We start from the raw sequence: 113191 nt of genomic DNA on the forward strand, positions 1-113191 counted from the left end.
CATGGGCGAAGCCATTCAGGAAACGATTGATGGCGCCATGGGTAAGCATTTTGAAGAGTCCGGCGACCGCCCTGCGCTTCAGCCAGAAATCAAAATGACCAACGAAGACTGGAAAGAGGGCGACGACGTTGAAGTGTCTGTTGCTTACGAAGCTCTTCCAGAAATTCCTGAAGTCGACCTCAAAGGCATCAAGCTCGAGAAGCTCGTGGCAAAAGCGGATGACGCTTCTGTTGCTGAAGCACTCGACAACCTTGCTGAGTCCGCACAGAACTTCGAAGACCGCAAGAAGGGCACAAAGTCCAAATCTGGCGACCAAGTTGTTATCGACTTTGCTGGTAAGGTTGACGGCGAGCTGTTTGAAGGCGGTTCCGCAGAAGACTTCCCGCTCGTTCTGGGCTCCGGTTCGTTCATCCCTGGTTTCGAAGACCAGCTGATCGGCGCAAAAGCAGGCGACGAAGTTGCGGTTAACGTGACATTCCCTGCCGAGTACCAAGCTGAAAACCTCGCCGGTAAAGAAGCAGTTTTCGACTGTACAGTGAAAGCCGTTAAAGCTCCTGCAAAAGCAGAGCTGAACGATGAGCTGGCCAAGCAGTTCGGTGCAGAAGACCTCGAAGCTCTCAAGGGCCAAGTTAAAGAGCGTCTTGAAGCTGAATATGCGGGCGCTGCTCGTGCGGTACAGAAGCGTGCGCTTCTGGATGCGCTTGACGGTGTTGTTTCCTTCGAACTGCCACCTTCGCTGCTTGACGCGGAAGCTGGCCAGATCGCACACCAGCTGTGGCATGAGGAAAACCCTGACGTAGAGGGCCATGACCACCCAGAAATCGAAGCAACCGACGAGCACAAGAAGCTTGCCGAGCGCCGCGTGCGTCTTGGTCTGCTGCTTGCCGAGCTTGGCCAGAAAGCCGAGATCGAAGTCACAGACGCCGAGATGACACAAGCGATCATGAACCAAGCGCGCCAGTACCCTGGTCAAGAGCGTCAGTTCTTTGAATTCGTTCAGCAAAACGCTCAAATGCAGCAGCAACTTCGTGCGCCGATCTTTGAAGACAAAGTTATCGACTATGTCTTTGAACTGGCTGACGTTTCCGAGAAAGAAGTCTCCAAAGAAGACCTCGAAAAAGCTGTTGAAGCGCTCGACGATATCTAAGGTTTCTGACTTTTGCAGAAACGAGAAAGGGCTACCCGCGAGGGCAGCCCTTTTTTCTTTGTCTTAAGGCTTTGAGCCTAGAAAATCCCTTGAGCGATAATCATGATTGCGCCGCTGAGGAACAGATAGCCAAAGTCGATGGCCAAGGCCGCAGCTGACTTTTGCAGGAACGCCCCCGCAGACACCACATGCACCCCAACGGCGAGGATTGCAAAAATTGCTGTAAAGAGCGCATCCGTCGTGGCCGTGATGCCGACCACGAGCGCCAGCAGGAACAGCGCCAGCGCTTGGGCAGCCATGGCAAACACGGGCGTGCCGCTGATTTTGCTCATGTCGAGTCCGGACCCTGCGGCCCATTTGGCGCCCATCACTTTGGGATGATACCAGATCGCCCCGAAAATAAAGGCCACGATCGCGCCCGCAAAGACGGCGAGCCAGTTGATTGCCATTGCTTCGTTTTCCATAGAGACCTCGTTATTTTAGCACGTTTTCAAGCGTTTGAAGGATGAGGCCCCAACCTTTTTCGTGGTTGTCACGGGCCTCTTCGTTGAGGAACTTCACATGGGTGAGGGTCACGTCGGTGCCGCCGTTCTTTTCAACGAAATCAAGCGTCACCTCGCTATCGTCAGGCGAATAGTTGCTCTGCCATGTAAAGACGATCCGGCTGTGTGGATCGAGCGCTTTGTAGGTACCAGTATGGGGCAGCTCGTTGTTGTCTGGTGTCAGCATGATGATTTCAAAGCCACCGCCGACCTTAGGGTCGGTCTTGCTGCGCGGTACGGTCACGCCTTCGCCTGGTGTCATGAATTTCATCAGCATTTCAGGGTCCAGCCACGCATTATAGATCGCCTTGGCAGGGGCGTTGATGTGGCGGGAGGTGGTGAGAGAAAGTTCGTTCATTGTATCAGTCATCGTCGGTTTCCTTTGTGAGCAGAGAGTCAAGTTTGTCCAAGCGAAGGTCCCAGATAGAACGAAGATTGTTAAACCATTGATCTATCAGGTTTATCGGCGCGAGATTTGCCGAGATCAGGTGGGTGCGGCCGATTGTTTTGCGCTCCACCAATTTAGCGGTCTCCAAGATACGGATGTGTTTGCTCACCGAATTCAGCGAGAGATCAAAATTTGCCGCCAGATCCGTGACGCGCGTTGGCCCTTGCTGCACCAACATCGTGAGCAGGGCGCGACGCGTCGGATCGGACGCCGCTTTCAGGATCAAGGAGAGATCCTCATCTGTATCTTTATATTCAACCATATGGGTTAATATACACGGGCAACGCCAATATTCAACCCTTTGGGTGAATAAAATGGGGCGTTGCTATGTGCGAGAGGGTGGATTGGCCTGTAGAAGGTTGGAAATGCCAGTATTTACAAATGGATAGTCGTGCACGCCCAGCTTCACTAAAAGACATACCGAATGAAGAAATTGGCCATCTGATTGCATTTCTTGGGGTCGTTGCTTTATGGTCTGCGCATTATCCCAAAGGTATTTTCTCGATGAATTGGTCCGTCATAATTAAAGATTTCATCACGATTTTCGCGGTGGTCGATCCTATCGGGTCAATTCCGATTTTTCTGTTCGCAACGGCGAGCATTCCTGCGGCGTTACATACTCGATTTGCAATACGGGCGGTCGTAATTGCCGCACTGGTTCTGTTTGGCTTCCTTGTCGGTGGGCAACTCATACTTGAGGCACTTGGCGTGAGATTAGGGGCGTTTCAGGTCGCGGGAGGGATCATCTTGTTCCTGTTTGCCATGACCATGATTTTTGGTGAGTCCAAGCCCGAGGCCGAGCAGCATGAAGCAGAGCGGGACCACCTATCAGGCGCGGTTTTTCCATTGGCGATACCGTCGATTGCCTCTCCAGGGGCGATGCTTGGCGTTGTGGTTCTGACTGACAATCAGAGATTTTCCTTTTCAGAGCAGCTGGTTACAGCGGTTCTTTTGGCGCTTGTCCTGCTCGTCACCTTGGCCTTGCTGATACTGGCAAAGCAAATCCATCGGATCATCGGCGCAACGGGGGCAAATGTAATCAGCCGTGTTATGGGGATCATCTTGGCCACCATTGCCATCGATTCCGTGTTTAACGGAATGGATGTTCTGGGGATTATTACCCTAAATTCGTGAAGAACCGGTTTGCTAAATAGGGGTGGCGTCAGCGAAGCGCCTTTGATGAAAGACACGCAAGCCATAGAAAAAGCCGCGCAGACTGAACTGCGCGGCTTTCAAATTCTGGTAAAGAGTGAAGCTTAAGCTTCTTTCTCTTCCTCTTCTGCAGCGTCTTCGGCTGGGGCTTCGTCGCCCGCAAGCTCGAGATCGTCTGCAGCAGCAGCACCGATATCGTCGAAGAGCTCGGAGATTTCGAATTCTGCTTCTGCTTCGGCTTCTGCGGCGAGTTCCTGAATGGATTTACCGGAAGCTTGAAGCTCGGCTTCTTCTTCGGAACGTGCAACGTTGAGTGAGATTGTCACAACAACTTCAGGGTGCAGTTTCACAGACATTGTGTGCAGGCCAAGCTCTTTGATCGGGTGATCGACAGAGATTTGCTTGCGGTCAACTGTGAAGCCACCAGCGGTTGCAACTTCGGCCGCGTCACGAGGTGTAACGGAACCGTAGAGCGAACCAGCGTCCGATGCAGAGCGAATCACGATGAACTGCTGTCCGTCGAGTTTTTCGCCGAGTGCTTCGGCCTCTTTGCGGGATTCAAGGTTGGTTGCTTCGAGCTGTGCCTTGCGTGCTTCGAAGGAAGCAACGTTTGCGTCAGACGCAGTCAGCGCTTTGCCTTGGGGCAGGAGGAAGTTGCGGGCATAGCCAGCTTTAACATCCACAACATCGCCCATTTGGCCGAGCTTTGCGACGCGTTCAAGAAGGATAACTTGCATGTGCTTTCTCCTTACTTAACGGCGTAGGGAAGCAGGGCGAGGAAACGGGCGCGCTTGATCGCACGGGCCAGCTCGCGCTGTTTCTTGGCCGAAACGGCAGTGATACGGGAAGGAACGATTTTGCCACGCTCAGAGATGTAGCGCTGCAGAAGACGTGTGTCTTTGTAATCGATCGCAGGAGCATTGTCGCCAGAGAACGGGCAAACTTTGCGGCGGCGGAAAAATGGTTTAGTAGCCATGAGTTAGCCCTTTCTTACGCGCGTTCACGACGGCGCTCGGAGCGCTCTTCGCGTTTTTGCATTTGAACCGATGGTCCTTCGGCGTGCTCGTCAACCTTGATGGTGAGAACGCGCATAACATCATCATGCAGGCGCATCAGGCGTTCCATTTCCTGAACAGCCGGTGCAGGGGCATCGGTGCGCAGGAAGGCATAGTGGCCCTTGCGGTTCTTGTTAACTTTGTAGGCCATGGTCTTCACGCCCCAGTATTCGCTGTCGACGGTCTTGCCGCCGTTGTCTGCGAGAACTGTTGTGAAGTGCTCAACAAGGCCTTCGGCTTGCGCGGTGGACAAGTCCTGACGCGCGATAAAGACATGCTCGTATAGTGGCATGCGATCTCCGTTCATAATAGGCGCATTTCAAAGACCGGGTTTACCCTTCTGCACCCGATCACGAGAGACTGCGCTGTTGCAAAATGCGCAGAAGGAAGCCGCCTTATAGCAGGGAACGGCGGGGATGCAAGAGCGCGGGGGAGCATGTTGAAAACAAGGTAGATACGGCGTGTGGGTGGGCGCATGGAAATGCGCGGTGAGGGGCCTTAACTTTTGCTCTCCTTTAGGGTGAAGGGATACACTTTTCGCGGTAAAACCGAAGAATTGCCCCATTTTCGCCCGTATTGAACGCGCAAATCATACTTAACGAAGCGGCAATAAATCCGGCAGGCCGCTCAGGTAGGAAGGACAGAGTATGATGTTAGATCAAGCACGCGCCCGCGCACGTGCCTCGGCAGAAGCAACTGCCGAAGCCAAAGAGCAGGGACAACTTCAGGAAACACAGCGTCTTGAGCGGCTGCCCTATATTACAATGTGCAAAGGTGGCTATGCGATCCAGATGCCAACGCGCGCGGGTTTCTGGGTGCGGCTCACACAGGGTGTTGCCACGCTGGTTGCTGTGTGTGCGTTTTCTTTTGCGGCCGGTATGTGGCTGATGCCTGGTTCCTCACAGGAAGCCGGTCTTGAGAGCTTCAAGATGATTGCAACGCTTTGTCTGTTGATGGTTGGCACGCTAGCGGTTTATTTCCTGAGCCAACGTCCGTTTTATCAGCTCCAGATTGACCAGACCCGCCGCGAAGTGCGTGAAACTCTGTGTTCCCGTAACGGCAAAGAGCTTGTCCTGCGCCGCTGTGCCTTTGATGAGGTGTCCAGCATTTACCTGTCGCGCGACAAGGCGAAGGGCAAGGCGGGCAATGAGGCAACATTGATGATGCGCCATGCGGCCTATCCGATTGAGGTGCTGACCGAAGATGCTGATTATCTCAAGCTTCTGCGTGATCTGTTGGCGCGCGATGTGCTGGGTATGAATGTTACCGCGTCGCTTGGTGCGGTTACGACAGAGCGGTCGGCGGCTGTGGCGGCAAGCGTAGCGGCCTGATCGAGCGCAAAATTTGCATTGAAGTTTAGGGGCTGGTCAAAGGACCGGCCCTTCTCGTTTGAGGGAAGGGGCGTTTGCGGCGCCCTTAAAGCGGTGATTGCAAGAAATTACCGCCATTATCCGCGCCGCTCATGGACAGCCGCCCGCGCGCCATGTATTTGCTAGGAAAACAAAGAAAACAGGAGTCCGCATGACGCGCGCATTTGTATTTCCCGGACAGGGTGCCCAAACGATCGGAATGGGCAAAGATCTGGCCGAGGCCTATCCAGTGGCCAAAGCCGTGTTTGACGAGGTGGACGAGGCCCTTGGCGAGAAGCTGAGCAGCTTGATCTGGGAGGGTGATATCTCCGAACTTACGCTCACACAAAACGCACAACCCGCGCTTATGGCAACGTCGATTGCTGCCATGCGTGCGCTTGAGGTTGAGGGCGTGAAGATCACAGACGCAAGCTTCGTTGCGGGTCACAGCCTTGGTGAATATTCAGCGCTTGCGGCGGCGGGGTCGATCTCTGTGGCCGATACGGCGCGTTTGCTGCGTATTCGTGGCGAAGCGATGCAAAAAGCGGTTCCGGTTGGAGTTGGCGCGATGGCGGCTTTGTTGGGGCTGGACTTTGCAGCTGTTCAGGAGGTGGCCGCAGAGGCCGCACAAGGGCAGGTGTGTCAGGCGGCGAACGACAATGATCCCGGTCAGGTCGTGGTGTCAGGCCATAAAGAGGCCGTGGAGCGCGCCATTGAGATTGCCAAGGAACGCGGCGCACGGCGCGCGGTTCTATTGCCGGTAAGTGCCCCGTTCCATTGTTCACTGATGCAGCCTGCGGCGGATGCCATGGCAGAAGCACTGAGCAAAGTTGACGTGAACGCGCCTGCGGTGCCGCTTGTGGCAAACGTCCGTGCCGAAGCAGAAACAAGCGCGACCCTGATCCGCAACATGCTCGTGGAGCAGGTTACAGGTTCGGTACGCTGGCGCGAGAGCGTGGCCTATATGGCTGGGCAGGGTGTCACAGAGATTTGGGAGATCGGTGCGGGCAAGGCGCTTTCGGGCATGATCCGCCGTATCGAAAAATCCATCACATGCCGTGCTGTCGGCACACCCGATGACGTGGCTGCGGCTGTAGCGTCGCTTAAGGAATAGAGGTTTATATGTTTGATTTGACAGGTAAAAAAGCGCTCGTCACTGGTGCATCCGGTGGCATTGGCGGCGCGATTGCCAAGGCCCTGCATGGCGCTGGCGCAACCGTTGGCCTCTCTGGTACTCGGGTTGAGCCGCTTGAGGCATTGGCCGCCGAGCTTGGCGAGCGGGCGCATGTTCTGCCCTGTAACCTCAGCGACGGCGAGGCGGTGGACGCATTGCCGAAGGCCGCGATCGAAGCGATGGGCGGGCTGGATATCCTTGTGAACAACGCAGGTATCACCCGCGACCAAATCTTCATGCGGATGTCGGATGAGGAATGGCAGTCGGTGATCGACGTGAACCTCACTTCAACAATGCGCCTCTGCCGTGGTGTGATGCGCCCGATGATGAAAGCCCGCTGGGGCCGGATCATCAACATCAGCTCGATTGTGGGGGCAACGGGCAATCCCGGTCAGGCAAACTATGCCGCATCCAAGGCGGGTATGGTCGGCATGACCAAATCCATCGCCTATGAGGTGGCGAGCCGTGGCATCACCGCCAACGCCGTCGCGCCGGGTTTCATTGCAACAGCGATGACAGACAAGCTCACTGATGAGCAAAAAGAAAAGATCAACGTGCAAATCCCCGCTTCGCGCATGGGCACCCCCGAAGAAATCGCCGCAGCGGTGCTTTATTTGGCCAGCCCTGAAGCAGGTTACGTGACAGGCTCCACCCTGCACGTCAACGGCGGCATGGCGATGCTTTAGGGCATTGAGCATAATGTGAGTTTGAGAGGGGCCGCTTGGCCCCTTTTTTCGTGCTGCCTAAATATGTTAAGCGAGTGCGGCTTCGCTTGCTCCTAACTTGATGTGCAATACTGTTTTTGAGTGCTAAATGTCGAGTATTGTCTTGCAACCGAAAGAGGGGCATCGGCATAGTCCAATAATCAGATGGGTAAGCTTTGTGGATGAGACATGTCTATTTCCGAAAGACCGTTAACTAGGCAAGATCGAGATACACTCAAGCCGTACTCAACCGCGAACGAAAAGCGAAGCACCTATCTGAATTTTGCGGGCCTCTTTTTCATCTTGTTTTTCACCATTTTTGTTGCGCTGGGTCTACTCTGTGATTTTACCGCGTGGATGTTCGCTTGGCCCGATTTCGAGGTCGTGAAGTGGTGGCTGTGTGGGGCTTCAGCAGTTCTATCTCTGGCGTATTCTGGGAATTGGGCGCTCCAAGAGCATAAGTACATCAAAGCGAGAACGGGTATTTCTGCACTGGCTGATCAAGACTTGCAGAACGGCTTTGCCGCCATCGAACGCCTTGAAGTTGCGGCCGTTGTTGAGGTCGAAGAAGAAGAAGACGAAGGGGCCGGATTTCTATTAGAGTTACGAGATGGTCGAGTTCTATTTCTAGTTGGTCAAGACCTGGATTTCCATTCATTGCATGTGGAGCCGGATGCAGAGAACGAAGTTGCAGGCGACATATTCCCGAGTGACAAAGTGGATTTCGTTTACGCGCCGAAAAGCGGTGTCCGTTTGGATGTTATTGGAACGGGCAGCTACCTAAAACCAAGATCCTGGGTCAAGCGACGAGTTGGTAGAACGCGTTCTAGTAGCCACGCTGATCCAATGCCGGACAGTTTCAACGACGGCCCGCTTGAGGACGTGTTAAAGCGTTACGGATTTGTCGAAGTGCCTGCCTCGGCGCGTCGAGAAAATGTATAGTTCTCTTGACGCTTCGTTTGATTAGGCGTTGGTGATCTTGTTTTGAATTTTCTGTTTACACGTCAAGCCGACCCTAAAGACAAACCGCGCGTGAAGATCGTTTGGGGTCTGCGATAAGCCGATGTTGCGTGAATTGGGAATACGAGCTCCTAGAAAATACACTAGAGGCTCCAACTGCTGTTACACGTCTAATTGCCCTGCGCCCGAAACTATATCATCTCGGATTCTATGCTGCCGATACTGCTCAGGGAGTTGACAGCAGCGCGGCTCTTTCGGGGCTTGTACTTTTTACGAGGTGAAAGGGGCCGCTTGGCCCCATTTTGGTGTGAAGTTCTTAAAGAGATTACCCTTCTACGAAGATCACTGCGCTACCTTTTCGACATTGGGCAGGACGTAGGTGCGTTCCAAAACGGCATCGCCGGGCCGGTAAACTCGCATCAAGAAATTCCATCCATCTCCAACATCGACGCGGTTTGCTTGCACGCCACAATCGGCCTCTGACCCAAAGTGGACCGTGAAGGTGCCATCCTCATTCAGCTCGACGTTTCTATCGTTGACGATATTGTTGTCGCTCTCCATGAACCCGTCTGCCCCATAGACAGTGATCGACCAAAAGGCGTCATTAGGCGGGACGTCGTATTCTGCGGTATAGCAACCTTCAACTGCGCCAGGTCCGGAGTAGTTGATGTAAACGGCATCGAGTTCTGGGAAGAGACCCCAAGCGCCAGCAACGGCAAGATGGCGTGTCTCTTCGTTGACTTCGCCGCGAGGCCCCATCCAGTCGGGCTCGTATTGGTCGAACTTCTGAAATTCCACTTCATAGTCAGCGCGTAATGCGAGCATACTTTCAACGTCCCATTGTGGCTCTGGGAACAAGTCATGGCTGGAAGCGTTTATGACAAACTCGTTTTGCATGCGGTTGACAAGGTCCACATCCGCGGGGTCTGAAGCGTCCATTATCTGTATCCGCATGATGAGTGATACGTATTTTGTATCGCCCGGAATGTCGTAGGTGCCAGGCTCATAAAACACGATTGGCGCGTAATGATCATTATCGATCACCAGAATCGAGAAATACCGGTCATCGGGAAATTCTGGAATCGTGATGGTTGCGCCGCCTTCGGTATCAACGACCGCTGCCGCGTAAAGCGTGTCTCGATTCATGCGAACCACGGCCTGCGCATCGAGAGGTGTAGGTTTGCGGATATAGTAGAAGCGGTTAACGTCGCTTCCTGCATTTGCCTGAAATTGTGCAAATGCCATGTCGACTTCTGCGCGTATGTAGGTATCGGGCGTTACAACGTCCTCTGCAAAAGCAGCAGTGGAAACAGCAAATAGAGATAGAGTTAAAAATGCTCGCATCGGGCAACTCCTATTCCAAGCGATAAGACAAAGGCTCTTTGAAAACTGACTTACGGTGGCAGCGAATGGCGAACCGGTAAAGTAACAAAGCCGCTATTTGATGATCGGAAACTGTTTCTTGCTAAGCAAATGTGTTGGGCTTTGACGGCTATGTGTTTGCTTTCTCATGCTCTAGACTGGGAAAAATCTGCGCTCGGTACTGTGCGGAAGTGTCTTAATTGGTTCTAAGGCTTTCGGCCTTTGCTGAACTCCAAAGAGCCAATCACTGTGCCCAACCTCATCCTTTGTGCGGACCCGGTATTCCCGCACCCAACCCAATTGTTGCGTTTGATTCGAGTGGATTCTGGCAATTGACGTAGCGGAATTTATGGGAATGGGGAGTGGGGCGTTTGGTTTGGCCTGTTTCTGGTGCGGTTTGCGGTATCAAGTATCAGGGATACAACGATAAATGGAATGCGCACTTGATTACCCTGACCAAGGCCTTATCTTTCGGAAAGCGTTTGCCTATTCGTGTTGATATGCTAAAGGGGGCGCAGAATTGCCATCCGCGCAATTTGTGTTGGTGGATTTCCTGCAGTAGCAGGGCAGTGAATCGCCCATTTCGGGCAGGAAACAAACGGGTGGCAACACCCCGTCTAGAGAATGAGGAAATACTATGAGCGACATCGCAGATCGCGTTAAGAAGATCGTCGTCGAGCACCTTGGCGTAGAAGAAGAGAAAGTTGTTGAAAACGCATCTTTCATCGACGATCTGGGCGCAGACAGCCTTGATACAGTTGAATTGGTTATGGCGTTCGAAGAGGAATTCGGTATCGAAATCCCTGACGATGCAGCAGAAACAATTCAAACATTCGGCGACGCGGTGAAGTTCATCACCGAAGCTTCCTAAGCTTTTCGCAATAATTTTCGTAAGCGGCGTCCTTTCGGGCGCCGTTTTGCGTTTGGGTGGGGTGTCTGGCGGGCTGAAGCGCGATTTTTGCCCGAAAAACAGGTTGCTCGGCCATTTTGTGGCGATAAATCCGTTTTCAACGACATTTGCTTGCCCAAGCTATAGAAGGCACGGTAAAAAGCGTGGAAACGCAAAACAAGGCGGGGAAAAATATGCGTCGAGTGGTAATTACAGGTCTTGGAATGGTGACGCCTCTGGCAGATGGTGTCGAGGATACGTGGTCGCGGTTGCTGGACGGGCAATCGGGCGCGGGGACCATCACGCGGTTTGATCCGGAGCGTGTGACAACGAAATACGCCTGCGAGATCCCGTTGGGTGATGGCACTGACGGTACTTTCAACCCAGACACCTATATGGATGCCAAAGACCGCCGCAAAGTAGATGATTTCATCCTTTACGGCATGGCCGCCGCCACGCAGGCTGTTGCGGATTCAGGTTGGGTTGCCGAGAGCGAAGACGACAAATGCCGCACCGGTGTGATGATCGGGTCTGGCATTGGCGGTTTGTCTTCGATTGCGGATACGGCGGTTTTGCTGGCTGAAAAGGGCCCGCGTCGGGTTTCGCCGTTCTTTATTCCGGGAGCGTTGATTAACCTCGTTTCGGGGCAAGTTAGCATCAAGTTTGGCTTCAAAGGGCCGAATCATGCAGTTGTGACAGCATGCTCTACGGGTGCGCATGCGATCGGCGATGCAGCACGGCTTATTATGCTCGACGACGCAGACGTGATGATTGCAGGTGGCGCGGAGAGCCCGATTTCCGAGATCGGGATTGCTGGCTTTAACGCGTGTAAGGCGCTTTCCACGCAAAACGCGGATGATCCGACCAAGGCCAGCCGCCCTTATGACAAAGACCGCGATGGCTTTGTTATGGGTGAGGGCGCAGGCGTTGTTGTTCTGGAGGAGTATGAACACGCAAAGGCGCGCGGCGCAAAGATTTACGCTGAGGTTCTTGGCTATGGCCTGTCGGGCGATGCGTATCACATCACCGCGCCGTCGAGCGATGGTGATGGTGGCTACCGTTCCATGGAAGCAGCAATCAAACGTGCGGGTATCACGCCAGCGGATATCGACTATATCAACGCGCATGGCACCTCGACCATGGCTGATACAATCGAGCTAGGCGCTGTTGAGCGGCTCATGGGCGATGCCGCAGAGAAGGCCACTATGTCGTCCACCAAATCGGCGACAGGGCACCTTTTGGGCGCTGCTGGTGCGATAGAGGCGATCTTCTGTATTCTGGCGATCCGCGATCAGATCGCACCGCCGACGCTGAACCTTGATAACCCTGATGTAGAGCCGAAGCTCGATCTGGCGCCGCATAAAGCCGTGCAGCGCGAGATCAATGTGGCACTGTCCAATTCCTTCGGGTTTGGCGGCACCAACGCGAGTGTGATTTTCGGTAAGGTCGACAGCTGATGTGGCGAAATTTTACGTCAAGCGCTTTGACGTTCCTGCTTGTGCTTATGTTCTGCGCGGGCGGAATGTTGTTGTGGGCAAAGAACCAATATAGCGCCGAAGGGCCGCTTGAGCAGGCGATCTGTTTGCGGGTCGAGCAAGGCTCGACCATGGGCCGCGTTTCGACCAGTTTGGCCGAACAGGGCGCGATTTCGAGCGGGTATCTTTTTCGGGTGGGGGTGAACTATTCCGATAAGGCCGCAGACCTTAAGGCGGGTAGTTTCCTTATTCCTGCGGGGGCTTCGATGGAAGGTATCGTTGACCTCGTAACTGGCGATGGTCGTTCGACATGCGGATCGGAAATTGTCTATCGAATCGGGGTGTTACGGAGCGAAGTTCAACTGCGTGATCTTGATCCGGAAACCAACCGTTTCGAAGAGAAGTTCAGCTTTGACCCGAATGCCGACGAGGTTCCGGCTGGCTTCACCGAGGCTGCGGAAAGTGGCGACCTCCGCTATCGTGTCGCACTCGCTGAGGGTGCTACGAGTTGGCAGGTGATCGAGGCGCTTAAAGCGGCGGATTTCCTGACTGGTGAGGTAACTGAGGTTCCTGCGGAAGGTACGCTCGCACCAGATAGCTATGAGCTTCGCAAGGGGGCGTCACGTGGCGAATTGGTCGAAGAGATGACACGTCGTCAGACAGCGATCCTTGACGAAGCTTGGCAGAACCGCGCTGATGGTTTGCCGCTTGAAACGAAGGAAGAAGCGCTCATTCTGGCCTCTATTGTCGAGAAAGAAACCGGCGTTGCCGAGGAGCGCAAACAAGTGGCGAGCGTATTCGTGAACCGCCTCAAGCAAGGTATGCGCCTTCAGACGGATCCGACAGTGATCTATGGCGTGACCGAAGGCAAAGGCGCGCTTGGCCGTGGTTTGCGGCAGAGTGAATTGCGGCGGGAAACACCTTGGAACACTTATGTGATCGACGGGCTTCCTGTAACACCGATTGCCAACCCAGGACGCGCAGCGATTGAGGCCGCGCTGAACCCAGACGACACGGAGTATTTGTTCTTTGTGGCGGATGGAACCGGTGGCCACGCCTTCGCAAAGACGCTAAGCGAGCATAACGATAATGTTGCGAAGTGGCGCAAAATCGAAGCGGAGCGCAACGCTTCGGAGTAACGCGCGAGCGCCTTTGAAAACGGAATGAAATCAGCGGCCTGTCCCGAAATTCGGGGCGGGCCGTTTTCGTTTTTGGCAAATGTAATTTGGCGAAAGTGTTAACGGAAATTGCATGTTGTGCAACGGGTGCGTGCGCAGGGGTGTTGCGCTCAAGCAATTGAAAACATTGATTTTTTGATATTTTTCGGGCATAGTGCATTCCTGAGCTAGAAGAGATGACACAGGTTTGAGAAGGGCGCGGGAAGCGCTGGAAATCTGCTCATTTCTCTCGTGCGGGCAAGCATGAGAGGCGGATGATAGATCTTATGACATTGATCACACCCGATGAGGATAGAGGCAATTCGGCAGAGCTGCTTGGGATTGCAGAAAAACACTTTGAGCGCCTTGCGGGCGCTTTGGACAGGGCGGTTGTTGCCGTTGAGCAAGGCCAGCCCGAAACCGCGAAAGAGGCAAATGGCCTCGTGCGGGATTTGAGTAAATCGCTTCAGTCCGTGATGGAAGAAAGGGTACGCGTTGAGAAACTCCGCAGGCAGAACGCCGGAATCGTTCACGACTTCGCCATCGACTTTGACAGCGCCCGATCTGAAATTCGGGGCCGGTTGGCTCGCCTCCGCGCCACAGTTGGCGCAGGAGGTGTTTCTGAATGAGTTAAGCGAGGGAGCGCTTTTGGCGCTGCCTTGGCTGTTTGAGTTCTGGGCGTTTCCGCATCAATTGCCGCCCGAGGGCGAGGATTGGCGCACATGGGTGATCATGGGCGGCCGTGGTGCGGGCAAGACGCGCGCAGGGGCGGAATGGGTGCGCTCTGAGGTTGAGGGGGCAAAGCCGCTGGATGCGGGGCGCTCGCGCCGTGTGGCGCTTGTTGGGGAAACCATCGATCAGGTGCGTGAGGTCATGGTGTTTGGCGAGAGCGGGATATTGGCCTGTTCTCCGCCAGACCGCCGCCCTGAGTGGCAGGCAACGCGAAAGCGGCTGTTGTGGCCCAATGGGGCGACGGCGCAGATATTTTCTGCTCATGATCCAGAGAGCCTTCGGGGGCCGCAGTTTGATGCGGCGTGGGTGGATGAACTGGCCAAGTGGAAGCGGGCAGAGGAGACTTGGGATATGCTTCAGTTCGGCCTTCGGCTTGGGGATGTGCCGCGCCAATGCGTGACGACCACACCGCGCAATGTGCCTATTCTGAAGGGCATTCTTAGCAACTCGACCACGGTTGTAACCCAAGCACCAACGGAGGCGAACCGTGCGTATCTGGCGGAGAGTTTCCTTGAGGAGGTGCGCAACCGCTATGCGGGGACGCGGCTTGGGCGGCAGGAACTTGATGGCGAGCTGCTGGAAGATACGCAGGGCGCGCTTTGGACGCTGGGCTTGCTGGATCAGGCGCGGGTCGAGGAGGCGGGCACGTTGGGACGTGTTGTTGTGGCGGTTGATCCGCCTGTGACGGGGCATAAGGGCTCGGACGAATGCGGGATCGTTGTGGTGGGTGCAAACACCAAGGGCGCACCGAAGGACTGGCACGCGGTTGTGCTTGAGGATGCCACGGTAAGCGGGGCCACGCCGGATGAGTGGGCGCGAGCAGCGCTGGCGGCGATGGAACGGCATGAGGCGGATTGTCTTGTGGCCGAAGTTAATCAGGGCGGTGATCTGGTTGAGTCGGTGATCCGACAGGTTGATGCGCTGGTGCCGTATAAGGCGGTGCGGGCGAGTAAGGGCAAGAGCGCACGGGCGGAACCCGTGGCGGCGCTCTATGCGCAGGGGCGGATCAAGCACCTTGGGGCGCTGAACGGGCTTGAGGACCAGATGTGCCGTATGACCCAGCAGGGGTACGAGGGCAAGGGAAGCCCCGACCGCGTAGATGCGCTGGTGTGGGCGGTGACGGAATTGTTGATCCAGCCCAACAGGGGCGCGCAACACCCCCGCGTACGCAGCCTTTAACGCATCTTTAGGCATTTCTGAGAAACTGAATTCAGCAAAGATCGAACGATATTTTCATTGATCGCCAAAGGGTTGCGCAGCGCGGCTTGGGTGATTGAGCGGGGATGGTTCGGGCAAAATTGGCGAAGACACAGGAGCTTCTTCACATGGTATTTGACTTTTTGAAACGCGGTGAGGCGGCGGCGCCTGTGATTGAGCAGAAGGCCTCTGCAACGGGACGCGTCTTGGCCTATAGCGGTTCGGGGCGAGTGGCGTGGAGCCCGCGCGATACGGTTTCGCTCACGAAAACGGGGTTTGCGAACAATCCGGTTGGGTTTCGTTCGGTCAAGCTGATTGCAGAAGCCGCAGCAGCCTTGCCATTGGTATTGCAGGATAAGGGGCAGCGCTTTGAAGTGCATCCCGTTCTGAGCCTGCTTGCAGAGCCGAATGCAGTTCAGGGGCGGGCAGAGCTTTTTGAAAGCCTGTTTGGCCAGCTCCTATTGACCGGAAACGGATATCTGGAGGCTGTTGCGACGGAGGAGGGCGCGCCGTTTGAGCTGCATGTCTTGCGGAGCGACCGAATGCGTATTGTGCCAGGTGAGGATGGCTGGCCCGCGGCGTATGAATATGCGGTGGGCAACCGTAAACATCGGTTTGATGCAAGCGGTGTGGTTAGCCCGATTTGCCACATCAAGAGCTTCCACCCGCAGGATGATCATTACGGTTTAAGCCCGATGCAGGCGGCGGCGAGTGCGCTGGATGTGCATAACGCGGCGAGCCGGTGGAGCAAGGGGTTGCTGGATAATGCGGCGCGTCCGAGTGGTGCGATTGTTTACAACGGTCCAGACGGGCAGAGCATGAGCCATGACCAGTATGAGCGCCTACAGGACGAAATGGCGGCGTATCATCAGGGGGCGGCGAACGCGGGACGCCCGATGTTGCTTGAGGGCGGTTTGGATTGGAAGCCGATGGGGTTCTCGCCGAGCGATATGGAGTTCCAGAAAACCAAGGAGGCAGCGGCGCGAGAGATCGCGATTGCCTTTGGGGTGCCGCCGATGCTGCTCGGTATTCCGGGCGATGCGACTTACGCCAATTATCAAGAGGCCAACCGCGCGTTTTACCGATTGACGGTGGTGCCACTGGCAACGCGAGTGGCGGCGAGCGTGGGGGCTTGGCTGGCGCGGTACACGGGGGAGAAGCTGGATTTGCGCCCCGATCTTGATCAGGTGACGGCGCTTTCGGCGGAGCGGGATTCCCAATGGCGGCGGGTTAGTGAGGCGACGTTCCTGACGCAGGCAGAGAAACGCGCGCTGCTTGGGCTTCCCAAACAGGCAGAGGAAGAATGAGTGCGCCGAACCCAACACCGAGCGGGTCCCGCTTTCTCTATGACAGTTTCGACGCCGCATCGGCCCGCATCGAGGCCAACGAGCGGGTGAGTAAGCTGCAGTTTGCAACTCTGGAGCAGCGGCTTGGGCGGATCGAAGTGATGATCGAGCGGCTTGAGCGACGTTTGTGGTTGGCGGTTTACGGGGTTGTGGGCGTGATCTTGGCGCAAGGCGTTGCTTCGCTCCTGGATATGGCGCCGAAATGAGGAAAGACAATATGAATTCAACGGATTATACAGCGGGCCTTGAGCAGAAATTCTGTCGGTTTGACGAGGGCGTTTCGGTCACGGATGGCACGCAGATCGAAGGCTATGCGAGCTTGTTTGGAGCTTGTGATCAGGGCGGCGATATTGTTGAGGCCGGGGCCTATGCAGCGTCGCTGGCACAGCTCTCCGCAAAGAAGCGCAGCGTAAAAATGCTTTGGCAACACGACCCTGCGCAACCCATCGGTATCTGGGACGAGGTGCGCGAGGACGGCAAGGGGCTCTATGTGAAAGGGCGCCTGCTGACCGAGGTGGCGAAGGGCCGCGAGGCGGCGGAATTGATTGCGGCGGGGGCGATTGACGGGCTGTCGATCGGATACCGCACGCGCAAAGCGACGAAGAACAAGAAGGGCCAGAGGCTCTTGACGGAACTGGAGCTTTGGGAGGTGTCGCTTGTGACATTCCCGATGCTGCCGGAGGCGCGGGTCGGGGCGAAGGGCGATAGCCTTGCGGCTGATGACTTGTTGCGTGACTTGGCAGGGGTCTTGAGCGACGCCCGCCACAAGCTGGCCCAAGGCATCTGAAGCCAGCGATCTAACCTCTCTCTAAAGGATTAATCCATGAGCAAAACCGAGACAAAGGCTCGGGCCGGGACAGCTGTGTCTGACGGTCTGTCGCCGGCCGCGGAGGTCAAGACCGCGCTGACCGGCTTCGTGAGCGATATCAAAACTTTAACAGACGAAACGAAATCAAAACTTCAACTACAGGAAGAGCGACTGACCATGCTGGAACGCAAACATATGACTGCCAAACGCCCCCAACTTTCGGCCACTGCCGAGGTGGAGGTTCCACATCAAAAGGCGTTTAACGCTTATCTGCGTGCCGGCGACGATGACGCGCTTCGTGGCCTTGCCGTTGAGGAAAAATCCATGAATACGGCCGTTGCTGGCGAGGGGGGTTATCTGGTGGACCCGAAGACCAGCGAAACGATCAAAGGTGTGCTTTATGCGACGGCGTCGATCCGTTCGATTGCGACCGTGGTTGAGGTTGAGGCCACGAGCTATGATGTTTTGGTGGATCACACCGAGGTCGGTACTGGCTGGGCAAGCGAAACAGGCTCTGTGACCGAGACAGCTACACCGAGCTTTGACCGCATTTCGATCCCGCTTCACGAGCTTTCTGCGCTTCCCAAAGCAAGTCAGCGTCTGCTTGACGATGCGGCGTTTGATATCGAGGGCTGGCTCGCGGGCCGCATCGCGGACAAATTCGCGCGCGCAGAGGCAGCGGCCTTTGTGAATGGTGACGGCGTGGATAAGCCTACGGGCTTCCTGACGAAATCCATCGTGGCCAATGGCGCGTGGTCTTGGGGTAACCTTGGCTATGTGGCGACGGGCGAGGATGGCGATTTTGCCAATATCAACGCCAGCGATGCAATTGTGGACCTCGTTTATGCGCTTGGTGCTGAATACCGCGCCAATGCGACATTCGTGATGAACTCCAAAACAGCTGGTGCCGTACGCAAAATGAAGGATGCCGATGGGCGTTTCTTGTGGAGCGACGGGCTTCAGGCGGGCGAACCTGCGCGTTTGATGGGCTATCCGGTGATGATTGCCGAGGACATGCCGGATATCGCCTCTGATGCGACAGCGATTGCCTTTGGTGACTTTTCCAACGGGTACACCATTGCCGAGCGTCCGGACCTGCGGGTGTTGCGTGATCCGTTCTCTGCGAAACCAAACGTGCTGTTCTATGCCACCAAGCGCGTTGGCGGAGACGTGAGCGATTTTGCTGCGATCAAACTTCTGAAATTCGCCGTCAGCTAACCCTGATTGGCGAAGGCCCCGACATGGGGTCACACCGGGCGCGTACCGTTGGTTCGTGTTGTCTAGCTGCTCCCCTCCGTCCGAGCGATGCGGCAGGTACGCGCCCGAATTGCAGAGCCTTTGGCCCGTATGAGGCGGAGAGGCTGCGGCGGAGGCTAGTTTTACGGGAATTCGGAGTTTTCCATGATGTTAATCGAGCAAACCACAGTGCCAGCGGCGGCGCTTCCGGTCGAGAAATTCAAAGAGCATTTGCGCATGGGCTCCGGCTTTTCGGATGATGCGCTTCAGGACAGCATTCTCGAGACGTGCTTGCGCAGCGCGATGGCGGCGATTGAGGCGCGCACGGGCAAGGTTTTGATTGAGCGTGAGTTTCTATGGCAGCTGACAGGCTGGCGCGCGCTGAGTGAGCAGGCGTTGCCTGTGGCACCGGTTGGTGCGGTTTCGTCGCTGAAGACGCTGGACCGGCTGAGCAGCGCCACGGAGATTGATGCGGCGCGGTTTGTTTTGCAGCGCGACGCGCACCGCCCGAAGCTTTTGCCAACGGGTGCGTGCCTGCCGACGATCCCCCTGGGGGGGACGGCTGAGGTTGTGTTTACAGCAGGGTTTGGCGCCGATTGGAACGACATCCCCGCAGACCTTGCGCAAGCGGTCATGTTGGTGGCGGCGCAGTTCTATGAGCATCGGGGCGATATGCGCGCGCGGGGCGACACGCTTCCGGTTGGGGTGAACAGCTTGATCGCGCCGTATCGAACGGTTCGCATTCTTGGGGGGGCGGCGTGATGGCGATACCCGAATTGAACAGGAAGCTGACCCTTGAGGCGCCTGTGCGCGTTGCTGATGGCGCGGGGGGGTATTCGGAGACATGGCAGGCACTAGGTACGCTCTGGGCCGCGATCAAGTTCAGCACAGGGCGCGAGAAGGCAGGTGATTTTGTCACCGTCTCTACCCAGAAATTGCGGATCACTGTGCGGGCCGCACCAGAGGGCAGCGCGAGCCGCCCGCATCCGGAGCAGCGGTTTACAGAGGGCGCGCGCGTTTATCGCATTTTGGCGGTCGCGGAGGCGGATAGCCAAGGGCGCTACTTGACCTGTACCGCGGAAGAAGAGGTGGTCTCATGAGTTATGGCGTTTCGGCAGCGCTTCAGGGCGCTGTCTATCAAAAGCTGGCAGCGGATACGGCGCTTGGCGCGCTGGTGGGGGCTGCGATCTATGATCGTCCTCCGAGCGGGGCTTTACCGCCCACCTATGTGAGCCTTGGGCCAGAAGACGTGCGCAACCGTGCGGATAAAGACGGCTATGGCGCGCTGCATATGTTCACGGTTTCCGTTGTTACGGAGGCGGCAGGTTTCCAGAGCGCCAAGGAAGTGGCGGCGGCGATTTCGGACTGCTTGGTGGATGCGGACCTGACGCTTTCGCGCGGGCGGCTTGTGTATCTCAATTTTGATCGAGCGGTAGCGCGGCGCGTGGGCAAGGGCGAGACGCGCCGGATTGACCTGAAGTTCCGCGCTCGCGTGGAAGACAACTGATTACTTTACTGGAGGATTTCTCATGGGTGCCCAAAACGGCAAGGACCTACTTATCAAGCTCGACATGACCGGTGGCGGGCAATTTGAAACCATCGCGGGGCTGCGCGCAACGCGGATCAGCTTTAACGCGGAAACCGTGGATGTGACTTCGTTGGAAAGCCAGGGCGGGTGGCGCGAGCTTCTTTCGGGCGCAGGAGTGAAATCGGCATCTATCTCTGGCTCCGGTATCTTCAAGGACGAAAGTACGGATGAACGGGCGCGGCAGATATTCTTTGACGGCGAAACGCCACAGTTTCAGGTGATCATCCCCGATTTCGGCGTTGTTGAAGGCGCGTTTCAGGTGACCTCGATTGAATATGCGGGAAGCCACAACGGCGAGGCGACCTATGAGCTGGCGATGGCCTCTGCGGGCGCATTGCAGTTCACCGCACTTTGAGGGCGCGGATGATGGCGAACCCATTGGCAGGTGAGGTTGATCTGGTGATCGACGGAGAACGGCGCAGTTTGAAGCTGACCCTCGGTGCGTTGGCGGAGCTTGAGGCGTGTCTTGAGGCCGGAACGCTCATTGACCTTGTGGAACGGTTTGAGAGCGGAGGATTCTCTACGCGTGATGTCTTGGCGCTGATTGTGGCGGGCTTGCGTGGCGGGGGGTGGCGCGGAACGGGCGCAGACCTGCTTGAGACCGAGATTGAGGGCGGCCCGATTGAGGCGGCGCGGGTGGCGGCGGTCTTGCTCGCGCGGGCGTTTACGGTTCCGAGCGCGTGACTTTGGGGCCACAGGATGGGCGCAGCATGGACTGGCCTGCGCTGATGCGGGCCGGGATGCGCGGCCTAGGCATGACACCGCGCGATTTCTGGGCGCTCACACCAGCGGAGCTGATGCTGATGCTGGGCAGTGAGGACGCGGCGAAACCGCTTGGCCGAAGCCGGTTGGAAGAGTTGGCGCGGAAGTTCCCTGACACGGCTGGTTAGAAGGCTGAACGAATGTGGAAAAGGAAAATGGAATGACCAAAGACGTTGATGGCATTGGTGAATTTGACGACCGCGTGGAGGCGCTTGAGAACTCGCTGTCGGGCGCAAGCGCTATGTCGGCCACATTCGAGGCGGAACTCTTGCGGATGCGCGAAACGCTGAGTTCGACAGGGCTTGAGGTGTCGAGCCTGTCGAGCGGGATCGGCCGCGGATTGCGCCGCGCCTTTGATGGCTTGGTGTTTGACGGGATGAAGCTCTCGGATGCGCTGAACACAGTAGGGCGGTCGATGATCGACACAGCCTATGCGGCAGCGATCAAGCCGGTGACAAACCAACTTGGAGGGATCATTGCCAGCACGGTGAATGATGCTGTGGGGGGCGTTATGGGCTTTCAAAGCGGAGGCGCGTTTACGCAAGGCAAGGTGATGCCCTTTGCGAAAGGTGGGGTCATTTCAGGGCCGACAAACTTTCCGATGCGCGGCGGCATGGGCCTCATGGGTGAAGCAGGCCCCGAAGCGATTATGCCGCTTGCGCGTGGGGCCGATGGCAGCCTTGGCGTACGCACGCAGGGGGGCGGTAGGCCGGTCAATATCACGATGAACATTTCAACGCCTGATGTGCAGGGGTTCAAACGCAGTCAGGGGCAGATTGCGGCGCAGTTGAGCCGTGCGGTCGGGCGCGGTCAACGCAACGCTTAAGGAGGGACGGACATGGGGTTTCACGAGGTAAGATTTCCGGCAACGCTGAGTTTTGGTTCCGTCGGTGGGCCAGAGCGGAAAACGGATGTTGTCACACTGGCCAACGGGTTTGAGGAGCGTAATACGCCCTGGGCCCATTCTCGTCGCCGCTATGACGCGGGTGTCGGGATGCGCTCGCTGGATGACGTGGAGACGCTTTTAGCGTTTTTTGAAGCACGCCGCGGGCAGCTTTTCGGGTTTCGGTGGAAGGATTGGTCGGATTTCAAATCAGGTAAGGCTTCGGTCGAGCCGGATTACGAGGACCAGCGCATCGGTACAGGGGATGGGGAAACTGCGGTTTGGCAGCTGACCAAGACTTATGCCTCGGGGACGCATGACTATGTGCGGCCAATCCATAAGCCCGTAGAGGGAACCGTTAAGATCGGTGTTCAGGGTGATCCATTGCAGGAGAGCGTGGACTATGAGGTAGACCATGCCACAGGGCAGGTGACCTTTAGCCATCCGCCGGACGTTGGCGTTACGATTACCGCTGGGTTCGAGTTTGACGTGCCTGTACGGTTTGATGCCGATCATATCCACACTTCTGTTGCAAGTTTTCAGGCGGGTGACGTGCCAAACGTGCCGATCGTGGAGGTGCGGGTCTGATGGGGATAGATGCTGATTTTCTGGCGCATTTGAAGAGCGGCTACACGAGCGTATGTCGATGCTGGGCTGTTACGCGCACAGATGGGGTAAGGCTTGGGTTTACAGATCATGACCGGACGCTTTCGTTTGAGGGGATTGAGTTCGTCGCCGAAACGGGGCTGACGGCGCGGGCTTTGCAGCAAACAACAGGGCTTGCGGTTGATAACAGCGAGGCCGTTGGGGCGCTTTGCAGTGATATGATCCGCGAGGAGGATATTGCTGCGGGCCGGTATGACGGGGCAGAGGTTCTGGCGTGGCTTGTGAACTGGCAGGACGTGAGCCAGCGGCATTTGCAGTTTCGGGGCACCCTTGGCGAGTTAACGCGCGGAGACGGCGCATTTCAGGCGGAACTGCGCGGGCTGACCGAAGCGTTGAACCAACCACAGGGACGGAGCTTTCAGAAGCCGTGCACCGCGGTGCTGGGAGATACGAATTGCAAGTTTTCGCTAAAGAAAACAGGCTTTGCGACTGAGCGAGAGATCGCTGAAGTTCTAGGCAACCGTGTTCTGCGATTCAACGGCATGAAGAGCTTTGATGATCGATGGTTCGAGCGTGGGCGGTTTGAGATCATGAGTGGGGCCGGCGCTGGGCTTGTCGGGATTGTAAAAAATGATCGGCTGACAGATGCACACCGCGAAATCGAACTGTGGGAAGCGCCGCGCCTTGGACTCGCAGTTGGTGATGTGATCCGGTTTGAGGCCGGCTGTGACAAGCGGGTTGCGACCTGCAAGCACAAGTTCAACAACTACATCAATTTTCAAGGGTTTCCGCATATCCCTGGCGAGGATTGGCTGATGTCTGTACCTCGGCGTGGTGGCCGGAATGACGGCGGGAGCCGCATTTCCGGCTCGGGCGGAGGTGCGGCATGAGGAACGACATCCTGACCTCTGCGCGAGCGTGGATTGGCACGCCCTATGTGCATCAAGCTTCAACGAAACATGCGGGTGCGGATTGCCTTGGGCTGCTGCGCGGGGTCTGGCGCGAGGCGCTGGGCGTGGAGCCGGTTGCGGCGCCCAACTATACACCAGACTGGAGCGAGCCCACGGGCGAGGAGACACTTTGGTCGGCGGCGCGGGCTTATTTGAAGGAGAAGCCGCGCACAGATGCAGCAGCGGGCGATGTGCTCTTGTTTCGAATGCGCGCTGGATCAGTGGCCAAACACCTTGGCATTCAAGGCAAAACAGGTGAGGGCGCGACGTTTGTGCATGCCTACATGGGCCACGGTGTGGTGGAAAGTCCGCTTTCCCTGCCGTGGCAGCGCCGGATTGTGGCGCGGTTCGAATTTCCTGAGGAGGGCAAATAATGGCGACGGTTGTACTTGCTGCTGTTGGATACAGTGTAGGGGCCTCCTTGGGTGGCGCGGCGTTTGGGATTTCGTCGGCCATCATCGGGCGCGCGGTTGGCGCCACTGTGGGTCGAATGATCGACCAGCGATTGCTGGGTGGCGGCAGCCAGGCCGTGGAAACGGGCCGCGTGGACCGGTTCCGTTTGACGGGGGCAAGCGAAGGCGCGCCGATTCCGCAAATTTACGGAAGGATGCGAACCGCGGGGCAGGTGATCTGGGCCTCGGAGTTTAGTGAGCGCAAGAAGAAATCCGGTGGTGGCGGTGGCAAGGGCGGCCCAAAGGAGCCGGAGGTCACGAGCTATTCTTACTCGGTGAGTGCAGCGGTTGCGCTCTGCGAGGGAGAGATTTCAGGAATTGGACGTGTCTGGGCAGATGGGGTCGAGATTGCGCGGGATGATCTGAATATGCGGGTCTATTCGGGGAGTCAGGATCAGATGCCGGACCCGAAAATCGAAGCTGTAGAGGGGCAGGGCAATACGCCGGCCTATCGTGGCATCGCCTATGTGGTGTTTGAGAACCTGCAACTGGCGCAGTTTGGCAACCGTTTCCCACAGTTCAACTTCGAGGTTCTACGGCCTGCGCAGGTTGATCTGGAAACTGCGGAAGCCGATCCTGTTACGGCAGTAGAGGGGGTCGCGCTCATTCCTGGAACGGGTGAATATGCGCTAGCAACAACGCCGGTGCATTACAGCAGCGGTTTGGGCAAAAACCGTTCCGCGAACGTAAATACACCATCTGGGAAAACCGATTTCGCAACGTCAATGGAAGCGCTGCGGGATGAAATGCCTAAAGTGAAATCGGTGTCGCTTGTTGTGTCGTGGTTTGGTGACGACTTGCGGATGAACAAATGCGAGATCCAGCCGAAGGTCGAGCAGAAGATACTGGACGGCACAACGATGCCTTGGCGTGTTTCTGGCGTGACACGGAGTGGTGCGCGGAAGGTTCCGAAGGAAGATGGGCGCTCCATTTATGGCGGGACACCGACGGATGCCTCTGTGGTCGAGGCTATTTCCGAGATGAACGATGGTGGGCAAGATGTTGTTTTCTATCCGTTTATCCTGATGGATCAGGAGAGCGGTAACGGGAAGATCGACCCATATACTGGCGCAGCAGACCAGCCGAAATTGCCGTGGCGCGGGCGGATTACGCTTTCCGTGGCACCGGGCCAGAGTGGCAGCCCCGATCAAACTGCGTCAGCCACAAGTGAAGTGGATGCGTTCTTTGGTACAGCGCAAGTGGATGATTTTACGATCAACGGTACCAACGTGAATTATACCGGTCCGTCGGAATGGAGCTACCGTCGGTTCATCCTGCACTATGCGCATTTGTGTAAGGCTGCAGGCGGTGTTGCGGCGTTCTGCATCGGGTCGGAAATGCGTGGGCTGACGCAGGTGCGTGACGCGTCAAACGGGTTTCCGGCGGTTGAGAAACTTCGCCAGTTGGCAGCGGACGTAAGGGCTGTCTTGGGGCCGCAGTGCAAACTTAGTTATGCGGCAGATTGGAGCGAGTATTTCGGCTATCATCCGCAGGACGGATCAGGTGATGTTTACTTCCATCTTGATGCGCTTTGGGCAGATGCGAACATCGATTTCATCGGCATCGATAACTACATGCCGCTGTCGGATTGGCGCGACGGTGCGGATCATCAGGACGCCGGTTGGGGCTCGATTCACAATCTTGAATACCTGATGGCCAATATCGAAGGCGGTGAGGGGTATGACTGGTATTATCATTCCAAAGCGGCCGAACGCGCACAAATCCGAACACCTATTGAGGATGGGGCCCACGGCGAAGATTGGGTTTGGCGATATAAGGATATTCGTGGCTGGTGGCAGAATAGGCACCACAATCGCATTGGCGGTGAGCGGCAGGCGCAAGCGACCGCTTGGGTGCCCGAAAGCAAGCCAGTGTGGTTTACCGAAATCGGCTGTGCTGCGGTTGATAAAGGTACGAACCAGCCCAACAAGTTTCTGGACCCGAAATCGAGCGAAAGCAGCTTGCCGAAATATTCTGACGGGACACGAGATGACCTGATCCAGATGCAGTATTTGCGGGCGCTCTATGCGTATTGGCGGGATCCTGCGAATAATCCCGTGAGTGCCGAAACTGGTGTTCCGATGATTGATATGTCGCGTGCGCATGTTTGGGCGTGGGACGCGCGGCCATTTCCGTATTTTCCGAACAACGGAAATTTGTGGTCAGACGGTGGCAACTACGCACGAGGGCATTGGCTCAACGGGCGGACGGTTGCACGATCTTTGGCGTCGGTCGTGGGCGAAATTTGTGAGCGTTCCGGCGTAACGGATTATGACACAAGCGCGCTTTATGGCTTTGTGCGCGGCTATCAGGTTGCGGATGTGACCACGGCTCGTTCGGCGTTGCAGCCGCTGATGCTGGCCTATGGGTTTGAAGCGATCGAGCGTGATGGCATGCTTGTTTTCAAGACTCGCGACGGGATCGCAGACGTAGAAATTCTGCCTGAACAGATGGCGGATTTGCCCGATCAGGATGCGGTTTTGCAGCGCATGCGCGCGCCGACAGCGGAAACGGCGGGACGTATCCGGCTGGCGTTTGTGGAGAGCGACGGAGATTTCGAAGTCCGTGCTGCGGAGGCAATTCATCCGGATGAGGTGACCTTTTCTGTGTCGCAATCCGAGTTGCCTCTGGCGCTTACGAAGGCAGAAGCGAGCACGATTGTAGAACGTTGGCTTGCCGAGAGCCGCGTTGCACGGGATGCGGTCCGGTTTGCGCTTCCGATGTCGGAGTTGGAGCTTGGGGCCGGCGATGTTGTTGCCCTGCCTGATGGGGAAGATTTTGCAAACTATCGTATTGATAACGTGGAGCAATCAGGTGCGCAGATCATCGACGCCGTTCGGGTTGAGAATGCGGTTTACACGGCGAGTGATGCGATCGAAGAGCCGACACCCCCGCGCAGTTTCACGCCGCCTGTTCCCGTTTTTGCGCAGTTCCTTGATCTGCCGTTATTGACGGGCGACGAAGCGCCACACGCGCCGCATCTGGCTGTTACGGCGGAACCATGGCCAGGGTCTGTGGCGGTTTATAGTTCGGCGGAGTCCGATGACGCGGGCTATAGGCTCAATACACTGGTGAGCCAGCAGAGCGTGATTGGGCAGACGGAGACACCCATGGTGGCGGCTCTGGCGGGTGTGCCTGATAACGGGGTGGCGCTGCGAGTGAAGCTTGCAACGGGGGAGCTTTCGTCTGCGACTTCGGATGCAGTTCTGAATGGCGCAAACCTTGCCGCGATTGGAGATGGCAACAGCGAGAATTGGGAGTTGTTCCAGTTCACAGAGGCCAGACTTGTGGCCGAAGACACATATGAGTTGTCGGGGCGGTTGCGCGGCCAGTTTGGGAGCGACGCGATTATGCCTGAGGTCTGGCCGGTTGGGAGCCTGTTTGTGCTTCTTGATGGGACTGCGGAGCAGATATCGCTTGCCACAAATGCAAGGGGGCTCGCGCGGAACTATCGGATTGGGCCAGCAACCCGTGGATATGATGATCCGAGCTATGAGCATAAGGTTGAGGCTTTTCAAGGGATTGGGTTGCGGCCCTATGCTCCGGTGCACTTAAAGGCGCAGGATGATGCAGGAGATCTGACCCTGAGTTGGATCAGGCGTGCGCGCGTGGAAGCAGACCAATGGAGTGGCTTTGACATCCCACTTGGCGAGGACAGTGAAAGCTATGTCGTTCGCGTACTCGAGGGCGAGGCCTTGCTGCGAGAGGCGACGGTTTCGACCCCAAGTTTCACCTATACAGCCGCGATGCAGGCAAGTGACGGCGGCGTGCCGGACGCATTCGAAGTCGCGCAAATCTCTCAGCGGTTCGGCGCGGGACCATTTAGAAGGAAAATGATCAATGACTAGCACAGCGAATTTTGCCCTGCCTTTGGTGCAACCAAGCCAGGCACAGAAACATGTTACGGTTAACGAAGCGCTGGTGCGGCTCGACGGGCTTTCGCAGCTTGTCTTGGCCTCGGTCGACACGGTGACACCGCCGTTGGCGGCCGATGAGGGCGCTTGTTATGCCGTGCCGACAGGAGCTGTAAATGCTTGGGCCGGACAAGGAGGAAAGGTGGCAATTTTCTCCAATGGAGGCTGGATATTTGTGACACCCAAAACAGGGTGGCGCGGATGGGTCGAAGACATGAGCCGCGCGGTACATTTTGACGGCAGCAACTGGGTTCAGGGCGCTCTTGCGCAGAGCCCAAATGGCGCGGCTTCGGGCTTTCATGTGCTTGAAATTGATCACGTTTTGAATGCTGGCGCGACAGATAGCACCATTCCGTTCATTCCCGCTCATGCGATGGTGTTCGGAGTGTCGGGTGTTGTGACGGATGCGATTACGGGCACGCTGACCGATTGGAGCCTTGGAACGGTGAGTTCTGCTGCGCAATATGGCAGCGGGCTGGGGCTTTCGCAGGGATCATATGTAAAGGGAACGCTCTCGTATGCCAGCACGGAGTATGCGCCCAGTGGCTTGGTCTTGACGGCAAATGGCGGTGATTTTGCAGGGGGAACGGTGCGGCTGGCCGTGCATTATTATGCGCTAACCATACCGCAGCTTTGACCGATGCGCCCGTTCCTTCATGGTGATATCACGGCGCTTGCACGGGCGCTTGTTGCTCTGCCGCGAGCGGATTGGCCGCGCCGCGCGGTCGAGATTATGGCACAGGCCGAGGCAGCGGATATTTATCGCATAAGGACGGGACGGGCGCATCCGAATTGGGGCAATGGCAGCTTGATGGCGGCCGCAAATGCAACCGAGCAATTGCCAGAATCCGGACTTGAAGACAGGGTTTTCTGCGCGGCTTTGGCCTATGTTTTCGCGATGATTGCCACGCGGAACGGGCAAGAAACAAAGGCAGATCAAGCAAAAGTGAGGCCATTCCGTAACTGAATGAGTGCTATCACAGCTTTGCGATTGTCGGTTTCGTCCTATCTACTATAAGGTAGACCTGACGAATTCAAAGCACGACGAGGGCACCCCATGGCCGAAACACATAGCAAAATCCGCGAGCTTGACCCCGTATGGTCGCAGATCTGCACCGAGGCCGAGGAAGCCGTGCGCAAAGAGCCCTTGATGGGTGGCATGCTGCATGGATCGTTGTTGCATCACCCGTCACTTGAGCGGGCGCTGGCCTTCCGCATCTCGCTGAAGCTGGCATCGGCAGAGATGTCGGAGCAGATTTTGCGCGAAATCGCGGATGAGGCCTACGACGATGATCCGTCACTTGCTACGGCGGCGCGTGCGGACCTCGTTGCGGTGAAGGATCGTGATCCGGCTTGTGACAAGTTCATTCAGCCGCTGCTCTATTTCAAAGGGTTTCAGGCGATGCAGGCCTATCGTGTGTCGCATTGGCTTTGGAAAAAGGAGCGCCACGACATGGCGCGGTTCTTCCAAATGCGGACTTCAGAGATGTTTGGCATTGATATCCACCCCGCCGCACGCGTGGGTAAGGGGATCATGATGGATCACGCCCATTCGATCGTGATCGGCTCAACTTCGGTTGTCGGTGATAACGTGTCGATCCTTCAGTCCGTCACACTTGGCGGGACAGGTAAGGAAGACGGTGATCGTCATCCGAAAATCGGCGATGGCGTGTTGATCGGTGCGGGGGCCAAAGTTTTGGGCAACATCAAGGTTGGCCATTGCAGCCGCATTGCCGCAGGCTCTGTTGTGCTTCAAGAGGTGCCGCCTTGCACCACAGTTGCGGGTGTTCCGGCAAAAGTGGTGGGCGAAGCAGGATGCGATCAGCCCGCGCAGAGCATGAATCAGGTTATCGAGAAGTAGCAGCGCCTTCAGATGGGTGCTGCAAGGCGTTTGCCGCGGTTGACGCGTCCATGCGTGGTTTCCAAAGCCTTTCGCATCCAAGCAGCAGTGCGCCACGTAAAAGCGCCATGAAACACGTGAGTTCCAGAAGTTCTTCGAGGAACACACTTTTGATCATGCCGAAGTCACCCTTTTCAAAGATACCAGCAATGCCGAATATCAGGAACGCCGCATAGAAATGCAGAAGTGTGCGGCTCCGCAGGAGATCCTTGGTTTGTTGCCAGCGGGATTGGGTTGGTCGGAAATAGGCCCAGAGCGTGACCAGCAATAACCCTACGACCAAAGCGGCAACGACATATTTAACGCCATCTACCACTTGCGGCTCAAACCCGAAGACTTTGCCAAATGACAACTCGCGAGCCGCGCCTGCGAAGAGGAAAGCGGTCATGAAAATGGCATAGGCTTGAATGGCTCGGTAGGGGGCTCCGAAGTTAATCAAAGCGCGCAGCAAATAGGTGAGCGCGCCACAGAGAATGACAAATACCTGTGCGTTCTCAAGTACGCCGTTTTCTTTGCTCAGGTTTGCGCCGTTTAAATGCAGGATGATGAAAACCGCAATCGCGCCGAGCATCAAAGCATCGGCGAGCTTATGCGTGAAAAGTCTGGACGTTCTTTTGGGCATTTAGAGTACACCGTCGCTTTCGGGTATCGGAAATCTGGCGGGTAGTCTTAACCCTATTGGATTGCAATAGGTATTTGAAGGGTGCGGCAAGGGCGCGCATAGAAAAACGGCGCAGAATCTCTTCTGCGCCGTAGCATTTCAGGTTGGTCGCGTTGTTGGTTAGGCCAACATCGCCACTGGATTTTCGAGGTTATCGACAATCGCGTTGAGCAGGTTCGCACCAACAGCGCCGTCGATCACGCGGTGGTCGACAGACATCGTTACCGACATCACCGTAGCGACGGCCAGTTCGCCATCTTCGCCGACGACGGGTTGTTTCTTGCCAGCGCCCACGGCGAGAATGCCGGCGTGGGGCGGGTTCACGATGGCGTCGAAATTGTCGATGCCGAACATCCCGAGGTTGGAGATTGCGAAAGAACCACCTTGGTATTCATGCGGCGCGAGTTTGCGGTCGCGGGCGCGGGAGGCGAGGTCTTTCATCTGGGTGGACAGCGCAGAAAGCGATTTCATGTCGGCGTCTTCAAGGACCGGCGTAAAGAGCCCGCCTTCGATGGCCACGGCCACGGCCACATCGCTCGACTTCATCTGAAGCACGCGGTCGCCCGCCCAGACAGCGTTGGCTTCTGGCACCTGCTGTAGCGCGTTGGCAACGGCTTTGATGATGAAATCATTCACCGACAGCTTCACGCCACGGCCTTCAAGCTGCTTGTTGAGCTGGCTGCGGAACTTGAGCAGCGCGTCGAGCTTGATATCACGGCGCAGATAGAAATGCGGGATGGTCTGCTTGGCCTCTGCAAGGCGCGCAGCGATTGTCTTGCGCATCCCATCGAGCTTGACCTCTTCAAAGTCGCGGCTCTCGTACATTTTGGCCACGGCATCTGCGCTCGGACCGGATGGCGCTGCGGCGGCTTTGGCGGGTGCCTCGGCTGCTTTTGAAGCGGCTTTCGGTGCTGCGGTTGCGTTTTCAACGTCGGCTTTGACGATGCGACCCTTGGGGCCGGAGCCTTTGATATCAGTGAGGTCGAGACCTTTGTCAGCGGCAATGCGGCGCGCCAGAGGCGATGCAAAGATGCGCTCACCCGATGCGGCCTGTGGTGCGGCAGGCGCGGGCTTTGCAGAAGGTGCCTCAGCAGCGGCGGGGGCTTCTTCTGACTTGGCTTCGGCAGGCGCGGCCGCAGGGGCAGCGCTTGTTTCGCCAATGTCGTCAGCACTCTCGCCATCCTCGAGGAACACAGCAATCACGGAGTTTACCGCAACTGCTTCTGTGCCTTCTTCAACGAGGATTTTGCCAACAACACCCTCGTCAACAGCTTCGAACTCCATCGTCGCCTTGTCTGTTTCGATCTCGGCAATCAGATCGCCGGAGCTTACTGTGTCGCCCTCTTTAACGAGCCATTTTGCGAGCGTGCCTTCCTCCATCGTTGGGGAAAGCGCGGGCATGAGAATTTCAATAGGCATATCCGGTATCTCCTTAGCGATAGGTCACTTGCTTGACGGCGGCGATAACTTCGTCGGTCGTGACAAGCGCAAGTTTTTCGAGGTTGGCGGCGTAAGGCATCGGAACGTCTTTGCCGGTGCAGTTCACAACAGGCGCATCAAGGTAATCAAATGCGCGTTCCATGATCGTTGCCGACAGGTGGTTGCCGATGGCGCCTACGGGGAACCCTTCTTCGACTGTCACGCAACGGTTTGTTTTCATGACAGATTTCAGGATGGTGTCGTAATCGAGCGGGCGCAGGGTCCGTAGATCGATCACCTCGGCAGAGATGCCTTCTTCGGCCAGCTTGTCAGCGGCTTCGAGCGCATATGTCATGCCGATGCCGAATGACACGATGGTCACGTCAGAGCCTTCGCGCCAGATTTTCGCCTTGCCGAATGGAACGGTGTAATCCTCTAGAACCGGCACGTCGAATGTCTTGCCGTAGAGAATTTCGTTTTCAAGGAAAATCACTGGGTTGTTGTCGCGGATCGCGGTTTTCATCAGACCCTTGGCGTCAGCAGCGGAGTAGGGCATCACCACCTTGAGGCCGGGGATATGCGCATACCATGCGGCGTAACACTGGCTGTGCTGCGCGCCAACGCGGGCAGCGGCACCGTTGGGTCCACGGAAGACCATGGGCGCGCCCATTTGCCCGCCGGACATATAGAGCGTTTTACCCGCAGAGTTCAGGATCTGGTCAATCGCCTGCATGGCGAAGTTAAACGTCATGAACTCGACAATCGGACGCAAGCCAGCGAATGACGCACCCGTTGCGATCCCGGCAAAGCCGTGTTCGGTAATTGGTGTGTCAATCACGCGCTTGGAGCCAAACTCATCCAGCATGCCCTGAGAAATCTTATAGGCACCTTGGTACTCGGCCACTTCCTCACCCATGAGGAAAACGGTTTCGTCGCGGCGCATCTCTTCGGCCATTGCGTCCCGCAGGGCTTCGCGCACTGTGGTCGGGCGCATCTCTGTGCCTTCTGGGATTTCCGGCTCATCCGGTACAACGATCTCTACAGGTGCAGCGGCTTGTGCAGGGGCAGGGGCTTCCGATGGAGCTTCTGCGGCGGTTTCTTCCGAAGCGGCGGGTGCTGACGACGTTACAGCAGCGTCTGCGTCTTCGCCTTCTTCAAGAAGCACGGCGATGGCGGTGTTTACAGCAACGCCTTCGGAGCCTTCTTCAACGAGGATTTTGCCAAGGATGCCTTCATCCACGGCTTCAAACTCCATGGTGGCCTTGTCGGTTTCGATCTCGGCCATGACCATGCCAGCCTCAATGGTGTCACCCTCTTTGACGAGCCATTTTGCAAGCGTGCCTTCCTCCATAGTGGGGGAAAGCGCGGGCATAAGAATTTCTGTTGCCATATCAGTTGTCTCCTTCCGCCGGGGTTATCATCCCCACGATGTTTCCTTGCCCATCTTCGACATAGGCTGCCCGGCCAATACCGGGATAATCGGTTGGTGGCAGGGCTTCGTCCCCGCCGTTTTTAAGCGCCCAAGCATAGCTGGCGTCGCAATCCGCAACCTCGAAGGTCATGGTGCCGCCGCGCACAGGCGCGCCTTTTTCTGGCGTGTCGCCCATGCGTGCCATCAGGCCGCCGGTCACACCCTTGTCCATGCCAATATCGGCGCCTTCGATGAGGTGATACCCCATCTCCTCGCCGCCAGTCATGGGCGCGAACGACCAGCCAAAAAGGCCGGTATAGAAGGCTTTTGCCGCCTCTACGTCCGCTGCATGGATTTCGAAATGCGGCATGCCCTAGGCCTCCGCATAGATATCTGTGTAAAGCTCGTCGAGCGCGGGTTCGGGGCTTTCCTTGGCGAATTCTGCCGCGTCGTTAACGGTGGCTTTGATCTCTTTGTCGATCGCCTTGAGGTCTTCCTCTGTCGCGTGTTTGCCAGTCAACAGCATATCGCGAACCTGCTCGATACAGTCACGCTCTTCGCGCATCTTCTGTACTTCTTCGCGGGTACGGTATTTTGCAGGGTCAGACATGGAGTGACCGCGGTACCGGTATGTTTTCACTTCGAGGATATAAGGGCCTTCGCCGCTGCGACAGTGGGCGATAGCCTTTTCCGCCGCTTCCTTCACCGCAAGAACGTCCATACCGTCCACAGCTTCACCAGGAATAGAGAAGCCTGCGCCACGTGTATAAAGCTCAGGAGAGGAGGAGGCACGCTGAAGGCTTGTGCCCATGGCGTATTGGTTGTTCTCGATCACAAACACAACGGGCAGCTTCCAGAGGCTTGCCATGTTGAATGTTTCGTAAACCTGTCCTTGGTTGGCAGCGCCGTCGCCAAAATAAGCGAAAGAAACGCGGTCGTTGCCGAGGTATTTGTCGGCAAAGGCTAGGCCCGCACCAATCGGAACCTGTGCACCAACGATGCCGTGGCCGCCATAGAAGTTCTTCTCTTTGGAGAACATGTGCATGGAGCCGCCTTTACCTTTGGAATAGCCGCCTTCACGACCGGTAAGCTCGGCCATCACGCCTTTGGGGTCCATGCCACAGGCCAGCATATGGCCGTGGTCACGATAAGATGTGACGCGCTTGTCGCCGTCTTCGGTGGCGGCCTCGATGCCAACCACAACCGCTTCTTGGCCGATATACAGGTGACAGAAGCCGCCAATGAGGCCCATGCCGTAGAGCTGACCGGCCTTTTCTTCGAATCGGCGGATCAGGAGCATTTCCTTGTAGTAGGAAAGCAATTCATCCTTGGAAACGTTTGGTTTCTTTGATGTTTTTTTAGCGGCCATAGGAGGCTCCTCCGTCGCGTAACTTCTTTCGAAATCTCAGATAGTTTAGTATTAAACTATTTGGAAGCGAAAATCTACAGGCGCGACAATCTAAAGTGCCGCAGGGGCAGCTTTGGGTGAAAATCAAGGGAAAGCGCGGCGCGAATTACCGCGCCAGCGGGTTAGCGAACGACGATTTCGTCGCTGCGAATGAGGCCGAGCACGGAGCGGGCCTGTTCATCCAGAAGGTCAAGATCAAGATAGCTGTCAGAGAGGCGGCGGGTCTTGTTTTCCATCACCGCAACCTGACGCGAAATCTCGGCAAGCTCCGCCTTGAGCGCTTCGGCTTCAGCGGTGATCTGCACACGGTTGAAAATACCATAGTCACCCTGCACAGCGGCAAAGGTGAAATAGACCGCAAGTCCGGTTGCGCCGATGCTATAGGCCCAGACTCCCAGAAGGGATTTGCGCTTTGGTTGACTCATGCTTGCCTCGTTGTGCCGCCCTCTTTTGGGGTGGTCCCAGCGACTATGCCACATGTGATTCGTCGTGTGAATCCCTTGATTCGACTATTGTGAAGTTTTTTTCACAGCTGAGATGGGGTGTGACGCAAAAGGCCCGCATGGGGTTGCGGGCCTTAAGTTTGTCGAAAGGGTAAGGGGGTTATTCCTTGCCCTTATAGATGTTTACGAGCTTGCCGAGCATCGCCAGCGCATCTTCGCGCTCGCGTTGGAAGCTGTTGCGTCCGATGATCGAGCCGTTGCCGCCGCCGTCACGGATGGCGCGGGCGTCATCATAGACACTGTCGGCGCCTTTCTTTGCGCCGCCGGAAAAGACGACGATCCGACGGCCCGCAAAAGCTGCGTCCATACAATTGCTGACGCGCGCGGCTTGGGTTGCGATGTCGATCTTCTCGTCTTCATAGACCTTCTTGGCTTCGGGCAGGGAGAGATGATCTGTCGAGAGTTTGATCTTGATGATATGCGCGCCAAGGAGTGCCGCGATTTGCGCAGCATATGCGGCGATGTCGATCGCAGTTTCGCCGTTTTTGTCCAATGCTTCGCCGCGTGGATAGGACCAGATAACGGTTGCGATGCCCTTGGACGCCGCTTCTTCGCGCATGGCGGAGATTTCTTCGAACATCTCGAGCCCTGCGGAGGAGCCAGGATAGATCGTGAAGCCAATAGCCGATGCGCCGATGCGCAGCGCATCATCAACGCTCGCGGTGATCGCTTGGTCTTTGGCGGCCTCAGACGGGATCAGCGAGTTGGCGGAGTTGGCCTTGAGGATTGTTGGGATTTGACCCGCGTAGGTGTCCGCTCCGGCTTCGAGCATGCCAAGCGGCGCGGCAAAGGCGTTGAGCCCCGCATCAATCGCCAGTTGGTAGTGGTAATGCGGGTCATAGGCCGCCGGATTTGGTGCAAAGCTGCGGGCAGGGCCGTGTTCAAAACCTTGGTCAACAGGCAGGATAATCATCTTGCCGGTGCCGCCGAGTTTGCCGTTCATCAGGATGCGGCAGAGGTTTGCCTTAACACCCGGAGTTTCGCCTTCGTAGTTGGCTAGAATTTTTTGAACAATGCGCGTCGCTCTCATGGAATGATCCTCTTGGAGATTACAAATCGGGCCTGAGACTACCCCATACAGGGCTGGAACCGAGTTGCAATGCTGATAGCGTTAACAGGGTGCATGGTTGCGCTAACAGATTATTTTCATTCGCTAAAAATAGAGTTTGGGCGGAATTGTTTCCCTTTTTCAGGGGCGTCAGAGGGCATAGAAAAAGGGCGCGCATACCGATCCGCGCCCTTGCAAAAAATCTGGTGGTCGCTCGAGGGCGTTTATCCCTCCAGAGCCGCAACTCCGGGGAGGGTTTTGCCTTCCATCCACTCTAGGAACGCGCCGCCGGCGGTTGAGATATAGGTGAAGTCCTTCGCCGCGTCGGCTTTGTTAAGCGCAGCAACCGTATCACCACCGCCCGCAACAGAGATCAGCTTGCCTGCGCGAGAGAGTTCAGCAGCCTGTTTGGCGGCGGCATTGGTGGCCGCGTCGAAGGGCTGGATTTCAAATGCACCGAGCGGGCCGTTCCAGATCAGGGTTTTGCTGTTGGCAAGCGCCTCTGCAATGGTGGCGACTGTTTCTGGACCTGCATCCAAAATCATCGCATCCGCAGGGCAGGCATCCGCTGCAACCGTTTCGTTGGCGGCATTGGCGGCAAACTCGCGGGCCACAACCACATCGCTTGGCAGGATCACATTGCAATTAGCCGCTTTCGCTTTGGCGAGGATATCGCGGGCGGTGTCTGTCATCTCGTGTTCGGCAAGGGATTTGCCGACGTCGATGCCTTGGGCCGCAAGGAAGGTGTTGGCCATGCCGCCGCCAATCACAAGGTGATCGACCTTTTCAACGAGGTTGCCGAGCAACTCGAGCTTGGTGGAGACTTTAGCTCCGCCGACAACCGCCATTACAGGGCGTTTTGGTGTGCCGAGCGCGCCTTCGAGCGCGGAAAGCTCGGCCTGCATCAAACGGCCCGCGCAGGCAGGAAGCAAGCGGGCGAGGGCTTCGGTTGAGGCGTGGGCGCGGTGCGCCGCGGAAAAGGCGTCGTTGCAATAGATATCACCCAGCGTTGCCAAGCGGGCGGCAAACTCTGGGTCGTTCTTTTCTTCGCCGGGGTTGAAACGCAGATTCTCAAGCAAGAGCACTTCGCCCTCGGCAAGAGCATCAACGGCTGCACCATAGTTGCCATCCGCGAATTTGACTTCGCAGCCAAGCGCCTTTGAAAGTGCGGGCACAACAACGCGCAGGCTCATCTCGGGAACCACTTTACCCTTGGGGCGGCCGAAATGCGCCATCAGGATCGGTTTGCCGCCAGCGGCCAGAATATCGCGCACGGTGGGCAAAATCCGTTGAATCCGCGTGTCGTCGGTCACAACACCGTCAGCGACGGGCACGTTCACGTCTACCCGCGTCAGAACGCGTTTTCCGGCCAATTGCATATCATCGAGGGTTTTCCAGGCCATGAGAGGCTCCTGTTTGTGCTTCGGTTGCCCCTTTCACACAGCAAAGCTCCGCCAAGGTCAACCATTTCCCCTTTTCCTTTGGGCATAGGGCGCATAAGTTCAGGCCGATTGGATAAAAAGGAGGCCAAAATGGCTGATTACAAAGATCCCGAAAACACGCTGCTTCTTGAACTCAAGGACGGCACAGTCGTGATCGAGCTACTTCCGGATGTTGCTCCCAAGCATGTTGAGCGCATCAAGGAGCTTGCTCGTGCTGGCGCATATGACAATGTTGCGTTCCACCGCGTGATCCCGGGTTTCATGGCGCAAACAGGCGACGTGGCCAACGGCAACATGGAAAACAACTTCAACCTGCACCGCGCAGGGACAGGCGGCTCTGATCTGCCTGATCTTCCGGCTGAATTCTCCAAAGTGCCACATAGCCGCGGTTCGCTTGGTGCGGCGCGGTCGCAAAACCCGAACTCCGCAAACAGCCAGTTCTTTATCAACTTTACCGACAACAACTTCCTCAATGGTCAGTACACTGTCTACGGTCAGGTCACGTCGGGCATGGAGCATGTGGACGCGATTCAGGCGGGCGAGCCTCCGGCAAACCCTGATCGCATGATCTCCATGAAGGTGGCCGCAGATGCGTAGCGACACGCTGATCATCTCGGCGCTGTCGATCGTTGGGGCAGGGGTTCTGGGCGGATGGATGTTCATGAACTCCGCCGCACAGGCACAATCCACCCCGATGGAAGACGGACCCGGCCCGAACCTTGTGATCGAAGTGGGCGGCGAAACCGAAGGGACGATCGTCATTGATCTGCGCCCTGATCTTGCGCCGAACCACGTAGAGCGTTTCACAACGCTGGCCAACGATGGCGCCTATGACAACGTGGTGTTCCACCGCGTGATCGACGGCTTCATGGCGCAGACCGGTGACGTTCAATTCGGTAAAACAGGCGGAGACACCCGCCGCGCCGGTATGGGCGGCAGTGAGCTTCCTGATGTGAAGGCCGAGTTTTCCGATGCGGATTTCCAGCGTGGTATCGTCGGTGTTGCGCGGTCGCAAAATCCGGATTCCGCCAACAGCCAGTTCTTCATCATGTTCGCACCGGCCCCGCATCTGAACGGGCAATATACGGTTGTTGGCCATGTGGTTGAAGGCATGGATGTTGTTGATGCAATCAAAAAGGGCGATGGCCCGAACGGCGCGGTAAGTGATCCTGACTTCATGAAGTCGGTTACAGTCGTCGAATAAGAATATTGGGGCGCAGACGCGGTTTTGCGCCCCATTCCCGCAAATTTCCAAAATTTCCGCTGGATTATGCTGAGTTTTGCGAGGTTTAGGCGCGCGATCCCAGATTAGCCCAAAATTTCATTCGGTTAACAGCCTGTCACTCCTGCGTGACATGGGCTGGTAACTCGGAAAAGAGGCTGCCACCTTACGCTTGGAGGTGGATTATGCCCTTAAGACCCCTGTTGCTTTCACTCACGGCATCCGTGGCGTTGCTAATGCCACAGGTCGCATCCTCAAACCCTGCTCTATGGGAACGAGAATGGCCCCAGACGGATTTTAACAACACTTCGGTTTCTGATTGGGGCGAAATCCTCTCTGGCGGGCCGCCCAAAGACGGGATACCGGCTTTGAGCGACCCGCGCTTCCTTAACGCAAGTGACGAGACCCGCATCCATGATCGTGAGCCGGTGATTACGGTCGAGATCAAAGTGCAGGAACCGCGTGCCTATCCGATCCGTTATTTGATGTGGCATGAGATCGTAAACGATCAGATCGGCGGAACACCCGTCGCGGTGACGTTTTGTCCGCTTTGCAATTCTGGCCTCGTGTTTGATCGACGTGTGAATGGCGAGCTTCGGACGTTTGGCGTTTCGGGCAAGCTGCGCAATTCCGACATGGTGATGTATGACCGCGAGACCGAGAGCTGGTGGCAACAAGCCGTCGGGCAGGGGATTGTGGGCGCGCATACCGGCGACACGCTGACTCAATTGCCGGCTTGGATGGAAAGCTGGGCCGAGTATACGGCGCGCAATCCCGAGGGGCTGGTGATGGATGAGCCGAACTGGTCTAGGGCCTATGGTCAGAACCCCTATCAGAATTATGACAGCTCGCGACGCCCCTTCCTCTATCGCGGTGAAAACCCGCCCCATGATATTCCACCGTTGATGCGTGTTGTTCGGGTTGGTTCGCAGGCATGGCCAATGGAGCGATTGGCAAAAGCGGGCGAGATTACCGAAAGCGGTGTGCGGATCAACTGGACCTCTGGCCAAGCGAGTGCTTTGGACAAGGCAAACATTGGCGCGTCAAAGGATGTGGGGACGATCCGTGTTTATGATGCCGAGAGTGGCGCGAATGTGCCGCATGACGTGATGTTTGCCTTCGCGTTTCACGCGTTCTGGCCGGATGGCACATGGATGTTAGGCAAGTGATGCGGGGGCATTAGCTGTGCGCCACCTCAATAAAAAACGCCCGCTCAAAATGGCGGGCGTTTCGTTTTGTTTTTAAGTTATAAATCAGCCGACGAGTGTAACCAATGCGTGGCGTTTTTTGCCTGCTGAGAGCTTGAGTGGCTCAGCCAATGCATCGGCGTCGATCATCAAGCCCGGTGTGGTGAGGGATTCGTCATTCACCTTCGCGCCGTTCTCTGCAATGAGCCGTTTTGCCTCTTTGCCAGACTTCACCAGCCCCGATTTCACCAGAAGCTGCACGATGGAAATGCCCTCGCCAAGCTCTTCGGATGTGAGCGAGAAGGTGGGAAGATCCGCGCCAATCCCGCCTTTTTCAAAGACTTCACGCGCCGTTGCTTCGGCGGCTGCGGCGGCGTCTGCACCGTGGGCCAGCGCAGTGACCTCATTGGCCAGGCGGATTTTTGCGTCGTTGATTTCTGAGCCTTCAAGCGCGCCGAGGCGTTCGCATTCCTCGATCGGAAGCTCGGTGTAGAGCTTCAGGAAGCGGCCCACGTCAGCGTCTGTCGTGTTGCGCCAGAACTGCCAGAACTCATAAGGGCTGCGCATGTCGGGGTTGAGCCAGACAGCGCCGTCTTGGGATTTGCCCATCTTCTTGCCATCGCTTGTGGTGAGCAGGGGCGAGGTAAGGCCGAAAATCTGATTGTCGAGCACGCGGCGGGTAAGGTCGATACCATTCACGATATTGCCCCACTGGTCGCTGCCGCCCATTTGAAGGAGACAGCCGTAGCGGCGATTTAGCTCAAGGAAATCATAGGCTTGCAGGATCATGTAGTTGAACTCAAGGAAGCTCAACGATTGCTCGCGATCCAGCCGCGATTTCACGCTTTCAAAGGCCAGCATCCGGTTCACAGAGAAGTGGCGGCCAATGTCACGCAGGAAATCGAGGTAGTTGAGATCATCAAGCCACTCGGCGTTGTTGACCATTTCGGCGTCATTTGTGCCGTCGCCGAAAGTGACATAAGAGGAGAAAACCTTCTTGATGCCTTCGATATTCTCGTCAATTTGTTCAGGGCCAAGCAGCGGGCGTTCGTCCGCGCGGAACGAAGGGTCACCCACTTTGGTGGTGCCGCCGCCCATCAGGACAATAGGTTTGTGGCCGGTCTTTTGAAGCCAGCGCAGCATCATGATCTGGATCAGGCTGCCCACGTGCAAGGATTTCGCCGTGGCATCAAACCCGATATAGGCCGGTACGATGCCTTCGATCAGCGCCTCGTCGAGCGCTTGATAATCGGTGCAGTCGGCCAGAAAGCCGCGTTCGATCATCACACGCATAAACTCTGATTTTGGGTGGTAGGTCATCGTAAATTGGTCCATTCTAACGGTTAACGCCACAGGGTATAATGCGGCGATAGCAAAAGGGAAAGTGGATGTTGAAATCAGGACCGGTCTGGGCGATTGGAACGATGTCGGGCACCTCGCTTGACGGTGTGGATGCGGCAGCGATCCAGACGGACGGCGAGAGAATTTATGAATTCGGCGAAAGCGCCTATCATCCTTATTCCAGCGAAGAGCGAGCCCCGATCGCGGCCGCGCTTGGATTGTGGCCAGGTGATGCGCGGGTTGAAGAAGCCGCAGAAGTCATTGAAACGGTTCACGCGACGCTTTTGAGCCAGTTTGAGCGCCCTGCGTTGATCGGATTCCACGGCCAGACATTGGCCCATGATCCGCGCGGCCGCGGCACCCATCAGGCAGGAAACGGGCGGGTGCTGGCCGAGGTTCTGGATTGCCCCGTGGTTTGGGATTTCCGCAGCACAGATGTTGAAATGGGCGGAGAAGGCGCGCCGCTTGCGCCGTTTTTCCACTTTGCCTGCGCTAAGTTCATGGAAGCAGAGGGGCCGGTTGTGTTCCTCAATCTCGGTGGGGTTGGCAATATGACATGGGTGGACCCGAGCGCGACAACGCCTGACGAAGAGGGCGCGTTGTTGGCCTTTGATACAGGGCCAGCCAATGCACCTATCAACGATTTGATGCTGTCGCGTCGTGGAGAGTCCATGGACAAAGACGGCGCTCTGGCCGCCGATGGCGATGTGGACGAAGCCTTGGTCGAGCAGTTTCTGGAAGAGCCGTATTTCTATCGTATGCCACCCAAGTCGCTGGACCGAGACAGCTTTCCGGACATTGCCGATTGGGTTGGGCATATGGAAGATGCCGATGCAGTGGCGACGGTTACCGCGATGGTTGCGGCGAGCGCGGCAAAGGGGCTTGAGCATTGCCCAAGCCCGCCCACAGGCGTTCTGGTCTGTGGCGGTGGGCGCAAAAACCCGACCTTGATGGCGATGTTGTCGGTTTTGATGGATTGCCCCGTGGCGCCGATCGAGAACGCGGGCTTTGACGGGGATATGCTGGAGGCGCAGGCCTTTGGCTTCCTTGGTGTGCGTGTTGCGCGGGGACTGACTACATCCTGCCCTGGAACAACGGGGGTGCGCGCCCCAGTCGGCGGCGGCACAGTCAGCGAGCCAACAGGAGCATTGGCACAAAGCGGTACAAGCTGATAGAAGGCAAGATGGAATAGAGCCAAAATTGATGTGATTTCATAAAGGATTAGGTATGAGCCGACGAATTTCGACCTTGCTTGCCGGCTGTGCCGGTTTACTTGCACCCGTAGGCGCGATGGCCGCGGATTGGCAATTCGAAGTGACGCCGTACCTTTGGCTACCGACGTTGAGTTCTGATCTTGATATCGGCCCGAACCCGCCGGTCGGGGGCTCTGGCTCGTTTCTTGATATTCTCGACGGTGCCTTCATGATTACAGGTGAAGCGCGCAAGGATGAGTGGTCCTTGGTTGGCGATTTTATCTACCTCGACATGTCGAATGACGTGGCAAAAACAAGCTTTGGGGCGCTTGCCGAATGGGGCCTTGGCGGCACCATGACAACGGTTGGCGCGGGGTATGCCTTCTATAATTCACCAGCGCTGCGGCTTGAAGCGACGGGCGCATTGCGATTTTGGGACGTGAAGCTAGAGACGCGGGTCTTTCGATTTCGCGCTGAGGCGAACCGCGAATGGGTCGATCCGCTCGTTGGGTTGCGGTTTGAAGCGCCTATCGGAGACAATTTCGAAGTATCCGGCATGGCGAATGTCGGTGGATTTGGCGGAACAACCGAAAAGCAGTGGGAAGCCCTCGCGCAGATCGATTGGAACATCACAGACCATCTGTCGCTCGCTGCGGGGTATCGTCATCTCTTCGTCGATCTGGACGACAAGGGCCTCGTGATGGACCTGACCTTGAGCGGCCCCTATGCAGCGCTTGGATTTAAGTTCTAGGCAGCAATAATTATTGCGCCAACAAGCTGCTTTAAAAAGGAAAAGCCCCCGCAAATGCGAGGGCTTTACTGTTTTTAGATGATCTATTCGATCAGTTTTTCAGGATCGATTTACCTGCGTAAACGGCGCTTTCGCCGAGCACTTCTTCGATGCGGATCAGCTGGTTGTATTTCGCCAGACGGTCCGAACGAGAGAGCGAGCCTGTTTTGATTTGGCCGCAGTTTGTGGCGACGGCGAGGTCTGCGATTGTGGAGTCCTCTGTTTCGCCGGAGCGGTGGGACATCACGTTCGTCATGCGCGCGCGGTGGGCCATATCAACGGCCTTGAGCGTTTCGGAGAGTGTGCCGATCTGGTTCACTTTCACGAGCATGGAGTTGGCGGAGCCTTTCTCGATGCCCATCGCAAGGCGGGTGGGGTTGGTCACGAAGAGATCGTCGCCCACAAGCTGTACGGAATCGCCGAGTGTTTCGTTCAGCAGCTTCCAGCCGTCCCAGTCATCCTCGTCGCAGCCATCTTCGATCGAGATGATCGGATAGTCGTTGCAGAGTGCTGCGAGATAGGCGACGTTTTCTGCGGATGTGAGCGATTTACCTTCGCCTTTCATCTCGTATTTGCCGTCCTTGTAGTACTCGGACGCGGCGCAATCGAGCGCGAGGTAGATATCCTGACCCGGAACATATCCAGCCTTTTCAATCGCTTTCAGCACGAAATCCAGCGCATCACGGGTAGAGGAGAGGTTTGGCGCAAAGCCGCCTTCATCGCCGATACCGGTGTTGTGGCCCGCAGCGGAGAGCTCTTTCTTGAGTGTGTGGAACACTTCGGCGCCCATGCGGATCGCTTCACGGATATTCGCGGCGGAAACCGGCATGATCATGAATTCTTGGATGTCGATCGGGTTATCGGCGTGCTCGCCGCCGTTGATGATGTTCATCATCGGAACAGGCAGAACTTTTGCGGATGTACCACCGACATAGCGGAACAGCGGCTGGCCGGTTGCGTCGGCAGCAGCTTTGGCGACGGCGAGTGAAACGCCAAGGATTGCGTTCGCGCCAAGGCGGCCTTTGTTCGGGGTGCCGTCAAGCTCGATCATCGCGGCGTCGATGGCTTCTTGCTCTGTTGCGTCCCAACCGACGAGGGCTTCGGCAATCTCGCCATTCACTGCGGCCACAGCGTTTTGTACGCCTTTGCCGAGGTAGCGGGATTTGTCTCCGTCGCGCATTTCAACGGCTTCGTATGCGCCGGTTGATGCGCCCGAAGGTACGGCAGCGCGGCCCATGGAGCCATCCTCTAGCGTCACATCGACTTCGACGGTCGGGTTGCCGCGGCTGTCGAGAATCTCGCGGGCGAAAATGTCGATGATTGTGGTCATGTTGGTCGTCCTTTTGAACAAATATCTAAGAGGGGCCGAGGGCCTTTTACGCAGGCGGTGCAGTAAGGTCAATCTCGGCGCCGTTGGCACAGCAAATAATAGCCGTTAGCGTTAACAGTATTGCGACAGTCCGCAGCTCAAGGTTTGCGCAGCGGAACGCCATAGAGTTCGAGCCGATGGCCCTTGAGTTTGTAACCGAGTTTCTCGGCGATCTTTTCCTGAAGCGCCTCGATCTCCTCGTCGACGAATTCGATGACTTCGCCGGAGTTCATATCAATAAGGTGGTCGTGATGGTCACGGTCGGCGGTTTCGTAACGCGCGCGGCCATCGCCGAATTCGTGCTTAGCGAGGATACCCGACTCTTCAAACAGTTTCACGGTGCGATAGACCGTGGCAATCGAGATTTTAGGATCAAGCGCCACAGCGCGGGCATAAAGCTCTTCTACGTCGGGGTGGTCTTCGGACTCTTCGAGCACGCCAGCAATTACACGGCGTTGGTCCGTTAGGCGCAGGCCCTGAGCTTCGCAGCGGGAAATAATGGTATCGCTCATCTGATCCTCGGATTTATTGCGCGTGTCTTACGGGATGTTGTTGATGGTTTCCAGTGATTTCCTATGGGTGAGGTGGCTGTTACGCGGAGGCAAGGGCAAGGATCGCCTCGACGCTGCGCAGGTTGCGGGCGGTGGTGGGCACACCGATCAAACGCTCCGCAGCGGCCATCAGCTTGGACCGGCCAATGCCAGATGGGGCAAGCAAATAGGCACAACGGTCGGTGAGTGCGAATTGCTCATCCTCTGCGCGCAAACTCTCGATCTTGGCGAGGTCAGGGGCGGGGGGCTCAGCAGCGAGGAAGAGGAAATGCAGGGTCTTCGGGTCCACATCCGTTGAGAAGGGGCAGGCGTCGATGGTGGATCGAAGCTCTGCTTCTGAGAGTATCAGGATCTCGGGCGTGAGTTCGAATTCCGTTTCGATCAGCGCGGCAAGTCGCGATTTTACATCTGTCGCGCTTTCTTCATGCGTGGAGAAAGTGAGGTTGCCGCTTTGGATATAGCTTTTCGGGTCGTGAAACCCGCCTTCGGCCATTGCAGCGCAAAGCGGTTTCATCGGCAGTTTGTTGTGCCCGCCAACATTGATGCCGCGTAAGAGAACGATCCACTTGTTAATGCTCATGTTATGCCTGCTTTAAATAAGCCTCTGTCGAATACGAGTTTGTCTTGCTTAGCATAGGCCGCACGCTTTCGCGTGAAATTCTGTGAGCTGTATGTGCTGGAGGCAAATCGAGGCGCGAGAAACGCGTGAGCGAAGTCAAAATCACCGCTTCGGGGACTGCTTCAAAAACAGTCAAACGGCTTAGAAAGCGGCAAATCCTTCACAAGCCTGTGAGACTCCGCTTGCGCCGCACCGTCACGGGGCGCTTGCAATTGTCATTCCTTTGGAGCGCGCGTAAACGCATGGTATGAGCGTTCTTCGAAGTTGCCTGTTTGCGGTCCTTGCTGTGCTCCTCCTTCCTTGGGGGGCTTATGGTGCAACGTATCCATCGGCGCCGCACGCTGCGGTATCGGAGTATGCGGATCCAATTCAGCCAACCGCTTTCGTTTCCGCCAAGAAGAAATGCCGTATCGCGACCCTACCTGGCTCGCCGTGTGGCCCGGACATCATGGTGCGAGAAATTTCGATGACATTCTCGACGCCAGAGCCCGTATATGGCGCGCATTTCAGGGATGTTTGGCGTGGAGCGAGCCTCGCGCATGCTCCGCCGCGAGACCCTCCACGGTTTTCGTAACCCGTACGGCGCAGCAGCGTCACTTCTGTAACGAAAACATGGACATACCCAGTGCTAACACGTCGAAAATTCATCGCCCTTGGCGCGGTGTCAGGCCTTGCTGCTTGTACCCAGCCAGAGGCAGCCATCACCACGCCGGTCGAACCCGTCGCGCCCGTGTATCCTCCGCTTCCCGAGTTTTATGGGGCCATAACGGATGAGCCGTTTCCGATACCGGCGGTTGAGGAGGGATCATTGGCGCCGGAGTATTGGCGTCAAGAAGTAGATAACCCTTGGGGCAAGCATCCGCGCGGAACCATTATTATCAATCCGGATGCAGCACAGCTTTATTTCATCGAATCCGATGACCGCGCCATTCGCTATGGCGTGAGTGTCGGGGCGGCGGGATTTGATTGGCAGGGGAAGGCGAGGCTGCAGTTCTGGCGCGAGTGGCCGCGTTGGAATGTGCCCGAAGCGATGATCGAGCGACAACCGGAATACGAACCTTACTCGGTTGCAAATGGCGGTATGGACCCGGGGCCAGGAAATCCGCTCGGTGCGCGGGCTTTGTACTTGTTTCAAAATGGGGTTGATACGCTCTATCGCATACATGGAGATGCGGACCCGTGGGAGTTGGGAAAGGCCGTGTCTTCGGGCTGTATTCGCATGCTAAATCAGGACGTTATCGACCTTCAAGATCGCGCTGTTCATGGGGCGGACGTGATTGTATTACCCTCAATGAAGCCATCGGGTTTGACGGAGATTTACTGATCTCGGAGAAGAGTAAAGTAAGCGTGCGGGGTTGTGCTTAGGGTTTCACATCACCGCCGTAAGCGTGCTGGCTAGACGTAGGGCGTCCGTTGTGGGCGGAGTGTGAATTCCGTGACACAGGTCGTGTTGGGGAGCGCGATCGCCGTCGAGATCATGTGTGATATGTCCTCAAGCTGAATCATCTTGGAGCGGTCTTTGCCTTTGTCGTTCACAGCTGGCGTATTGACAAATCCGGGATGAACCAGCGTAACACGCACCCCGTCCTCGCGGACCTCCTCAAACAGGGCTTTGGCAAATCCGACCTGCGCATGGCGCAGAGAACAGTGGATCGAGTGGTTTTTCCACCCAAGCCATGACGTCGGGCCGCATATATAAACAATCGCGCCCTCTGTGGCTTTGATCGAGGGTAGGACATGCGCCGTTATCCGGATTGTTGCACGCAGCACTTGATCAATAGAGTTGTCCCAATCTTCAAAGCGATCCGTCGAAACCAATCCATAGGAGAATTTCGCGGCGCAATGAACCAGTGCATCCAGCTTTCCGCTTTGAGTTGCCCATTCTGCAAGCGCGGCAACATCATCCATATCGCCCATCTCTGCGGTGAAATAGCTGCCGCTGCCCCCCGCGTCTTTAACCAGATCGAGCGTTTCTTTTAGGGCGTCTTCCCGTCGTCCGTGTGCGAGTATGTTCCAGCCTTCCGAGGCAAGTTTAATCGCGGTTCCGCGGCCAATTCCACTTGAAGCGCCAGTTATTAATGCTGTTTTAGTCATCATGTACCCTCCCACTTCCAAGCCAAGAGAATAGCATAAATTGCGATACTTTTCGACGATGGAGGTCTGCAAACACGGTGCGAAGCAATCTCATCAAAAAAGGGCGCCGTAGTGACGCCCTTGATGGTAGGTTTTAGCGATGGCGCATTAGGCCAGTTCGGCCAAAACGCGTGCCCAGCTCCGGATGCCTTTGTGGAAGCATTCCAGATCGTATTTCTCGTTCGGGGAGTGAAGCTGGTCGTCGTCCTTGCCGAAACCGATGAGCATCGCGTCCATATCGAGGATGGTTTTGAAATGCCCAGCAATCGGGATTGAGCCGCCGCAGCCAACGAATGCCGCAGGGCGGGGCCACTCATCAGATAGCGCTTTTTGCGCCGCTTTGAATGCCGGATTTGATGTTACCATTTCACCTGCAGGAGAGGCGCCGTGTGGTTTGAACGTCACCGTACAATCTTCGGGCAGGCGGCTTTCCACGAAAGTGCGGAAGTTTTCGCGGATGGCGAACGGGTCTTGGCCGCTTACAAGGCGGAAGCTAATCTTGGCGGTGGCTTGTGCGGGGAGCACAGTTTTAAACCCGTCGCCCGTATAGCCCGCCTCAATGCCGTTCACTTCGCAAGTCGGACGCGACCAGATCATTTCAAGTGGTGTGCGGTCTTGTTCCCCTGCGGGAACCGAGAGGCCAACTTCGCCAAGGAATTGCGAGGCATCAAAGCCGAGCGCGTCCCATTGCGCTTTGATGTCATCCGGAAGCTCGGCTACATCGTCATAGAAATGCGGCACCTGAATGCGGCCTGTTTCATCGTGCAGATCGGCAATGATTTTGGCCAAAACGCGCGTCGGGTTGATTGAAATACCCCCATACATGCCGGAATGCAGGTCTTTGCTTGGGCCGTGGATGGTGATTTCCTCGCCCAGAAGGCCGCGCAGACGGGTGACAATCGCTGGGGTTTCTTCGCCAAACAGCCCAGTATCGCAAATGAGCGCGATATCGGTTTTCAGCTCGGCAGCGTTCTCTTGCATGAAGGGCACAAGAGAAGGGGAGCCGCTTTCTTCTTCGCCTTCAAAAAAGAATGAGACTTTGACCGGCAGTTTTCCGTGAACCTTGAGCCACGCGCGGCAGGCTTCGACGAAGGTCATCAACTGGCCCTTGTCATCGGATGTGCCGCGTCCGCGTAGGACTTTGCCTTTTGGCGTGTCCTCAAGCGCGGGTTCAAACGGCGGGTTATCCCAGAGCTCGAGCGGATCAACCGGTTGCACGTCGTAGTGACCGTAAAACAGCACATGTGGCGCGTCATCTGGGCCTTCGCCATGGGCAACCACCATCGGATGGCCGGGGGTTGGGCGCTTGCTGGCCTCAAATCCGAGGTCTGAAAGCTCTTTGACCAGCCAATCCGCGGCCTTATCGCAGTCTTCTTTATAGGCCGGATCGGTGGAGATCGAAGGGATGCGCAGCAGGTCGAACAGCCGTTCGGTGGCTGTGTCGAGGTCTTGGTCAATCTGGTCTAGGACGGGCGCGAGTGTCATATAATATCCGTGTGTTTTTGATGGTTTACCGCTGAAATCTACGCGCGTTTTCGAGCGTTGGATGGGCTGCGGTGTATGGTCTACGGTAGCTGTACCGTATCATTGCCATAGGCAGGCGCAAGCCGACTTGCCGTAACGTTGCGCAAAAGGCCGGTTCCCGCTCGTGAAAAATTCGATATATAGCTCCGCGGCAGCGGAAATCACGCGCTTTGATTTAACTCAAAGTCAAAGCTAGAATGATTCCATAAATATCGCCTCAAGCAATTGATACAGGTCGCGTCATTTTGTAACGTAGCTTGTGAACAAGTTCTTCCGTAGGAAGAGCAGAAACCGAAGAATGCACACGCGCGTGTGTTCACTAGGCAGTTTGGAGAGCGCCTTGGACTATAAAGCAAAGATCGACCTCGCGTTGAACAATCTGCACGAAGAAGGGCGCTACCGCACATTCATCGACATTGAACGCAAGAACGGCGCGTTTCCGCATGCTGTCTGGACCCGTCCGGATGGGCAGGAGCAGAATATTACCGTGTGGTGCGGCAATGATTACCTCGGCATGGGGCAGCATCCGGTTGTTCTTGAGGCGATGCATGAAGCGATTGACGCAACGGGCGCGGGCTCCGGCGGCACACGCAACATCTCTGGCACAACGGTGTACCACAAACGCCTTGAGGCCGAGCTTGCCGATCTTCACCAGAAAGAAGGCGCGCTCCTGTTCACCAGCGCCTATATCGCCAATGACGCGACGCTTTCGACGCTGCCAAAGCTCTTCCCTGGTCTGATTATCTATTCCGATGCGCTCAACCATGCGTCGATGATCGAGGGCGTGCGCCGCAACGGTGGCGCGAAACGGATTTTCCGTCACAATGACGTTGAACATCTGCGTGAGTTGCTTGAAGCGGATCCGTCTGATGCGCCGAAACTGATTGCGTTTGAATCGGTTTATTCGATGGACGGTGACTTTGGCCCGATCGAGCAAATCCTTGATCTTGCCGATGAATTCAATGCGCTTACCTATATCGACGAAGTGCATGCCGTGGGTATGTATGGTCCACGCGGCGCCGGTGTTGCCGAGCGCGACGGGTTGATGGGCCGTATCGACATCATCAACGGCACGCTTGCCAAAGCATACGGAGTCATGGGCGGGTATATCGCTGCGGACGCCAAGCTCTGTGACGCGATCCGCTCCTATGCACCCGGTTTCATCTTTACTACTTCGCTCGCACCGACGATTGCGGCGGGGGCGGCGGCCTCGGTTCGGCATCTGAAAACCGATCAGGCCCTGCGCGAGGCGCACCAGACACAGGCGCGCATCCTCAAGACCCGCCTCAAGGGGCTTGGCCTGCCGATTATTGATCACGGCAGCCACATTGTTCCTGTGCACGTGGGCAACCCTGTGAAATGCAAGATGATCTCGGATCGTCTGCTGGAAGATCACGGGATCTATGTGCAGCCAATCAATTTCCCAACCGTTCCACGCGGCACAGAGCGGCTCCGCTTTACGCCGTCGCCCGTTCACGGACCGCGTGAAATGGATGCACTTGTGCATGGTTTGGACGATCTTTGGTCACATTGTGCGCTTAATCGTGCCGAACTCGCTGGTTAACATCATCTTTGGTGCAGAATCGTTTGCACTATGTTAGAGTTGTCCTAAGAAGCTGGCTAAGTCAGGGTCACAGGCGAATCGACCCGATTTTGAACCAGCTATTGGGGGCAATAGTGAAACTCGGGGCAGTGCTATGATTAGGCGCATTATATCTCCGCAACCAGTCGAGGACGAAGGACCGCAAGGTTTTGACTCCTATGAAATTCGCTTGGGCGATATCATGCGGGGTGAGCGGGCGACCATGGGCAAAAGCCTATTGGATGTTCAGCGCGAGCTTAAAGTCAAAGCCACCTACATTGCCGCCATCGAAAACGCCGATCCTCACGCCTTTGAAACTGCCGGTTTTATCGCTGGTTACGTTCGCTCTTATGCGCGCTATCTGGGCATGGATCCAGATGAGACTTATCGCCAGTTTTGCACCGAATCCAACTTCGAGAATGTGCATGGCATGGCCGCTGGCAGCAAAGCCACTGCCAAACCAGAACGCAGCCGAAAAACAACCTCAGACAAGCGTGATCCGTTTATTGAGCCGAATGTAAGTTTCGTGCCGCGCGGTGAGGCGCTGTTGTCGAAGGTACAGCCAAGCGCGATTGGCTCTGTTGCCGTATTGCTCGCTTTGATCGCGGGTGTCGGCTACGGCGGCTACACTGTTTTGCAACAAATCCAGCGCGTGCAATTTGCCCCAGTGGCCGACGCGAGCGGATTTGATGACCTCGCAACAAGCACAGAATTTGCGGCTGATGTCCTTCCACAAGAGACGGGGGGCATTTCGGCCGAGGCGCTGGATCGTCTCTATCGCCCCGAAGCTCTTGAAGTTCCCGTTCTCGTGGCGCGCGATGGACCGATTGCAACGATCGACCCTTTCGCCGGATACGAACGCCCGTCTACGCAAGTTGCAGAAGCCGTCGCCACATCCCTCGAAGAGCCGATGTCTGATGTGCAGGTTGTGGCCAGTGCCGCACCAGAGCTGAAAGTCTTTGCTGTGCGCCCTGCGTGGGTTCGGATCAGCGCTGCGGACGGCACTGTCATTTTCGAGAAAATTCTTGATGCCGGCGAAGAGTTCGTCGTGCCACAGACCGAAGAAGCTCCAACTTTGCGGGCCGGTAATTCGGGCGCCGTCTATTTTGGCGTAAACGGTGAAACCTATGGCCCAGCTGGCGACCCAGGACAGGTTGTGTCCGAGGTGGCGCTGTCTGATGCGGCCCTGAGCGAAAGCTACACAGTCGCCGATCTCACCAAAGACACCGACCTTGCCGCTCATATGGCGGTCGTCGCGCAGGCGGATTTGCCCGAAGAATAGACGGCAAAAGTTAGCTATCTCTTGCAAGGCGCTGTGTTTCACGGCGCCTTTTTTGCATTTAGCAAGCGGTCGTGGGTGAGAGGTGTGCTAGGCTGTTTTCTTTCAAAGCAATGAGAGGATGGCCGAATGCCAGCTGAACGCAAATTGATTTCGAATGGCAATCCCATGGAAAAGATCGTCGGGTTTAGCCGCGCGGTTCGGGTTGGCCCTTTTATTGCGGTGGGTGGCACGGCCCCAGTTGACAGCGATGGGAAAACTGTTGGCGTTGGGGATGTACGCGCCCAGACCAAGCAATGCTTTGAAATCATCAAAGCCGCGCTCGAAGACGCGGGATCTGGATTGTCTGACATCGTGCGCACCCGCGTTATTTTGACTGACATCGACAATTGGAAAGAGGCGATTGAAGCGCGGAAGGAATATTGTCTCGACGCGCGGCCCGTTGATACCATCATGGCCATCAACAGGTTCGTTAATCCCGAATGGTTGGTTGAGATCGAAGTCGACGCCTATGTTCAAAGCTAGGGGTAGGCGGCGAGAGGCTTTGATCAGGTGAAGGAAGAGAAGTTAGCCGAAGCCAGCCTCTCTTGAAATCCATGTTGCCCCCGCGCCCATGAAACCCTATCTATCCCTCAACGGACCTTACTTCGGAGAGACCGGATGTCGCTCAATCACATCAGACCTTGGCGTAATATTCACCGGCGCAAGTCGCGCCAGATTATGGTGGGGAATGTCGCCGTCGGAGGCGATGCGCCGATTTCGGTCCAGACCATGACCAACACGCTGACGACAGACGCCAGCGCTACGATCAAACAGGTTCTGGCCTGTGCGGATGCGGGCGCGGATATTGTTCGGGTTTCGACACCGGATGCGGAAAGTACCCGCGCGCTCAAGGAAATTGTGGCGGAAAGCCCCGTGCCGATCGTGGCCGACATTCACTTCCACTACAAACGCGCGATTGAGGCTGCCGAAGCAGGGGCGGCTTGCTTGCGGATCAATCCGGGCAATATCGGGGACGCAAAACGCGTGCGCGAAGTGGTGCAGGCGGCAAAAGACCACGGCTGCTCAATTCGTATCGGTGTGAATGCGGGGAGCCTTGAGAAGCACCTGCTTGATAAATACGCCGAACCATGCCCCGAGGCGATGGTGGAAAGCGGTCTTGATCATATCAAACTGCTACAGGACAACGATTTTCACGAGTTCAAAATCTCGGTCAAAGCCAGCGATGTGTTCCTGTCTGCGGCGGCCTATCAGGCGCTGGCAGAGGAAACAGACGCGCCGATCCACCTTGGCATCACCGAGGCGGGCGGGCTTATGGCGGGGACGATCAAATCGTCCATCGGCCTTGGCAATCTCCTGTGGATGGGGATTGGTGACACAATGCGCGTGAGCCTTTCGGCGGATCCCGTCGAAGAGGTTAAGGTTGGGTATGAAATCCTGAAATCACTCGGGCTGCGCCATCGCGGCGTAACGATCATTTCCTGCCCATCCTGCGCGCGGCAAGGGTTTGACGTGATCAAAACCGTTGAGAAGCTTGAGGACCGTCTGGCGCATATTTCCACCAGCTTGAGCTTGTCGATCATCGGCTGTGTGGTTAACGGGCCGGGCGAAGCGCTGATGACGGATGTGGGCTTTACCGGCGGCGGAGCCGGAAGCGGAATGGTCTATCTTGCAGGCAAACAGAGCCACAAGATGAGCAACGATCAGATGATCGACCACATCGTCGAGCAGGTCGAAGCCAAAGCCGCCGCAATCGAGGCCGAGAAGGCCGCGAGCGAAGCCGCAGAATAGCTTATCCTAACGTTTGCGTCCCTTTCTCGGGGCGTTTTTCGCAATAAAGACGATGTCTTGCGCCTTGCGTGATCCAGCGGAGCCGCCAGGTAGCTGGCCAAGCGCGCGGTTCGCGTGGAGGGCCGCGTCGTCAAACCGCCCGAGCAGCGCATAGCGTTCTGCTGTTACCAAAGACGCCATCCCGTTGTTGCCGTTCTTGGCGTAGGCCACGGCCAGATCACGGAGCATGCGCGGGTCATTGGCATCGCGTCCTGCAGCTTTGACAAGCACGTCCAGCGCTTTTTTGTTGCTGTCGCGCGTGTCGAGCGCCAAGAGCGAGCGGCCATATCCAGCGAGGATCAGCGCATTGCGCGGCGCGAGAGATACGGCCTTGGCATAGGCATTGGTTGCGGCGCTGTATTGGCGGGATTCATAGAGAATTTGGGCGCGCAGTTCCTGGTAATAGGGGTCATTCGGGCGCATGGCGACAACCGCATTAATCGCGGCTGCAGCTTTGTCTCCTTGGGCAAGGCGGTGATATCCGATGGCGCGGCGCAATTGTGCCAGTTCCGAAGTGTCGCCGTTTTTGGCCTTGCGCAGAACGGATTTTGGATTGCGCACAAAGGCTTCAAGTTTGATTTTCGCGCGGGTGAACCAATAGTCCGCTTCTGCCTGTGGTTTGGTCTTACCTTCATAGGCGGCGGCAAACCCTTTGGCCGCGCGCAAGCGGTCACGGCTGAGCGGGTGGCTACGGGCATAGGCATCTTGACGGTTGAGCGCGAGGCTCTCTTGCCCTGCGAAAATATCCAGCACATCAATAATGCCGTTCGGGTCAATGCCCGCGCGCGCCATATAGCGGAAGCTGGCTTGGTCGGCGCTGGCTTCTTCGGCGCGGGTATGACCAAGCAGACCCCGCCGCGCAGAGCCCGCCGTTCCCGCCGCAACCGCAAGCCCAACATCCCCACGACCAGAAGCCGCGGCCGCAGCAGCACCGAGCAGCAGGCCAAGCTTTGCAAGGCTACTTGCGCCGCCAGCGTTCACGGCGCGGCGGGTGATATGGCCGTTGGCAATATGGGCGGCTTCATGGGCAATCACGCCTTGAAGTTCGGCGGCGCGCTTCATTTTGAGGATCATGCCCGTGTGAATAAAAATGTGGCGCCGATCAATCACAAAGGCGTTCATCGAGGAATCATTGATCATGATGATCTTGACGTGCCCTGGATTGAGCCCCGCCGCGCTGAGTACCGGTTCGGCCAGTTTGCCAAGGGCGTGTTCGATATCGGGATCGCGGATAATCCCCTGTGCAAACAGGGTTTGCGGCACCAGCAAGAGCCAGCACAGCACGAGAATTGCGCGTCGAAACGGGGATTGCCTGCGTGTCTGCATTGACCTTTTCTTTCTCTACTGGGACAAAGCCCTAGGTTGGGAGCATAGGAAAGATTTGATGCAGGTTTCAAGGCGTTCACAGGTTGATCCCTTTATTGTTATGGATGTGATGGAAGCCGCCGCCAAGGCAGAGGCCAGCGGGCGGCATATCATCCATATGGAAGTCGGCCAGCCCAGCACGCCTGCGCCTGTCGGTGCGCGCGCGGCATTGGCGTCCGCGATGGAAGAGGGGGCGCTTGGCTATACGGTCGCGCTTGGCCTGCCGGAATTGCGACGTGGCATCGCGGACCTGTACCAACGCTGGTACGGGCTGACGATTTCGCCAGAGCGGATTGTGGTGACGGCGGGGTCTTCGGCGGCTTTTCTTTTGGCGTTTACGGCGCTGTTTGATGCGAAGGACCGCGTGGGCCTCGGCTTGCCGGGCTATCCGTCGTACCGCCAGATCTTGCGCGCGCTGAGCCTGCAAGATGTGGGGATCGAAACCGCAGCCGCAAATCGGTTTCAGCCGGTGCCGAGCGATCTTGAAGGACAGAACCTTGATGGTTTGATCGTCGCCAGCCCCGCCAACCCGAGCGGAACAATGCTCTCGCGTGACGCGCTGGCCGATTTGATCCAAGCCTGCGACGCCAATGGCACGAAGTTCATTTCCGACGAGATTTACCACGGCATTCAATACGAAGGCCGCGCGATTTCAGCGCTTGAGATTTCCGATGATGTCTATGTCATCAATTCCTTCTCCAAGTATTTCTCGATGACAGGATGGCGCATCGGCTGGATGGTGGTCCCCGAAGATCATGTGCGCACAGTCGAGCGATTGGCGCAGAACATGTTCATCTGTGCGCCTCATGCCGCACAGGTCGCGGCTCTTGGCGCGCTGTCTTGCGAGGCGGAAACAGAGGCAAATCTTGAAGTTTATAAGGCCAATCGCGCTCTGATGCTTGAAGAGCTGCCAAAGGCCGGATTTACCCGCATCGCACCGCCTGATGGAGCGTTTTATATTTACGCGGATGTATCAGAGTATACCGACGACAGCCTCGCATTCGCTTCTGAAATCCTTGACGAAGCAGGCGTTGCGGTGACACCGGGCCTTGATTTTGATGCCGGGCGCGGTGGGCAGTGGCTCCGCTTTTCCTATGCGCGGTCCACGGCAGATATGGCCGAAGGGATCAAGCGGCTTGCGGCTTATATGGCAAAACGCTTCCCCGATCACGAGGTCGGCGCATGAGGCGATTTGCAGGGGTTATCGTTGCGCTTTGGGCGTCTTTCGCCGCAACAGCGGGCAGTGCACAGGATTTTAACGCGCTCGCCACGGTCGAGCCCGAAACCGCAAGAGTGACGGACACTGGCGCGGGGCTTTCGGTTTCGTTGACCCTAAGCCAGCCGGTGCCTTATCGGGTGTTCACTCTCGCGGACCCAATGCGCCTCGTGGTGGATTTCAACGAGGTGGATTGGCGCGGCATTGATGCGGATACGGTGATCACAGGAAATAACGCAGAGGCCGTGCGGCTTGGCGCGTTCAAGGCTGGCTGGTCACGGATGGTGGTTGATTTGGCGGCACCCTTTGTAGTGGATGAAGCCGGAATGACCATCGGCGACAACCGCGAGAGTCGATTTATTGTTGCGCTTGTTCCTGCGAGCGAGGAGGCGTTTCGCGCGGCATCTGGCGCGCCCGAAGGGGCGACCTACACGCGCAAAGGTGTTGAAGGGCTGAACGCGCCAGTGCGGCGGCAAACGGGCGAACGTGATCTGATTATTGTGCTTGATCCCGGACACGGAGGCATTGATCCGGGGGCAGAGGCCGGAACCAAAGACGCGCCTGTGCGGGAATCTGATCTGATGTTGCTTTTTGCGCGCGAGCTTAAGGAAATGCTGCTGCGCGATGGTGGCTATCAGGTTGTACTGACGCGTGAAGACGATGTGTTTGTGCCGTTGGAAACGCGGGTCACTGTTGCGCGGGCGGCCAAGGCGGATGTATTCATTTCGATCCACGCGGACGCGCTTGCCGAGGGGCGGGCAACGGGGGCGACGATCTATACCCTGTCGGAAAAAGCCAGTGACTTGGCCTCGCAGAAGCTCGCCGAACGCCACGACCGCGCAGACCTTCTGGCGGGTGTTGATCTGTCGGATCAAGGCGATGACATTGCCACAGTTCTGATGGACCTTGCCCGAATGGAAACAGCGCCGCGTTCAGATAGTCTTGCGGATGAACTTGTGATCTCGTTGAAGGACGAACTCGGAAAAATGTATAAAAAACCGCGACTTGAAGCGGGTTTCTCAGTTCTGAAGGCGCCGGATATTCCATCGGTTCTGGTCGAGCTTGGCTTTCTGTCAAATCCGAACGACCTTGCCGATATTCAAACTCCCGAATGGCGCGAAAAAGCGCAGCGCGGCATACTCGCGGCGCTCAATGCATGGCGGGTGAAGGATGCGGCGCAGGCGCAACTGCTGCGCCAGTAACCAGATTGGGCGGTGGCGCTTAACCTTTGCGCCGCCGTGCCAACCATACCGAATGCCCCGCGCAATCAGGGTCTTCGGGAACGAAATCAACAACGTCAAACCCAGCTTCGTCAAAGAGCTTATGATAGTCTTCGGGATTGAGGGACGCATGATAAATTGGTGCGCCTTCGACTTCGCCGATTGCTTCGCCGGCACTTGGGCCAGTGGTAACCAAAAGCGGCGCGCCGGGCGCGGCATGTGCGGCAAAGACAGGGAACATAGCGCGCTGGTCTTCAACGCTAAGATGAAAGAAACTGTTCCACGCGATGAGCCCATCAAATTCTTTTCCAAGGTCCAGCCCGCGCATATCGGCGTGGTGGACGGTCGCACCCGGAACATTCTCTGCAAAGAGTGCCACCATGCTCGCGGCGCCATCAACACCGGTGACCTCGCGGTTCCGTTCACGGATATAGCGGGCAATTGGCAAGCCGCCGCCGCAGCCAATATCAAGGATGTCGCGTCCCGGCGCATGGGCCAGAAAGCGATCCAGCCAGCGGCGCTCAAACAGGGTTTTGTTGCGCCGTGCGGCATAGGCAGGGCCGTGGGTTTCGTAGGTATCTAGAATATCTTCTGGTCGCATAGGTCTAGGTGACCTGTTTCCACCGGCCGTGCAAGCGCCAATATCCGAGGTGGCGGCAATCTGCCGAAAGGCTTTTGACCCTCCTGCACTGGGTATATATAGAGAAGTGTAATTCTTTTGGGGGCCAGCAGTGCTACGGGCTATTCTAAACTTTTTCGGCGGTATCTTTACCTTCCTTGTGCTTGGGATCGTTATGGCCGGTCTGACGATCGGGGGCATCTTTTGGATGTTCTCTCGAGACCTGCCCAATACAGAGACTTTGACGCAATATCGCCCCGACACAATCAGCCGCGTTTATTCGGGCGAAGGGCTGATTATGGACGAATTCGCCAAGGAACGCAGGATTTACGCGCCGATTGAAGAGATTCCGGATGTGGTAAAACAGGCCTTCATCTCGGCGGAAGACAAGAATTTCTACACCCATAAAGGCTATGACGTTCGCGGCATTGCTGCTGTGATTGTCGAGGCCATTCAAACCAAGGGCGAGCGGCTTCGCGGGGCTTCAACGATTCCACAGCAGGTTGCCAAGATTAGCTTCCTCCATGGCGGACGAACCATTGAACGGAAGATTCAGGAGATTATCCTGAGTAACCGCATGGTCACGACGCTCTCGCGCGATCACATTCTCGAGATTTATCTGAACGAAATCTTCCTTGGTCAGAACTCTTATGGCGTTGCTGCGGCCGCGCTGACGTACTTCAACAAGACGCTCTCTGAGTTGACGGTTGAAGAGGCGGCCTATCTTGCGGTTTTGCCAAAAGCGCCGAGCGATTATCACCCCGTACGCCAACTTGATCGGGCCATGGCACGGCGCGCTTATGTTTTGAGCGAGATGTATGACAACGGGTATCTGACCGAGGCTGAGTACGAAAAGGCCATGGCAGAGCCGCTGCGCACTGTTCAAAACGGTGAATACGACAGCTTCAAATCCAACCTGCCACCACGGGATTATTTCTCTGATGAGATCCGCCGCCAGTTGAGCCGCGATTTCGGCGAGGACGAATTCTTTACCGGCGGGCTGACCGTTCGGGCGACCGTGGATCAGGATCTTCAGGTCGAGGCGGCGAAGGCGCTTCAGAAAGGTCTTGAGGATTATGACCGGTCTCGCGGGGTTTGGCGCGGCACAGGTATAAAACTGACCGAAGAGCAAATGGCCGATGAAGCCACGTGGCGCGCGGCTCTTGCCGAAACAGAACTCGCGCGGGATGTCGAAGGTTGGCATGTTGCTGTTGTTCTGGAAACTGGCGACACCAGCGCGCGCATTGGCATCGAAGGCGTCGAAAATGACGAAGACGGTCATTGGATTCCCGCGAAAGACGTGACATGGGCGCGCAAGCGTCGCGAGGACGGTTCGCTTTCTGGTAAGGCGCGCAAGGCAGCTGATTTGGTTGACGTAGGCGATGTTGTCTATGTCCGCGCAATGACCAGTGATGATGACGGCAGTTTCATCCGCTGGACGCTGCGACAGGTGCCAGAAGTGCAGGGCGCCTTTATGGCGATGGATGTTAACACGGGCCGTGTAATCGCGATGCAGGGTGGGTTCTCTTATCAGAACTCTGTGTTTAACCGTGCAACCCAAGCGACGCGCCAGCCCGGTTCGTCCTTCAAGCCTTTCGTGTATGCGGCGGCGCTGGACAGCGGATATTCCCCCGCAACGATCATTATTGACGCCCCGATCGAGATTGATACGGGCGCAGGGGTTTGGCGTCCGAAAAACTCCAGTAACAAATTCTATGGCCCAACGCCGCTTCGGACAGGGATCGAACAATCGCGGAACCTGATGACCATCCGACTTGCACAAGAGGTCGGTATGGACACCATTGCGCGCTATGCCGAGCGGTTTGGCGTTTACGACAATATGAACACCTTCCTGTCAAACTCCCTTGGTGCAGAGGAAACAACCCTGTTCAAGATGGTTGCGGCCTATGCGATGTTTGCCAATGGTGGCGAGCGCGTGGAGCCAACGCTGGTTGATCGGGTGCAGGACCGTTGGGGTAAAACAGTTTACCGCCACGATCAGCGCGACTGTCTGGAATGTCAGGTGGCGAGCCTTGAGCCGGGGGTTGCGCCCGCAATCCACACCGGACGCGAACGGGTGATGGACCCAGTGACAGCCTATCAGCTTACCTCGATGATGCAGGGCGTTGTGCAGCGCGGGACCGCCGCAGGGCGCATCGACCTTGGCGTGCCGGTTGCGGGTAAAACAGGGACGACGAATGACAGTAAAGATGCGTGGTTTGTTGGGTTCACCAGCAACATCGTGGCTGGGTGCTACATTGGTCACGATCGTCCGCGCAGCCTTGCGCCTGGTGGTTATGGCGGCACGCTCTGTGGCCCCGTATTCAACCAGTTCATGAAGGAAGCGACCAAGAAATTTGGGGGCGGCAGCTTTGATATTCCGCCGGGTGGACACTTTATCAAGATCGACCGCTACACCGGTGCGCGTCTTGGAAATGATGCGTCTGGTCCGAATGTTGTGGCCGAGTATTTCCGCAACGGCGAAGAGCCACTCTTTGGTGTGACCTATGACGGTGGCTTTGCGATGGCGAGCGATCTTCCTCTGTTCGAAGAGGTTGGGGATGTTGAAGATACCCGCGTTGAAAAAACCTCGACAGGCGAGACCGTAACATTTGGCGATAAGGCCACCTTCGGCACGATTACCAGCGGTGGCGAATACTAGACCTGCCTGAACAATGGAGCAGCAGGAACGAGGGCGATGCTTTGCCCTTGTTCGCGGGTTTGGGGCTTGCTATCACACTCGGCGAACCCCTGATCCAAAGGACATCCGATGCGGGCCGAAGTGCAAAATTCCGTAACTGCGATTGAGAAATCGCTCGACCTTCTCAAGCAACGACTGGGCTGGGAAACGGCGGAACACCGCCTTGAGGAATTCAACGCCCGCACCGAAGACCCCGAACTTTGGAATGATCCGGCCAAAGCGCAGAAACTTATGCGCGAACGCCAGATGCTCGTGGATGCGATGGACACCTATAAGTCCATCAAACAGGACCTTGCCGACAATATCGAGATGATCGAATTGGGCGAGATGGAAGAGGACGCCGAGGTTGTTGCGGATGCGGAGGAGGCAATCCTCGCGCTCGAGAAAACCGCCGCAGAGAAAGAGCTTGAAGCTCTGCTGGATGGAGAGGCCGACGGCAACGACACCTTCCTTGAGATCAACTCTGGCGCTGGCGGTACAGAGAGCTGTGACTGGGCCTCAATGCTCGCGCGGATGTATGTGCGTTGGGCAGAGAAAAAAGGCTATACGGTGGAGCTTCAGAGCGAGAGCGCTGGCGATGAGGCGGGCATCAAATCCGCCGCCTACAAGATCAGCGGGCCGAACGCCTATGGCTGGCTTAAGTCCGAGAGTGGCGTACACCGTCTTGTTCGGATTTCGCCTTTTGACTCGGCAGCCAAGAGGCATACGTCGTTCTGTTCGGTCTGGGTCTATCCGGTGGTGGATGACAACATCGAGATTGAAGTGAACCCCGCCGATATCCGCATTGATACCTACCGCAGTTCCGGCGCGGGCGGGCAGCACGTGAACACAACTGACTCCGCCGTTCGGATCACCCACGCGCCCACCGGCATTGTGGTCACAAGCTCCGAGAAATCGCAGCACCAGAACCGTGATATCGCGATGAAGGCACTGAAATCGCGGCTCTATCAAATGGAGCTCGATAAGCGGAACGCCGCCATCAACGAGGCCCACGAAAACAAAGGCGACGCGGGCTGGGGCAACCAGATCCGCAGCTATGTTCTCCAGCCGTATCAGATGGTCAAAGACCTGCGTACCAATCACGAGACATCCGACACAAAAGGCGTGCTCGACGGTGACCTCGACGGCTTTATGGCAGCAACGCTTGCGATGGATGTTGCCGGTAAGAGCCGCTCCGAAGCGCAGGGTGAAGACTAGAAGTTTCTCTAGTTTTGACGCTTGTCCCAACCTATGCTGGACTTATTTAGACCAGCCATAGGTTTTGCATGATTTTCAATGCCTCGACCCGTTCATTGCGGAAAATGGCAGCGGCGATTGCCACAGCAGGATCGTGTGCGCTTACCATTTTTCCAGCACATGCGAATTCCTTTACCGAGCAATTCATCGACCCAGAAGACAATATGTTTGATGTCAGCGCCTTTCTCGCGCGCGGTGGTTTCGTCCCGATGCCGGTCATCATTACGGAACCCGCCGTAGACAAGGGGATCGGTATTGTTGGGCAGTTTGTGCAAGGCGATCCAACAACCAAGAATGTGCGGCGTACGATGGTTGGCGCATTTATTACGGGCAATAATTCGTTTGGCGGCGGTGCCATGCAGACGGGCGCCTTTCGGGACGGGCGGGTGAAATACACGGTTGGGATAGGAGGCGCGGACCTTCATCTGCCGGTGTATCCGTTCGGAAGCTCGCGCTCTATTGAGTATAACAATGTTACAGGTGGTGTGTTCGGGCACCTGCGCATGCAAGTAGGCGAGACACCGTGGTACGTCGGCCCTCGCTTCCGCTATCAGGCGAGTACGATCAGCCTTGATGCCGAAGGAAGGCTGGGGGGCATCCTCGAAGAGTTCGCCGTCGAGAAACGGTATTCCGCGCTTGGTTTGATGGGAACCTATGACACCCGCGATAACAGCGTAACGCCGCTACAGGGCATTGATGCGGTTATGCGGTACGATTTGTTTGACGGCGCAATAGGAAGTGACGCCGACTTTGACCTCGGAATGGTTGCGCTCCACGGCTTTCAGAAGCTTGGCGACAATGGTTGGAGTATCGGCGCAATGACCCGCTATGACTGGAGCAATGGCGATACTCCGTTCAACATGGCTCCGCAGATCAGTTTGCGTGGAATCTCGTGGGGGCGTTACGCTGGCGAGCGCGCGTCCAGTACCGAAATTCAGCTCCGCAAGGATTTTGACAATCGTTGGGCTGGGGTTGCTTTTGCGGGGTACGGGACAAGCGTTGCCGGGAATTCGCGTATCTTTGACGATTCAGGGCCGGTGCACACATATGGTGTTGGCGTGCGGTACAAGATTGCCCGCAAACTCGGGATCGATGTTGGAATTGATATCGCGCGCGGGCCGGAAGAAACAATCTGGATGCTGCAATTCGGGCATGCGTGGATGCGTACGATGGAATAGCGCGTTTGAATCTGAGATTTTCCGCCAAACAAAAAGAGCCGCCAAAATCTGGCAGCTCTTTGTCAATTCTCACGCTGTGAAACTGTTTAGTTTAAGCAGATTTCGGTGCGGCGGCGGCCACTGGTTTGGCGGCTGGCTTTGCGCCGGAGTTCAGGGGATCGTCCTGACGTTGGACAGAGCCCTCGAAATGCGCGCCGCTTTCGATCGCGATTGTTTTGTGGATGATGTCACCCTCAACGCGTGCTGTCGATGTCAGGCGCACTTTGAGGCCACGAACGCGGCCAATGACACGGCCGTTTACGACAACGTCATCTGCAATAACTTCACCGCGAACAGTTGCGCCTTCGCCAACAGTCAGCAGGTGCGCGCGGATGTCGCCATCCACGGTTCCTTCGATCTGGATGTCGCCGGATGTCTTGAGGTTGCCTGTGATTGCGAGATCAGAAGACAGAACCGATGCCGGTGGTTTTGCTTTCGGTGCCGTTTGTTTCATCTCAGTAGGGGTAGTTGGCACTGCGGCCTCCGTAGGTTTAGCGGTCACTGGTTCGCCGGATTTCTTGGGGCCGGGTTCATTGATTTTGCTTTTAGAAAACATCGCGTGCTGCCTTGATAAATTTCATCGGGTTGACGGGTTTGCCACCTACACGCACTTCGTAATGAAGGTGTGTGCCAGTGGACCGACCAGTATTTCCCATATCACCAATACGATCCCCGCGCGAGACTCTTTGGCCCTTTTTCACGCGGATTTTTGACATATGGGCATAGAAGGTTACGATCCCGAACTCGTGCTGTACTTTAACTAGATTGCCATAACCGGACTGCCAGCCTGCGTGAATCACGACGCCATCACCTGTGGTGTGGATGGGCGTGCCGTGCGAAGCGGCGAAGTCTGTACCGTTGTGCATCCGGCCCCAACGTGGACCAAAGCCTGATGTGAAGCGGAAGGCGGATTTGACGGGCAGGGCGAATGGCGCTTTTTCAGCGGCAATACGATAGATGTTCACATTGTCCATGCTGCGCAAAATTGCATTGGCGCGCAGGCTGTCGGCGTCAGGGCGCTCACCCTTAGTGGAGAAGGACAATGGTGTAAGTGGTCCGCCTTGGCCGTTGTAACCGGCGCGCACCTGTTTGAGGATGCTGTCAGGCGAGAGGCCTGCGTTGCGGAACATCTGATCCATTGGAGACAGTGAAACAGACACGGCCTCTTCGAGTTGGCTGAAGATGCGGTCATTACGTTGACGCATCAGTTTGGCCTCGAACTCCAGATCGGCAATCGTTGCGAATGCGGAGGAGGCGTCTTGAGCAATGCGATCACGCTCGTCAGCAGCACCTGCGAGAGCAGCGGTCAGGAAATCGACGGTGTTCAGAACATCGTCTACAGAGCCGGCATCTGCGATTGTGTTCTCTTCGCTTCCCTCAAGTTTGAGCGCGTATTCAGCGGCTTCGGCGCGCGCGGCGTCGCGTTCCTTGATTGTCTTGCGAAGAGTTGCCTGTATGACCTCGATGCCGGTTTCAAGCTCGTACCGGCGGTCTTCCAACCGGAGCAACTCCGACTGCATTTCGGAAATTTCGTCCAACGCCTTTGAGAAACGTTGCTGCGCGGAGATCGCTTCTTCGGTGCGGTAATCCCGTTCGGCAGACAGCGTGTTGAGGCGGGCTTCATAAAGGAACTGCTCGCGCTCAGCCTGATCCCGAAGGGAGCCAGAGCTGATGCTTTGCATGAACAGGATCGAGGAGGCGACAATTGTCCACCCAACGACGCTTGCACAACCTAGAAGTGCAAAAGCTTGAGTGGTTGGCTTAAGGCGCAGAAAGCGGGTTTCATTGTCCGAACGCAAAAACAACCTGCGTTCTGGCAAACGTTTTTCCAATACTGTGTTAAGCCTGTTTAATAGTCGTGCCCGCAAAATCCTGCCCCGTTTCCTGCCCCAATAGTTCCCCAACGGCACGTGCCTTCCCCAAGGCTACCGTGCAGTAAGGTGATTAGACGTTTGCGCTAAATCGATCAAGTTTCTTTAGGAAAGAGTGTGCATATAGGTGAAAAACTGGCGAAATCTCGCCGAACTCGGCGACCACATGTCCTGCATTTAAGGGAAAATTAATTTGACTGCCTAATTTTTGTGCATCTCGTCGGCGAGCGGCCAGTAGAAATCCGGTGGGATTCCGGCTTCGGCACGTTTTTCCTCATTGAAGGGTGGGCGCAGGGTCGAGTGGAAATATTTGAGAACCAGATCGTGAAAGACGTCTTTTGGATCAAGGTCGTGGCGCCCGCAAAGGAAATGGAACCACTTGCTTCCATAGGCCACATGCCCGACTTCTTCGGCATAGATCACCTCAAGTGCTTCGATGGCTTTGGTGTCTTTTGCCTGCTTGAAAATCTTGATCATGCCGGGTGTCACGTCGAGCCCGCGCGCTTCCAGAACCATAGGAACAACCGCAAGCCGCCCCATCAAATCTTCGGCGGTATCCTCGGCGGCGCGCCACATGCCCGCGTGCGCAGGAAGGGCGCCATAATGGCTTCCCTGCGCTTCAAGACAATCCGCCATCAAGTTGAAATGTTTGGATTCTTCGTCCGCAGACTTGACCCAGTCGTCATAGAAACCGATGGGCATTTTTACATGGCCGAACCGCGCGATGATGTCCCAGTGCAGGTCCACCGCGTTCAATTCGATATGCGCCACAGCATGCAGAATCGCGATGCGACCTTCCGGCGTGCCAGGTTTACGGCGGGGCACATCGCGCGGATCAAGAAGCGGCGGCTCTGTGGGGCGCGCAGGCGAGTCAGGTGGCGAGGCGGTACCAATGTCGGGCGTTTGCCCATTTTTGCGTGCCTCTTGCCAAAGCGCGGCGTAGCGACGCGAGAGCGCGGTTTTTTCGCGCGCATCGGCTGTCCGAAGGACGTCATCCGCCATTTCCGCCAAAGGTTTGGGCAATGTCACTGCTTCGGAAGCTGTCTCATTGCTCATTGTGTAATCGCCTTGGCGGCCTCAAGCACTTCGGCAGCGTGACCTGCTGGTTTGACCTTGCGCCAGATCCGTTGGACACGGCCCGCACCATCAAGAAGAAATGTGCTGCGCTCAATGCCATAGAAGGTTTTGCCGTACATCTTCTTCTCCCGCCACACGCCAAAATCCTCGCAGGTGGTGCTATCCGCGTCCGAGGCGAGCAGCACTTTTAGGTCGTGTTTGTTAGCGAAATTCTCGTGTTTCTTGAGCGTGTCTTTGGAGATTCCAACGACCACGGTGTTGGCGGCCGCAAACTCTTCGATGAGCGCGGTGAATTCGAGCGCCTCGGTCGTGCAACCAGGGGTGTTATCGCGCGGATAAAAGAACAGAACAACTGTCTTGCCGGAAAAGCTTTCGTTCGAAATCGGGCCGCTTGCCGTGGCCAATGCGAAACGCGGCGCTTGAGCGCCTTCGATGAGTGCGTCGGTTGGCTGGTTTGGATCAATTGGTGGTGTCATGTCTGTCCTCATTGCAGAATCGGGTTTTGTTGTACCCTGCTTTGGGCCAAGATAAAAACCACAGGAACGGGCCAGCAGATTGCGGCTCGGTTTTCGAGGGCCCGACCATAGCTGACACAACACCAGAACCAGACGCGCCAAACCGCAAACAGCCAAAGCGTCAGATGAAAACCCATCACAAGATCGGCGTTTTCACGATATTCAGCTTGTTTTCGGTTGCTGTGATCGTTGTTGGCGTGGCCTTTGCGTTGCTAAAGCGCGGGGTCGATACGCCAGTTTGGGTGATCCAGAAGGTTGAAGAACGGCTTAACGAAACGATTCCAGCGGGGACCGTTGCGATTGGCAGCGCGCGTGTTGAGCTTGTCGATGGGCTCGCGCCCGATCTTGTGTTGCGCGATGTTGTTTATCTCGGCGGAGATGGCAAGCCGCTGGCGCATTTCGACAGGGTGCAGGCCGTCTTTGCCACCTCACCGTTGTTTAGTGCGGAGCTGCATCCGAAAAGGGTAAATCTGGAAGGTGCGCGGATCGCGCTGCGGCGTGACAGGGGCGGGCAGCTTAACGTCTCGCTTGGTCCTGAAGTCGGATCGGGCCTCGCGGCGACGGGGGATATCAACGAGGTGATCCTGTCGTTTAAGCGGGTTTTTGATTTGCCAACGCTGAACGTGATTGAGGATGTGTCGATACGAAAGCTTGATTTCGACATGGTAGACGAGCAGAGCGGCAAGTCCTGGACCGTGCGAAACGGCGCGCTGGCGATGAACACGCTTGGCGGTCAGATTGACGTGGCGGTTGCGTTTTCGGTGCAGATGGATGATGGCGCGGCGGCGCCGATTGCGCTTGCGCTTTCGGCCCCGCGCGAGGGTGTTGCAGCGACCTTCGGCATGACCGTACGTGATGTGGACGCGCGTGATATCGCGGTTCAATCGCCTGCGTTATCATGGCTCGGGGTGCTGGATGCGCCGATTTCCGGCGCTCTACGGAGCGAAATTCTTCCGGATGGGCGGCTTGGAGATCTCGATGGAACGCTCGAAATCGGTGCTGGTGCGCTTCAGCCCACGGCAAACACGCGCCCCATCGTCTTCCGCGATGCCAAAACCTATTTCAGCTATGATCCGGAGACCGCCAAAATCACCTTCGACGAGGTGAAGGTTCGTACCCAGACGGGCGAATTTGCAGCAACGGGCTTTTCTTATCTGCAAGAATGGGAAGGACAGCGGCCCAACGCCCTTGTGACCCAGTTTCAGGTTCAGAACTTTGCCATGAACCCCGCCGAAACCCTGCCGGAGCCCGCTGTTTTTGACGGTGGAGCGTTGGATATGCGGCTTCGGCTTGATCCGTTTAGCCTTGATATCGGGCAGCTTTCGCTCACCACGGCGGAGCGCCACATTCTTGCGAAGGGGCGGGTCAGCACAGAGCCTGAAGGTTGGCAGACCGCACTTGATCTTGAAATCAACACGATTGACCACGACAGCCTGCTTGCGCTTTGGCCCGTGAAAGTTGCGCCGCGTACCCGAGGCTGGCTCAACAAGAACGTCACCGGCGGGCGTATTCATGATGTGAATGCCGCAATCCGCACCAGCCCCGGAACCGAGCCGCGCACGTCGCTTGGCTATCAGTTCAGCGATGCGCAGGTGCGCTATATGAAATCTTTGCCGCCGGTCGAGAACGGGCGTGGATATGCTACGCTGTTCGGGCCAACCATGTCGATTGTGGTTGAGGATGGCGGCGTAACCGCGCCAAACGGCGGGCGGCTTGATGTGGCTGGAACGGTGATTTCAATGCCGGATGTACGGCTGCGCCCGTCGCCGATGGTGGTGGATATGAAGGTGCGCGGCGAAATTCCTGCGGCGCTCGCACTGCTCGACATGGAGCCGTTTAACTTCCTCAGCAAAAACGGACAGCCATTGGATATCGCAAACGGACAAGCAGACCTTTCCGCGCGGCTCGGTTTTGACATCGTGAAGAAGGTTCAACTCAAGGATGTCGATTACAATGTTGAGGGTGCGTTACGGGGGGTGACCTCTGACAAAATCGTTGCGGGAAAGCATCTTGTTGCGCCTGAGCTAGCGCTTTCGGTTAACACCGAAGGGATGGAAATTTCCGGCCAAGGCTGGCTTTTCACCGCCGCCGATGAAGCGCGCACCGCTGCAGAGAACGGGGTGCCGTTTAATGCGCTCTGGCAAAAGCAATTCGGGCCGGAGCATATCGGTAACAGCAAAGTCTCTGGCAGTGTTGAGCTTTCGGAGCGCTTTGTGTCAGCTTTTAACCTTGGCCTACCAAAGGGGATGCTACGCGGTGCCGGAACTGCCGATATCGATATCAGCATGGAAAAAGATGAACCGCCTGCCTTTACGTTTAGCTCTGACCTAAACCAGTTGGGGTTGCGGATACCGGAGCTTGGATGGTCAAGTTCAGAGAAGCAGACAGGGCGGCTTAATGTTTCTGGCCTCTTGGGGACACCGCCACAGATTGACGCGCTTGAGATCGAAGTCGGCGGACTTACGGCAAACGGTAAAGTTGGAGTTGGCGCGGATGGCGATTTTGAAGCGGCGGAGTTTTCCCGCGTTCGCGTCGGCAATTGGCTTGATGCGCCTGTCGTCCTTCGGGGGCGGGGCAAAGGCGCTGCTCCGGAAATTCAGGTGCTTGGCGGGCGAATTGATGTGCGCGGATTGAAGCTTGGCGGCAATGGCGGCGCGTCGGGTGGGGCAACACGTGGTGCGCCGATTACGCTGGCGCTTGATCGGTTGGTCGTGTCGGACAAGATCAGCCTTAGCGGTTTTCGCGGCAATTTTACAGGTGGAGCGGGCTTCAAAGGAACGTTTAACGGGCGGCTCAACGGTGAGGTTCCTGTGAGCGGTACCGTCGCGCCGAGCGAACATGGCACTGCCGTTCGCGTACGTTCAGAAGATGCGGGCGGAGCCTTCCGCGCGGCAGGGCTGTTTAAATCCGCGACCAAAGGCGCGATGGACCTTATTCTTGCGCCACGCGCCCAACCCGGAACTTACAATGGCCGCCTGACGGCCAATGGCGTGCGGGTAAAGGATGCGCCTGCGCTCGCGGGGCTTTTGAACGCGATTTCTGTTGTCGGGCTATTAGAGCAGCTTGACGATACAGGGCTTCTCTTTACCGATGTGATCGCCGATTTTGTTATTGAGCCAAATCGCGTGACATTGACCCGAAGTAGCGCTGTCGGCGCAAGCCTTGGAGTTTCGATGGCGGGGCAGTTTGATACGAAATCCAATACGCTCAATATGTCGGGCGTTATCAGCCCGTTCTACCTCTTGAACGGGATTGGCTCGTTCCTGACGCGCCGCGGCGAAGGGCTCTTCGGCTTTAACTATGATCTGACAGGAACGACTGCCGCGCCACGCATTGCGGTAAATCCGTTCTCGATCCTGACGCCCGGGATGTTCCGCGAGATTTTCCGTGTTGCCCCGCCGCCGCCGCCTTCTGGTATCGAACCGGCGAACTAGCGCAGGATTTGGGCTTGCAATACGCCACAAAGCGCGTAAACCGCGCGACGCCCGTTGTTTGGGTGTAACCGGTTATTTTTGCCAAATGACGCCATAAGGATGCGGTATGAAGCTTTCGGATTTCGATTTTGACCTGCCAGAGGACTTGATCGCAACGCGGCCAGTCTCTCCGCGCGAAGCGGCGCGGCTTTTGGTCTCTGACGGAACAGCGATTGAAGATTTGCATGTCGCAGATCTTTTAGGGCAGTTTCGCGAAGGTGATCGGCTTGTCTTGAATGATACCAAAGTTATCCCTGCGCGGCTCTTTGGCGTGCGTCGCCGCGATAGCGCGCAAGGGCCAACCGAAGCACGGATCGAAGTGACCTTGCTTGCCCCCGAAGCAGACGGAAGCTGGAGCGCGTTGATCAAGCCGCTCAAAAAGCTGCGCGAGGGCGAAACTGTTGAATTTTCCGCTGGCTTGACTGCTGAGCTTGTTGCGAAAGATGCGGGCCAGGGACGGATCAAATTTAACCTTACGGGAGACGATTTTGATGCAGCTTTGGCAGAAGCGGGGGCAATGCCGTTGCCGCCCTATATCGCTGCCAAACGTCCCGCCGATGCGCAGGACAAAGAGGATTACCAAACTGTCTTTGCCCGCCGCAAAGGGGCGGTTGCCGCGCCGACGGCTTCGCTTCATCTCACGCGCGAGATGCTTGAAGCGCTAGAAAACAAGGGCGTAGACATCACCTATGTTACGCTACACGTGGGCGCCGGGACGTTTTTGCCTGTGAAGGTTGATGATATTTCCGAACACAGAATGCACGCCGAATGGGGCGAAGTGAGCGAAGCCGCCGCCGCCGACATTCGCGACACCAAAGCCAAGGGCGGTCGGGTGATCCCCGTTGGAACCACGGCGCTACGGTTGATTGAAACTGCAGCCCGCGAAGGTGAGATCGCGCCATGGGTTGGGCCGACAGATATTTTCATTACGCCGGGCTTTGAGTTTAAGGTGGCTGATGGGTTGATGACTAATTTCCACCTGCCGAAGTCCACATTGATGATGCTTGTTTCTGCGTTTATCGGCACGGAGCACACCAAAGAAATCTATGACCACGCCATAGAAACCCGCTACCGGTTCTTCTCCTATGGTGACAGTTCGCTCCTTTGGCGAAACGGCTAGGCAAGCATTATCACGCCGCCGGTGGAAGTGATCCACGCCGTAAAATCACAACGGGTTGTCGTTTCAAATCCACTCAGGCAGGGTGGGGTTCGACAAGGTGCCAGAAGCGGGTGCGCCCGCGAGATGATAGTGTAAGCAATTGAAATAAAGGGTGAAAGCCGCCGACTTGGCCCGCTTCATCCGAATCTAACAGGAAAACGCGCGATGTTTCAGGTTTTGAGCAGCAGTTGGGCTTTGCTTCTTGGAGTGATGTTCCTGATGGTGGGCAACGGCCTGCAGGGTACGCTCCTTGGTATTCGTGGCGGAATCGAGGGATATTCGACCCTTTGGATGTCGGTCATTATGACGGGCTATTTCATTGGGTTTCTTGGCGGCTCGCGGCTTGCGCCTGCGATGATCCGGCGGGTGGGGCATGTGCGTGTGTTTGCTGCCCTCGGCTCTTTTATCTCGGCGATCATGATCCTCTATCCTGTGGTTGTGGATTATCCGAGCGGTTGGTTCATCGGGCGTGTGCTCATCGGGTTCTGTTTCTCTGGCGTTTATGTAACAGCCGAAAGCTGGCTGAATGATGCGGCGGACAACGAAAACCGCGGTAAGGCGCTGTCGATTTACATGATTGTTCAAATGGTCGGCATCGTCTCTGCGCAAGCGCTTTTGGCCTTTGGGGATCCCTCTGGTTACACGCTGTTTATCATTGCTTCCGTGCTGGTTTCGATCTCCTTTGCACCGATTTTGCTGTCGGTTGTTCCGATCCCAGCGTTTGAGCGCACCGAACCACTCAGCCTCTTGGAGCTCTGGCGAATTTCGCCTTTGGGGATTGTCGGGATTTTCCTATTGGGCAGCGTCTTCGCGGTTCAATTCGGCATGTCGGCGGTTTGGGGTTTGCAGGCTGGTCTAAGCGTTCGGGAAATTTCGGTGTTTGTGTCGATGATCTATGTTGGCGCGCTGGTGCTGCAATATCCGGTGGGCTGGCTCTCTGACCGAATGGACCGCCGCGTTTTAATCTTTGCGATTGCGATTTTGGGCGGCGGCGGAGCTTTGCTTGGTGTGTTGGCGGGGGATTACTTCCCGCTGCTCGTGCTGGCGGGCTTTATGGTCGGCGGTACGTCCAATCCGCTCTATGCGCTCCTCATCGCCTATACCAATGACTATCTGGAGCACGACCAAATGGCGGCGGCCTCCGGCGGTATGATCTTTGCGTCCGGTGTTGGTGCAATTGGCGGCCCGTTGGTGCTCGGCTGGGGCATGGATTTCGTGGGGGCGGGGGCCTATTTCGGGTTGCTCGCGCTGTTGATGCTTGGTGTCGCAGGGTACGCGCTCTGGCGGATGTCGCAGCGCCCAGCACATCAGACAGATGCAACCGGCGCCTATGCTCCGGTTTTCCCGCAAGCTTCTCCGGCAGCTGTTGAATTCGCGCAAGAAGTGGCCATTGAGGCCGCACTTGACGAAGAAGACACACAAAACCGTCACTAAAGCATGGTTTTTCTTGCCAAATTGTAAATGTTTTGCGACGATTCGTTTACGGGGGACAGGTCGCAGCAATGGAGGTTTGCCATGCTGAAATCAGAAGACGTCCTTGCCTTTTGGCTGGATGAAGTAGGGCCGAAGGGCTGGTACATGGGCGGCGAGGAGCTTGATGCGCGTATTCGCGACTTCGCGCTTCCGACGTGGGAGGCGGCGATGGCCGGGCAACTTGGCCTTTGGCTTACCCATCCAAGCGGTGTCCTTGCCTATCTCATTCTAATGGATCAGTTCCCGCGCAATATGTTCCGCGGCGAGGGTAAAGCCTTTGCATCGGATGCCAAAGCCTTGGCGGCGGCGAAATGCGCGATTGATCGCAAATGGGATATGAAGATCGACGAGCCTGCGCGGCAGTTTTTCTATCTTCCTTTGATGCACTCCGAATGTCTCTCGGATCAGGAACGCTGTGTGCGCCTGATGAAAGAGCGGATGCCGGAGAGCGGCGATGACAATCTTCTTCATGCAAAAGCGCATCGGTATGTGATCCGTCGCTTTGGCCGATTCCCTTATCGGAACACGGCTCTGGATCGCGAAGAAATGCCATTGGAAGCCGAATTTCTTAAAGGTGGCGGCTATAAATTAGCTGTCGAGGCTCTAAGCGCATAAAAAAAGGCGTTTAAAATCAAAGCGCCTGTCCCTGCGTCACTTGCGGCGGGTGCAGGGCTGTTGATGTGTATTTCAAGATAGTTTAGTATTGAACTAATTCTTGAAACGGAGTGCTTTTTCATGTCTTCCAAATCTTTTGATGTTGTCGTTATCGGGGCCGGCCCCGGCGGTTATGTTGCGGCGATCCGTGCGGCACAACTCGGGATGAATGTTGCGATTGTCGAACGCGAACACCTTGGCGGTATCTGCCTGAACTGGGGATGTATCCCGACGAAAGCGCTCCTGCGGTCGAGCGAAATCTACCACCAGATGGAACGCGCCAAGGAATTTGGCCTTTCTGCCGAGAAGATCGGCTTTGACCTCAAAGAGATCATCGCCCGCTCGCGCGGTGTGGCCAAGCAAATGGCTGGCGGCATCAAACACCTGATGAAAAAGAACAAAGTCACGGTGTTCATGGGCGAAGCAAAAGTGCTCAAGGGCAAGGTTTCGGTAAAGTCCGACAAAGGCACCGAAGAGCTGACCGCCAAGAACATAATCCTCGCCACTGGCGCCCGCGCACGGGAGCTTCCTGGGCTTGAGGCTGATGGTGATCTGGTTTGGACATATAAGCACGCGCTTGATCCTGTGCGGATGCCGAAAAAGCTGCTGGTCATCGGCTCCGGCGCGATTGGCATTGAATTTGCAAGCTTTTACAATACCTTGGGTGCGGATACGACCGTTGTTGAGGTGATGGATCGTGTGCTTCCGGTTGAAGATAAAGACATCTCTGCCTTCGCGAAGAAACAGTTCGTGAAGCAGGGTATGAAGATCATGGAAAAAGCCATGGTCAAGAAACTCGACCGCGCCAAAGGCAAAGTCACCGCACATATCGAAGTGGGCGGCAAGGTCGAGAAGCACGATTTTGATACCGTGATCTCTGCTGTTGGTATCGTCGGCAACTGTGAAAACCTTGGCCTCGAAGAGCTGGGTGTCAAGATCGACCGCACGCACGTTGTTACAGACGAATTCTGCCGCACTGGTGTTGATGGTCTCTATGCGATCGGCGATATCGCTGGCGCTCCTTGGCTTGCTCACAAAGCCAGCCACGAAGGCGTTATGGTTGCCGAACTCATTGCCGGTAAACATGCGCATCCGGTCAAACCAGAGAGCATCGCGGGCTGTACCTATTGTCAGCCACAGGTTGCCTCTGTCGGGTATTCCGAAGCTAAGGCCAAAGAGCTGGGTTACGACGTTAAGGTTGGTAAATTTCCGTTTATTGGCAACGGGAAAGCCGTTGCTCTGGGCGAAGCTGAAGGCTTGGTGAAAACGGTGTTTGACGCGAAAACAGGCGAGCTTCTTGGCGCGCATATGGTTGGTGCCGAAGTTACCGAATTGATCCAAGGTTATGTGGTGGGCCGCACGCTCGAAACCACTGAAGAAGAGCTGATGAATACAGTCTTCCCGCACCCAACCTTGAGCGAAATGATGCACGAAAGTGTGCTGGACGCCTACGGCCGCGCGCTGCACATCTGATCGATTTGCAATAAGTTTCCGAGGGCCGGAGCAGGGATGCTTCGGCCCTTTTGCGTTTTTCGTTTAGGGCGGCATAGGCTCACGCATTCGTGTTGGCGTTCAGGGCGATATATTCAGCAAATGTTCCTTTTATGTTCCATTTCTGCTTGGCAGCCCCCTCGCTTTGCCTTATCCCTTAAAGAAGTCTTAAGAGGTGGGTCATGGCCGAGTTGAAAAACATCGAAGTTCGCGGCGCGCGCGAGCATAATCTCAAGTCGATTGACGTTGATATTCCACGGGATCAACTCGTTGTTGTGACTGGTCTTTCTGGTTCCGGGAAATCCAGTTTGGCGTTTGACACGATCTATGCCGAGGGGCAGCGTCGCTACGTCGAATCTCTGTCGGCCTATGCGCGCCAGTTCCTCGATATGATGGAGAAGCCGGACGTTGATCATATCTCCGGCCTGTCACCAGCCATCAGTATTGAGCAGAAAACCACCAGTAAAAACCCGCGCTCGACCGTCGGGACGGTCACTGAAATTTACGACTATTTGCGTTTGCTCTTTGCGCGCGCCGGTACGCCCTATAGCCCCGCAACTGGCAAGCCGATCGAGGCACAACAGGTGCAGGATATGGTGGATCGCGTCATGGCTATGGAAGAGGGCACGCGCGGCTATCTTCTCGCGCCGATGGTGCGCGACCGTAAAGGTGAATACCGTAAAGAATTCATAGACTTACGAAAGCAAGGCTTCCAGCGTGTCAAGGTTGATGGCGAGTTCTATGAGCTTGATGCGCCCCCCACATTGGACAAGAAATTCCGCCATGATATCGACGTTGTCGTCGACCGTATTGTGGTGCGTGAAGGTATGGAAACCCGTCTTGCAGACAGTTTCCGAACCGCGCTTGATCTGGCCGATGGTATCGCAATTCTAGAGACTGCGCCACGTGGTGAGGAGGAGCCCGAACGGTTCACCTTTAGCGAGAAGTTCGCGTGTCCTGTGTCCGGCTTCACAATCCCTGAAATTGAACCGCGGTTGTTCTCGTTCAACGCACCATTCGGCGCTTGCCCAACGTGTGACGGTCTTGGAATGGAGCTGTTTTTCGATGAGCGGCTGGTCGTGCCGGATGTCACCCTAAAGGTCTATGATGGGGCGCTTGCGCCATGGCGAAAGGGCAAATCGCCGTATTTCTTGCAAACCATCGAAGCCATCGCAAAGCATTACGAATTTGATAAGAACATCGCGTGGAAAGACCTTCCCAAGGCTGCGCAGCAAGTATTTCTTTACGGTTCCGGCAAAGAAGAAATCCCGTTCCGCTACGACGAAGGAGGCCGCGTTTACGAAGTAACGCGCCCGTTTGAAGGTGTCATTCCCAACATGGAGCGTCGCTATCGAGAGACGGATAGCAACTGGATTCGAGAAGAGTTCGAGCGCTACCAGAACAACCGCCCCTGTGGTGCTTGTGGTGGCTACCGGCTTCGTGAAGAGGCGCTTGCGGTTAAAATTGGCGGATTGCATGTGGGGCAGGTGGTCCAGATGTCGATCCGTGAAGCTCTTGAATGGTGCGAGAGTGTACCCGAGGCGCTGAGCAAGCAGAAAAACGAAATTGCCCGTGCGATCCTGAAAGAGATCCGTGAACGGTTAGGATTCCTTAACAACGTCGGTTTGGATTATCTTACGCTGAGCCGAAATTCAGGCACACTTTCAGGCGGCGAAAGCCAACGTATTCGACTGGCAAGCCAGATTGGCTCAGGCCTCACAGGCGTTCTCTATGTGTTGGATGAGCCTTCGATTGGTCTGCATCAACGTGACAACGGTCGTTTGCTTAAGACCCTGAAAAACCTGCGAGATCAGGGCAACACAGTCATCGTGGTCGAGCATGATGAAGAAGCGATCCGCGAGGCGGACTATGTGTTCGACATCGGCCCTGGGGCGGGTGTCCATGGCGGAGAGGTCGTTGCGAAAGGCACACCAGAAGAGATCGTTTCGGAGGCCTCGTCGATTACGGGGCAATACCTGAGCGGTGTGCGCGAGATTCCGGTTCCTGCTGAACGGCGCAAGGGAAATGGTAAACATGTTAAGGTTTGTAAAGCGACGGGGAACAACCTCAAAAACGTTACTGCGGACTTCCCTCTTGGGAAATTCGTCTGTGTAACCGGCGTATCTGGCGGCGGAAAATCGACGCTGACCATCGAGACATTGTTCAAGACAGCAAGCATGCGCCTTAACGGTGCGCGACAGACGCCTGCGCCGTGTGAAACTATCAAGGGGTTGGAGCATCTGGACAAGGTGATCGACATTGATCAGCGCGCGATCGGCCGCACACCACGCTCCAATCCAGCGACCTATACAGGGGCCTTTACGCCCATCCGTGACTGGTTCGCCGGTCTGCCCGAAGCGAAAGCGCGCGGGTATAAGCCTGGCCGGTTTTCATTCAACGTGAAGGGGGGGCGTTGCGAGGCCTGTCAGGGGGACGGTGTCATCAAGATCGAGATGCATTTCCTGCCTGATGTCTATGTGACTTGCGAGACCTGTAATGGCGCGCGCTACAACCGTGAGACACTGGAAATTCGATTTAAAGGCAAGAGCATAGCCGACGTTCTTGATATGACTGTTGAAGATGCGCAGGAGTTTTTCCAAGCGGTTCCAAGCATTCGTGACAAGATGGATGCGCTTATGCGTGTCGGGCTTGGATACATCAAAGTCGGACAGCAAGCGACGACACTTTCCGGCGGTGAAGCACAGCGGGTGAAGCTCTCAAAAGAGCTGGCAAAACGTTCGACAGGGCGCACACTTTATATTCTGGATGAACCGACGACGGGGCTTCATTTTGAGGATGTGAAAAAGCTGCTGGAGGTGCTGCACGAGCTTGTTGATCAGGGCAATACAGTGATCGTCATCGAGCACAATTTGGACGTTATCAAAACGGCGGATCACATCATTGATATTGGCCCTGAAGGTGGTGATGGCGGCGGTAAAATCGTTGCCAAAGGCACACCGGAGCAGGTTGCGAAAACCGAAGGTAGTTATACGGGGCATTATCTGAAGGAAATGCTTGGCGCGAAGCGATTGGCCGCCGAATAATCCGGTTTTGTTAGGATTAATTAAGATTAACGCCGCGGGTGTTCTCCGCGGCGTTAATGGTTCTTAAGTCGTCTTTATGCACTGTTAACCAAGTTGATGCGGAAACCGCAGCACTTCTGTGCGCCGAAATACTGGGTCTAAACTATTCCCGACCACGCTTTTCGAACCGCGGGAGCATGGCAGAGAAATCCATACCTTTTCCGTCTTCGTCCTCAACAAATTTCTCATATAGCGCCAGTGCCATTTTTCCCATTGGCGTATCGGCATCGACGCTTTCTGCAGCTTGCTGCGAGAGGCCCAAATCCTTCAGCATGAGTTCCGCTGCAAACCCAGGTTTATAATCGTTGTCAGCGGGGCTCTGGGGGCCGACGCCGGGAGCGGGGCAGTATGCGTTCATGGTCCAGCTATAGCCAGAGGAGGTGCTGACCACGTCGAACATTTTTTGGCGGTCCAGCCCTAATTTGTCAGCCATTGCAAAGGCTTCGCAGGTGGCGATCATAGTGACGCCAAGGATCATGTTGTTGCAGATCTTGGCGGCTTGACCCGCGCCCGCATCGCCACAGTGAACAGATTTTTGGCCCATGATATCAAGCAGGGGAAGTGCAGCCTTGTAGGCCTCTTCGCTCCCGCCGACCATAAAGGTGAGGGTGCCTGCTGCCGCGCCTGTGATGCCACCAGAAACCGGTGCATCAGCGGCGAGAAGCCCACGTTTTTCGGCGGCTTCGCTCACTGCGCGTGCGCTTTCCACATCGACGGTGGAGCAATCAAGCAAGCAGGCGCCGTCTTTCATAACGGGGAGGATATCTTCGGCCACGGATTTCAGGATTGCGCCGTTCGGCAGCATGGTGATGACGATATCGGCATCTTTCGCGGCGTCCTGTGCACTGGCGGCTTTGTTAACTTTTTCAGGGCAGGGCGCAACGAGATCAAAACCGTTAACGTCATGGCCCGCATTGGCCAGATTGGTTGCCATTGGGCCACCCATATTGCCGAGTCCGATAAAACCGATTTTCATAGTTTGGCCTTTCTCTTCTTTGCTGAATCCGTCCTTGCCAAGCGGCATCAAGAGGCGGGAAATCAGTACCGGCGGAACATCTTCGACGCTTTCGTGTTTCCATACGGGCGCGTTGTCTTTGTCGATCAGACGCGCGCGGACACCTTCGATAAAGTCGGTTTCTTCGATGGCGCGATGGGTGAAGCGGTACTCTTGTTCCAGCACTTTCCAGATTGTCAGGTTAGAGGCGCGCTGACGGTGGATGAGTTCGACTGTTGCGCACATGGAGATGGGGGATTTGGATGCGATGGAGTCCAGGCATTTGGACGTAAAATCAGTGTCTTGCGTGCGCAGGCTGCGGACGATATCGCCCATGGATTCGCCCGCAAAATGTGCGTTTATGTCGTCCATCATCGGCTCGTAGCGGCCAGCGGGCGGCGTTTGGCCGAAGGTATCGACAACGTTGAAATCACCAGTTTCAGCCAGTTTTTCGATCAGTGCGGGCCATTCGGATTGCGGGATATAGGTATCGGCGAAACCGGCGAAAATTGCATCGGCAGGGCCCATGCGTCCCGCCGTAATCCCGAGGTATTCCCCAAGGCGACCAGGAGCTTGGCCAAGGAGCCAACTTCCACCTACATCAGGGATGAGACCAATCACGGTCTCTGGCATTGAGATTTGCGAGTTCTCACAGACAACGCGATGTGAGGCGTGGCATCCGAGCCCGACGCCGCCGCCCATAACATAGCCGTGCATGAGGCTCACGATAGCTTTGGGATATTCAAACAGCTCGGCGTTCATTCGGTATTCTTCGCGCCAGAATTTCTGGGCTTTTTCAACCTGACCGCTCGTGCCCCAAGTGTGGATTTCGGCAACGTCGCCGCCTGCACAAAAAGCTTTTTCTCCCTCGCCGTCAATCACAACCAGCGCGACGCTATCGTCCTCTGCCCAATCGCGTAGAACGGGGCTTAACTCGGCCAACATCGCAGCCGACAGCGCGTTCATCGCCTTTGGGCGGGTGAGGGTGATGCGGCCGATTTTACCTTGTTTTCGGGCGTGGATGAGGCTCATTGGTTTCGCTCCGCCAGTAGGGTGCGCGCGGTGATCATGCGCATGATTTCATTGGTGCCTTCGAGGATTTCATGGACGCGCAGGTCACGCACGATTTTTTCGATTCCGTAGTCCGCGAGATAGCCATAGCCGCCGTGAAGTTGCAGGCATTGGTTGGCGGTTTTGCTGCCGGTTTCGGTGACAAACCGTTTCGCCATAGCGCAGAATTTGGTTGCATCGTGGGCGCCGGTATCAAGTTTCCACGCGGCTTGGCGTAGGAACGTTCGGGCGGCTTGCATTTCGATTTCCATGTCCGCGAGGCGGAATTGTAGTGCCTGAAACTGGTCGATGGATTTACCGAAGGCTTTGCGCTCGCCCATGTATTGCAGCGTTAGGTTGAGTGCGTTCTGTGCCGCGCCAAGAGAGCAGGCCGAGATGTTCAAACGTCCGCCATCAAGCCCAGCCATTGCATATGTGAAACCTTTGCCGCGTTCGCCGAGTAAGTTTGTGGCAGAAATGTGGCAATTGTCCAATTGCACTTGGCGCGTGGGTTGGCTTTTCCAGCCCATTTTCTGTTCCAGACCGCCAAAGCTCAACCCTTCGGTTCCGTCTTCTACAACCATAGCGGAAATGCCTTTGGGGCCGTCTCCATCGGTGCGGGCCATAACGATATAGGCGTCTGCGTAGCCGCCGCCGGAGATGAACGCCTTTGTGCCCGTGAGGGAAAAGCCGCTTTCTGTTTCTTCAGCGCGGGCCTTGAGCGCGGCGGCATCGGAGCCGGAGCCGGGTTCAGTCAGGCAGTAGGCAAAGAGCCGTTCCATGGTGATCGCATCACCGAGATATTTTGCGCGTAGGTCTTCGCTGCCAAATTTGTCGATCATCGCGGCGCACATATTGTGGATCGAGAGCATCGCCGCCACCGAAGGGCAGGCTGCCGAAAGCGCCTCAAACACCAGCGTTGCGTCAAGCCGAGTGAGGCCCGCGCCGCCGTTTTCTTCGCTGACGTAAAGCCCGCCGAAGCCGAGTTCGGCCAGTTTGGGCCAGAGGTCTTTCGGGATTTCGCCCGCCGCTTCCCAGGCTTGGGCATTGGGTGCGATCTCTTCCTGCCCGAAGGCAAAGGCCATGTCGTAGATTGTGGATTGCTCGTCTGTAAGTGCAAAATCCATGGGGGCTCCTCCGATCCTCGTGAATTGAACGCTTGTTTAGTTTTTCAATGTTGCAAGAGTATTGCAAGCCGCAAGATTGCGGTGAAAAGTTTTGGATAGAAAAAGGGCCGGAGGTGTGCTCCGGCCCGATGTGTTTAGTCCATGGCTTTGAAGTTGAACTCGCCGCCTTCTTTGATGCCCGAAGGCCAACGGGAGGTTACGGTCTTGGTGCGTGTGTAGAATTTGAACGCATCCGTGCCGTGTTGGTTCAGGTCGCCAAAGCCGGATTTTTTCCAACCGCCGAACGTGTGATAGGCCAGCGGCACAGGGATTGGCACGTTGATGCCAACCATGCCGATGTTGATCCGGTTGGCAAAATCGCGGGCGGTATCGCCGTCGCGGGTATAGATCGCGGTGCCGTTGCCGTATTCGTGGCTGAGGGCGAGGCCGATGGCTTCTTCGTAGGAGCCTGCGCGGACGGTCGAAAGGACAGGGCCAAAGATCTCTTTCTTATAGATGTCCATGTCCGGTGTGACGTGGTCAAAGAGGTGCGGGCCGACAAAGAAGCCGTCTTCGTAGCCTTGCAGGCTAAAGCCTCGGCCATCAACGGCCAGCGTTGCGCCTTGCTGTACACCGGATTCAACCAATGCTTCGATGTTGGCTTTGGCCGCTGCTGTTACGACGGGGCCGTAGTCCACGTCATCGCCAGCTGTGTAAGGGCCAACCTTGAGCGCTTCAACGCGCGGGATGAGCTTCTCGATGAGCTTGTCAGCGGTTTCTTCGCCCACGGGAACTGCAACAGAGATCGCCATGCACCGCTCGCCCGCCGCGCCATAACCCGCGCCAACAAGGGCGTCAGCGGCTTGGTCAAGATCGGCGTCTGGCATGATGATCATGTGGTTTTTCGCGCCACCGAAACACTGTACGCGTTTCCCATTCGCACAGCCGCGCTCGTAGATATACGCAGCGATTGGGGTGGAGCCAACAAAGCCCACGGCCTGAATGGTTTCGTTATCAAGGATCGCATCCACGGCTTCTTTGTCGCCGTTCACCACCTGAAGAACGCCATCAGGCAGGCCAGCCTCTTGGAAGATTTCGGCGAGCATCAGCGGCACGGAAGGATCGCGCTCGCTTGGCTTGAGGATAAAGGCGTTCCCGCAGGACAGCGCAGGCCCCATTTTCCAGAGCGGGATCATCGCAGGGAAGTTAAACGGTGTGATACCTGCCACAACGCCGAGCGGCTGTTTCATCGAATACATATCAATGCCGGGGCCAGCAGAATCGGTGAATTCGCCTTTGAGGAGGTGCGGAGCGCCGATGCAGAATTCGATTACCTCGAGGCCACGCTGCACGTCACCTTTGGCGTCAACGAAAGTTTTGCCGTGCTCGCGGGACAGGGCTTCGGCGAGCTTGTCCATATCGCGATTGATAAGCTGTACGGCTTTCATCATCACGCGGGCGCGACGCTGTGGGTTTGTTGCGGCCCATGCAGGTTGCGCTTCGGCTGCGGCGGCAACGGCGGCATCAAGTTCGGCTTGTGATGCGAGCGGCACTTTGGCCTGCACTTCGCCTGTCGCTGGGTTGAACACGTCTGCAAAGCGGCCGGATGTGCCTTTGACGTGCTTGCCATTGATGAAATGGGTGAGTTCGGTCATGGAATATTCTCCTCCGTGAAAACTGCGTGCATAGAGGGTTTCTATGCGTCGGGCGTAGAATAGGCTTGCAAAATTGTATGTAAAAGAGGCAAGTTCTCAAAAAGGTTTTGCATTTTTATTGGTACGAGGCAGCATGGCGCGTTGGGATGATCTAAGGGTGTTTCTGGCTGTTGCGCGGGCAGAGAGCCTTTCCGGCGCAGGTAAGGTCTTGCGCGTTGATCCGGCCACCGTGGGGCGCCGAATTGCTCAGTTGGAGCAGCAGGTGGATGCCGCGCTGTTCACCAAATCACCGCAGGGATACGCGATCACAACGGCAGGGCAGCGGCTTTTGGAGCACGCGATCCGCGCAGAGCAAGCGGTTGGTGAGGCGTTTTCTGATGTTGCGGGTGATGCAGGGGGGCTGACCGGAGCGATCCGTATTGGTGCGCCGGATGGGTGTGCGAACTATCTTTTGCCGCAGGTCTGTGCGGAGATATGCGCCGCGCATCCGGGGCTTGAGGTGCAAATTATTGCGCTACCACGGGTGTTTAACCTCTCTAAACGGGAGGCGGATATGGCAATAACCGTAAGCCCGCCAAGTGCAGGGCGGCTTACGGTGCAGAAACTCTCAGCCTATCATCTTCATCTTGCCGCGAGCCGCGAATACCTTGCCGAGCATCCACCAATTCGTACGTTGGCAGACGTAAAGGGGCATCGGATTGTCGGCTATATCCCCGATATGATTTTCGACAAGGAACTGGATTACCTCTCGGAAGCGGGGGCGGATCACGTGACGCTTGGCTCTAATTCCGTATCGGTGCAGTTCAACTGGGTGCGCACGGGCGGGGGGCTTGGTGTTGTTCATGATTTTGCTATTCCGGCCGCGCCGAATGTTACGAAAATCCTGACCGACGAAATCTCGCTCACCCGCAATTTTTACCTCGTGCGACATATGGACGACCGGCGGGTCGAGCGGCTGAACCGGTTTGCGGAGCTTCTGGCGCAGGGAATACGCGGCGAAATCGCGCGTTTGGAGGCAAATTCTTGACACAAGCCCATTCTGGGGCGACGCTTGGGGTATTCTTTAATTTTTACATGGAGGTGCCCATGCTTGTGCAACAGATTTTGAAATCCAAGGCGGATGATGGGGTTGTCACTTTGGCGGCAAGCGCGAGCGTGAGTGAGGCAGCGCAAATGCTGGCCGAACGCAAGATCGGTACGATTGTGATTTCAAATGATGGCAAGACGGCAGAAGGCATCCTTTCGGAGCGCGATATCGTACGCGAGATTGCCCAAAAAGGGGTGGCCTGTATGACGGACCAACTCTCTGAGGTGATGACAACTGGTGTTGTAACCTGTGGCCGTGCCGACCAGGTGGATGATGTGCTTCAGAAGATGACAGACGGACGGTTCCGCCATGTTCCCGTTGTTGAAGACGGAACGCTTGTCGGGCTGATCTCCATCGGTGACGTGGTTAAAGCCAAGCTCGCCGAACTCGCGATGGAGAAAGACGCCCTTCAAGGCATGATCATGGGCCATTAATCAGCGCGAGCCTTTGCTGATGCGCGCCGCGCCAATTATTCCGGCAGGCGGCGTCGGGAAAGGCTTGCAATCCGTGGCGCAATAATGTTGCGTGCAACAAACATTGCCACAGGAGGAACCAACGTGCGCATCGGACTATACCCGGGTACATTTGACCCGATCACCTTGGGGCATATTGATATCATCCGGCGCAGTACCGCTCTTGTGGATCGGCTTGTGATCGGCGTTGCGATTAACCGTGACAAAGGGCCGATGTTTGATCTGGATGAGCGGGTCTCGATGATTGAGGCGGAAATCGCGGGCCTGTCTAAAGAGACCGGAACCGAGATTGTCGTGCATCCGTTCGAGAATTTGCTGATCGATTGCGCCCATGATGTCGGGGCGCAGATTATCCTTCGCGGCCTTCGGGCGGTTGCGGATTTTGAATATGAGTATCAGATGGTCGGTATGAACCGTGCGCTCGACGACAGCATTGAAACGGTGTTTTTGATGGCCGAGGCCAAGCATCAGGCCATTGCCAGTAAGCTGGTGAAGGAGATCGCACGGCTTGGCGGGGATGTGAGCAAGTTTGTGACACCCGCGGTAAACGGCGCTTTGGTGTCTCGGTTCCGCTAAATCCGACTACGGGTTTCTAGATTAGACTAGATAAACAAAAAAGCCGCCCCGTATTGAGGCGGCTTTTCTAATGTGTGTAAGCGTTAAGCTTAGATAAGTTTTGCCATCGCAACCGCTGTGTCGGCCATGCGGTTGGAGAAGCCCCACTCGTTGTCATACCAAGTCAGGATACGGCACATGTTGCCGTCCATTACCTTGGTCTGGTCAGTGGCAAAGATCGAGCTGTGGGGATCGTGGTTGAAGTCCATCGATACCAGCTTGTGATCTGTGACGCCGAGGATACCCTTGAGCGGGCCTTCGGACGCGGCGGCGTGGATCGCAGCGTTGATCTCTTCGGCGGTTGTGTCGCGGCTGGCTTCGAATGTCAGGTCGACAACAGAAACGTTTGGCGTTGGCACGCGGATCGCAACGCCGTCCAGCTTGCCGTTAAGCTCTGGCAGCACGAGGCCAACGGCCTTGGCCGCGCCTGTGGACGTTGGGATCATGTTGCAGGCCGCAGCGCGGGCGCGATACAGGTCGCTGTGCATTGTATCGAGCGTTGGCTGGTCGCCTGTGTAGCTGTGGATCGTTGTCATGAAGCCGCGCTTGATGCCGATCACATCGTTCAGAACCTTGGCAACCGGCGAGAGACAGTTGGTTGTGCAAGAGGCGTTCGATACCACGATGTCTTCGGATGTGAGCGTGTTGTCGTTCACACCGTATACGATGGTTTTGTCAGCGCCTGCGGATGGCGCAGAGACAAGAACGCGGCTCGCGCCGTTTTCAAGGTGGATGGCGGCTTTGTCGCGCGCGGTAAAGATACCGGTACACTCAAGCACGATGTCGATGTGACCCCATGGAAGTTCGGCAGGGTTGCGGATTGCGGTTACGGCAATCGGGCCACGGCCCACGTCGATTGTGTTGTCGGTTGTGGTCACGTCATGCGGGAAACGGCCATGCACGGTGTCATAGCGCAGGAGGTGCGCGTTGGTTTCAACCGGACCAAGATCGTTGATCGCCACAACTTCAATATCGGTGCGGCCGGATTCAACGATGGCGCGCAGAACATTCCGGCCAATGCGTCCAAACCCGTTGATCGCTACTTTTACAGACATGCGTAGTCTCCTCGGACTTCAAATAGTATTGTATGGGGCCACGGGCTTGTTATCGCTAACAAGCCCAAGATGCAATGGGCCTTAACCGAGGAGCGCGGATTTTGGCGGTTGAAATTGACGAAGGGGAAGGGTGCGTGCGCCGATGCGCAGGCTTAGCGCCAGAAGGCGATGTATTCGATCGCTTGTCCGAGGCGGCGCGCGGCGCGGACAGGGAAATCAAGGTGTAAGAAAAAGTGATCTGCGGCGAAAACCAGAAGGATCACGCCGCAGATAATCAAAACCAGTCGTGTCGTCATGCGCGCGCGCCACTTCCTAGGAGGTGAGGCGCCCCATTTCCGCAGCAACATCAGCCATGCGGCAGGAAAAGCCCCACTCGTTATCGTACCATGCCAGCACACGCACCATACGTTTGCCGACGACCTTGGTTTGGTCAGGGGCGAAGATAGAGGAATGTGAGGTGTGATTGAAGTCGATCGAGACTTTTTGTTCAGGATCATAGGCGAGGACCGCGCCCATGTGGCCGTTGGCGGCATTGGCGACGATCTCGTTGATGTCGTCTTTGGTTACGTCTTTGCCCGCTTGGAACGTCAGATCAACCGCGGAGACATTCGGTGTTGGTACCCGTATCGAGGTGCCGTCAAGTTTGCCGTCCAGCTCTGGCAGCACGAGGCCAAGCGCCTTGGCTGCACCTGTCGAGGTTGGGATCATCGCCATAGCGGCGGCGCGGGCGCGGTAGAGGTCTTTGTGGCGGCGGTCGAGCGTTGGCTGATCGCCGGTGTAGCTGTGGATCGTAGTCATGATGCCGCTTTCGATCCCGACAGCATCGTTCAGCACCTTCGCCAGCGGCGCGAGGCAGTTGGTGGTGCAGGAGCCGTTGGACACGATCTTGTCTTGGGGCAGGAGATCACGATGGTTCACGCCATAAACGACTGTGCGCGCCACATTGGTGGCAGGCGCAGAGATCAGAACGCGTTTTGCGCCACGCTCAAGGTGGACCGCCGATTTATCGCCGTCGTTGAATTTGCCGGTACATTCCAAAACAACGTCACAGCCGGACCAGTCAAGCTCTTCTGGGTTATATGTGCTCATCACGTCCATCGGGCCACGGCCCAAATCAAGCGTGTTGCCGTTGACCCGAATATCGCCCGCAAAGCGGCCATGCACGGAGTCATATTTTAGCAAATGTGCGTTTGTTTCGATGGGTCCGGTTGCGTTAAGTTTGACAACCTGAACGTCGTTGCGGCCGCTCTCTGCGATATGGGCCAATGTACAGCGGCCAATGCGGCCAAATCCGTTAATCCCGACTGTGACGGTCATAGCGTATCCTCTTTTTCGCGGTCATCAGGGGCCTCTGACGACTTGGCGATTACGGGGGTATATAGGGGAAAACCTAACATATTCCGAGGGTAAAACCGCTTTATTCGCAATATGTTAGCGCAAAACATTGCCCGTTGGCGCTAACAGGACGTAGCGTTTTATCTTGGGCATTCGATGTTGGCGTTAACAATTTGTGGTCCAGAGTCTGGCAAAGGAATCACTTCGGCGTGGGCGTTGTGAGTGAGGTTGGAAAATCGGCTTGTGGTGCATTACGTTATAACATAACTATTGGGCCGCAAGATTCTAGCGACGAAGAGGGCTCCGCGCGTATGCAGGCGAAATCACAAACAATCATTGAATTTAGCGTTTCGCGGGGTTGGTTGGAGATACTGAAGTATTGCGCGGCGGGGCACCAGTTGCAGATCAAGGTGAATGCGCTCTGATGGCTGGAAACCTTGGCCGCACAAGCCTCAAGTGCAAGCGCCGTTCATCCGACCCGATGCGGGATTACGATCGCCTTCCAAGAGAGTTGCGAATTTGGCTTTCTGGGGCGGTGCTGCCATGGCGGCCGCGCTCTGTGCGGCGTGCGTTTGATGCAGCACTGTCGCGAACTGGCGGTGTTGGACCTGCGCTGGCGGAACTGGACCGCATCGAGCGGAGAATCGTTTCCAAAGACGCGCGTAAAATCTGGGGGCAAGATCACCCCAACGTTTCCAACGTAAATAGAGTTTGAGTTTGGCAGAAAGGCTTGTGCTTCGCTGCTGTAGAAACGAAAAGCCCCGCCGAAACGCATCCGGCGGGGCTTAAAATACTGTAAGGCCGGTCGAGGACTAGAGCCCGAGCAGCGCCTTGACCTTGGCAACTGTGTTTTCGGCGGTGATGCCGTATTTCACAAAGAGCTCTTCAGCAGGAGCAGAAGCGCCGAAGCCTTCCATGCCGACGAACCCAGCCTTGTTGGCCTTGCCGCGCTCACCTGTGAGCCATTTGTCCCAACCCATTTGAACGCCGGCTTCGATCGCAACCCGAACCGGGCCGCCTGGAAGCACGCGCTTGCGATAGGCTTCGTCCTGCGCTTCGAAAAGTTCCATACATGGCATGGAAACAACGCGTGTACCGATGCCCTCTGCTTCAAGGAGCTCTTGCGCTTCAAGCGCAACCGACACTTCGGAACCTGTTGCCATCAGGATAACCTGACGTTTGGCAACCGCATCCTTGAGAACATAGCCACCAAGCGCGGTCATGTTCTTGTTCTTATGCTCTGTCCGAACGGTCGGCAGCCCCTGACGGGAAAGCGCCAGAACCGATGGAGTGGATTTAGACGTAAACGCAACTTCCCATGCCTCGGCTGTTTCAACCGTGTCGGCGGGGCGGAACACATATGTGTTTGGCGTTGCGCGCGAAATCGCGAGATGCTCGACAGGCTGGTGTGTCGGGCCGTCTTCGCCAAGGCCGATGCTGTCGTGGGTCATCACGAATACAGTCGGGATCTTGCTCAACGCGGCGAGGCGCATCGCAGGGCGGGCATAGTCTGTGAAACACATGAATGTGCCGCCGTAGGGGCGCATGCCGCCATGCAGCGCCATGCCGTTCATTGCGCTGGCCATGCCGTGCTCGCGGATACCCCAATAGACGTAACGCCCTTTGCGGTCCTCTGGCGAGAACACACCCAGATCAGCAGTCTTGGTGTTGTTGGAGCCAGTGAGGTCAGCAGATCCGCCAACAGTTTCCCACATCAGCGGGTTCAAGACCTCAAGCGCCAATTCGCTGGATTTACGTGTGGCAACCTTTGGCTGCTCTTCGGAAACCTTTTTCTTAAGAGCTTTGACCGCAGCCGAGATTTTCTTAGGCGCTTCAAGCGCATAAGCGCGGTTGAACTCATTCTGTTTGTTGCCGGAGAGGCTCGCGAAGCGCTCTTGCCATTCTGCAAAGGCCGCAGCGCCTTTTTCGCCCATGGCTTCCCACTGGGATTTTATGTCAGCGGGGATGTCAAACGGACCATGCTCCCAGCCGTAGGCTGTACGGGTGTTGGCAATCAGTGTTGCGTCTGTAAGGGCACCGTGGCCTTTGGACGTGTCCTGAGCGGAGGAGCCGAGCGCGATGTGGGTTTCACAGGCGATCATCGAAGGCTTGCCGGATTTCTTCGCAGCGGTGATCGCAGCATCAATCGCAATCGGATCGTGGCCGTCGATCTCCTGCACGTGCCAACCAGATGCCTTGAAACGCATAACCTGATCGGTACGGTCGGACAGATCAACGGTGCCGTCGATGGTGATGTTGTTGTTGTCCCAGAAGACGATCAGCTTGGAAAGCTCGTGGCGTCCTGCGATGCCGATGGCTTCTTGGCTTACGCCTTCCATGAGGCAACCGTCGCCCGCGATCACATATGTATAGTGATCGACAACCTTCTTGCCGAATTGCGCGCGCTGAAGTTCTTCGGCCATTGCAAAGCCAACCGAGTTCGCAATCCCCTGACCGAGTGGGCCGGTGGTTGTTTCAACGCCGTCGAGAAGGAAATTTTCTGGGTGACCCGCTGTGAGCGCGCCGGACTGGCGGAAGTTCTTGAGCTGCTCGAGTGTGACTTGCTCGTAACCTGTGAGGTGAAGCAGGGAATAGACCAGCATGGAGCCGTGACCTGCGGACAGGATAAACCGGTCCCGATCAGGCCAAAGCGGGTTCTTTGGGTCAAACTTCAGATGCTTTTCAAACAGAACAGTCGCCACATCGGCCATGCCCATAGGCATACCGGAGTGACCGGAGTTTGCAGCGGCCACGGCATCCAGTGTCAGGACACGGATTGCGGCGGCTTTGTTCCAATGTTCGGGGTGCTCTTTGCGGAGAGTTGCAATATCCACGAGTATTCCTCTGGTTGGGCTCTTTTGTTAGCGGTTTGATAGCAAGTGTTTCGTAAAGTGCAAGGATGCAAGCTCCCTGAGCGGGAAAAGAGGCGGCAAAAAGGGGCGCAATTCGAAATTCGCTGCGATAAACTGACCATCAAGCGGTGTTTTGGCACGATTCGTGGTTTTACTGCCGCGCGGGTTTGCTACAATCAGACGTGTTGACGTCATTACCGGACCATGTCGAAAGATTGCGGTTCGGACGGTCGGCACGCTGGCAAGCGCCACATCGAAAAGCGCCGTAAAGAGGCGCGGAAATGGGATCACCGTCGAATGGCGCAGCCCCGCAGGCAGGCCGAGGAGAGAGGCACATGAGCGAGATCACAGAGTTTGAACAAAGAATTATGGCAGCTTTTGCGCGGATTAATTCGGGCGTGGAGCGGTTTGAAAAAGGTGAGAGTGCAGCCCTGAAGGAAGCGCTTGAAGCAGAGCGCTCGGTCAATGCCCAGCTTGAGGAGCGCGTCCGCGCTATCAAAACCAAGCAAGAGCAAACATTGGCCAGCCTTGAGCGGCAGGTTGCTTCGCTTCAGGAGAGCATCGGTACGCTCGAAGGCGATGTTGGCCGCCTCAAGGGGGTGAATGCCGAATTGCGCAAGAACAACGCCGCCTTGCGGCAGGCGATTGCTGATGGGGTTGCAGACAAAGAGCTTGTTGACGCCTCGCTTCAGGCCGAGCTTGAAGGCGTGAAAAGCGCGCAGGCCAGCGACCGAAACGAGCTTGATGGGATCATCAAGGATCTAGAGACGCTGATTGGGGAGAATGCATAATGCCTGAGATCAAAATCACAATTGGCGGACGCGATTTCGAAGTTGGGTGCCAGGAGGGGGAAGAACATTTCCTTCAGGCCGCTGCCGCACTGCTGGATGGCGAAGCCTCGGTTCTGGCGGAACAAATCGGGCGCATGCCCGAAGCGCGGATGCTTTTGATGGCGGGCCTGATGCTTGCGGACAAAACAGCCGGGCTTGAGGAGCGGCTGGCGCAGGCCAATGACAAACTCGCGACGCAAGAGCAATTGCTCGAAGAATTGCGCGCGCGACCGACTGTTCCGGATCAGGTTGCGGTGATCCCGCAAGAGATCAAAGATACGCTCGCAGAAATCGCCGCACGTGCCGAATCCGTGGCCGATACGATCGAAGAAAAGGCAAATGCTTGAACGTTAAGCTTCGCGGTCAAGCCTTTGGAATAAAGTAGAAAAGCCCGCCAATATGGCGGGCTTTTTTTGTTGGTTCGTTGCAGAATTTAGAATTTTGAACTAGGCGTTTGCTTCGCGGATTTTGTCGGCAGCTTCTTTGCTGAACGCGACTTCGTTTTCGGCAAACAGCGTATCAAGCTCACCGGAAAGCGTCATCTCTGTTACGATGTCACATCCGCCCACAAACTCGCCTTTTACATAGAGCTGCGGGATTGTTGGCCAATCGCTGTAGTCTTTGATGCCTTGACGGAGTTCATCGTCGGCCAGAACATTCACGTCGGCGAAATCGACGCCCATGAAGTTCAAAACACCGGCCACGCGGCTTGAAAATCCGCATTGTGGCATCTCTTTGGTGCCTTTCATAAAGAGGACCACATCATTGTTGGTTACGGTCTCTTTGATTTGTGTCTCTGCGCTCATCGGAGCTTCCTTTTTGTGTCAAACCTTCTGCAAAGAAGGGGTATTTCGGGGAGGCGCGTTATTCCGGAACCTTGGTGGTCAGTGCCAAGGCGTGCAGTGCGCCGTTGTTGCCGTCCATTGCGCCTTTGAGGCTCGCATAGACAGCGCGTTGCTGTTGCACACGGTTCATGCCGCGGAAGCTTTCGTCCGTAACTTCCGCCGCCCAGTGGTTGCCGTCGCCGGCGAGGTCGGTGATTGTGATCTTTGCGTTGGGAAAGCCAGCGCGGATCAGGTCTTCGATTTCTTGGGCTTGCATTGCCATTGTTGGTTCTCCTGTTGGGCCAAACCTAATCCGCACGTTTGCGAAGTTCAAGGCAGGCAAAGCAGGAAAGGGCGCGTTAACCCTGCGGCGATTTCGCCACGTTTTGCAGGGACCGCAAGAAGGGTTTCACCGCGCGCAAATCAGGAGCAGCCGCGCGCAGAGTTTCCATGCTCCATCCATCCTCTGGGGCAAGTGCCGTGAGAAGCGCGTGGCGGGTGGAGGCCTGCTCGGGTGTCATTGGAAGTGCTGTGGCGGCGACGAGGAGTTCAAGTGCTTGGTGGATGGGGCGCATGAGCGCGAAGGCTTCCATCATATCCGGAAGCAGTTCGGGCCGGTCTTGCCATGATTTTCCGTCGAAAATATCTTGCACAACGCGCTGCCCTGCGCCGAGGCAATCATAGGCAGAGCAGCCGGAAAACCCCTTGTCATCAAGGCTTTGGTGGATGGCGCACAATCCGTTTTGCGCGAGGTTCGGGCAAGGTGTGCCTGCTGGTTTATCTATGGCAAATCGATCGGATTTGATAAGGTCGAGCGCCACGCAGCACAGGGCCGCGCAGCGCCCGCAATCTGGGCGCAGATCTGGGTGCGGATCAGGCAACCTTTGCTTCAAAGCTGCCGCGGAAGATGTCGGCAAGCTCTGTCAGCGGGGCGGAGGTTGAGCCGAAGCTTACTGTATCGCCGCCAAATTTCCCGACAGTGGCGATTGGCACACCAGCTTGGTTCGCCGCGATAAAGAGCGCCTCTGCCTGATCGAAGCCGCAAGCCACGAGGTAGCGGGCCTGATCTTCGCCAAAGAGAGTTGCAGTGTCGTCACTATCGATCGCAACGCCAACGCCAGCCGCTTCGGCCATCTCGAAGGCGGCGAGGGCGAGGCCGCCATCAGCCAAATCGGTGCAGGCTTCGATCATCTCGCGGTTGTCACGGATGAACGCGCCGTTTGCTTTTTCGGCGGCAAGGTCAACGGAAGGGGCGTCGCCATCTTCACGGCCAAAGACCTCTGCCAGAAGCGCGGATTGGCCGAGGTGGCCCGTGGTTTCGCCGATAAGCAGTGCAACTTGGCCGTCTTGGGCGGCGCCAGTGATTGCGTTTTCGCCTGCGTGGATCAGGCCAACCGCACCGATGGTTGGCGTAGGAAGGATGCCTTTGCCATCGGTTTCGTTGTAAAGGCTCACGTTGCCTGACACGATCGGCATATCAAGGGCGGCAACAGCTTCGCCAATCCCTTTGATCGCGCCAACAAACTGGCCCATGATCTCGGGTTTTTCGGGGTTGCCGAAGTTCATATTGTCGGTTGTGGCCAGCGGCAACGCCCCCACAGCGGAAAGGTTACGATAGGCTTCGGCAACGGCCTGTTTGCCGCCCTCAACAGGGTTCGCCTTAACGTAACGCGGTGTTACATCAGAGGTGAAAGCAAGCTGTTTGTCGGTGCCGTGTACGCGAACGATTCCGCTTCCGTTGCCCGGATTGCGGGTGGTGTCGGCCATGACCATTGTGTCGTATTGCTCGTATACCCATTGTTTGCCCGCGTAGTTCGGGCTGGAGATCAAGGCCTTCAGGCCGTCGATTGGGTCAACTCCCGTCACCGGCTCCATTTCTTCGGCTGGGGGCGTTTCAACCCATGGGCGGTCGTATTCAGGCGCGGAGCCAGAGAGCGTTGCGAGCGGCAGGTCGGCTTTGACCTCACCGTTGTGCAGGACAAGGAAGCGGTCTTCGGCGATGGTTTCGCCGACGATGGCAAAATCAAGGTCCCACTTTTCGAAAACGGCGCGGGCTTCGGCTTCTAACTCGGGTTTCAGCACCATCAACATACGCTCTTGGCTTTCCGAGAGCATCATCTCGTAGGCGGTCATGTTTTCTTCGCGTTGCGGCACATCCTCAAGGTTGAGTTTTACGCCAAGGCCGCCCTTGTCACCCATTTCAACGGCAGAGCAGGTAAGGCCAGCGGCTCCCATATCCTGAATAGAGATCACGGCACCGGTTGCCATCAACTCAAGCGTCGCTTCCATCAGGCGCTTTTCAGTGAAGGGGTCGCCAACCTGAACAGTTGGGCGCTTCTCTTCGATGGTGTCGTCAAACTCGGCGGAAGCCATTGTTGCGCCGCCTACACCGTCGCGGCCTGTTTTCGCGCCGAGGTACACAACCGGCATGCCAACGCCGGAGGCTGCGGAGTAGAAGATCTTGTCGCTGTCAGCCAGACCAGCGGCAAAGGCGTTGACCAGACAGTTGCCGTTGTAAGCCGCGTGGAAACGCACTTCGCCGCCCACAGTCGGAACACCGAAACAGTTGCCGTAACCGCCGACGCCCTCAACCACACCGTTCACAAGCTGCTTGGTTTTCGGATGATCGGGTTCGCCGAAGGAAAGCGCGTTCATTGCCGCAATCGGGCGTGCGCCCATTGTAAAGACATCGCGCAGGATGCCGCCGACGCCTGTGGCCGCACCTTGGTAAGGCTCGATATACGATGGGTGGTTGTGGCTTTCCATTTTGAAAATTACGGCCTGACCGTCGCCGATATCAACTACGCCAGCGTTTTCCCCTGGGCCGCAGATGACCTGTGGGCCTTCGGTTGGCAGGGTGCGGAGCCATTTCTTGGAGGATTTATAAGAGCAGTGCTCGTTCCACATTGCCGAAAAAATGCCAAGCTCTGTGAATGTCGGGGTGCGTCCGATGATCTCTAGGATACGCTCGTACTCGTCGGGGCTTAGCCCGTGGCTGGCGATGAGTTCTTCGGTGATGGTTGGCTCTTGCATGTAAGTCCCCAGTAGGTTTGCGGTGCAGCGTGGCCCAAATCGGCGTGGCCCCATTTTGAAGTTGGGCATTCCATAAGCAAATAAAGCGAAAAGGGGAAGAGGGCGCGCGCGGCTTTGACGGTTTCGCGCGAAGAATTTCGCGGGTGTGATGCGTGACTGGTGGCCACGGTGGTCAGATTCACCTCTTTTGCCGGTGATGTAAGAGGGAAGAATGTGGAGGCGAAAGGGGCCGTTTGCACCATTCCTGCGCAACGGATTCAGAAAGCGTAGAAATTTCGCGCAGTTTGAAAACTGATCGAATTTAGAGCAATTCCGGAATTTTGGCGAAAAAAAAGGCCGAGACAAAGCTCGGCCCTAAGTCCAACAGGGAGGTTGAAAGCGGCGAGAAGTCTCGTCATCGCCTTCGAGGAGTGATTTATGGGCGGTGTGAGTACATTTCAATAGTAAATGTTTCAGATAGGCGCAAAGCCGCTATGCACCAGATGCATAGCTATTTGAGAAAATTGCAAAAGTGGATGGGCTTAGCTGCCTGTTTTTTGAGCGTTCTCGTCCTTAATCCGTTGACGATGCTCAAAGATTTCTTCGGTCACAAAGTCACGGAAGGCCTTGATGCGCTTGGATTGGCGCAATTCTTCGGGGTAGGCGAGGTAGACAGGTACCTCGTTTGACTCAACATCATCGAGCACACGGATCAGGTTTGGGAAGTCCACGGTTACGTAATCCGGCAGCACGCCAATCCCCAATCCCGCGATCGCCGCTTGCAGCACGCCGAAGTAGTTATTGACCGTCAAAGAGTTGCTAATGCCGTAGGTCAGCAGGTGCTGCACGAAGCCAGAACTTGCCGCAACCTGAGCTGAGGACGTGTTTTGGCAGATGAGCCTGTGGCCCTCCAGCTCTTCCATCGTGCGGGGGGTGCCGAACTTGTCGAGGTATTCCTGTGTTGCATAGAGGCGCATCCGAACGGACATCAGCCGCTTGCGGATCAAATCGGCCTGACTTGGCTCTTTCATGCGGATGGCAACGTCGGCCTCGCGCATGGGAAGATCAAGAACACCTTCTTCGAGCATAAGGTCGATTTTCAGGTCTGGATACTTGTCATAGAGGTGCGGAAGTCGTGGCGCGAGCCAAAGTGAGCCAAAACCAATCGTTGTAGTAACGCGCAGCTCGCCAAAGACTTCGTCTTCACTGTCGCGGATGCGCGCACTCGCCGCTTCAAGCCGTTTGTTCATGGCGACGGTCGCGTCAAACAGCAATTCTCCCTGTTCGGTGAGAATCAGTCCGCGGGCGTGACGGTGGAAAAGGGTGGTATCAAGGCTCTCTTCGAGGGCCCGAATCTGTCGACTCACGGCGGATTGCGACAAATGCAGTGTCTCTCCGGCTGCTGTTAGGCTGCCCGCATCGGCCACTGCGTGAAATATTCTTAGCTTGTCCCAGTCCATCGCGTTCAATTCATTTCATTTGCTACGTTTGAAAGTACATAGAATTACAGCGAAAGTGTAGTTCAATTCAATTCGCCTTTTCATCAAAAAAAGCATTTGTAGGTCAGCTTTTTTGACCTATTGTCGTGATATGCTGCTTTCGTGGAGGAGATGCGCAATGTCTAAGCAGAAAATTAGTTTGAATGATCGGCTTGATTTGGAAAAATCGCCGGTTCTGCTGAATGGTACACAGGCGCTTGTGCGGCTGATGTTGATGCAGCGCGCGAGAGACGCGAAGGCAGGGTTGAATACTGCGGGGATGTGCACGGGCTATCGTGGTTCGCCGCTTGGCGCCGTTGATTTGCAGATGCAGCGCGCAGAAAAGCTTCTGAACGAAAACCAGATCACGTTCCAGCCTGGCCTGAACGAAGATCTCGCCGCCACTGCCATTTGGGGCAGCCAGCAAGCAGAGCTGCGCGGCGAGGGGAAGTATGAGGGCGTTTTCGGCCTTTGGTACGGTAAGGGGCCAGGGGTTGACCGCTCTGGTGATGTGATGCGCCATGCCAATATGGCCGGCACTAGCCCGCTTGGCGGCGTGTTGATGGCGATGGGCGATGACCATACAGGCGAAAGCTCCACAACTTTGCATCAAAGCGATTGGGCGATGGTTGATGCTTATATGCCGATTGTATCTCCAGCGGGTGTGCAGGAGATCCTTGATTTGGGGCTCTATGGCTGGGCGCTGAGCCGTTATGCGGGTGTTTGGGTTGGCCTGAAGACGATGAAAGATACCGTCGAGGCCACAGCCGTTGTTGACGGTGATCCGCACCGCGCCACATTTGTCGAGCCGACTGATTTTGATATGCCGCAGGGTGGATTGAACATCCGCCTTGGCGATACGCCGGTCGCGCAAGAAGCGCGGATGATTGATTATAAACGCCACGCCGCCGAGGCCTTTGCCCGCGCCAACCGCATCGACAAGCGTGTTTGGGGCGAAGAGGGCGCAAAGATCGGTTTTGTCGCTGCAGGTAAAAACTGGCTTGATCTGACCCATGCATTGCAGCTTTTGGGGCTGGATGAGGACGAGGCCAAACGCCTTGGCATCACCACCTATAAGGTCGCGCAGGTTTGGCCGCTGGATATGCAGAGTTTCCACGAATGGGCCGAGGGGCTGGACTTGATCGTGGTGGTCGAAGAAAAGCGCAAGCTGATCGAGGTGCAGGTCAAGGAAGCCATCTTTGATGATCGTCGTGGCCGCCGCGTCTATGGCTGGCACAAGGGCGGCGACGGCGAAGAGCTATTCCCGACCCGCTTTGCGATTGATCCCATCATGATCGCCGAGAAGATCGGCAATATCCTCATCGAGGAAGGCCGTGGCACAGAGAGCGTCAAGGCTGGCCTTGAGATGCTGAATGAGGCGCAAAAGGCTGATAACGCACAGGAAATCGCTGCTCGGCTTCCGTATTATTGTTCGGGATGCCCACACAATACCTCGACCCGCGTCCCTGATGGACATCGCGCGTATGCGGGGATTGGGTGCCATTACATGGTGCAGTGGATGGACCGCGAGACCACGGGCTTTACCCAGATGGGTGGCGAGGGTGCGAACTGGGTTGGTGAGGCGCCGTTCTCCAATACCGAGCATGTGTTCCAGAACCTTGGTGACGGCACCTATAACCACTCCGGCTCGCTCGCCATTCGCGCTGCTTTGGCGACAAACACCAATATCACCTACAAAATCCTCTATAACGATGCGGTCGCTATGACGGGCGGGCAAAGCAACGAAGGCGATCTTGATGCGCCACGCATTGCGCGCGAAGTGTTGGCGATGGGCGTGAAGCGGGTTGCGCTTGTGTATGACCCGAAAGAGGACGTGGACCTTGCGCAGTTCCCGAAAGGGTTAGAGATCTACACCCGCGACAAGATGATGGCGGTTCAGCGCGACTTTGCAGGGACAAAGGGCGTCTCGGTGATCCTTTATGTACAGACCTGCGCGGCCGAAAAACGCCGTCGTCGCAAGCGCGGAACGTTCCCCGATATAGACAAACGCGTGTTCATCAACACCGATGTCTGCGAAGGCTGCGGCGATTGCGGTGTGCAATCCAACTGTGTGTCGATTGTGCCTGCGGAAACCGAACTGGGCCGCAAACGTGCGATTGATCAATCAAGCTGCAACAAGGATTTTTCCTGTGTTGAAGGGTTCTGCCCCTCGTTCGTGACGCTTGAGGGCGCCAAAGTGCGCAAGGAAGCAACCGGAAGCCTTGAGCTGCCCGATATGCCAGCGCCCGTTTTGCCCAAGATTAATGGCACCCATAACGTGGTGATTACTGGCGTCGGTGGTACTGGCGTTGTGACGATTGGCGCGATCCTTGCGATGGCGGCGCATATTGATGGCAAGGGCGCGGGGCTGATGGAAATGGCTGGACTCGCACAAAAGGGTGGTGCCGTGCACATTCATTGCCGCCTTGCGAATAAGCCAAGCGATATCAGCGCGATACGTGTTGCCACAGGTGAAGCGGATACGGTTATCGGCGGTGATCTTGTGACGACCGCAGGCGCGAAGACACTTGGCCTGATGAAAACCGGAAAGACCGGCGCGGTGGTTAACAGCCACGAGATTATCACGGGCGATTTCACCCGCGACACCCATTTCAAGCTGCCGATGGATCGGCTTTCGCTCGCGCTTGAGGCGCGGCTTCAGGATCGGCTCCAGATGTTCAACGCAAGCGATCTGGCTGCGCATCTCTTGGGAGACAGTATATTCTCCAACATGATGATGCTGGGCGCTGCGTGGCAGGCTGGGCTTGTGCCACTATCTTATGACGCGATCCAAGAAGCGATTGAACTCAATAAAGCAGCGGTTGAGGGCAATAAGCGGGCGTTTGAAGTTGGACGTTGGGCGCAGCTTAACCCAGAGGAGGCCAATAAGGCCGCTCATAAGCCGGAAGCGCCTGAAAAGACACTTGAGGAGAAGATCGCCTATCGGGTCGAGCAGTTGACCCTGTTTCAGGACGAGAAACTGGCGGCGAAGTATAAAGCCAAGGTGGGGACCATCGCAGATCCTGCACTCAAGGAAGCTGTGGCGAAGTCATACTTTAAGCTCTTGGCCTATAAGGATGAATACGAGGTTGCACGCATGCACCTTGAGACAGAGGCCAAGGCACGAGAAGAGTTTGACGGCGCGTTCCGTATGAAATTCCATCTCGCGCCTCCGATCTTTGGCGGTAAGGATGCCAATGGGCGCCCCAAAAAGCGGGAGTACGGCCCTTGGATGCTGAATGTGTTCCGAGTGTTGGCCAAGATGAAAGGCCTGCGTGGAACGGCGTTTGATCCATTCGGCCGCACGAAAGAGCGCAAGATGGAACGCGCTTTGATTGCGCAGTTTGAAGCTGATTTGGACGCCGTTTTGCCTTTGGTCGATGCGGGGAATAAGGCCTTGGTTCAGGAGCTTATGGAACTTCCTATGACAATCCGCGGCTATGGCCCTGTGAAAGAAGCGAACGAAGAGAAGGCAGCGAAACGGCGTGAGGCCTTGCTGGCAGACATCCGAGCAGGGGGCGTAACCCCGATGGCGGCGGAATAGGGCCAAAGCACAGGGTTCCGATGAAACCACAAGCGCGCAACGGTTCTCCGCTGCGCGCTTTTTTTGTCGCAGATCACGATGAACCAAGTGGAAACACCAGCCGTGTCCGCGATTTTACTGGTTCGTTACAGTTTCGCGCTTTAAGGGGCATTCAGTCGCCCTACGTGATCCTCCGCACCTAAACCGTCGATACCAAACTCTATGCCAGACCAAATACCTACTAAGTTGGCCCGTCATATCGCCCGTGATATCTCCTATGCGAGTTCCGCCAAGAGCCGATCAGGGCGTGCGATGATCCGTATTCTGGAGGGGGCAACAGGGCGAAACCGCCTTATTCGTAAGGCTGCTGGTTATGAGCAGGAGGTGGCGAACGGGCAGGATTTTTGGGCGGTGATGAAGCGGCGATATGGCATTTCGGTTCAGCATTGTGGCCCTGCATATGACCTTCCGAAAGAGGGGCCGTTGGTTGTTGTGTCAAACCATCCCTATGGCATCCTTGACGGGCTGGTGATGGGAGCGTTGTTGTCGGAAACACGCGGTGATTTCCGAATTCTGGCCAATAGCGTTTTTAACAAAGCGCCCGATATTAACCGCATCATCCTTCCGATCAGTTTTGACGACTCCCGCGAAGCTGTTCAGCAAAACATAACCACACGCAAATCGGCGCTGCGCTATCTTGCAGAAGGCGGCGCCATTGGCGTGTTTCCAGGCGGGACGGTCTCGACCTCGGCAAAAGCCTTCTCAATGCCACTTGATCCAAGCTGGCGGAATTTCACCGCAAAAATGATCCAGAAGTCCGGTGCGCAGGTGGTTCCGATCTATTTTCACGGGGCAAATTCACGGCTGTTTCAATTGGCCAGCCACCTGCATGAAACCTTGAGGCTTGGCTTGTTGATCAAGGAGTTCGGCGCGCGGGTAAACAGCGAAGTGGCGCTTTCCATTGGCGCGCCGATAGCGCCAGAGACTCTGGCCCGTTTCGGCGGCGAGTCCAGCGCGATGATGGATTATTTGCGCGCAGCGACATATGCGCTTTCTCCTAACCCAGCTTCGCCGTTAGAGTATGGGTATGAGTTTGAAGAAAAATATCGCGCGTAATGTGCGGATAATTTAAGTAAGCTGAAAATTAACGGCGGCGAGTCGGCAAGACATAAGGACAGAAACGATGGCAGTAGGGATTTTTGACTCTGGTTTGGGCGGTTTGACCGTACTGGATGCCGTGTCCAAGCGTCTGCCGGACGAAGCGTTGGTGTACTATGGTGATAACGCCCATGCGCCCTATGGCGTGCGCGACGCGGAAGACATTTATAATCTGACAACTCAAGGCGTTGAGCGCCTCTGGGATGCAGGGTGTGACCTTGTGATCCTTGCCTGTAACACGGCCTCTGCTGCGGCGTTGCGGCGCATGCAGGAAAGCTGGATCCCGTCGAATAAACGGGTTCTTGGGGTTTTCGTTCCGCTCATTGAGGCACTGACCGAGCGGGACTGGGGCGATAATTCTCCGCCGCGCGAAGTTGCGGTGAAGCATGTGGCGCTTTTTGCGACCCCCGCGACCGTGTCGAGCCGTGCGTTTCAACGCGAGCTTGCGTTCCGCGCGATTGGTGTGGATGTCGAAGCGCAGCCCTGTGGCGGTGTTGTGGATGCGATTGAGGATGGTGACGAGATTTTGGCCGAAGCCTTGGTCCGCAGCCACGTTGATGCGCTGCTGCGGCGGATGCCTGGCCCTGAGGCCGCAATCCTTGGCTGTACGCATTATCCCCTTATGAAGCAGCAGTTTCAGGACGCCCTTGGCGCGAATGTGAAAGTTTATTCCCAAGCCGATTTGGTTGCGGAGAGCCTTGCCGATTATCTTGTGCGTCATCCAGATATGCGGGGAGAAGGCGAGGAGTCTCTGTTCCTGACAACAGGCGATCCTGCGCGGGTCTCAAGCAAAGCAACGCAATTCTTGCGACGAAAGATCACGTTTGAAGCTGCGTGATTGCAGCACCCGCCAAAACTTCCTACATAGGCCCTGAACACGAAAAGGTCCGTCAAAATGACCCATAATATCGCCATTCTTGGTGCGTCCGGCTATACGGGCGCAGAACTTGTCCGGCTGATTGCCAGCCATCCTTCGATGAAGATCACCGCTCTAACGGCCTCGCGTAAAGCAGGGCAGAGCATGGCCGAGGTGTTCCCGCATCTGCGCCATCTGGATTTGCCTGATCTTGTGACGGTCGAAGAAGTCGATTTCTCCAAAGTCGATCTGTGCTTCTGTGCGCTGCCGCATGCCACGAGCCAAGCGGTGATCCGCGAGCTGCCAAAAGATCTGAAAGTTGTTGATTTGTCGGCGGATTTCCGGCTGCGTGACCCTGCGGCGTACAAAAAGTGGTACGGAAATGACCACGCCGCATTGGAGCAGCAGGACGAAGCTGTTTATGGGCTGACCGAGTTTTATCGTGAAGAGATCAAGCAAGCGCGGCTTGTGGCCGGAACAGGCTGTAATGCGGCAACGGGGCAGTATGCGCTGCGGCCGTTGATTGCGGACAAGGTCATTGCACTTGATGACATCATTATCAATCTGATCACCGGTGTGTCCGGCGCAGGGCGGTCGCTCAAGGAAAACTTGCTGCACGCAGAACTTTCCGAAGGCGCACATGGCTATGCCGTGGGCGGAACCCATCGGCACCTTGGCGAGTTTGATCAAGAGTTTTCCGCAATCGCCGGAGAGCCAGTACGGGTACAGTTTACGCCACACCTCATCCCCGCCAACCGCGGAATTCTGGGCACCGTCTATGTGAAGGGATCGCCTGAAGAGGTTTATAACTCCCTCACGCAAGCTTATGAAAAAGAACCGTTTATCGTTATGCTGCCCTTTGGCGAAACGCCAAGCACGCGGCATATTCGTGGCAGCAACTTCTGTCATATAGGTGTGACGGGAGATCGCATCGACGGGAGGGCGATTGTTATGGTAGCGCTTGATAACCTGACCAAAGGGTCGTCCGGTCAGGCGCTGCAAAACGCGAACCTCATGCTAGGAGAGGAAGAAACAGCGGGCCTTATGCTCGCGCCGGTCTTCCCGTAAGGAACCATGAAGAACCTCAAGAAACGTCGCCGTATTCAGGTCATTGTGCTCATCATTGTGTCGCTGGTTTTGTCCGGCGCATTGATTGGCTACGGTTTCAAGGACGGTATCAACCTGTTCCGTTCGCCTTCGCAGGTTCTGGCCGAGCCGCCCGCGCCGGATGAGGTCTTTCGCATCGGTGGATTGGTTCTTGATGGCAGCCTTGAGCGTGGTGTTGGAGAGGAAATCCGTTTCGTCGTTACCGATGGCGGGGCGGAGGTTCCTGCAGTCTACTCTGGTGTTCTTCCTGATCTTTTTGAAGAAAATCAGGGTATGATCGGCACAGGTTCTTATGTGAACGGTGTGTTCGAAGCCACTGAAATTCTTGCGAAACATGACGAAACCTATATGCCCAAAGAAGTCGTTGATGCGCTGAAGGAACAGGGCGTGTATCAGGGCGAGGATGAAGCGTCCTAAGGGCGGTAATCCTCTCTTACTCCCTATGCAACGTTCGCAGCGGTTAGAGTTCTGATAGGATTTTCCGCTCACCATGATCCCCGTTATTGGGGCCAAACCGACGCATGCGCCCCACAGAAATGGGGGCCATATGCAAACGGTAAGAGAGATCGCATCCGACATCATTTCCCGCGAAGGCGGCTTTGTGAATGATCCGGATGATCCAGGCGGCGCGACCAAATACGGCGTGACGCTTAAGACGCTCAAGCGGTTGGGGCTTGATGTGACGGGCGACAATTCTGTTGATATTCAGGATGTTACAGCGCTCACCCGCGAGCAGGCTGTCGAGATTTATTTGCGCCATTACTATGATGCGCCGCGAATAGGCACATTGCCGCGCGGGGTTCAGGCGAGCGTGTTTGATATGTATGTCAACGCGGGTGCGAATGCGGTGCGGATATTGCAGCGCCTGTTGAACGACATGGGCTATTCAGTGCGGGTTGATGGGGTGATCGGGCCGGAAACCGCTGCTGTTACGCAAGAGGCGCATGACATCGCGCCGCGTGCTTTTGTTGATGCCTATGGGATTGCGCGGCGCAATTACTATTACGCCTTGGCCGATGCGCGCCCCGCAAGCCGCAAATTTGCGCGCCGTCGCGACGGGGGCAAGGGCGGCTGGATAAAGCGGGCAGAGGAGTTCATTACCCGCGAGTTTCACCTAAGCGAGCGTGAGCATCATGAACGGGTGGCGGCATGGGGTTGATCCACGGGCTGTTGTATTTGTTGTTTGGCGAGGGCCGCAACGTATTGCGCGAAACAAGCGAAGTGTTTCGTGAAAACACCGAAGAAGCTGCAAAACGGGCTGTTACCCTGCGCGGAGAGGCGCTCGGGCAGTTGGCAGCGGAATTTGCCTTGCCACGAAAGGGGCGGTTTGACAGATTTATGGATGGGTTAAATCGCTTACCACGCCCTGCGCTTGTTTTCGGAATTCTGGCGCTTTTTGTTAGCGCAATGGTTGATCCGGTCTGGTTTGCAAGCCGGATGCAGGGGCTCTTGCTGGTGCCGGAGCCGCTATGGTGGCTTCTGGGAATTGTCGTTTCGTTTTATTTCGGGGCGCGCCATCAGGCAAAAAGTCAGGAGTTTCAACGTTCTTTGAGCCAAACCATGCAGCGCGTACCTGATGTGATGGGTAACCTTGACGGCTTGCGCGAGATTGGCCGTGATGCCGAGGTCGCGGCGCGCAGACCAGCGGCAAAGATGCCAGAGCCAAACGGCGCTTTGGTTCAATGGCAACGGGCAAAATCCGGGTAAGCGCGAAAATGTGAACGTGTCGCAGGGCAAAGGTTGGCTTCGTCATTGCTCACCGCGTGTGGAATCGGCATATTCGCCGCATGTTTATTGAACTCGGCCATGCTGCCCTGATCCTCGCTTTTCTGGTTTCACTTCTGCAAACCGTGGTGCCGCTCGTTGGTGCGCATCGCGGTTGGGCGCAATGGATGGCGGCTGGTTCGGCTGCGGCGACCACGCAGTTTTTGCTGGTGTTCTTTTCCTTTGCGGCTCTGACCTATGCCTTTGTCACGTCCGATTTTTCGGTGCGGCTGGTGGTTGCAAACTCTCATACGCTCAAGCCGATGCTGTATAAGGTTTCGGGCGTTTGGGGGAACCATGAAGGCTCGATGCTGCTTTGGGTTTTGATCCTTGCTGGTTTCGGGGCATGCGCAGTTTGGTTTGGCAACAATTTACCGGATCGTCTCCGGGCGCGGGTTTTGGCAGTTCAGGGGGCGATTGGCGCGGGGTTCTATGCGTTTATCCTGTTTACCTCGAACCCGTTCGAGCGCGTTTCTGCACCTCCCTTTGACGGCAACGACCTTAATCCGCTGCTCCAAGACCCCGGTCTCGCGTTTCATCCACCGTTTCTTTACCTTGGATATGTTGGTCTTTCGATGGCCTTCAGCTTTGCGGTGGCGGCGCTTATTGAGGGGCGTGTTGATGCGGCATGGGGCCGTTGGGTGCGCCCATGGACGTTGGCAGCGTGGATTTTCCTGACCATCGGCATCGCGCTTGGTTCTTGGTGGGCCTATTACGAGCTTGGTTGGGGCGGGTTCTGGTTCTGGGATCCGGTTGAAAACGCGAGTTTTATGCCGTGGCTGATTGCGGCAGCTCTGTTGCACTCTGCCATTGTTGTTGAGAAGCGCGAGAGCCTTAAAGCGTGGACGATATTGCTCGCGATTATGGCATTCGGTTTCTCGCTCATCGGGACGTTTATCGTACGTTCAGGCGTCATTACGTCGGTGCATGCATTCGCCAATGACCCAGAGCGCGGCGTGTTTATCTTGATGCTATTGGCGCTCTATATGGGCGGTGCGCTGACGTTGTTTGCGGCGCGGGCGAACGTAATGGTGAGCAAAGGCGTGTTTGGCATGGTGAGCCGCGAATCCGCGCTCGTGCTGAACAATATCCTACTCGCAGTTTCATGCTTTGTTGTGTTTGTCGGGACGATCTGGCCGCTGGTGGCGGAGCTGTTCTTTGATCGTAAGCTCTCTGTTGGGCCGCCGTTCTTCAACCTTGCCTTCTCGCCATTTGTTATCCTGATCGCGCTGTTGTTGCCGATTGGGACGCTCCTGCCGTGGAAGCGGGCGAAAGTCGCACGCGCGCTTAAGCCGTTGCGGGGCTGGTTCCTGCTGGCGGCGGCGATCATGGCGCTTGTCTGGGCGATGCAGACAGAGCGCACGGCCCTTGCGCCCATCGGTGCGTTCCTTGGCTCTTGGGTTATTCTTGGTGCGGGCGTTGACCTCTGGCAACGGACAGGCAACGCCAAACAGGGCGCGGCGGCGCGGCGCAAGCGTCTATTGCGTTTGCCGCGTGCCGATTGGGGCCGCGCGGTTGCGCACTCGGGTTTCGGTATCACGATCCTTGGTGTTTCCTTCCTGATGGCGTGGGAGCTTGAGGATATTCGGGTGGCGCATCTTGGCGAGAGCTTTGAGGTTGGCGGTTATGATATCACGCTTGCCTCGGTCCGTGAGGGGCAGGGGCCGAACTATAGCAACATCCTTGCCGAGATCGATGTGGCCAAGAATGGCAAGCCGGTTGCAACGCTCTATCCCGAGAAGCGTATCTATCCTGTACAAGCCATGCCGACCACAGAAGCTGCGATTGATAACGGGTTTACCCGCGACGTTTACGTTGTGATTGGTGATCCGCAGGAGAACAATGGCTGGGTGGTTCGCACCTATATCAAACCATTTGCAAACTGGATTTGGGCGGGGGCAATCATCATGTCGCTCGGCGGAGGCTTGAGCCTGTCTGACCGGCGGTATCGTGTGGCCGCTCCGGGCCGTCGCCACCGTGCGCCAGCCAATGCCACCCCTGGACCGGCGGAGTAAGAGCGTGAAATATCTTCTTACATTGTTTGCTCTTGTTCTTGGTCTTGGTCTCGCGGCACCCACTGCTACACTGGCGGTCGAGCCGGATGAAATCCTTGCTGATCCAGCCCTCGAGGAGCGGGCGCGCGAACTGTCAAAAGACCTTCGTTGTTTGGTCTGCCGCAACGAAAATATCGACGAAAGCAACGCAGACCTCGCCCGTGATTTGCGGATTTTCCTGCGGGAGCGGCTCACTGCGGGTGACAGCGACGACGAGGCCATTGAGGCCATCGTCTCGCGTTATGGAGAGTATGTGCTGCTGAACCCTAAGGTCACGGGCTCGTCGCTGATGCTGTGGTTGGCCGGCCCTGTGGCGCTGATTTGTGCGCTCGGCATCGGCTTTACCTATGTGCGCGGACGCTCTGGCCGTGATGGTAAAGCCACAGAAACACAGCAAAAACCGCTCTCTGACGAAGAACAGGCCCGTTTAGACGAAATATTGAAATCGTAACGTGAGGTTCCTCTTTTTCTGAACCCATTCGTTCACTATCTATGATGCAACGATTTTCAGAGCCCTTGAAGGAGCCGCAATGGATTACAAATCGCTCAATGTTACGCTGCGCGACGGTATTGGAACGATCACGCTGAACCGTCCTGACGTGCGCAATGCGCTCAATCCGCAAATGCGCGCCGAGATTACTTATGCGTTCCGCGATTTGGCCAAAGAGGCACGCGTGATCGTGCTGACGGGGGCAGGCAATGCGTTTTGCTCTGGGCAAGACCTTGGCGAAGGCGTCAGCGCTGGCAACGCCGATCTGGAGCGTATCTTGCGCGATGAGTATGTTCCGATGCTTCGCGCGATTTTTGAATGTCCGGTGCCGACGATTGCCGCGGTGAATGGTGCTGCGGCTGGAGCAGGGGCCAACCTTGCATTGGCATGCGACGTGGTGATTGCGACGGAGTCGGCTGTGTTCCTACAGGCGTTTACGCGCATCGGTCTTATCCCTGACGCTGGCGGTACCTACTGGCTTCCCAAACAGATCGGCTTTGCCCGTGCAATGGGGGCCGCACTCTTTGCCGAACCTGTATCCGCGCAGCAGGCGCAGGATTGGGGTATGATCTGGGAAGCGGTGGATGATGAGCAGTTTGAAGAGCACTGGAAGGCGCGCGCGACCCACCTCGCCAATGGCCCGACCCGCGCTTACACAAGCCTCAAAGACACGCTCCGTGCCAGCTATAATAACACGCTGGACGAACAGCTCGCGCTTGAAGCCAAGCATCAAGGCAAAATGGGCCAGACCCGCGACTTCAAGGAAGGCGTTGTGTCGTTCCTGAAGAAGAAACCGGCGAAGTTTGAGGGGCGGTAGTTGGGGCTGCGCGCCGCTTTACCTACCAATCACAGTTGTAGAGGCCGTCGAATCCGCCGCTATGCGCCTGACGATGTAGCGCAGGTTAGAAATTGTGTGATGTCTGCTTGGAATTTTTGCCAGTTGGGAAGCTCTGTTCGTCTAAAGTTGACACTGACATCAAGCGCAGCAGCGCGAAAATAGAGCTGGCAACCGGGAAACTTGAAGGAGCCTGGAGCAAAGCACTTAATTACAGCAGCAATCCCAGTCTCCGAATTTTCATCTACAAATACGTTTTCGGGGCGGCGGTATTCTGGCTGTTTGTCTGGGAAATCAAGTTCTTTGAGTCCGTATTTGGCTGGAAGCCGCTTATACTCTCCCGTCAATTGCTGGCCAAACTCGAACGGGCCGCTCAGCTTCATATGCATATGAGCAATATCCTCAAGGGGAATGTGATCTTTTATGAGAAAACGAAACCAATTCCTCACGCCCTTGCGTGTCCGCACGGAGGTTTCTTTCCTACTAACTGGCTCAAAACTCCCAATCTCAACGCGGAATAACTGGGCTTGCGTTTCGTATCCGCTTCGGCGGTCCCAGAAGTCTTCAAAAAATTGAATAGGAATGCTGAGCGGTACGGTCTTGTCCTCAAGCTCCATTCGGATTGAAAAATCTATATACGTCGCATCATTCGTGAACGCGGCGCAAGGGAAGCGCTCACTGGGAAGAGGGGTTGGTTGCGCGGACCTCGTAGTGTTGGCGGTCGTTGAAGTGCTGCAAACAGCGAGGAGCGCGGCGAGAAGCGGCCCTCTCAAACTGGACCGTTTTGGCATAGGTTCCATCCCGTTGTTCATTCGCGGACAGTTTCCTTTTCATTTAAGTCCAAACTATGAAATTGCGGCGCGGTTATTGACCGCCCAACAAAAAAGCGCCCCCGAATGGAGGCGCTTTTTGTTTTTCTTGTAACCCGTGTTTAGCGGTCTTCTACGTCTACGTAATCGCGGAAGGTTTCGCCTGTGTAGAGCTGGCGTGGGCGACCGATTTTCAGAGCTGGGTCGCCAATCATTTCTTTCCACTGGGCAATCCAGCCGACGGTGCGCGAGAGCGCGAAGATCGGTGTGAACATCGAAGTTGGGAAGCCCATCGCTTCGAGGATGATGCCGGAATAGAAATCCACGTTCGGGAAGAGTTTCTTCTCTGCGAAATACGGATCGTCGAGCGCCGCTTTCTCAAGCTCTTTGGCAACCTGAAGGATCGGGTTGTCATCAACACCGAGCAGTTCGAGCACTTCGTCGGCGGACTGTTTCATCACGGTCGCGCGCGGGTCGAAGTTCTTGTAAACGCGGTGGCCAAAGCCCATCAGGCGGAACGGATCGTTCTTGTCTTTGGCGCGGGCGATGAACTCTGGAATGCGGTCTACAGTGCCGATTTCCTGCAGCATCTCGAGGCAGGCTTGGTTTGCACCACCGTGAGCAGGGCCCCAGAGGCAAGCGATACCAGCCGCGATACAGGCAAACGGGTTCGCGCCCGAAGAACCAGCAAGGCGCACGGTCGAGGTCGAGGCGTTTTGCTCGTGGTCGGCGTGCAGGGTGAAGATACGGTCCATTGCGCGGGCAAGGATCGGGTTCACTTCGTAGTTTTCGGCCGGAACAGCGAAACACATGTGCAGGAAGTTTGCTGCATAGTCGAGATCGTTGCGCGGATACACGAACGGCTGGCCGATCGAGTATTTATAGGCCATCGCGGCGATAGTCGGCAGCTTGGCGATCATACGGATCGCGGCCACTTCGCGTTGCCATGGATCGGTGATGTCAGTCGAGTCGTGATAGAACGCAGACATCGCGCCCACAACGCCAACCATAGTGGCCATTGGGTGCGCATCGCGGCGGAAACCACGGAAGAAGTTGTGCATCTGCTCGTGAACCATGGTGTGTTTGGTCACGCGGCTTTCGAAATCTTCGAGCTCTGTCGCGGAAGGAAGCTCACCGTAAAGCAGCAGGTAGCACACTTCGAGATAGTGGGACTCGGCTGCAAGCTGGTCAATCGGGTAACCGCGGTGCAGGAGCTCGCCCTTGCCGCCGTCGATGAAGGTGATGTTGGACTCACACGCCGCGGTCGAAGTGAACCCCGGGTCGAATGTAAACATGCCTGTGCTTGCGTATAGCTTGCGAATGTCGATGACATCCGGCCCCGCTGTTGGGCTGTAAATCGGCAATTCAAATGATTGACCGTCAACCGTCAGCGTTGCGTTCTTGGTGCTCTCAACCATGGTCTGTTCCTCTCCTAAAGGCGCCGCGTGCGGAAAACGGGCGTCGGCTGTTGTTGTTCTTGCCTAAGGAGAGGGGCTCTCCTCAGCCTGCTGCGACCTTTAGGCGGGCGATGGTTTCATCACGGCCCAAGATCAACATCATGTCGAATACACTAGGGGTTGCAGTGCGTCCCGCCAGCGCCGCACGCAGAGGCGCGGCCAGCTTGCCAAGCTTTGTATCATGTGCTTCAGCCACCTGTGCCACGAGGGCTTCAAGGGCTTCGCGCTCCCAGCTAGCATTTTGCAACTGCGGCGTCAATTCGTTCAGTATACCACGGGATACATCATCGAGATTTTTTGCGGCTTTCTCGTCAGGCTGGATAGGCGTGTCGGCAAGAATAAAGTGAGCTTTATCAAGGATATCGCCGAATTTCTTGGCGCGCTCCTTGAGGCAATACATCGCAGAAAAAATTGCATCATTTTGTTCGGATGTCAGGGGTTCCGCACCGGTTGCCGCAAGGTAATCCGTAAGTTCTTGCAGCAGCGCAGCATCGTCTGCGACGGCAAAATGTTGGGAGCAGATCTTGTCGAGCTTCTTGAAGTCCAGCCGTGAGGGCGATTTGCCGATACCGTCGGTGTCAAACCACTCCATGGCTTGTTCGTCTGTAAAGAATTCGTCGTCTCCGTGACTCCAGCCAAGACGGGCGAGATAGTTGCGCATGCCAGCGGCGAGGTAGCCCATCTGTTGGTACTCTTCCACACCCGTAGCGCCGTGGCGTTTCGAGAGCTTTTTGCCGTCTGGGCCGTGGATCAGCGGGATATGTGCATAGGCCGGAAGCGGCCAGCCCATAGCGTGATAGATATGCGATTGCCGCGCAGCATTGGCGAGGTGGTCATCCCCGCGAATAACATGGGTCACGCCCATATCGTAATCATCTACAACAACAGCAAGCATATAGGTGGGCGTACCATCCGAACGTAAACAGATCATGTCATCGAGTTCGCTGTTCTGCCACGTGACGTCGCCCTGAACCTCATCATGGATCGTGGTTACACCTTCGCGCGGCGCCTTGAGACGGATTACATAGGGCGCGTCGGGGTGGCTTGCCTCATCGGCGTCTCGCCACGGGCTTTGAAACAGAGTCGATCGCTTTTCTGCACGGGCCTTTTCGCGGAACTCGGCTATTTCCTCTTGGGTAGAGAAGCATTTATAGGCCGCGCCTTTGGCCAGCATCTCAAGCGCAACTTCGCGGTGGCGGTCAACACGGGCGAACTGGCTCACGGCCTCGCCATCAAAATCAAGCCCCAGCCACGCCATTCCGCGCAGGATTGCTTCGGTCGCTTCGGGTGTCGAGCGCGCGCGGTCGGTATCTTCGATCCGCATCAGGAATTTGCCCCCACGGCCACGCGCATAGAGCCAGTTGAACAGCGCTGTGCGGGCTGTGCCGATATGCATATAGCCCGTTGGCGATGGGGCAATTCGGGTCACAACTGGGGCTTGGCTGGCGTTTTGTGGCATGGGCGTTAACTTTCTGGAAACCATTATCAGGATAGGTTTAACGGTGAGGGTAGGCTTGAGGCCCGTGTTGTAAGGTGCAGCCGCGCCGATCACAAGCCACCACGCGATGAGGCCGCGATTTTCATGCACCGTTTTCTTCAGCTTGATGTCATAGCTCAGCAACGCGGCCATCTGTTTCCGTGGTCTTCTGTGTTTCTCGCGGTGGGAATTGGCGGCTACTTTGCGCTGCGATTCGAGCCGAACGTGCTGCACTACGGCGTTTTGGTGTTGATCCTGCTGGCAATCGGAGCGGTCGGGTCACGCGCAGGAGAGAACTTTCGGCCGATCTGGACAGCGTTGTTTCTGATTATTGCGGGGGTGGTTGTTGCGGGTATTCGCGCTCATTCGGTGGCGGCGCCCGTGCTGACGTATCGCTATTACGGGCCCATCGAAGGGCGGATCGTTTTTGTGGATCGCTCTGCTTCGGACGCCACACGGCTCACGCTTGATCAGGTTGTTTTGGCACGCACCAGTCCGGCGCGCACCCCTGAACGCGTGCGGATCAGCATGCATGGTGAGCAGGGGTTCATAGAGCCGGAACCTGGTCTGCGCATTTTGACGACGGGCCATCTTTCACCGCCCTCAGGTCCGGTTGAGCCGGGCG

At 56.3% G+C, this 113191-nt stretch carries 110 protein-coding genes (2 of these 110 cut by a window edge); 68 read left to right on the plus strand and 42 right to left on the minus strand.

Annotated features, from left to right (window positions below; translation table 11 throughout):
• On the plus strand, positions 1-1147 hold the 3' portion of the coding sequence (gene tig / locus N9C89_RS05795; protein WP_263952889.1) for a trigger factor. The gene continues 185 nt to the left of window position 1, outside the view; 1147 of the gene's 1332 nt are visible here — the last part of the coding sequence; the start codon falls outside the window, past its left edge; its stop codon occupies positions 1145-1147.
• Between the two features lie 77 nt (positions 1148-1224).
• On the opposite strand, the gene N9C89_RS05800 is transcribed toward tig, so the two are convergent.
• The 3 genes from N9C89_RS05800 to N9C89_RS05810 are packed head-to-tail and all read right to left on the minus strand — an operon-like array spanning position 1225 to position 2363.
• Complete coding sequence (locus tag N9C89_RS05800) at positions 1225-1611, minus strand: DUF1761 family protein (RefSeq protein ID WP_263952890.1); 387 nt, start codon at positions 1609-1611, stop codon at positions 1225-1227.
• Positions 1612-1621: 10 nt separating this feature from the next.
• Positions 1622-2059, minus strand: coding sequence for an SRPBCC family protein (locus tag N9C89_RS05805; protein ID WP_263952891.1), 438 nt, complete (start codon positions 2057-2059; stop codon positions 1622-1624).
• Positions 2052-2363, minus strand: a complete 312-nt coding sequence (locus tag N9C89_RS05810) for an ArsR/SmtB family transcription factor (protein WP_263952892.1) — start codon at positions 2361-2363, stop codon at positions 2052-2054. Before N9C89_RS05810 ends, N9C89_RS05805 begins: the two co-directional genes overlap by 8 nt.
• Before the next feature lie 278 nt (positions 2364-2641).
• Between N9C89_RS05810 and N9C89_RS05815 the strand changes: the two genes are divergently transcribed.
• Positions 2642-3271, plus strand: a complete 630-nt coding sequence (locus N9C89_RS05815; protein WP_263953289.1) for a MarC family protein — start codon at positions 2642-2644, stop codon at positions 3269-3271.
• Positions 3272-3393: 122 nt separating this feature from the next.
• Here N9C89_RS05815 and rplI read toward each other — a convergent pair whose 3' ends face one another.
• From rplI to rpsF, 3 genes are read right to left on the minus strand one after another with little or no spacing between them, the layout of a single operon-like run.
• Complete coding sequence (gene rplI, locus N9C89_RS05820) at positions 3394-4026, minus strand: 50S ribosomal protein L9 (RefSeq protein ID WP_263952893.1); 633 nt, start codon at positions 4024-4026, stop codon at positions 3394-3396.
• Positions 4027-4037: 11 nt separating this feature from the next.
• The gene (rpsR, locus tag N9C89_RS05825; protein ID WP_025061827.1) at positions 4038-4265 is read right to left on the minus strand and encodes a 30S ribosomal protein S18; all 228 of its coding nucleotides are present in this window, start codon (positions 4263-4265) and stop codon (positions 4038-4040) included.
• Between the two features lie 14 nt (positions 4266-4279).
• Positions 4280-4636 carry a 30S ribosomal protein S6 gene (gene rpsF, locus N9C89_RS05830; RefSeq protein WP_263952894.1) on the minus strand — a complete coding sequence of 119 codons (357 nt, stop codon included), beginning with the start codon at positions 4634-4636 and terminating at the stop codon, positions 4280-4282.
• 355 nt (positions 4637-4991) lie between these two features.
• On the opposite strand from rpsF, the gene N9C89_RS05835 reads away from it, so the two are divergent.
• The 4 genes from N9C89_RS05835 to N9C89_RS05850 all read left to right on the plus strand — a co-directional run bounded on the left by N9C89_RS05835 (position 4992) and on the right by N9C89_RS05850 (position 8513).
• A complete protein-coding gene (locus N9C89_RS05835; protein ID WP_263952895.1) occupies positions 4992-5675 on the plus strand; it encodes a hypothetical protein in 684 nt (227 codons plus the stop codon).
• A gap of 190 nt (positions 5676-5865) precedes the next feature.
• Positions 5866-6807 (plus strand): ACP S-malonyltransferase, encoded by a 942-nt coding sequence (gene fabD, locus N9C89_RS05840; protein ID WP_263952896.1) that lies wholly within the window; start codon positions 5866-5868, stop codon positions 6805-6807.
• An 8-nt stretch (positions 6808-6815) separates the two neighbouring features.
• Positions 6816-7553, plus strand: a complete 738-nt coding sequence (gene fabG / locus N9C89_RS05845) for a 3-oxoacyl-[acyl-carrier-protein] reductase (RefSeq protein ID WP_263952897.1) — start codon at positions 6816-6818, stop codon at positions 7551-7553.
• A gap of 207 nt (positions 7554-7760) precedes the next feature.
• On the plus strand, positions 7761-8513 hold the full coding sequence (locus N9C89_RS05850) for a hypothetical protein (protein ID WP_263952898.1): 753 nt from the start codon (positions 7761-7763) through the stop codon (positions 8511-8513).
• A gap of 360 nt (positions 8514-8873) precedes the next feature.
• Here N9C89_RS05850 and N9C89_RS05855 read toward each other — a convergent pair whose 3' ends face one another.
• Positions 8874-9875, minus strand: coding sequence for a DUF1214 domain-containing protein (locus tag N9C89_RS05855; RefSeq protein ID WP_263952899.1), 1002 nt, complete (start codon positions 9873-9875; stop codon positions 8874-8876).
• A 655-nt stretch (positions 9876-10530) separates the two neighbouring features.
• Here N9C89_RS05855 and N9C89_RS05860 point away from each other — a divergent pair.
• From N9C89_RS05860 to cysE, 23 genes are all read left to right on the plus strand, one after another.
• Positions 10531-10764, plus strand: a complete 234-nt coding sequence (locus N9C89_RS05860; RefSeq protein WP_263952900.1) for an acyl carrier protein — start codon at positions 10531-10533, stop codon at positions 10762-10764.
• A 212-nt stretch (positions 10765-10976) separates the two neighbouring features.
• Positions 10977-12239: a beta-ketoacyl-ACP synthase II gene (gene fabF / locus N9C89_RS05865; protein ID WP_263952901.1), complete on the plus strand. Its 1263-nt coding sequence runs from the start codon at positions 10977-10979 to the stop codon at positions 12237-12239.
• On the plus strand, positions 12239-13396 hold the full coding sequence (mltG, locus tag N9C89_RS05870; protein WP_263952902.1) for an endolytic transglycosylase MltG: 1158 nt from the start codon (positions 12239-12241) through the stop codon (positions 13394-13396). The genes fabF and mltG overlap by 1 nt, the downstream gene beginning before the upstream one ends.
• Before the next feature lie 293 nt (positions 13397-13689).
• Positions 13690-14043 carry a hypothetical protein gene (locus tag N9C89_RS05875; protein WP_263952903.1) on the plus strand — a complete coding sequence of 118 codons (354 nt, stop codon included), beginning with the start codon at positions 13690-13692 and terminating at the stop codon, positions 14041-14043.
• Positions 13979-15325 (plus strand): DNA-packaging protein, encoded by a 1347-nt coding sequence (locus tag N9C89_RS05880; RefSeq protein ID WP_263953290.1) that lies wholly within the window; start codon positions 13979-13981, stop codon positions 15323-15325. The genes N9C89_RS05875 and N9C89_RS05880 overlap by 65 nt, the downstream gene beginning before the upstream one ends.
• A 146-nt stretch (positions 15326-15471) precedes the next feature.
• Positions 15472-16650, plus strand: coding sequence for a phage portal protein (locus N9C89_RS05885; RefSeq protein ID WP_263952904.1), 1179 nt, complete (start codon positions 15472-15474; stop codon positions 16648-16650).
• Positions 16647-16895: a GTA head formation protein, RCAP_rcc01685 family gene (locus tag N9C89_RS05890; RefSeq protein WP_263952905.1), complete on the plus strand. Its 249-nt coding sequence runs from the start codon at positions 16647-16649 to the stop codon at positions 16893-16895. The genes N9C89_RS05885 and N9C89_RS05890 overlap by 4 nt, the downstream gene beginning before the upstream one ends.
• 11 nt (positions 16896-16906) lie before the next feature.
• On the plus strand, positions 16907-17476 hold the full coding sequence (locus tag N9C89_RS05895; RefSeq protein WP_263952906.1) for an HK97 family phage prohead protease: 570 nt from the start codon (positions 16907-16909) through the stop codon (positions 17474-17476).
• Positions 17477-17512: 36 nt separating this feature from the next.
• The gene (locus N9C89_RS05900; RefSeq protein WP_263952907.1) at positions 17513-18715 is read left to right on the plus strand and encodes a phage major capsid protein; all 1203 of its coding nucleotides are present in this window, start codon (positions 17513-17515) and stop codon (positions 18713-18715) included.
• 183 nt (positions 18716-18898) lie between these two features.
• Entirely contained in the window at positions 18899-19495 is a 597-nt protein-coding gene (locus N9C89_RS05905) for a head-tail connector protein (RefSeq protein ID WP_263952908.1), read from the plus strand.
• Positions 19495-19833, plus strand: a complete 339-nt coding sequence (locus N9C89_RS05910) for a head-tail adaptor protein (RefSeq protein ID WP_263952909.1) — start codon at positions 19495-19497, stop codon at positions 19831-19833. Before N9C89_RS05905 ends, N9C89_RS05910 begins: the two co-directional genes overlap by 1 nt.
• Positions 19830-20240 carry a DUF3168 domain-containing protein gene (locus tag N9C89_RS05915; protein WP_263952910.1) on the plus strand — a complete coding sequence of 137 codons (411 nt, stop codon included), beginning with the start codon at positions 19830-19832 and terminating at the stop codon, positions 20238-20240. The genes N9C89_RS05910 and N9C89_RS05915 overlap by 4 nt, the downstream gene beginning before the upstream one ends.
• A gap of 22 nt (positions 20241-20262) precedes the next feature.
• Positions 20263-20676, plus strand: a complete 414-nt coding sequence (locus N9C89_RS05920) for a phage major tail protein, TP901-1 family (protein WP_263952911.1) — start codon at positions 20263-20265, stop codon at positions 20674-20676.
• An 11-nt stretch (positions 20677-20687) separates the two neighbouring features.
• Positions 20688-21005, plus strand: coding sequence for a gene transfer agent family protein (locus tag N9C89_RS05925; protein ID WP_263953291.1), 318 nt, complete (start codon positions 20688-20690; stop codon positions 21003-21005).
• 26 nt (positions 21006-21031) lie between these two features.
• Positions 21032-21211, plus strand: coding sequence for a rcc01693 family protein (locus N9C89_RS05930; RefSeq protein ID WP_263952912.1), 180 nt, complete (start codon positions 21032-21034; stop codon positions 21209-21211).
• 32 nt (positions 21212-21243) lie between these two features.
• Positions 21244-21909 carry a phage tail tape measure protein gene (locus tag N9C89_RS05935; protein WP_263952913.1) on the plus strand — a complete coding sequence of 222 codons (666 nt, stop codon included), beginning with the start codon at positions 21244-21246 and terminating at the stop codon, positions 21907-21909.
• 12 nt (positions 21910-21921) lie between these two features.
• On the plus strand, positions 21922-22554 hold the full coding sequence (locus N9C89_RS05940; protein WP_263952914.1) for a DUF2460 domain-containing protein: 633 nt from the start codon (positions 21922-21924) through the stop codon (positions 22552-22554).
• Positions 22554-23462, plus strand: a complete 909-nt coding sequence (locus N9C89_RS05945) for a DUF2163 domain-containing protein (RefSeq protein ID WP_263952915.1) — start codon at positions 22554-22556, stop codon at positions 23460-23462. Before N9C89_RS05940 ends, N9C89_RS05945 begins: the two co-directional genes overlap by 1 nt.
• Positions 23459-23896 carry an NlpC/P60 family protein gene (locus N9C89_RS05950; protein WP_263952916.1) on the plus strand — a complete coding sequence of 146 codons (438 nt, stop codon included), beginning with the start codon at positions 23459-23461 and terminating at the stop codon, positions 23894-23896. The genes N9C89_RS05945 and N9C89_RS05950 overlap by 4 nt, the downstream gene beginning before the upstream one ends.
• Complete coding sequence (locus N9C89_RS05955) at positions 23896-27822, plus strand: glycoside hydrolase/phage tail family protein (protein ID WP_263952917.1); 3927 nt, start codon at positions 23896-23898, stop codon at positions 27820-27822. The genes N9C89_RS05950 and N9C89_RS05955 overlap by 1 nt, the downstream gene beginning before the upstream one ends.
• The gene (locus N9C89_RS05960) at positions 27815-28525 is read left to right on the plus strand and encodes a DUF2793 domain-containing protein (protein ID WP_263952918.1); all 711 of its coding nucleotides are present in this window, start codon (positions 27815-27817) and stop codon (positions 28523-28525) included. The genes N9C89_RS05955 and N9C89_RS05960 overlap by 8 nt, the downstream gene beginning before the upstream one ends.
• Positions 28526-28528: 3 nt before the next feature.
• Complete coding sequence (locus N9C89_RS05965) at positions 28529-28855, plus strand: hypothetical protein (RefSeq protein ID WP_263952919.1); 327 nt, start codon at positions 28529-28531, stop codon at positions 28853-28855.
• Between the two features lie 90 nt (positions 28856-28945).
• Positions 28946-29749, plus strand: a complete 804-nt coding sequence (gene cysE / locus N9C89_RS05970) for a serine O-acetyltransferase (protein ID WP_263952920.1) — start codon at positions 28946-28948, stop codon at positions 29747-29749.
• Here cysE and N9C89_RS05975 read toward each other — a convergent pair.
• From N9C89_RS05975 to N9C89_RS06010, 8 genes are all read right to left on the minus strand, one after another.
• Positions 29736-30410 carry a hypothetical protein gene (locus N9C89_RS05975; protein ID WP_263952921.1) on the minus strand — a complete coding sequence of 225 codons (675 nt, stop codon included), beginning with the start codon at positions 30408-30410 and terminating at the stop codon, positions 29736-29738. The two genes, cysE and N9C89_RS05975, sit on opposite strands and share 14 nt — an antisense overlap.
• Before the next feature lie 159 nt (positions 30411-30569).
• Positions 30570-31868 (minus strand): pyruvate dehydrogenase complex dihydrolipoamide acetyltransferase, encoded by a 1299-nt coding sequence (locus tag N9C89_RS05980; protein WP_263952922.1) that lies wholly within the window; start codon positions 31866-31868, stop codon positions 30570-30572.
• Between the two features lie 13 nt (positions 31869-31881).
• Entirely contained in the window at positions 31882-33258 is a 1377-nt protein-coding gene (locus tag N9C89_RS05985; protein ID WP_263952923.1) for a pyruvate dehydrogenase complex E1 component subunit beta, read from the minus strand.
• A gap of 1 nt (position 33259) precedes the next feature.
• On the minus strand, positions 33260-33649 hold the full coding sequence (locus N9C89_RS05990) for a VOC family protein (protein WP_263952924.1): 390 nt from the start codon (positions 33647-33649) through the stop codon (positions 33260-33262).
• Positions 33650-33652: 3 nt separating this feature from the next.
• On the minus strand, positions 33653-34648 hold the full coding sequence (gene pdhA / locus N9C89_RS05995) for a pyruvate dehydrogenase (acetyl-transferring) E1 component subunit alpha (protein ID WP_263952925.1): 996 nt from the start codon (positions 34646-34648) through the stop codon (positions 33653-33655).
• A gap of 161 nt (positions 34649-34809) precedes the next feature.
• The gene (locus N9C89_RS06000) at positions 34810-35112 is read right to left on the minus strand and encodes an FtsB family cell division protein (protein WP_263952926.1); all 303 of its coding nucleotides are present in this window, start codon (positions 35110-35112) and stop codon (positions 34810-34812) included.
• 178 nt (positions 35113-35290) lie between these two features.
• Complete coding sequence (locus N9C89_RS06005; RefSeq protein WP_263952927.1) at positions 35291-36220, minus strand: class I fructose-bisphosphate aldolase; 930 nt, start codon at positions 36218-36220, stop codon at positions 35291-35293.
• 242 nt (positions 36221-36462) lie between these two features.
• Positions 36463-37641 (minus strand): phosphoglycerate kinase, encoded by a 1179-nt coding sequence (locus N9C89_RS06010; RefSeq protein WP_263952928.1) that lies wholly within the window; start codon positions 37639-37641, stop codon positions 36463-36465.
• A 129-nt stretch (positions 37642-37770) separates the two neighbouring features.
• Here N9C89_RS06010 and N9C89_RS06015 point away from each other — a divergent pair, with 129 nt between their 5' ends.
• The 3 genes from N9C89_RS06015 (at position 37771) to N9C89_RS06025 (ending at position 40071) form a co-directional block, all read left to right on the plus strand.
• Positions 37771-38277, plus strand: coding sequence for a peptidylprolyl isomerase (locus tag N9C89_RS06015; protein ID WP_263952929.1), 507 nt, complete (start codon positions 37771-37773; stop codon positions 38275-38277).
• On the plus strand, positions 38270-38884 hold the full coding sequence (locus tag N9C89_RS06020) for a peptidylprolyl isomerase (protein ID WP_263952930.1): 615 nt from the start codon (positions 38270-38272) through the stop codon (positions 38882-38884). The genes N9C89_RS06015 and N9C89_RS06020 overlap by 8 nt, the downstream gene beginning before the upstream one ends.
• 203 nt (positions 38885-39087) lie before the next feature.
• A complete protein-coding gene (locus N9C89_RS06025; RefSeq protein WP_317134926.1) occupies positions 39088-40071 on the plus strand; it encodes a DUF3179 domain-containing protein in 984 nt (327 codons plus the stop codon).
• Between the two features lie 84 nt (positions 40072-40155).
• Here N9C89_RS06025 and tyrS read toward each other — a convergent pair whose 3' ends face one another.
• Positions 40156-41409 carry a tyrosine--tRNA ligase gene (gene tyrS / locus N9C89_RS06030; RefSeq protein ID WP_263952931.1) on the minus strand — a complete coding sequence of 418 codons (1254 nt, stop codon included), beginning with the start codon at positions 41407-41409 and terminating at the stop codon, positions 40156-40158.
• 68 nt (positions 41410-41477) lie between these two features.
• Here tyrS and N9C89_RS06035 point away from each other — a divergent pair, with 68 nt between their 5' ends.
• Together N9C89_RS06035 and N9C89_RS06040 are read left to right on the plus strand one after the other, a co-directional pair.
• On the plus strand, positions 41478-42602 hold the full coding sequence (locus N9C89_RS06035) for an anhydro-N-acetylmuramic acid kinase (protein ID WP_263952932.1): 1125 nt from the start codon (positions 41478-41480) through the stop codon (positions 42600-42602).
• A 55-nt stretch (positions 42603-42657) separates the two neighbouring features.
• On the plus strand, positions 42658-43374 hold the full coding sequence (locus N9C89_RS06040) for a YfaZ family protein (protein WP_263952933.1): 717 nt from the start codon (positions 42658-42660) through the stop codon (positions 43372-43374).
• 91 nt (positions 43375-43465) lie between these two features.
• On the opposite strand, the gene eno is transcribed toward N9C89_RS06040, so the two are convergent.
• The 3 genes from eno to N9C89_RS06055 form a co-directional block, all read right to left on the minus strand.
• The gene (gene eno / locus N9C89_RS06045; RefSeq protein WP_263952934.1) at positions 43466-44743 is read right to left on the minus strand and encodes a phosphopyruvate hydratase; all 1278 of its coding nucleotides are present in this window, start codon (positions 44741-44743) and stop codon (positions 43466-43468) included.
• A gap of 137 nt (positions 44744-44880) precedes the next feature.
• The gene (locus N9C89_RS06050; RefSeq protein WP_263952935.1) at positions 44881-45294 is read right to left on the minus strand and encodes a Fur family transcriptional regulator; all 414 of its coding nucleotides are present in this window, start codon (positions 45292-45294) and stop codon (positions 44881-44883) included.
• 79 nt (positions 45295-45373) lie between these two features.
• Positions 45374-45913 (minus strand): DUF1697 domain-containing protein, encoded by a 540-nt coding sequence (locus N9C89_RS06055; RefSeq protein ID WP_263952936.1) that lies wholly within the window; start codon positions 45911-45913, stop codon positions 45374-45376.
• 286 nt (positions 45914-46199) lie between these two features.
• Between N9C89_RS06055 and N9C89_RS06060 the strand changes: the two genes are divergently transcribed.
• Both N9C89_RS06060 and N9C89_RS06065 read left to right on the plus strand, forming a co-directional pair.
• Positions 46200-46526 (plus strand): hypothetical protein, encoded by a 327-nt coding sequence (locus N9C89_RS06060; RefSeq protein ID WP_263952937.1) that lies wholly within the window; start codon positions 46200-46202, stop codon positions 46524-46526.
• Positions 46527-46577: 51 nt separating this feature from the next.
• Complete coding sequence (locus tag N9C89_RS06065; RefSeq protein ID WP_263952938.1) at positions 46578-47276, plus strand: L,D-transpeptidase; 699 nt, start codon at positions 46578-46580, stop codon at positions 47274-47276.
• A gap of 71 nt (positions 47277-47347) precedes the next feature.
• Here N9C89_RS06065 and N9C89_RS06070 read toward each other — a convergent pair whose 3' ends face one another.
• Together N9C89_RS06070 and N9C89_RS06075 are read right to left on the minus strand one after the other, a co-directional pair.
• Positions 47348-48049, minus strand: coding sequence for an SDR family oxidoreductase (locus tag N9C89_RS06070; protein ID WP_263952939.1), 702 nt, complete (start codon positions 48047-48049; stop codon positions 47348-47350).
• A gap of 144 nt (positions 48050-48193) precedes the next feature.
• Positions 48194-49570 (minus strand): M20/M25/M40 family metallo-hydrolase, encoded by a 1377-nt coding sequence (locus N9C89_RS06075; protein WP_263952940.1) that lies wholly within the window; start codon positions 49568-49570, stop codon positions 48194-48196.
• A gap of 379 nt (positions 49571-49949) precedes the next feature.
• On the opposite strand from N9C89_RS06075, the gene hemA reads away from it, so the two are divergent.
• The 4 genes from hemA to ispG all read left to right on the plus strand — a co-directional run bounded on the left by hemA (position 49950) and on the right by ispG (position 54261).
• Positions 49950-51173 (plus strand): 5-aminolevulinate synthase, encoded by a 1224-nt coding sequence (hemA, locus tag N9C89_RS06080; protein WP_263952941.1) that lies wholly within the window; start codon positions 49950-49952, stop codon positions 51171-51173.
• Between the two features lie 133 nt (positions 51174-51306).
• Positions 51307-52473: a helix-turn-helix domain-containing protein gene (locus N9C89_RS06085; protein ID WP_263952942.1), complete on the plus strand. Its 1167-nt coding sequence runs from the start codon at positions 51307-51309 to the stop codon at positions 52471-52473.
• Between the two features lie 126 nt (positions 52474-52599).
• Positions 52600-52995, plus strand: a complete 396-nt coding sequence (locus tag N9C89_RS06090) for a RidA family protein (RefSeq protein WP_263952943.1) — start codon at positions 52600-52602, stop codon at positions 52993-52995.
• A 135-nt stretch (positions 52996-53130) separates the two neighbouring features.
• Positions 53131-54261, plus strand: a complete 1131-nt coding sequence (gene ispG / locus N9C89_RS06095) for a flavodoxin-dependent (E)-4-hydroxy-3-methylbut-2-enyl-diphosphate synthase (protein WP_263952944.1) — start codon at positions 53131-53133, stop codon at positions 54259-54261.
• Between the two features lie 6 nt (positions 54262-54267).
• Here the strand turns inward: ispG and N9C89_RS06100 are convergent, their stop codons facing one another.
• Positions 54268-55626: a M48 family metalloprotease gene (locus N9C89_RS06100; RefSeq protein WP_263952945.1), complete on the minus strand. Its 1359-nt coding sequence runs from the start codon at positions 55624-55626 to the stop codon at positions 54268-54270.
• Positions 55627-55684: 58 nt separating this feature from the next.
• On the opposite strand from N9C89_RS06100, the gene N9C89_RS06105 reads away from it, so the two are divergent.
• Positions 55685-56851 carry a pyridoxal phosphate-dependent aminotransferase gene (locus N9C89_RS06105; RefSeq protein WP_263952946.1) on the plus strand — a complete coding sequence of 389 codons (1167 nt, stop codon included), beginning with the start codon at positions 55685-55687 and terminating at the stop codon, positions 56849-56851.
• Complete coding sequence (locus tag N9C89_RS06110) at positions 56848-58083, plus strand: N-acetylmuramoyl-L-alanine amidase (RefSeq protein WP_263952947.1); 1236 nt, start codon at positions 56848-56850, stop codon at positions 58081-58083. Before N9C89_RS06105 ends, N9C89_RS06110 begins: the two co-directional genes overlap by 4 nt.
• A 19-nt stretch (positions 58084-58102) precedes the next feature.
• Here the strand turns inward: N9C89_RS06110 and N9C89_RS06115 are convergent, their stop codons facing one another.
• Positions 58103-58702, minus strand: coding sequence for a class I SAM-dependent methyltransferase (locus N9C89_RS06115; RefSeq protein WP_263952948.1), 600 nt, complete (start codon positions 58700-58702; stop codon positions 58103-58105).
• Between the two features lie 130 nt (positions 58703-58832).
• Here N9C89_RS06115 and N9C89_RS06120 point away from each other — a divergent pair, with 130 nt between their 5' ends.
• The 3 genes from N9C89_RS06120 (at position 58833) to N9C89_RS06130 (ending at position 63835) form a co-directional block, all read left to right on the plus strand.
• On the plus strand, positions 58833-61382 hold the full coding sequence (locus tag N9C89_RS06120; RefSeq protein WP_263952949.1) for a penicillin-binding protein 1A: 2550 nt from the start codon (positions 58833-58835) through the stop codon (positions 61380-61382).
• A gap of 108 nt (positions 61383-61490) precedes the next feature.
• Positions 61491-62618: a peptide chain release factor 2 gene (gene prfB, locus N9C89_RS06125; protein ID WP_263952950.1), complete on the plus strand. Its 1128-nt coding sequence runs from the start codon at positions 61491-61493 to the stop codon at positions 62616-62618.
• A gap of 104 nt (positions 62619-62722) precedes the next feature.
• Complete coding sequence (locus N9C89_RS06130) at positions 62723-63835, plus strand: hypothetical protein (RefSeq protein ID WP_263952951.1); 1113 nt, start codon at positions 62723-62725, stop codon at positions 63833-63835.
• 91 nt (positions 63836-63926) lie between these two features.
• Here N9C89_RS06130 and N9C89_RS06135 read toward each other — a convergent pair whose 3' ends face one another.
• From N9C89_RS06135 to N9C89_RS06150, 4 genes are all read right to left on the minus strand, one after another.
• Positions 63927-64430 carry a bactofilin family protein gene (locus tag N9C89_RS06135; RefSeq protein ID WP_263952952.1) on the minus strand — a complete coding sequence of 168 codons (504 nt, stop codon included), beginning with the start codon at positions 64428-64430 and terminating at the stop codon, positions 63927-63929.
• Complete coding sequence (locus tag N9C89_RS06140; RefSeq protein WP_263952953.1) at positions 64420-65742, minus strand: M23 family metallopeptidase; 1323 nt, start codon at positions 65740-65742, stop codon at positions 64420-64422. Before N9C89_RS06140 ends, N9C89_RS06135 begins: the two co-directional genes overlap by 11 nt.
• Positions 65743-65946: 204 nt before the next feature.
• Entirely contained in the window at positions 65947-66801 is an 855-nt protein-coding gene (locus N9C89_RS06145; protein ID WP_263952954.1) for a ferritin-like domain-containing protein, read from the minus strand.
• Positions 66798-67298, minus strand: coding sequence for a peroxiredoxin (locus N9C89_RS06150; RefSeq protein ID WP_263952955.1), 501 nt, complete (start codon positions 67296-67298; stop codon positions 66798-66800). The genes N9C89_RS06145 and N9C89_RS06150 overlap by 4 nt, the downstream gene beginning before the upstream one ends.
• A 26-nt stretch (positions 67299-67324) precedes the next feature.
• On the opposite strand from N9C89_RS06150, the gene N9C89_RS06155 reads away from it, so the two are divergent.
• The 6 genes from N9C89_RS06155 (at position 67325) to uvrA (ending at position 78631) form a co-directional block, all read left to right on the plus strand.
• A complete protein-coding gene (locus N9C89_RS06155; protein ID WP_263952956.1) occupies positions 67325-70771 on the plus strand; it encodes a hypothetical protein in 3447 nt (1148 codons plus the stop codon).
• A gap of 106 nt (positions 70772-70877) precedes the next feature.
• The gene (queA, locus tag N9C89_RS06160; RefSeq protein ID WP_263952957.1) at positions 70878-71930 is read left to right on the plus strand and encodes a tRNA preQ1(34) S-adenosylmethionine ribosyltransferase-isomerase QueA; all 1053 of its coding nucleotides are present in this window, start codon (positions 70878-70880) and stop codon (positions 71928-71930) included.
• A gap of 204 nt (positions 71931-72134) precedes the next feature.
• Entirely contained in the window at positions 72135-73403 is a 1269-nt protein-coding gene (locus N9C89_RS06165; RefSeq protein ID WP_263952958.1) for an MFS transporter, read from the plus strand.
• 81 nt (positions 73404-73484) lie between these two features.
• Positions 73485-74057, plus strand: a complete 573-nt coding sequence (locus N9C89_RS06170; RefSeq protein WP_263952959.1) for a DUF924 family protein — start codon at positions 73485-73487, stop codon at positions 74055-74057.
• A 120-nt stretch (positions 74058-74177) separates the two neighbouring features.
• Positions 74178-75569: a dihydrolipoyl dehydrogenase gene (gene lpdA, locus N9C89_RS06175; protein WP_263952960.1), complete on the plus strand. Its 1392-nt coding sequence runs from the start codon at positions 74178-74180 to the stop codon at positions 75567-75569.
• A gap of 200 nt (positions 75570-75769) precedes the next feature.
• Positions 75770-78631 (plus strand): excinuclease ABC subunit UvrA, encoded by a 2862-nt coding sequence (gene uvrA / locus N9C89_RS06180; RefSeq protein WP_263952961.1) that lies wholly within the window; start codon positions 75770-75772, stop codon positions 78629-78631.
• A 142-nt stretch (positions 78632-78773) separates the two neighbouring features.
• On the opposite strand, the gene mmsB is transcribed toward uvrA, so the two are convergent.
• The 3 genes from mmsB to N9C89_RS06195 form a co-directional block, all read right to left on the minus strand.
• A complete protein-coding gene (gene mmsB, locus N9C89_RS06185; protein WP_263952962.1) occupies positions 78774-80696 on the minus strand; it encodes a 3-hydroxyisobutyrate dehydrogenase in 1923 nt (640 codons plus the stop codon).
• Positions 80693-81841, minus strand: coding sequence for an acyl-CoA dehydrogenase family protein (locus N9C89_RS06190; RefSeq protein ID WP_263952963.1), 1149 nt, complete (start codon positions 81839-81841; stop codon positions 80693-80695). The genes mmsB and N9C89_RS06190 overlap by 4 nt, the downstream gene beginning before the upstream one ends.
• A gap of 134 nt (positions 81842-81975) precedes the next feature.
• The gene (locus N9C89_RS06195) at positions 81976-83475 is read right to left on the minus strand and encodes a CoA-acylating methylmalonate-semialdehyde dehydrogenase (protein ID WP_263952964.1); all 1500 of its coding nucleotides are present in this window, start codon (positions 83473-83475) and stop codon (positions 81976-81978) included.
• 133 nt (positions 83476-83608) lie between these two features.
• Here N9C89_RS06195 and N9C89_RS06200 point away from each other — a divergent pair, with 133 nt between their 5' ends.
• The 3 genes from N9C89_RS06200 to coaD all read left to right on the plus strand — a co-directional run bounded on the left by N9C89_RS06200 (position 83609) and on the right by coaD (position 85611).
• Entirely contained in the window at positions 83609-84502 is an 894-nt protein-coding gene (locus tag N9C89_RS06200) for a LysR family transcriptional regulator (protein ID WP_263952965.1), read from the plus strand.
• A 59-nt stretch (positions 84503-84561) separates the two neighbouring features.
• Positions 84562-84996 (plus strand): CBS domain-containing protein, encoded by a 435-nt coding sequence (locus tag N9C89_RS06205; protein WP_263952966.1) that lies wholly within the window; start codon positions 84562-84564, stop codon positions 84994-84996.
• 123 nt (positions 84997-85119) lie between these two features.
• The gene (coaD, locus tag N9C89_RS06210) at positions 85120-85611 is read left to right on the plus strand and encodes a pantetheine-phosphate adenylyltransferase (protein ID WP_263952967.1); all 492 of its coding nucleotides are present in this window, start codon (positions 85120-85122) and stop codon (positions 85609-85611) included.
• A gap of 89 nt (positions 85612-85700) precedes the next feature.
• Here coaD and gap (N9C89_RS06215) read toward each other — a convergent pair whose 3' ends face one another.
• From gap (N9C89_RS06215) to gap (N9C89_RS06225), 3 genes are all read right to left on the minus strand, one after another.
• Entirely contained in the window at positions 85701-86705 is a 1005-nt protein-coding gene (gap, locus tag N9C89_RS06215) for a type I glyceraldehyde-3-phosphate dehydrogenase (protein ID WP_263952968.1), read from the minus strand.
• A gap of 152 nt (positions 86706-86857) precedes the next feature.
• Positions 86858-87001: a hypothetical protein gene (locus N9C89_RS06220; protein ID WP_263952969.1), complete on the minus strand. Its 144-nt coding sequence runs from the start codon at positions 86999-87001 to the stop codon at positions 86858-86860.
• Positions 87002-87017: 16 nt separating this feature from the next.
• The gene (gap, locus tag N9C89_RS06225) at positions 87018-88022 is read right to left on the minus strand and encodes a type I glyceraldehyde-3-phosphate dehydrogenase (protein WP_263952970.1); all 1005 of its coding nucleotides are present in this window, start codon (positions 88020-88022) and stop codon (positions 87018-87020) included.
• 442 nt (positions 88023-88464) lie between these two features.
• Here gap (N9C89_RS06225) and N9C89_RS06230 point away from each other — a divergent pair, with 442 nt between their 5' ends.
• A complete protein-coding gene (locus N9C89_RS06230) occupies positions 88465-88755 on the plus strand; it encodes a DUF6525 family protein (RefSeq protein ID WP_263952971.1) in 291 nt (96 codons plus the stop codon).
• A 97-nt stretch (positions 88756-88852) separates the two neighbouring features.
• Here the strand turns inward: N9C89_RS06230 and tkt are convergent, their stop codons facing one another.
• Positions 88853-90874 carry a transketolase gene (gene tkt / locus N9C89_RS06235; RefSeq protein WP_263952972.1) on the minus strand — a complete coding sequence of 674 codons (2022 nt, stop codon included), beginning with the start codon at positions 90872-90874 and terminating at the stop codon, positions 88853-88855.
• Positions 90875-91227: 353 nt separating this feature from the next.
• Between tkt and N9C89_RS06240 the strand changes: the two genes are divergently transcribed.
• Both N9C89_RS06240 and N9C89_RS06245 read left to right on the plus strand, forming a co-directional pair.
• The gene (locus tag N9C89_RS06240) at positions 91228-91683 is read left to right on the plus strand and encodes a hypothetical protein (RefSeq protein ID WP_263952973.1); all 456 of its coding nucleotides are present in this window, start codon (positions 91228-91230) and stop codon (positions 91681-91683) included.
• On the plus strand, positions 91683-92069 hold the full coding sequence (locus tag N9C89_RS06245; protein WP_263952974.1) for a cell division protein ZapA: 387 nt from the start codon (positions 91683-91685) through the stop codon (positions 92067-92069). The genes N9C89_RS06240 and N9C89_RS06245 overlap by 1 nt, the downstream gene beginning before the upstream one ends.
• A gap of 99 nt (positions 92070-92168) precedes the next feature.
• Here N9C89_RS06245 and grxD read toward each other — a convergent pair whose 3' ends face one another.
• From grxD to N9C89_RS06270, 5 genes are all read right to left on the minus strand, one after another.
• On the minus strand, positions 92169-92528 hold the full coding sequence (grxD, locus tag N9C89_RS06250) for a Grx4 family monothiol glutaredoxin (RefSeq protein WP_263952975.1): 360 nt from the start codon (positions 92526-92528) through the stop codon (positions 92169-92171).
• Positions 92529-92586: 58 nt separating this feature from the next.
• Complete coding sequence (locus N9C89_RS06255; protein ID WP_263952976.1) at positions 92587-92829, minus strand: BolA family transcriptional regulator; 243 nt, start codon at positions 92827-92829, stop codon at positions 92587-92589.
• Positions 92830-92905: 76 nt separating this feature from the next.
• Positions 92906-93427 carry a hypothetical protein gene (locus N9C89_RS06260; protein WP_263952977.1) on the minus strand — a complete coding sequence of 174 codons (522 nt, stop codon included), beginning with the start codon at positions 93425-93427 and terminating at the stop codon, positions 92906-92908.
• Positions 93420-95579 (minus strand): phosphoribosylformylglycinamidine synthase subunit PurL, encoded by a 2160-nt coding sequence (purL, locus tag N9C89_RS06265; protein WP_263952978.1) that lies wholly within the window; start codon positions 95577-95579, stop codon positions 93420-93422. Before purL ends, N9C89_RS06260 begins: the two co-directional genes overlap by 8 nt.
• Positions 95580-96100: 521 nt before the next feature.
• On the minus strand, positions 96101-97018 hold the full coding sequence (locus N9C89_RS06270) for a LysR family transcriptional regulator (protein WP_263952979.1): 918 nt from the start codon (positions 97016-97018) through the stop codon (positions 96101-96103).
• A gap of 157 nt (positions 97019-97175) precedes the next feature.
• Between N9C89_RS06270 and N9C89_RS06275 the strand changes: the two genes are divergently transcribed.
• From N9C89_RS06275 to N9C89_RS06320, 10 genes are all read left to right on the plus strand, one after another.
• On the plus strand, positions 97176-100580 hold the full coding sequence (locus tag N9C89_RS06275) for an indolepyruvate ferredoxin oxidoreductase family protein (RefSeq protein WP_263952980.1): 3405 nt from the start codon (positions 97176-97178) through the stop codon (positions 100578-100580).
• A 201-nt stretch (positions 100581-100781) separates the two neighbouring features.
• Entirely contained in the window at positions 100782-101675 is an 894-nt protein-coding gene (locus N9C89_RS06280) for a lysophospholipid acyltransferase family protein (RefSeq protein WP_263952981.1), read from the plus strand.
• Between the two features lie 67 nt (positions 101676-101742).
• On the plus strand, positions 101743-102555 hold the full coding sequence (locus N9C89_RS06285) for a glutamate racemase (RefSeq protein WP_263952982.1): 813 nt from the start codon (positions 101743-101745) through the stop codon (positions 102553-102555).
• A 57-nt stretch (positions 102556-102612) separates the two neighbouring features.
• Entirely contained in the window at positions 102613-103641 is a 1029-nt protein-coding gene (gene argC, locus N9C89_RS06290) for an N-acetyl-gamma-glutamyl-phosphate reductase (RefSeq protein ID WP_263952983.1), read from the plus strand.
• 6 nt (positions 103642-103647) lie between these two features.
• A complete protein-coding gene (ccmE, locus tag N9C89_RS06295) occupies positions 103648-104097 on the plus strand; it encodes a cytochrome c maturation protein CcmE (protein WP_263952984.1) in 450 nt (149 codons plus the stop codon).
• Positions 104098-104227: 130 nt separating this feature from the next.
• The gene (locus tag N9C89_RS06300) at positions 104228-104839 is read left to right on the plus strand and encodes a holin-associated N-acetylmuramidase (protein WP_263952985.1); all 612 of its coding nucleotides are present in this window, start codon (positions 104228-104230) and stop codon (positions 104837-104839) included.
• Positions 104830-105387 carry a holin family protein gene (locus N9C89_RS06305; RefSeq protein WP_263952986.1) on the plus strand — a complete coding sequence of 186 codons (558 nt, stop codon included), beginning with the start codon at positions 104830-104832 and terminating at the stop codon, positions 105385-105387. Before N9C89_RS06300 ends, N9C89_RS06305 begins: the two co-directional genes overlap by 10 nt.
• Before the next feature lie 80 nt (positions 105388-105467).
• The gene (locus N9C89_RS06310; RefSeq protein WP_263952987.1) at positions 105468-107459 is read left to right on the plus strand and encodes a heme lyase CcmF/NrfE family subunit; all 1992 of its coding nucleotides are present in this window, start codon (positions 105468-105470) and stop codon (positions 107457-107459) included.
• Complete coding sequence (locus N9C89_RS06315; RefSeq protein ID WP_394358474.1) at positions 107434-107949, plus strand: cytochrome c-type biogenesis protein; 516 nt, start codon at positions 107434-107436, stop codon at positions 107947-107949. Before N9C89_RS06310 ends, N9C89_RS06315 begins: the two co-directional genes overlap by 26 nt.
• 79 nt (positions 107950-108028) lie before the next feature.
• A complete protein-coding gene (locus tag N9C89_RS06320) occupies positions 108029-108805 on the plus strand; it encodes an enoyl-CoA hydratase-related protein (protein WP_263952988.1) in 777 nt (258 codons plus the stop codon).
• 59 nt (positions 108806-108864) lie between these two features.
• Here N9C89_RS06320 and N9C89_RS06325 read toward each other — a convergent pair whose 3' ends face one another.
• The 3 genes from N9C89_RS06325 to gltX form a co-directional block, all read right to left on the minus strand.
• Positions 108865-109635 (minus strand): hypothetical protein, encoded by a 771-nt coding sequence (locus N9C89_RS06325; protein WP_263952989.1) that lies wholly within the window; start codon positions 109633-109635, stop codon positions 108865-108867.
• A 119-nt stretch (positions 109636-109754) separates the two neighbouring features.
• Positions 109755-111050 carry a citrate synthase gene (gene gltA / locus N9C89_RS06330; RefSeq protein ID WP_263952990.1) on the minus strand — a complete coding sequence of 432 codons (1296 nt, stop codon included), beginning with the start codon at positions 111048-111050 and terminating at the stop codon, positions 109755-109757.
• An 82-nt stretch (positions 111051-111132) separates the two neighbouring features.
• A complete protein-coding gene (gltX, locus tag N9C89_RS06335) occupies positions 111133-112548 on the minus strand; it encodes a glutamate--tRNA ligase (protein WP_263953294.1) in 1416 nt (471 codons plus the stop codon).
• A 123-nt stretch (positions 112549-112671) separates the two neighbouring features.
• On the opposite strand from gltX, the gene N9C89_RS06340 reads away from it, so the two are divergent.
• Positions 112672-113191 carry the 5' portion of a ComEC/Rec2 family competence protein gene (locus N9C89_RS06340; protein ID WP_263952991.1) on the plus strand. It continues 1532 nt past the right edge of the window, so only the first 520 of its 2052 coding nucleotides appear in the window; its start codon is at positions 112672-112674; its stop codon lies beyond the right edge, outside the window.

The sequence above is a fragment of the Halocynthiibacter sp. SDUM655004 genome (assembly GCF_026015885.1).
Lineage (GTDB): Bacteria > Pseudomonadota > Alphaproteobacteria > Rhodobacterales > Rhodobacteraceae > Falsihalocynthiibacter > Falsihalocynthiibacter halioticoli.

Bases quoted from the DNA above. Each gene is read 5' to 3' on its own strand.
- N9C89_RS05800 (WP_263952890.1), bottom strand. From the start codon at position 1,611: ATGGAAAACGAAGCAATGGCAATCAACTGGCTCGCCGTCTTTGCGGGC.
- N9C89_RS05805 (WP_263952891.1), bottom strand. From the start codon at position 2,059: ATGACTGATACAATGAACGAACTTTCTCTCACCACCTCCCGCCACATC.
- N9C89_RS05815 (WP_263953289.1), top strand. From the start codon at position 2,642: ATGAATTGGTCCGTCATAATTAAAGATTTCATCACGATTTTCGCGGTG.
- rplI (WP_263952893.1), bottom strand. From the start codon at position 4,026: ATGCAAGTTATCCTTCTTGAACGCGTCGCAAAGCTCGGCCAAATGGGC.
- rpsR (WP_025061827.1), bottom strand. From the start codon at position 4,265: ATGGCTACTAAACCATTTTTCCGCCGCCGCAAAGTTTGCCCGTTCTCT.
- rpsF (WP_263952894.1), bottom strand. From the start codon at position 4,636: ATGCCACTATACGAGCATGTCTTTATCGCGCGTCAGGACTTGTCCACC.
- N9C89_RS05835 (WP_263952895.1), top strand. From the start codon at position 4,992: ATGATGTTAGATCAAGCACGCGCCCGCGCACGTGCCTCGGCAGAAGCA.
- fabD (WP_263952896.1), top strand. From the start codon at position 5,866: ATGACGCGCGCATTTGTATTTCCCGGACAGGGTGCCCAAACGATCGGA.
- fabG (WP_263952897.1), top strand. From the start codon at position 6,816: ATGTTTGATTTGACAGGTAAAAAAGCGCTCGTCACTGGTGCATCCGGT.
- N9C89_RS05850 (WP_263952898.1), top strand. From the start codon at position 7,761: ATGTCTATTTCCGAAAGACCGTTAACTAGGCAAGATCGAGATACACTC.
- N9C89_RS05855 (WP_263952899.1), bottom strand. From the start codon at position 9,875: ATGCGAGCATTTTTAACTCTATCTCTATTTGCTGTTTCCACTGCTGCT.
- N9C89_RS05860 (WP_263952900.1), top strand. From the start codon at position 10,531: ATGAGCGACATCGCAGATCGCGTTAAGAAGATCGTCGTCGAGCACCTT.
- fabF (WP_263952901.1), top strand. From the start codon at position 10,977: ATGCGTCGAGTGGTAATTACAGGTCTTGGAATGGTGACGCCTCTGGCA.
- mltG (WP_263952902.1), top strand. From the start codon at position 12,239: ATGTGGCGAAATTTTACGTCAAGCGCTTTGACGTTCCTGCTTGTGCTT.
- N9C89_RS05875 (WP_263952903.1), top strand. From the start codon at position 13,690: ATGATAGATCTTATGACATTGATCACACCCGATGAGGATAGAGGCAAT.
- N9C89_RS05885 (WP_263952904.1), top strand. From the start codon at position 15,472: ATGGTATTTGACTTTTTGAAACGCGGTGAGGCGGCGGCGCCTGTGATT.
- N9C89_RS05890 (WP_263952905.1), top strand. From the start codon at position 16,647: ATGAGTGCGCCGAACCCAACACCGAGCGGGTCCCGCTTTCTCTATGAC.
- N9C89_RS05895 (WP_263952906.1), top strand. From the start codon at position 16,907: ATGAATTCAACGGATTATACAGCGGGCCTTGAGCAGAAATTCTGTCGG.
- N9C89_RS05900 (WP_263952907.1), top strand. From the start codon at position 17,513: ATGAGCAAAACCGAGACAAAGGCTCGGGCCGGGACAGCTGTGTCTGAC.
- N9C89_RS05905 (WP_263952908.1), top strand. From the start codon at position 18,899: ATGATGTTAATCGAGCAAACCACAGTGCCAGCGGCGGCGCTTCCGGTC.
- N9C89_RS05910 (WP_263952909.1), top strand. From the start codon at position 19,495: ATGGCGATACCCGAATTGAACAGGAAGCTGACCCTTGAGGCGCCTGTG.
- N9C89_RS05915 (WP_263952910.1), top strand. From the start codon at position 19,830: ATGAGTTATGGCGTTTCGGCAGCGCTTCAGGGCGCTGTCTATCAAAAG.
- N9C89_RS05920 (WP_263952911.1), top strand. From the start codon at position 20,263: ATGGGTGCCCAAAACGGCAAGGACCTACTTATCAAGCTCGACATGACC.
- N9C89_RS05925 (WP_263953291.1), top strand. From the start codon at position 20,688: ATGGCGAACCCATTGGCAGGTGAGGTTGATCTGGTGATCGACGGAGAA.
- N9C89_RS05930 (WP_263952912.1), top strand. From the start codon at position 21,032: ATGGACTGGCCTGCGCTGATGCGGGCCGGGATGCGCGGCCTAGGCATG.
- N9C89_RS05935 (WP_263952913.1), top strand. From the start codon at position 21,244: ATGACCAAAGACGTTGATGGCATTGGTGAATTTGACGACCGCGTGGAG.
- N9C89_RS05940 (WP_263952914.1), top strand. From the start codon at position 21,922: ATGGGGTTTCACGAGGTAAGATTTCCGGCAACGCTGAGTTTTGGTTCC.
- N9C89_RS05945 (WP_263952915.1), top strand. From the start codon at position 22,554: ATGGGGATAGATGCTGATTTTCTGGCGCATTTGAAGAGCGGCTACACG.
- N9C89_RS05950 (WP_263952916.1), top strand. From the start codon at position 23,459: ATGAGGAACGACATCCTGACCTCTGCGCGAGCGTGGATTGGCACGCCC.
- N9C89_RS05955 (WP_263952917.1), top strand. From the start codon at position 23,896: ATGGCGACGGTTGTACTTGCTGCTGTTGGATACAGTGTAGGGGCCTCC.
- N9C89_RS05960 (WP_263952918.1), top strand. From the start codon at position 27,815: ATGACTAGCACAGCGAATTTTGCCCTGCCTTTGGTGCAACCAAGCCAG.
- N9C89_RS05965 (WP_263952919.1), top strand. From the start codon at position 28,529: ATGCGCCCGTTCCTTCATGGTGATATCACGGCGCTTGCACGGGCGCTT.
- cysE (WP_263952920.1), top strand. From the start codon at position 28,946: ATGGCCGAAACACATAGCAAAATCCGCGAGCTTGACCCCGTATGGTCG.
- N9C89_RS05975 (WP_263952921.1), bottom strand. From the start codon at position 30,410: ATGCCCAAAAGAACGTCCAGACTTTTCACGCATAAGCTCGCCGATGCT.
- N9C89_RS05980 (WP_263952922.1), bottom strand. From the start codon at position 31,868: ATGCCTATTGAAATTCTCATGCCCGCGCTTTCCCCAACGATGGAGGAA.
- N9C89_RS05985 (WP_263952923.1), bottom strand. From the start codon at position 33,258: ATGGCAACAGAAATTCTTATGCCCGCGCTTTCCCCCACTATGGAGGAA.
- N9C89_RS05990 (WP_263952924.1), bottom strand. From the start codon at position 33,649: ATGCCGCATTTCGAAATCCATGCAGCGGACGTAGAGGCGGCAAAAGCC.
- pdhA (WP_263952925.1), bottom strand. From the start codon at position 34,648: ATGGCCGCTAAAAAAACATCAAAGAAACCAAACGTTTCCAAGGATGAA.
- N9C89_RS06000 (WP_263952926.1), bottom strand. From the start codon at position 35,112: ATGAGTCAACCAAAGCGCAAATCCCTTCTGGGAGTCTGGGCCTATAGC.
- N9C89_RS06005 (WP_263952927.1), bottom strand. From the start codon at position 36,220: ATGAGAGCGACGCGCATTGTTCAAAAAATTCTAGCCAACTACGAAGGC.
- N9C89_RS06010 (WP_263952928.1), bottom strand. From the start codon at position 37,641: ATGGCCTGGAAAACCCTCGATGATATGCAATTGGCCGGAAAACGCGTT.
- N9C89_RS06015 (WP_263952929.1), top strand. From the start codon at position 37,771: ATGGCTGATTACAAAGATCCCGAAAACACGCTGCTTCTTGAACTCAAG.
- N9C89_RS06020 (WP_263952930.1), top strand. From the start codon at position 38,270: ATGCGTAGCGACACGCTGATCATCTCGGCGCTGTCGATCGTTGGGGCA.
- N9C89_RS06025 (WP_317134926.1), top strand. From the start codon at position 39,088: ATGCCCTTAAGACCCCTGTTGCTTTCACTCACGGCATCCGTGGCGTTG.
- tyrS (WP_263952931.1), bottom strand. From the start codon at position 41,409: ATGACCTACCACCCAAAATCAGAGTTTATGCGTGTGATGATCGAACGC.
- N9C89_RS06035 (WP_263952932.1), top strand. From the start codon at position 41,478: ATGTTGAAATCAGGACCGGTCTGGGCGATTGGAACGATGTCGGGCACC.
- N9C89_RS06040 (WP_263952933.1), top strand. From the start codon at position 42,658: ATGAGCCGACGAATTTCGACCTTGCTTGCCGGCTGTGCCGGTTTACTT.
- eno (WP_263952934.1), bottom strand. From the start codon at position 44,743: ATGACCACAATCATCGACATTTTCGCCCGCGAGATTCTCGACAGCCGC.
- N9C89_RS06050 (WP_263952935.1), bottom strand. From the start codon at position 45,294: ATGAGCGATACCATTATTTCCCGCTGCGAAGCTCAGGGCCTGCGCCTA.
- N9C89_RS06055 (WP_263952936.1), bottom strand. From the start codon at position 45,913: ATGAGCATTAACAAGTGGATCGTTCTCTTACGCGGCATCAATGTTGGC.
- N9C89_RS06060 (WP_263952937.1), top strand. From the start codon at position 46,200: ATGAGCGTTCTTCGAAGTTGCCTGTTTGCGGTCCTTGCTGTGCTCCTC.
- N9C89_RS06070 (WP_263952939.1), bottom strand. From the start codon at position 48,049: ATGATGACTAAAACAGCATTAATAACTGGCGCTTCAAGTGGAATTGGC.
- N9C89_RS06075 (WP_263952940.1), bottom strand. From the start codon at position 49,570: ATGACACTCGCGCCCGTCCTAGACCAGATTGACCAAGACCTCGACACA.
- N9C89_RS06085 (WP_263952942.1), top strand. From the start codon at position 51,307: ATGATTAGGCGCATTATATCTCCGCAACCAGTCGAGGACGAAGGACCG.
- N9C89_RS06090 (WP_263952943.1), top strand. From the start codon at position 52,600: ATGCCAGCTGAACGCAAATTGATTTCGAATGGCAATCCCATGGAAAAG.
- ispG (WP_263952944.1), top strand. From the start codon at position 53,131: ATGTCGCTCAATCACATCAGACCTTGGCGTAATATTCACCGGCGCAAG.
- N9C89_RS06100 (WP_263952945.1), bottom strand. From the start codon at position 55,626: ATGCAGACACGCAGGCAATCCCCGTTTCGACGCGCAATTCTCGTGCTG.
- N9C89_RS06105 (WP_263952946.1), top strand. From the start codon at position 55,685: ATGCAGGTTTCAAGGCGTTCACAGGTTGATCCCTTTATTGTTATGGAT.
- N9C89_RS06110 (WP_263952947.1), top strand. From the start codon at position 56,848: ATGAGGCGATTTGCAGGGGTTATCGTTGCGCTTTGGGCGTCTTTCGCC.
- N9C89_RS06115 (WP_263952948.1), bottom strand. From the start codon at position 58,702: ATGCGACCAGAAGATATTCTAGATACCTACGAAACCCACGGCCCTGCC.
- prfB (WP_263952950.1), top strand. From the start codon at position 61,491: ATGCGGGCCGAAGTGCAAAATTCCGTAACTGCGATTGAGAAATCGCTC.
- N9C89_RS06130 (WP_263952951.1), top strand. From the start codon at position 62,723: ATGGCAGCGGCGATTGCCACAGCAGGATCGTGTGCGCTTACCATTTTT.
- N9C89_RS06135 (WP_263952952.1), bottom strand. From the start codon at position 64,430: ATGTTTTCTAAAAGCAAAATCAATGAACCCGGCCCCAAGAAATCCGGC.
- N9C89_RS06145 (WP_263952954.1), bottom strand. From the start codon at position 66,801: ATGAGCAATGAGACAGCTTCCGAAGCAGTGACATTGCCCAAACCTTTG.
- N9C89_RS06150 (WP_263952955.1), bottom strand. From the start codon at position 67,298: ATGACACCACCAATTGATCCAAACCAGCCAACCGACGCACTCATCGAA.
- queA (WP_263952957.1), top strand. From the start codon at position 70,878: ATGAAGCTTTCGGATTTCGATTTTGACCTGCCAGAGGACTTGATCGCA.
- N9C89_RS06165 (WP_263952958.1), top strand. From the start codon at position 72,135: ATGTTTCAGGTTTTGAGCAGCAGTTGGGCTTTGCTTCTTGGAGTGATG.
- N9C89_RS06170 (WP_263952959.1), top strand. From the start codon at position 73,485: ATGCTGAAATCAGAAGACGTCCTTGCCTTTTGGCTGGATGAAGTAGGG.
- lpdA (WP_263952960.1), top strand. From the start codon at position 74,178: ATGTCTTCCAAATCTTTTGATGTTGTCGTTATCGGGGCCGGCCCCGGC.
- uvrA (WP_263952961.1), top strand. From the start codon at position 75,770: ATGGCCGAGTTGAAAAACATCGAAGTTCGCGGCGCGCGCGAGCATAAT.
- mmsB (WP_263952962.1), bottom strand. From the start codon at position 80,696: ATGAGCCTCATCCACGCCCGAAAACAAGGTAAAATCGGCCGCATCACC.
- N9C89_RS06190 (WP_263952963.1), bottom strand. From the start codon at position 81,841: ATGGATTTTGCACTTACAGACGAGCAATCCACAATCTACGACATGGCC.
- N9C89_RS06195 (WP_263952964.1), bottom strand. From the start codon at position 83,475: ATGACCGAACTCACCCATTTCATCAATGGCAAGCACGTCAAAGGCACA.
- N9C89_RS06200 (WP_263952965.1), top strand. From the start codon at position 83,609: ATGGCGCGTTGGGATGATCTAAGGGTGTTTCTGGCTGTTGCGCGGGCA.
- N9C89_RS06205 (WP_263952966.1), top strand. From the start codon at position 84,562: ATGCTTGTGCAACAGATTTTGAAATCCAAGGCGGATGATGGGGTTGTC.
- gap (WP_263952968.1), bottom strand. From the start codon at position 86,705: ATGTCTGTAAAAGTAGCGATCAACGGGTTTGGACGCATTGGCCGGAAT.
- N9C89_RS06220 (WP_263952969.1), bottom strand. From the start codon at position 87,001: ATGACGACACGACTGGTTTTGATTATCTGCGGCGTGATCCTTCTGGTT.
- gap (WP_263952970.1), bottom strand. From the start codon at position 88,022: ATGACCGTCACAGTCGGGATTAACGGATTTGGCCGCATTGGCCGCTGT.
- N9C89_RS06230 (WP_263952971.1), top strand. From the start codon at position 88,465: ATGGCTGGAAACCTTGGCCGCACAAGCCTCAAGTGCAAGCGCCGTTCA.
- N9C89_RS06240 (WP_263952973.1), top strand. From the start codon at position 91,228: ATGAGCGAGATCACAGAGTTTGAACAAAGAATTATGGCAGCTTTTGCG.
- N9C89_RS06245 (WP_263952974.1), top strand. From the start codon at position 91,683: ATGCCTGAGATCAAAATCACAATTGGCGGACGCGATTTCGAAGTTGGG.
- grxD (WP_263952975.1), bottom strand. From the start codon at position 92,528: ATGAGCGCAGAGACACAAATCAAAGAGACCGTAACCAACAATGATGTG.
- N9C89_RS06255 (WP_263952976.1), bottom strand. From the start codon at position 92,829: ATGGCAATGCAAGCCCAAGAAATCGAAGACCTGATCCGCGCTGGCTTT.
- purL (WP_263952978.1), bottom strand. From the start codon at position 95,579: ATGCAAGAGCCAACCATCACCGAAGAACTCATCGCCAGCCACGGGCTA.
- N9C89_RS06270 (WP_263952979.1), bottom strand. From the start codon at position 97,018: ATGGACTGGGACAAGCTAAGAATATTTCACGCAGTGGCCGATGCGGGC.
- N9C89_RS06275 (WP_263952980.1), top strand. From the start codon at position 97,176: ATGTCTAAGCAGAAAATTAGTTTGAATGATCGGCTTGATTTGGAAAAA.
- N9C89_RS06280 (WP_263952981.1), top strand. From the start codon at position 100,782: ATGCCAGACCAAATACCTACTAAGTTGGCCCGTCATATCGCCCGTGAT.
- N9C89_RS06285 (WP_263952982.1), top strand. From the start codon at position 101,743: ATGGCAGTAGGGATTTTTGACTCTGGTTTGGGCGGTTTGACCGTACTG.
- argC (WP_263952983.1), top strand. From the start codon at position 102,613: ATGACCCATAATATCGCCATTCTTGGTGCGTCCGGCTATACGGGCGCA.
- ccmE (WP_263952984.1), top strand. From the start codon at position 103,648: ATGAAGAACCTCAAGAAACGTCGCCGTATTCAGGTCATTGTGCTCATC.
- N9C89_RS06300 (WP_263952985.1), top strand. From the start codon at position 104,228: ATGCAAACGGTAAGAGAGATCGCATCCGACATCATTTCCCGCGAAGGC.
- N9C89_RS06305 (WP_263952986.1), top strand. From the start codon at position 104,830: ATGGGGTTGATCCACGGGCTGTTGTATTTGTTGTTTGGCGAGGGCCGC.
- N9C89_RS06310 (WP_263952987.1), top strand. From the start codon at position 105,468: ATGTTTATTGAACTCGGCCATGCTGCCCTGATCCTCGCTTTTCTGGTT.
- N9C89_RS06315 (WP_394358474.1), top strand. From the start codon at position 107,434: ATGCCACCCCTGGACCGGCGGAGTAAGAGCGTGAAATATCTTCTTACA.
- N9C89_RS06320 (WP_263952988.1), top strand. From the start codon at position 108,029: ATGGATTACAAATCGCTCAATGTTACGCTGCGCGACGGTATTGGAACG.
- N9C89_RS06325 (WP_263952989.1), bottom strand. From the start codon at position 109,635: ATGAACAACGGGATGGAACCTATGCCAAAACGGTCCAGTTTGAGAGGG.
- gltA (WP_263952990.1), bottom strand. From the start codon at position 111,050: ATGGTTGAGAGCACCAAGAACGCAACGCTGACGGTTGACGGTCAATCA.
- gltX (WP_263953294.1), bottom strand. From the start codon at position 112,548: ATGCCACAAAACGCCAGCCAAGCCCCAGTTGTGACCCGAATTGCCCCA.